This window comes from Exiguobacterium sp. E4787 (assembly GCF_018618375.1).
Taxonomy (GTDB): Bacteria; Bacillota; Bacilli; order Exiguobacteriales; family Exiguobacteriaceae; genus Exiguobacterium; species Exiguobacterium chiriqhucha.
In genome coordinates this window covers 1-115343 of record NZ_JACSLY010000008.1, presented here as the reverse complement: position 1 = coordinate 115343, position 115343 = coordinate 1, and the positions used below count along the sequence as shown (strand labels likewise).

Below are 115343 nucleotides of genomic sequence, written 5' to 3'. Positions count from 1 at the left end.
CATTTACAGTGAACTGATAATCGAAGTTGTTATTGGATGATTATTCCAAATTTAACGTTCGATGATACAATGAAAGGGAAATCAGTCATAGAGGAGGCGATGAGATGCGTTGGATGAGTCGACTTGGATTAACCGCAGTATTGACGGTAGGAGCAGTCTTCATCGGACTGCGTCTCATCAACCTGTTGATGGAATGGTGGTACCGTGCTCCGACATCAGGATTGAAGTTGCGACCGACACCTGAAGCATCGGGGTATTCGAACGCAATGTTTGAAGGGGCGATAAGAAATCCGAATGAAGAAGAACTGTCTCGTCTGAAATTGGACTATTTGGATTATACGATTGATTCCGTGACGACCGTCATTGATCGAGGCGATGGTCTCTTCTATTGGTTGCTGTTTTTAGCTTGTGTATTGCTTGGTGGACTGATTTTTACCGCAAAATATCGCCTTAAATATCGTAAACGTGCTAAAGAAACAGCTTCGTTCACGTCACGACCGTCTTTGCGTTATTCAGTCTCGAGCTCGATGGCAAGTGTCGAGGAACCAGCTTGGACCGGTGTGACGATTCGGGACGCCCTCATCGCATTCAATCAGGCGTTGCCGCCGGCGAAGAAATGGATGTCGACGGAGACGGTATTGGAATGGGCGCATCGCATCGGATTAACGGACATCGATTTCAAACCGTATTTGGACGAGCGCTATGGAATGGCAGATCCCGTGACACCAGAACAGGTTGCCCGATTCTGCATGACGCTCGAACAGTATGAGAAGACGGATTCAGTCGAATAGATGAATCAGGACAGGGGATTAAGAGATGGCGCGAATCAAGTCTTTCACATTTTGGATAACACTTTTTGCGCTACTGATTTGTCTCTATAACTGAAGCGGGTCAGATGACAAATCGATTCTCTTCTTTCTGACAAGTCCGCCGTTCTGGGTGATGGAGACGCATTGGTTCGTCGAGATGTTCACGCATCCGTCCAATATCCCGATGTGGTTCAAATATGGGGTGACCATCATCTTTTGGGCGGTGGTTGGTATAGGGATTGACCGCTTGCTCATGAGGCGGAAGACGCAACAACTACGTTAGGTCAGGAGAGATGAAACGAATGGAAATGCGTGTCGAGACGTTGTTTCAAACAAAAGGATCAAGAATAGTGGATGCCGATCTATCAGGTGATGAGCTGATTGTTCTCGTGGATGAGGAAATGCCCATCGTCTATTGGAACGATCGGACGCTGCGACTGCCGTTTCATTTGAGTTCGCTGTTTATCCGACTCTTGGATTCTAAAACGTTTCTCGTCGTCGATGTGACGCTAGAGGAGACGTCCGTCAACGCCTGGGTGATCAATGAGCAAGGTAACGTTATCCACGCGTTCCACGCGGGCAATGCCATTGGGTCGGTCGCTGTCAACGACACGGGAATTTGGATCGGTTATGTCGACGAGGGGGTGTTCGGGGAAGGCATCTCTACTGAGGCACTCGTTTGTTTCTCGCGGACAGGGAAAGTGTTACGCCGTTATCATTCTGATTTTCTCCGTCCACCGACTATCGTCGACTGTGAGCTATTGCAAGCGGATCGGACCGGGGTCTGGCTCTGTCCGTCGATTTGGTATGACTTGATTCATATCGATGTGACTGGTCAACTCAATAAATATAAGACACCGAAGCTTCTTCACGACAGTTCGGCGCTGACGATTCAAGGACAGGTGAGTTACTTCGTGAAAGACGGAATGATGTACCGCTGGCCGTTTGGTGAGCGGAAACGTCCTCATGTTGTGGCCGAGTGTTCAGGAATCGCTAGAGGGTTAGGAGAACGCGAGACGTTCCACTTTATTCGGATTGGTGATGATGAAGTGTGCGGCATTCAGATTGTCGACGAGTGATGATAAGTATGGATAGTCGTCGAATCAGTGAAAAAATTACTCCGTTCAACCCGTTGATTGCTCGTGTCGGGGACCTGATGTTTACATTCTCACCCGTTTGGACGATAGAAATGTGATTATCTTGGAATCAACTTGTCGGAATCAATTCCCTCTTTTTTGTAAATTCAGTATACTCATGTTAGTACATAGACTAATAATGATCCTTTATAGTATTTCAAATACCGCATTAATGTCAATTTAATAAAGAAATAGAGCGATGAACATGATAAAGCTAGTTTCTGAAGAACGCGATTATATCGATAAATTAATCTACATACAATCTTTAAAAACGAAGCGGCTTCATCGAAGGGGTATAGCAGTATGTCTGTTTTGAAGTAGAGCTTATCTTAATCTAAACCATGCAACAGTCGGCCACCTCGGTTAGTCTTGAACGAAGTCCAAAATATGTTTCTATGAAAAGAAAATGGGATACTATACCGATGAAGGAAAACTGAGTCGCAACAACTCGAATTGGCTACATAAACGTTAACGTTCGTTTCTCTTAGGGGACGAAGAATGGAACATCCACATGACTTAAAAGGGGAGATTCAACGATGTGGGATCAAACAACGAAGTTACTTATGAAAAAGGCGAAGAAACAAAGGAAATGGACCGAAGGCGTGTTTGTCAATCCAGTCTTTTGGATGGTAAATGGAACGCCATATTACATGGCGGGTTTTACGAGAAACAATCAATCGGTGGCAACCGCCTACTTCACAATCGGGGAAGAGAACGTGGACGAAGTACTGATTGCGCAGCCGAACCTGTCTTATTTTGCCGATTTAAGCGGCAACCTATCGCGTATGGCGACGGACCGCGCAAACATTCCGATCTCTTATTACACGAAACCGTTAGACATTCCGATTATGAACGCGAGCCCGCAGGTTCAACAAGGGAGAGACGCGTTTGCTCACTTTTGGGAGATTCAACAAACGTTTAATCAGATGCTTCAGGACTATACGGCGTATTATAATGATGACGTATTAATCCGAAAGCACATTACGGACACAGATTTGTCTAAGATGAAAAAATTCGCCGTGCTAGCAGACATCTATCAATATCAAACATTGAAGATTTTAACGAGTCAGGGTGAAGACATTCAAGCGTTCGCGGCGTTTCTCGAAAATACGAAAGAATGGTCCAGCCTGTCTCGACAAGAAAAGAAATTCATAAAAGGGATTGCTGTCGGAAAAGAAAATATGCAAAAAAACATGGAGGCCTTAGACGTGCTCGAGGCCAATGATTTTGACCAAATGGTTAAGTTGAATTATGACCATTTAATCAATAAAAATAAATCAATTATCGAGGGACAACGACAGTATATCCGTTATCCGAAAGGGATTTCTTAAGGGGGATTTGATTTTGAAACAACTCGAAGTGGCTACATATACGATGACAATCGACGCACCGATTGACCACACGTTCGCTTGTCTCGCAGAAGACGAACATATCATCAAATGGAACGACCATTTGATCGAAAATATTTATGAGGACGGTGACGCCTCACTCGTGACGGGAAAACGGTTCATCTCGGTCCAACAGTTCGAGAAAAAAGAGATTCGGGTCGAATCCGAGTTGACCCATGTCAATCGTCCTCACGAATGCGAGGTGCAGGCGGTGACGAATCAAGGGGTGTCGATTGCGACGTATACGTTGAGCGAGACGACAGACGGGACGGATGTGACGATTCGCATCTCACTCATCCCTTCGTCATGGCTATATGCCCTGTATGTAAAGGCGTTCAAATGGGCGATTCGCCTGATTTACGATGAACAGTTCAAACAGTTCCGCATCTACGCCGAGGCGAGTGCGCCAAAACCGTCACCTGCCCGAGAGGCGGAGTGATTTGCGATGATTGAACCGATTACCTCTTCGACGCGTGACGCGGTCCGTGCATTCTTTATCGATGCCTGGGGCTCACCTGAGATGGTCATCTCGACCGGGAAGTATGACTGCGCCACGCTTGACGGGTTCGTCTGGTCGAATACAAACGTCATCATCGGCCTCGTCACGTATGTCATTCGGGAAGACGAGATTGAGATCATCTCGCTCGACAGCCTCCAGGAGAAGCGTGGCATCGGCTCGGCGCTCCTCGATCAAGTCGAGCGAGTGGCCAAGCAACATCAGCTCGCACGGCTGTCGCTCATCACGACGAACGACAACCTGCGTGCGCTCTCCTTTTACCAACGCCGAGGCTGGCGCCTCGCACGGATCATCCCGGGTGCGGTCGATGCGGCCAGGCTACATAAACCGTCGATTCCCGTTATCGGTGAGCATCGTATCCCGCTCCATGACGAAATCGTCCTTAGCAAAATCATCACAACCTAAAGAAAAGAGGGATTTTCCTATGATTCGATTCGGTATCATCGGCACAAACTTTATCACCCGTTCTTTCATTGAAGCGACCCATGAAGTCGAAGGCGCATCCGTGTCCGCCGTCTATTCCCGGACAGACGAGCGCGCGAAAACGTTCGCTGAAGAATTTGATATTCCAAACACGTTCACCTCACTCGAGGAGATGGCGTCCAGTGAGTTGATTGATGCGGTCTACATCGCGAGCCCTAACTCGCTCCACGCTGAGCAGAGCCTGCTCTTTATGCGTCACGGCAAACACGTTCTCTGTGAGAAACCGTTCGCCTCGAACGTTGAGGAAGTCAGACAGATGCTTGAGACGGCGCACGAACATGACGTCGTTTTGCTCGAAGCGCTCCGCAATCTATTCATGCCGAACTTCGATGTGTTGCGTCAAGAACTCCATCGCGTCGGACCGGTCCGGCGTGTCATCTTGAACAAGTCGCAATACTCGTCACGCTACGACTTGTATAAGCGTGGGGACAACCCGAATACGTTTAATCCTGCATTCTCGAACGGTTCACTGATGGACCTCGGCGTCTATTGCCTCGGTCCGGCTTTGAAACTTTTTGGACGACCGAGAGGCTTACATGCCAACGCCGTCAAGCTCGAGTCAGGTGTCGACGGCAGTGGTTCGGCCATCTTGTCGTATGACGGCATGGACATCATCGTGCTCCACTCGAAAATCCATGGCACGGACGCCCCATCCGAAATCATTGGGGAAGCGGGGCGCATCGTGATTGACGATATCGGTTCGCTCGACCGCTTGACATTCGTTGGCCGAGACGGGGCGACCGTCGAACTCGGTTTAGAACAGGAAAGCCATATGACGTATGAGATTCAGACGTTCGTAAACATGATTGAAGCAGGGGAGCGGGAGACCGAGGTCCATTCGTTTGCCGATATGCTCACACTCGCGGACGTCATGACCGATATCCGGCAGCGCATCGACGTGCGGTACCCGGCTGACGCATAACAAAGAGCCTCGAGCACACATACTCGAGGCTCTTATTCTAAATAGAAGGTGAGGAACAATAATGAACGTACAAGAGATTTTAGAGGAGATTGAAAAGATATATTATTGGGATGCTCGTGTGCTCGGGTGTGATTGTCGGTACTACGGGGATGAAGTGTTAATCAAAATTGAAGAAGAAAATGAGAGTTATCATCACCAGATCGAATTTTTAGGATGTATCAAAGTGGACATCGTTGCTCCTTTGAACGACCGGGTGGCACCCATCAAAGAATTATCTAGATTACAGCTACCTTACTTTATGCACGATATCGCTGTCTCGAGTTACATGTTGGATGGGACCGAGGTGTTCGTCTGTAATCTGTTGTTCCCTCCCGCAAGCGCTGAAATTCATTTCACCAAAATCAGGATCGGGAAGGAATATCATTGATGCTGATTCTGTTTTAACACATCCATGACCATCGCGATTCGTTCCTCGGTCGAGTAGTCGCCTTCGATTCTTAGGATGGGACAAGCCAGTTCAGCCAGCCATTGTTCATGCGACGACTTACTTCTAACTTCTGTCCCGGCATGGTCGTAAAGGGCGGCCCATTTCAAAAACGCTTGTGATTGCTCGTATAGGCTACCGCCAGCGAGTGCTTCCGCACCATAGCGCTCGAGTTCCCGTTGTTGCAATCTGGCCAAGCGGACGTCAGGCGGAATCCATAAAAAGATGACCAAATCAAAATAGGGCATGAAACAGTCGCCCCAACCTGCGAGAGATCCTGATAGAATCCACCGTTCAGATTGTAGCAACTCTTCCTTGAGCATCTCGCGTCGTTCAGGGACGGGTCTCGGTTCGGTGAACTTGTTGATCCAGAAATAATCGTCCGTATCCAGATGAGTATGCGGCAGGACGTTCGCTAACGCGTCGCCAAGTGTTGACGTGCCGGAGCCCGAAGCGCCGAGTATGTGAATTCTGCTTTTCATGTTTGCCTCTCCCATCAACCTATATTTTTGCGGCTTACATCGTGAACTCCCACGGTATATTCTCACCGTTCCAACTTCGATGTTCGTATTCATCGGAAAAAATATGTAGGCGTTATCCTCTTTTTGAGGATTATAATGAAGTCACGCTGGATAATTTTACAATAAGTTTTAGTGGAATAATAGTGAATGATGATATACATAGAACGGGAGACGATGACATGACGACCTTATATTTCGTAAGACATGCACACTCTACATATACAGCCGATGAGTGGACGAGACCTTTATCTGAAAGAGGAGCGGGAGACGTCCGTAATATCACGTACAGCTTGAGTGAAGAAAAGATTGATCTCGTCGTTTCGAGTCCATATAAACGAGCTATTCAAACCGTCCAAGGGATTGCTGACCAGATTGGGACAGAAGTTCTGCTCATCGATGACTTGAGAGAACGGACATTGACGACAGAGCCGGCCGAGAATTTCACCCTGGCGATGACAAAAGTGTGGGAAAATCCGACATTTGCGTGGGAAGGCGGCGAATCGAACGTTGTCGCTCAACAGCGTGGAGTCCGTGCGATCTTGTCACTACTCGACCAATACGAAGGAAAGCGAATCGCAATCGGTACGCATGGGAATATCATGGTGCTGATCCTAAATTATTTTGATGAACAGTATGGCTATACGTTCTGGAAAGAACTCGATATGCCGGACGTATATAAAGTGACGTTTAACAAACATGAACTATTGAGCGTCGAAAAGCTTTGGGACCGTCAAGAATTGGTTTGAAAGCCGTTCATGCCGTCATAAAAAAGGATGGGGCCAGTCTCGGTCCCATCCTTCAAAGTCTACTCTCTATTCAAATACAGATGGCGGATAAACAAGCCGAGCGCGACCGTCATGATGACGGCCGGAATCAGGCCGACGAGCAACAAGGAACCCATGCGTTCAGTCCTTTCTGAGCGCAGCGAGGCGCTGTGTCATGTCTTGGAACGATTGACCGTCCGAGAGCATGCTCAATTCGCCGGCGACGAGGTCGTTCACTTCACGGTCCCAGTTCTGGCTGAGCGTCGTCTCGAGCGCGGCAAGCTGCGTCGCCGTCCGTTCGACTTGATGACTTCCGACGCGCGCGAGTTGCTCGCGCACCGCCGTCTTCAACAGGGCACTCAAGTCGTCGCGCAGTTTCGTCCGGCCGTCGCCTTCGAAGAACTGGTTCGCGTTCTTATAGTGCTTCAAGACGGGACGGAACGGAGCCGCCTCGAACGTGACCGGGTCGACGGCGTCACGGAACCAATCGATGTCGCTGTCGTCCTCAAGCGACAACGTCGGCAAGAGCGGACGCAGTTTGAGCGTCTCGCGCTCGATCAAGCGTTCCGTCTCTCGTTTCAAAAAGCGCTCGAGCAGATATTGGAACACTTGCAGCTCTTGATGGATGTCATACGCATACTTGTCGAGCGTCCGGGTGAGGGCGCGCTCGAGGCTCGCCTTCGATCCATCGACCTCGACCGGATGGAACGTCTCTTTGACGAAGTCCGACAGCCGGAGGAGCGAGCGGGTCTCGAGGTGGGCGAGCAACTCGTCCATCTCGCGCTTGAACGGGTCTTCGAGCGTCGTGACGTTGAGTCGATTGTCAGCCGTGCGCACTTGTTCGAGCTTGTCACGGCGGGCCGCCTTGACGCTCGCATCCGCTTCAGCCTCGCGCACGACGTCCTCGAACGCGGCGACGAGGGCTTCTGCCTCGTCTTTGATGCGGACCGCGTTCGCCTGACGCAAGTCGTGGTCGACGAACGAACCGAGTCGTTCCGCGAAACGCTCGAAGCCATCGTCCGTGCCTTGGATGGCGTTCCGGCTCGAGATCGGCAGCACCGTCGGATGACGGACGCCGAGCTTCGTCAACTGGTTCGACACATAATCGGTGACGGCGAACCGTTCCGCTTCATCCGCCGCCAAATCTGACGCGTTGACGAGGAAGAACATGTGATGGTCACCTGTCCCTTGGACCCGTCCGAGCTGGATGACGAGTTCACGGTCGGCCTCGGTGAAAGCGTGATTGTAGTACGTCACAAATAAAACAGCATCGGCGTCACGCATATAGCCGAACTGCACCTCGCTATGACGGTTGAACTGCGAGTCGGCACCCGGCGTGTCGACGAAGATGATGCCGCGCTCGGCCCAAGGGGAGTCGATGGCGAGCTCGATCTCTTTGACGATACAGCTTTTCTCTTCCTCCGTGACGAACGAGCAGAACGTGTCATAGTCGACCGTCTCCTGGCTACCAAGATAGGACAGGGGAGCGTTCTTGACGGCGTTGACGAACGGGTGGTCGAGATCGAGCGCGTCGAGTGACGCCCCGTAACCGTTCAGCTCCGCCTCGAGCTCGGCACGTGTCTTGAACGTAATCAACGCACTCTTGTTGGCACGGCCGTTCGGCGGCACGATTTTCGTGATCGACGCCGTCAGTGGGTTCGGTGACGTCGGAAGCACCGTCTCACCGAGCAACGCGTTCAACGTCGACGACTTACCGGATGAGAACGCCCCAAAGATGGCGAGCGTGTATGTCTCGGATTCGGCCCGGGCCAATTTATGACGGAGCGACTTGACGCGTGACTTAAATAACGGATGGCTCTCTAATATTTCACATACCGAATATTCATATGAAAAATCAAACGATAAAGCAGTGACATCATCCACCAAAAGCGAGGTCGAAGCAACTTCTTGTTGCTGATGTTCGACTTGTTTCTGCGGCAATTGGTCAGCCGTAACGTAGTGACGGGTCTCAAGGTCCGTTAAGCGTGAATCAGAGAGGTCACGTGTCATGTAATGGGTGAGCTCGTCTCGTTGTTCGGAGAGCTGACGTTGTAGCGCCAACGTGTCGAGCATGTCATACAATTCGTCTTGCTCGTTCTCGATGGCATGGATTCGGTCTTTGCCTTCGGCCTCAAGATACGTTTCGACGGACGTGACCCACGGTTCGGACACTTTCGTCACCCAAGAGGCGAGGGCCGACTCGATGTCACGGCTGAATTGAAGCACCGTGTCACCACTGAGCGATGCGCCGGACTTCACTTGGTCACTGATGAGCGTGCTCGGTGCAGTCGGTAACGTATCCGGACGGGACAAAATCGCCTCGGGCAGTTTCAAATCGCGGACGATGTCTTCAGCGTACTTGATCAAGTGGGGGCGAAGGTTCGTATCGATCAATCGGTTGAACTCCTTGACAGCGATCTCTTCACGACGTAGCCGTTCCTGGCGCGTCTTGTCTTTTGAGAAGAACAGGCCGACCTTGAACTCCGGCGCACAACTCTCGAGATAGTCCCGCAACAGTTCACGGAACTCATAGTTCATGATCGGCGCGCTCGCGACGATCGGTGTCTGGTGTTTGAAGAACTCGCGACGGAACGCGGTGAGCCAGATCGCTTTCTTATCGAGGCGTTGCAGGCGGGCTTGAATCTCCGTCGGCTGCTTCTCGATGACCGGCAACTCGTCCAAGAGGGCGTCGTTCGCACGAGTGGACCGGGCGAGCAACGTGTCAACGAGCAGGTCGGCGCGTGCTTCCGCATGTTCACGCGCGGCGTCGATGACGGTTTGGACGTACGTCCGGAGGCTTTCGACCTCATTTTCCGGGTGATCGAGCTCACGGAGCGAGATATAGAACATGTCGTCCGGATTGATCGCGTGACGGGTGAAGGCGGTCTCGAGCGAGCGTTTGAACGTGTGGAACGGAAGCTCTCCTTCATCGTGCTTATCGATTTGGTTGATGATGATCGAGTAGGGACGCCCCTCGGCGCTGAACTGTTTCATCAGTTTGATGTTTTGTTCGGACTGGACGTGATTGTAATCCATCATGAAGAACAGATGGTCGGCGAGGAAAAGCGAGCGTTCCGTCGCTTGACGGTGCTGTTCATCGGTCGAGTCAATCCCGGGCGTGTCCATGAGGACGACGTCGCTTCCGAATGGGAAGCGGGGCAGGGCGTACTCGACTTCTTTAATCTCTTCGATTTTGCAGTAGTCGCTCAAGCGGTCGAGCTCATCCGGCGCGAGTCGAATCCAATCTGTGTCGTTGACGGCGACCGATGCCCCGACGTCCCCCTGTCGAAGCGTCACGATGTTCGCACTCGTCGGAATCGGGCTCGTCGGCAACACGCCATCCCCGAGCCAATTGTTGAGGAGCGTCGACTTACCTGCTGAAAAGTGGCCACAGACGGCAATCCAAATCTCGTCACGTGTCACTTTTCGGAGTGCGGTCTTAGCGAGACGGGCCGACTCGGTTTCAGCTTGTGTGTCAAATACGTCGGTCAATTGCGCGAGGCGCATGCGTTGTTCGTTCATAAATCCCCATCCCCTACTTATGATTCCGTCGTGATGCCGACGCGGTGTCTACGATATGATTTGTCTTTCCAGGCTTGAATGACGAGATCCGCCACATCGTCACGCGAGATTGGTCCCGAGTTCTGCGTCCCGAGCACGTCAGCTGTGATGACGATGTTCCCGACGGACGCATCTTCAATCAATTGGGTCGGGCAGACGATTGTATAATCGAGCGGCGATGCATCGAGCAGTTCATATGCCCGGGCGTGATCCTCGGCCGCGGTCGTCATCGACCGTTTCGATTCGCGGGTCTCGAAACGATAGTTGTCAGAATCATGTGCCTGCAAGATGCCGGCCGTCCCGACTGTCAGGATGCGCGTAATCCCGGCTGCTTGCATCGCTGAGATGATGAGCGGTGTGAAGCGGGATAAGACGTCCTGCTTATCCGTACCGAGCGCCGACATGACGACGTCGGCCGATTTCACCGTTTCTGCGATGGCATCCGCATCGGTCGCGTCACCGATGATGACCGTGAGACGATCCCTCGGTTCAACCTCGCGACGTGACAAGAGTCGGACGTCGTGGCCGTCTTTTAACAAACGTTCAAGCAACCGCATCCCCGTGCGGCCGCTCCCTCCAAATAAAGCAATGGTTGACAAGTAAACCCCTCCCAATCAAGATTAAAGAAAATATCCAACGCCATCATACCACGGAAGCGCTATCGAAACAGGAGACAACGGCTTGAAGTTGTGAGGTTTCAGGGCAGGGTAAGTGGGATACAAAAAGTTAAGACGTGTATAAGGGAGGAAGACACTTCGTTGTCGACACCGCATGAGATTTGGAGCTAGAACCATCAAGACCGGGATATCCGTCGCCTTGGTATTGCTCATCGCCGAGGCATTTCAATTTCAACAGATTGTCGTACCGGCACTCGCGGCCTCGCTCGCGTTATTGCCGTCCGTTTATCAGACGGGTGTCCGGCTATTAGAAGAACTAAAAGGGAACTTGATCGGGGCTTTGCTCGCCGTCTTCTCATTAATGTTGACGCCGAACCCGACACCGATCGCCATCGGAGTCGTCATCATCATCGCCATCTCGATCCTTCTCTTTTTGAACCTCGAGTCGACGACCCGGACCGTCATCTTGACGACGATTCTGATTATGGAAGGGGCGAGCCAGTCGGACATGCCCGTCTGGATGTTCGCAGGTGAACGTTACTTGCTCATCATGATGGGGATCACCGTGGCGCTTGTCGTCAATGCGCTCTTGTTCCCGCCACGCTATGAGCGGAAGCTTGAGGACGAGATCGCGACCGTCTCCCAAATGGCCGTCCGCATCGCGCGACTGTTCTCGGAAACAGAGGGAGGACGCTCGTCATTTGAGTCACTCGATGAGACGAAAAAGAAACATCGAGCCTCAAAGACGACGTACGACTTCTTTGAAGAAGAGATTAAAGCCAACCGCTGGCTCGAGAAGAAGACGCCGATTTATCGCCGGGCCGTCTTGAAGTCGAAGATGATTGATACGAACAGTGCCGCTATCCACGTGCTCGACAAGCTGCATGACGATTTTCTGACGCTCGAACATCTACCGCCCCAGCTCGAGGACGAACTGATGCGTCATATGCGGCACTTGCTCAGACGGCATGAGCGTCTATTCTCGGCTTATGAATTAGAAAACGAGCACATCATCGACCGGGAAGAGGATTTAATCCATGAGAACTTCGACTTCGCGAAGTTGATGATCGAGAAGATGCGGGATGAAGAGGAAGACCTCATCCTGACCGTCGTCCCGCTCGTCGCGACGATGACAGATTGGGTCAAGGCGATGAATGAGCTCGAACGCTACCTCATAACCGAGATGAAGAAGCACGGGGACAACCTGAAAGTGGAACCGCGTAAGAAGTGGTTCTTTGAAGACTAACAAATCGCCAAGTCGCAGAAGCGGCTTGGCTTTTTTTATGGAGCGAAAAGGAATACCGGAAGTTGTCGCTGAATGTATGAGAGGCGTGCAGTAATGAGGGAGGGATCAGCATGATGAATAAGAAAGTAAGTATAGGCCTTGTTATTCTTTTATTTGTAATTTGGATGGTTGTCTCATTGACCCTTCCGCCCAAGCTTATTGCGAGTTCAAGTGACGGGAAGTTTGATGCGGTTTATACGGTTTCTCATTCCTTAAAAGAGACGTGGGCGGGTCAGGTGGAATGGGAGGAGTCAGACGGTGTCATCGTCAATCTATCTTTTTATGAGAACGACATCCAACTGACGGGGGATATTATGACCCATCCAATTGAGATGGATCAAAGCAACTCGTATGAATTTGCATTTTTAGGTACTGAACCGAATCCGACCAGTGTCTACACGCTACGAATTTCTGTAGAAGAAGAAGGGAAAACTCATGAGGAAATTCTGACGTTCAAACCAAGAAAACGTCTCTTTGTCCTACCCGCACTTGACTGAACTCATATATCATTCTGGAGGTTTTGATGAAAACGTACCTACAACACACCAAGAAGTTTTGGAACATCCGCGTCGGTTCCGACGAGTTCGCCGTCCATTACGGAAAACTCGGGACGATTGGTAAAGTTCAAATTAAGTATTTTGAATCCGACGGTATCTGCCGCAAAGAAGCGGACAAGCTGATTCGTCAGAAACTCCGGAAAGGGTACGTCGAGACCGATACCGATTGGGACGACTTGATTTATGTCGACGACCCGGAAGTCGGTCCCGACCAACTCACCGCACATCCTCGGTTCAATGCTCATTTTCAGGAAGACTTCTACTTGGATTGTACGGATGAGTACAGTCCGTTCGGCAGTGATGAAGGCGCCGACGTGCTCGTGATGTTCGAGGACGCAATCCGAAAAGAACGGGACATCGATTTCCTCGTCGGTGCGTACGACATCGTTTCGGGCTGGATGGAGCGGGATGTATCGAGCCCTGACGACTGGGTGACATATGAATACGGATTCGACTGTGACGTCGCCGTCATGTCGAGTGCGTTCGCATCGATTAAACTGACCGGTCATCTGGACGTTTCGCTACAGGAGGAAGGCGTTGCCGCACTCGACCGTCTTATCCAGCAAGTCGAACCAGAAGACAGACCGCGGTTTAAATTGATGAGCGTGCAGTTGAGCAGTTCCCCGACCTCAATTTGAAACTTTTTTAGGGAGTGCGCCGTATACTAGAGGTAGAACGGACATATGCTCCGAATCGTTAGGGGGAAACACCAATGTCAGACATAGAAACAACACCGACAACATTCAGCGGCACATTGCCAATCGAGGCACGCACCGTGTTCCGACTGTCGAGCGCCATCTTTTATCTCATCGGGCTCGTCATCACAGGCGGCCTCGTCGCTGCCGCGCTCTATTTTGACTGGCCGACATGGTTGCAATATACGATGTACGCTTTGCTTGCCATCGACCTCATTTATAGTGTGATTGATATCGTCGTCTTCCAAAAGTGGAAGCAAGAGCGGTTCAAGTATGACGTGAAACCACTCGAGATTCGCTTGCATCACGGCATCATCACGACGCACGACGTCTTGATTCCGATGACGAAAGTACAATACGTCCACGCCCAACAAGGACCGCTGCTTCGAAAGTACGGTCTGCAGACGATCACCATCGGGACGGCCGCCGGGTCACATGACATCTTCGCGATTGAAGAATCGTTCGCGAAGTCGCTCCGGGAACAGATTGCGGTGTATGCCCGCATCGAGGAGGAGGATGTCATATGACGGAAGCCGCCCTCACGTGGCATCGACTACCGAGTCGCGTCTTGCTGTTGCGTGTCTTAGAGGTCATCAAGTCGTTCATCATCCCGCTCGTGTTGTTGTTCGTCATCAACAATGACTGGAGCTCGACGTTCGGCATCATCCTGCGCGTCGGGATTCTGCTGTTCCTCTTGCTTGATATTTTGCAGAAGTTCTTCGGCTGGCTCAACTTCCGCTATGCGCTCGATGAGAAGACGGTATATGTCATCGACGGCAACTGGATCAAGAAAGAGAAGTCGCTCCCGCTCTATAAGATTCAGAGCGTCCACTCGAACAGCCCGTTCTTGTACCGGTTGCTCGGGGTCGTCGAATTGACGTTCGATACGAACGCGAACAGCGACGACGCCTCGTTCAAACTCGCCGGCGTCTTCCCGAACGAGGCGAAGCGGCTCGAGGACATCCTGGACCAGGTCCGTCACCGCAAGACCGAGACCGACATACCAGTAGAAGGAGAGACGGACACGACAGCTACACCGGTGGCGATTGAAAAACCGGCGAGCCGTTTGTTGTACGCCCTCTCGACCCGAGAGATCATCATCGCCTCGCTGACATCATTGTCGGTGTTCGCGATCTTCCCGGTCGCCTCGACAATCATCTCGTCCATCGATGACTTCATCAATCTCGACGGGACGTTCGATACAATCGGCGATTGGGTCGTCCACGCGTCCATTATCGCGATTGGCCTGCTCGTCCTGACGGTCCTGATATTGTCGGTCGTCATCGGCATGGTCATCAACTTCTTGAAATACGGGAACTTCCGGCTCGAACGACGCGGGGACCGCATCCGCGTTGAGAAAGGACTGCTCAACCGTTCCGCTAAAGAGATCCCATACGAGAAGATTCAAGCGGTCCGGGTCAAAGAGACGTTCATTCGGCGCTGGTTCAACATCGTCGGTGTCGAACTCGTTGCGGCCGGGACGATGGACGAGTTGAAAGACGAATCGTCAACCATCCTCCCGTTCGTGAAACGGGAGCGGGCGATGACCGTGTTGAACGAGCACTTCGACCAGTTCGTCTGGTCTGACACGCTTCATCGCTTGCCAAAACGTTCGCTCTGGGTCAAACTGCTACGCATCAGCTGGGTCGGAATCCTCGTCTCGGGTGTCGTGCTGTATTTCTTCCGCGATTACGCCTGGTGGCTCGTCCTGCTGTGGGCCATCATCATCGGCGGTCGACTGTTGAGCTATGTGACGACGCGTTACGCTCGTAATGGTCAGTTCATTGAGCTGCGGACCGGGGCCTTCAACGTCAGTTCATTCTTGACGGACAAGCCGCGAATCGAACAGGTCCAAGTGACTCAGACACCGCTCCAACGCCGTTTCGATGTATGTAACGTCCTGTTCTCGACACGGGGTGGCTTGTTATCGAATGAGATGATCGAGGACATCCCGAAGCAAGAGGCAGAAGCCATGTTGCACTGGTTCTCTCGCTATACGGTAGAGGAAGATATGAAAACACCGGGCTAACAGATAGCCCGGCCAGGTGATCGACGAGCCCACTCGCGTGTTGCAAGTGGGCTCGTCTTTTTAAATCGGCTTGAGGGGCTCGCTCCGACATAAGCTTGAAGTTGATCCTCTTTTGTGTGAATGTAAAAATCATGGCGCGTGTAGGTCACACGGGCCATGATTTTTCATGAACAGCATTGGAAGAGACTTTAGGGAGAATGATTGTGAACGTCGTTTCTCTTGGTTGACTCGTTACGTGAATCTCGCCCTCATGTAAATCGATGATGGACTTGGCGATGGCGAGACCGAGACCTGATCCGCCGGTGTAATGTGCGCGTGACTTTTCCACTCTAAAAAATCGTTCAAACACATATGGGATGTCACGTGAGGGGATGGCCTCTTCGCCGTAATTCGTCATGTTGATAAGAACCACTTCATCCGTATCTTCAATGAACGTATCGATATACGTTCCGTCACGCCCGTAACGAATCGCATTCTCGAGTATGTTTTTGAATACGCGCACGAGCTTCAACGCATCACCCTCAACGATGGGTCGTTTGGCTGAGGAACTGAATCGAGCTTCCATTTCAACTTCCGAGAGACGTAACGTCGACTGCATGATGAGCTGATTGAGCAATTCATCGAGACGGACCTCACTTGTTTGCAGCGCGATCCGGTCGTTTTGCAGAAATGTATAGTCAAAGATATCGTTAATCAAGCCTTTCAGATGGGTCGCATTCTCATGAATGACTTGGATGTAATGACGCAACTCCACCTCGTCCCGGTAACGGTCGCTGTGAATCAAGTCAAGATAACCCGTGATTGACGTGAGCGGGGAGCGCAAATCGTGGGCGACGTTGGCCACGAGCTCGTGCTTCAAACAATCCGCTTGAACCAATTCCTGCTCCGCCTTTGCTGCACTGTCTGAGATGGCGCGAACAGTCGCCATCAACTGCTCTAGCTCTGGCGGGACAGATGGTTCAACCAAATCACGATTGGCATGGAGTTCTTCGACAAGTGAAGTCATCCGCTCAATGTGAAACTGTAAATACCGTTTACGCTCATATTGATAAATCAACACGAGACAAACGATGACCATCAGACTGTAAAACATGACGATGACACCTTCCCGGAAATACGACAACACGATGATCAGACTCTCCATAAATCGTGATGACTCCTCGAAGTACCACACGGCAGGCAGTAACAGAGCACCGCTCAGTGTGGCGACCCCAAACGCAATCAATACATACAGCAGACGTTTCCACATCGGGATGAACGTTATGACGCGCCATATATTATGTCTCAATTTTATATCCCACTCCCCACACCGTATGAATGATGACCTCATGTGGCACGACGGCATGTAATTTCTCACGGATGTTACTGATATGAACCATCACCGTCTGATTCGACCCGACGCCATGCTCTTGCCAGACAGCCTCAAATATTTCTTCAGAGCTATACACCCGGCCTTTATGTTTCGCTAGTAAATACAAAATCTCAAATTCACGTGCTGTCAATCGAATCGTCTGCTCTTGCATCATGACGGTGTGGCTGGCTCGATCGATGAGGAAGGGGCCAGCTTGTACACTTGAGGACTTGCTTGGTCGGTTATAGTTTGAACGGCGTAGCAATGCTTTAATACGTGCCATCAACTCGAGCGGATTGAACGGTTTGATGATGTAGTCATCGACTCCCGTCGTCAATCCCAATATCTTATCCATATCACCTACTTTGGCACTGACCATTAAGATCGGAATTTGGCTCGTCTGGCGCACACGCTTACAAAATTCAAGCCCATCCATCCGAGGCATCATCCAATCTAAAATGATTAAGTCAAACGATTCTTGGTTGAACAAGTCAAGCGCCATTTCCCCATCGGTTGCCATCGTCGTGTGATACCCGTCATTTTTTACATACACATCAATCAGTTCTGCGATTTGGACATCATCATCCACTAACAAGATTTTTGTCATGCTTGAAACTCCCTCGCGAATTAAAGTTGGAAATTCTGATACAAACGTCGGAACGGAGCGTATTGGACGACGAAGCGAACGAGTAAGAACCCTAAGAGCGCGCCGAACGCATTTGCCAATAAATCATTCACATCCGTGCTTCGTCCACTGCCTAGTGTCGTACGCACCAATAATTGAATCAGTTCAAGAATCAGACTAAACTGAAATCCTAATTTAAGTACTTCTTTTTTCGTGATCGACGGTTTCAAAAATGGAAGATAACAGCCGAACGGGAGGAGCATCACGATATTCAACACAAACGAATACAAGTCGATGGTCAAAATCGGAATAAAATTAATCGTTTTCCACCATGGTACTTGGTTCGCATATTTTCCTAAGTTAACGTCAATCGGGAAAAAAACGAAGTGAAGGACACCTAATAAGTATATCCCGAATGATAGAAGTAAAATGGTTTGTGTGACTTTTACATGTTTCTTGCGAAACGACCAGACGAGTAACGTGATGAGTCCGAGGATGGCGAGTGGGATGAGAACGACTCCTGATTCGATTGTGAACATAACTGAATAATTCTGATTATACATGGGAATAAACCTCCTAAGAATTTGAACTGTCTTCAGTGTAGATGGCAGATTTAAAGAATTCTTAAAGGAGTCATAAATGAAATCTAAAAAAGGCAAAGCGCTTTGCGTTGCCTCGAACTGTAGAACAATCAATCAAGAAGCTTGCTCTCGGAATAATGTCGGGCGTCCCGATATCATTCGTCACGTCAACTTCACCGTTTTCGCGTTTCTGTTGCTGAAAAATGGGAACAAGTATGGTATGATGCAAGTAGAAAGAGACCGGTGCTGGACACACCGGCCTCTGGCTTACAGGCTACCACTTTAAGAGTGGTCCCAGCCGCCACAATGGTTAGAGAATCAGAAAGTGACCCATCTCATTGCGCCGAGGGGGTCATTTTTTTGTGCGTTCAGACGTTGCACGATCGGATGTTTGGTGTAAAACCAAGTGAACGATGATCGGAGCGAGGATCGGGACGATCACATAGTCGCCGACCCAGGTCCATAGTTGTTCCATCCGCACCACCGCCTTCCTCCATTGTGGACTTGGCGGCTGACCCCACTATTGCTACGTTAACCTGCCTCTTCATTATAGCAGATTCTCGTCAAAAAAGATGCTAAAACAGGAACGTTTGTTCTTGTTTTATAAAATGAACCTTTCGTCCGAATAGGTCTCATGACTGGGTCCAAAGATGGATTTGAACCAATAATAGCTTGTATGTCAGAGGTCAGACAGGATATAATCAATCTCGTGTGTATAACCACATGGGTGGGTGAGGGTGCCAATAAAGGATTGATTCCTATGGCAAAACAAACAGAATGGAAAACAGAAACATACGGGGGCGTGCTAAACTTTCTGGCGACAGCATACATCCCGGCCGTTCACGCGGCAATCTTGACACAAGCCGGACTCCCGTTCGAGGGAGCGCTCGTCGGAGCGATTTTGACAAGCATCATCGGAACGTTCATTGCAGGGCTGTTCAACTTGCCGCTGCTCCTGTTACCCGGGATGGGCATCAACGCGCTATTTACGTACACGCTCGTCCTGCAGATGGGGCTGAGCTGGCAAGGTGCGCTCGCCGTCTCGTTCGTCTCAGGGGCGCTCGTCGTCCTGTTGACGGTGACGAAAGTGGCAAGGAAACTCGCGAACGCGTTCCCGCCGATCATTCATGACGGATTGACGGTCGGGCTCGGCCTGTTCCTCATCTTGATTGGGCTCGAGGCGGCGGGGATCGTCTCGGGCGGTGGCGGGGCACTGCTTCACATCGGAGACCTTGGGGAACGACCGGTACAGGTCGCGTTCCTGTCGCTCTTCGTCGCCATCCTGCTCTTCTTGAAGATGGGACCGAGCAGCTTCCTCTGGACGATCGCGTTCGGGGTCGGTTTGAGTGCCGTCATGGGAACGCTCGACTGGACCGGTGTGTTCGCGCTCACGCCGTTCTTCGAGTCGTTCGGTACCGTGTTCGGCAACATCTCGTTCGCCGAGTCGGCGTCACCGATCTTCCTTGTCGCCGTCGGCGTGTTGACGCTCGTCTTGCTGATCGAGAACATCAGCCTGATTCAGAATCAGACGCGCGCCATCGGCAAGGATGCGGACGCACCGAAAGGGCTCGTCGCCCAAGGGTTGTCGACGATGGCCGGTGCCATGTTCGGCTCGAGCCCGACCGTCTCGACGGTCGAGGTCGCGGCCGGCATCTCGGTCGGTGCACGGGGCGGCATCGCCTCGTTCGTGACATCTGGCCTGTACGTCGTCTCACTCTTGTTGCTGCCGCTGTTCGCCATCATTCCGGTGACGGCGATCGCGCCGGTGTTGATTATCATCGGCATGATGATGTTCCAGAACGTGAAGCATCTCCCGCTCGACAATTGGGAGCATGCCTTCCCGGCGATTCTCGTCATCATCATGATTCCGTTCACGTATTCCATCGTCGATGGCATCGGGCTCGGATTCATCGCCTATACGATGATCGTCTTGTTCAAGAAAGGCTATCGGTCGCTCAGTCCGGTCGTTGGTGTCTTGACCGTATTGTTTCTGGTGTTCTTTTCTTTACCAGTCTGGCTATAAGATAGGGCGGTACCGTGTATACGGTGCCGCTTTTTTTGTATGATGAAACAAAGGAGGTGTTTGAATGGATCAAGCAGGCGGATTCATTTCCATCGGGATGGCTTATCCGAGCCATTATCCGTTACCTGAACTTGCTCAAAATGTATGTGCGGAACTGTTAAGTAGCGGTGGCGAAATCATAAACGTGACATACAGTCAGGATAAGGCGGGCACTAGTTGGACGACAACGACAGGTACCGACTTTGCTCAGGTTGGGCATTACGGATCTATCCATTTACGAAGCAACTATTTTGGAGACGTGGACATGACGATGACCGTGTCCCTTCAAGAGATGGACACCTATGTCGGGATTCTCATCGATATAAGGTGGAATGATATCGTCTCACACCCTGCATCGAGACCCGTGTTCACACAGAAAATCGAACGACTGCTCGTTGACGTGTATCGCCATATGCCATTCTCGTACGCGCTTGCCGGGCACGAACTTGAGCTCGACTGGGCACCTGATGCGTTTCCGACATCAGCGGACTGGTTGGATACGTTCCCTCTTTTTATGGTCCCGTCACCACAAGGCGTGATGGTAACTTACGGTTCAATTTCAATCGACGGGATGACTCCTCAAACCAATATGAAGAGGTCTATCCCGTTATATGCATAAGTGAGGCTCAATCACGTCAATCAATCATTCCTTGATTGACGAAGCTCAGTGCTAAGCGGCCGGAACATGATACAATTTTCTTAGCTTATAACCGAAGGAGGATACTTTTATGACGAAAACCTCAGATGTCATCGACGAGTTTGCATCCTATATAGACTGGTTAAACACATTGTCGGGATTGGATGGATCGACGTGGGAAAAATCGATTGCAACCGACAAATGGTCAATCAAAGCAATCGTCCTTCACATCGCCCATTGGGACAATCATCTGTTGAACGTCATCGTCCCGGCCGTCAAGACCGGGGAAGCCATGATTTTCCCTGAATTCGACTCATTTAACGCGCGAGCGACCCAAAAAGCGAAACGTCTTTCGGGAGAAAACGTGTTCCAGTTAGCCAAAACGAGTCGGAGCTTGCTTATAGAAACGCTTCGGTCATTACGTCAAGAGACGCTGACTTCTCACACGATGGCAAACGGAACGACCCATTCTCCGCATGACGGTGTTCCGTACACACTTGCCTATATCGTCACCGAGTTCATCGAACACGACCGGCACCATCAGCAACAAGTCGACAGCATCTTGGGGAAAACGTCTTGAAGAGACGAGCGAAAGTACGCGGTGTTAGACGAAGACTGAAACGGTTGCGCATGGATGTCGACGAACAGACCTATTCGTTCCCGACGACGTTTCACGACGGGTATTGGCATAACAAAATCCCGATTGATCAATCGTTCTTATCGTCTGTACAGGAGAACAGCCGGATTCAACGTGCGATTATCGAGGTGATGATGGAAGGGGCCTCACGTCTAGTGCATAACCGAGAAGAGGAGCGATACCAGGTCGTCGTCTTACTCGATTTGCCGACGCTTTGGCAGTCCGAACTGCTCGTGTTTGAAAGCGATGCACGACTGAAGGCGTTTATGGATCGGGATACGTCAGAGCAGATGTGGACGCGGTTGCCTAACGATCGCATATTCCTACAAAGACTCGACCTGTCAATGGACGTCGAGGTGCATCGGTTCCACGAACTGATTCAAGATGAAGATTATATGCATAGTGGAGAAGTCTGGTTGCTCGTTCAATAAGCGGGCAACTTTTTTTGTTAAAAAACTGAATATTCCATTAATCCGTATGCTATAATCCTTTCAAATCCATTTTCCAAAAAAAAGGATTAAATGGAATCGATGAATGAAAGGAGTCGTTGAATGGGATGCAGTCGAATCTACATATTCACATACGGGTCGTTACATGAAAAAAGCCAAAGTTCTGTTTGTATCAGCAGTCTTGATTTCTTTACTGGTTGTCGCACTTATTTCATTTTCAGGTCAACTTGCTTATACCTACTTCAAAGGGTTGGACATTTCAGGGAGCCCCATCACAAGTTGGGTCACGGATTGTCATGACAAGCGAAAGTTGTTTGGGATCATTAAGGTCGTCGATACGGATGTTTGGTGTGGAGATGGTAGTGACGCAGATCCCGGTCCCGGTATTTCTGAAGCAGGAGCGGTTGTTGGGCCATCAGATGATGAAGGCGGCACACCAAGGGAAGATGAGAATAACTCGTCTCCGTCATACGGCAAACCATCCACAAGCGAATCCGATCGCCTTTCCCTGTTGCCTTACATTTTCAGCGCCCTCCTCCTTCTTTTGATTGGTGTATGGATGTGGCGTAGACCCTTCCACAAAAAGGGGAGGGAAGCCGTTCCGATAGACGAGAGGATCCACTCAAGGCAAGAGACAGACGGAACGTTCGAAGAGGCAAAACGCTCCGCTCATCCGCTACCAGATTCCCCGTTGCGGCAACATTTGATTCAATTCGAACAAGCGCTACCGCAAGAAAAACGTCGACGGACGTTCGAGACGTTATCCGCCTGGGCGAGCCGCATTCAACTCGACGCCTCGCTTCGGAGCTATTTAGAGACCCGTTATGACAAAGTCGAGATCACGCCACAACGTGAAGAAGCGTTCAAACAACAGCTTGATGCCTATTTACTTCGTTTAGAAAAGGAGCCACCCTTATGACCATCAAACGCGTATTAGAACAATTGGACCAAATCTATCTCGGAAAACCTGAAATCACGCGCCTCTGCTGCACGGCGCTACTCGCGAACGGGCACATCTTGTTAGAGGACGTCCCGGGTACCGGGAAAACGTTACTTGCCAAAAGTATTGCCAAGAGTTTCGAAGCTGATTTCACGCGCATCCAATTCACGGCCGATTTGCTTCCGACCGATATCATCGGTTCTGACTTCTTCAACATGCAGACACAGACGTTCGAAAATCGGACAGGACCGATCTTTACCAACATCTTATTGATTGATGAAGTGAACCGAGCCGTCCCCCGGACACAATCCGCCTTGCTCGAGGCGATGGAAGAGCGGCAAGTCTCGATCGGCGGAGTCACGTATCAACTGCCAGAACCGTTCTTCGTCATCGCGACGCAAAACCCGATCGAATCGGCAGGGACGTTCGCCTTGCCCGACGCTCAACTCGACCGTTTCTTGATGTCCCTTCAAGTCGGATATCCTGAAGCAGGGGAGGAGCGACAGTTGATTCTTCAGACTGTTTCTAAGACACGCCACATCGTTTATGCCCTCATGTCGTCCGAAACGTTTTTAGCAGCGCAGCGAGCAGTTGAGGAGGTCCGTATCCATGACGACGTCGTCACCTATCTGCTCGCCCTCATCCAAGAGACACGACTTCATCCGCTCGTCGAAGTCGGAGCCAGTCCTCGCGCGACGCTCGCCCTCGTCAAGGCGTCTCAAGCTTACGCTTATATCGAAGACCGTCAATTCGTGACCCCGGAAGATGTCCAAGCCGTCGCGACGCATGTTCTGGCACACCGCTTGACGCTCACGCTCGAAGGGGACGTGAAATCGACGAAACGGGAAGTTCTCGCTGATATTTTGGAGCGAGTCGATGTACCGGTCGAGAAGGTGTGAAGATGCGACAAGTCGAAGTGAGCACACCGTCACTTTTAGACGACAAGCTATGGCCGGCCTATACCGGAATCCTACTTCTGTTCATATGGTTCCCATATGTGTGGCCGCTCGCTTATCTGTCTGGCGCAATTCTAGGATTGATGCTGATTCGGAAATGGCTGACGCAGAAAATTGTCGAAGGGACACGTTTATCGTTCCACCAGAAAGAGCAGTTGTTGTTCGTAAATGACCGTGTCTCGCTAAGAATGGAGGTGACAGGTGTCGAACGTCTCCAAGAACTCGGAATCCCGACATCGGTCCGCCTGGTCACGGGACACGGCTTGACGTTTGACGAAAATCAGCGCGTACATGTCATTCAACTTCATGAGGAATCGACCTATTCGCTTCCAATCCATGCGAAACAGCGCGGGCCCGTCCAAGTCAATGAATGTACACTTCAGTTCAGGCTCCCGTTTTGGCTTGGCACCATCTTCGTCACAGATCATACGCTTCCATCCTGGATCATACTCCCATCCATCACGAGACAGAACAGATTTAACTCACGCCTGGTACGGATGGGGGACCGACTCGTCAAACATTCACCGCTCAACGACCCGTTGATGATTCAAAGCACAAAACGGTATGAGCAAGAGCCGGTCAAACAGATTGACTGGGTCGCTACAGCCAAGACAGGAAAACTTCAGGCGAAAGTGTATCAACGCCAAAACCTCGATACGTTCACGCTCGTGCTCGACTTGAGCGGTCCGCTAGGGAATGGCCTCCATGCCCGTTACGAAGAGTTGATTCAACAGGCCGCATATCTGGTATCCTATTTAGTGAAGGAAGATTGTAAAGTCGAGCTGTTCATTAATCGGTTCGATGCTGATAATCATATCGACCACCTACGGATGAGTGACGGTGGCAAGCAGTTGCGGCTTGCGCTTGTGCGCCTCGCCTCGATTCATGAATCCGATCGATTCGTCGCTTCGAAACGGTTCAATCAAATCATCGAGCGACAGAAGCATCCGCATGCGGAACTGATTCGGATTGACGCGTCACTGCTCAAGCAGATGTCTGTCGGTTGAAAGGAGTAAAGATATGTTCCGCCTGATCAAAACATTCGCTTTAGCCGGGATCTTCACGCTCGGTGCTACGTCATCAATTGCCGCGCCGACAGAACGATCCGCGGACCGTTTCGCTGAAGAACATTTCGAGTCAATCGTCCTCGACCATATCGAAGGAGACGACCCGAGTAACTATCACTTGACGGAAAGCCGAGCCATCTCGTTCGGTCCGCTCCATGAAGTGATGATTGCCGAGAAATCCTGTTACTCGTCAGACGAGACGTGCACGTTCGTCCCTAGCGATGAGCACGTGTCGGCCGTCTTACAGGACGGAGAAGCGAGAAACGTCATCGGAACGTACGAGCAAGAGCCGGGTGTCTTCGCCTTCTCCACGTTCGGGTATGGCGACGAGTTGGCCATTGCCTTAGCTGATGTGTCCGGTACATTGGTCCATTCCGCGCGAGAGAATGCCTGGTTTGACTATGATGGAAAGACGTTGACCGCCTTGACGACCGATGCGAAACGGTTCATCGGCGGAGACACGATCACGCTCGAGATGTATCAGAAACTCTTGGTCGAGACACGTTCAAACACTCAAAGTTCCGCGGAGGATGCCCTTACTAGTGGTTCTAGTGATGTTCAGACGAAAGAGCCGAAATCCTATTGGATGCTTGGCTTTGCGTTGTTGGCGGGGCTCCCGCTCAGTTATCTTTTGTACCGGAGGCGATGGAAAAGATGAATGCGAAACGTCCGTGGTTGCATGAAGTCGATGCGGCCACGGCTTTATTTGTGCGTCGACATGCGGTGCACACGGATGAATTAGAACAAAAGACGGAGAGTTTATCACGTTCGAATGGTGGGACGTTATGGAAAGTGGACCGTTACGAATTCGACCGTGTCTATGATCAAGAGCTTGATGACGTCTATCGCTCGATCCGTCGACAAGCCGCTGACATCTTCTCGTTTCATCCAGATGATGTGCAGATTGGTGAGGGTTTTACGGATGTAGTGGTATTGCGTTACCTCGCCATGCATCCGTTCACGCGAGACGTCTATATAGATGTCTCGCCATATGAAGTTGTCGAGACGGTGTATGTCTGGATGCATCCGATTGAGGTGTGTAAACAGAGAGACCAAACCACTCGTGTGACGCTAGACGTCTCCAACATCGCGACGGAAACCGAGTTACATGAACTGTTAAAAGAACAGTTACAATTTCCTTCGCACTATGGAATGAACTGGGACGCGTTTTGGGATGTCATCACCGATGAGAACGGATTGCCGGACATCGTGGAGCTATACGGTTGGACGGAGTTTGAGCAGCGATTGCCTGAAACGGCAGACATGCTCGCGACCTATTTTAAGGATTATGACAACGAGCCGGACTTGAAACCGTGTCGAATCATCTATTATGGAACAGAGATCCTTATTTTACCGCAGTATGCGCTGAAGGAAGGGGAGGAAAATCGTCTGATCTATCGACATTTGGCCAGCGCGAAGTTCCCGTTACGCGTGGAACGGAAGACTTCGGTACGGCTACCGAAACGACATCGTTTCTCGTTTGAACGCTTAGAAGAGGAGTCTGTCACATTCGGCATCGTTCGCAAACTTGAGGAGATCGCCCCATGGCTGACGCTTTCCCGTGACAAAGAGCGCCAAGACGTCGTCACGTTCTCAAATGAAACGGATTGGCTCGTGAGTTCTTACCGTGAGGGACTGACACTCCAAGGGATGACAATTGAATCTGTTGAGTCGATTAGCACAGCGGATTACGAGACGTTCTTTCACCACGTGATACGAGGATCGTTTCCAATTGAATTGACGTTTTGTCTCGGAGGAACGTTTGGTCCAAGAGAGAAGGTCTATCGATTGACGCTATATGACACAGCATGGGAAAAGTTAATTGAAGACAAACTTCTGCCTCAACTAAAGATTCCAAGAGCAAAAGGGTTGTGGCAGCCTTTCTCTTCACCCACGTCTGTACAAACACTTGAGACGTTCCTAGGAGAATTTCATCCTCACATCTTCGGAAACTTCGTACTAGCGCATGATACACGCGACGTATATCACTTTTTCGATCATGTAAACGGTTCAATCAAGCGGTTTTAACTTCGTGAGTGGAGCTTGTGCATAGCGCGTCACAAATTATTTTGACGAATTGGAGCTGTACAAAAAAATAAGCCTATTGATATCAATCGGTTCAATGAGCAATTTGAAAAAATGTTGCAACAAAATGGATGGACGTTTGGCGGAGATTTTATTCAATCTGAAGAATAGGAGACTCTTTTGAAGACTACACAATCCATCATGTCATAAGATTATATTTGCATGGTATTTAGAGCAAAATCACATGCAGAAATCAGGTGGAGAGATGTATCGATATAGATTAAGCAAATACAATCCAGAATACCGAGATGAGTTCGGTGGCTACGAAAAAAACGAGTGGACATCAATATCCGATGTTGGAAAGTCGTTTGATGGCGTTATACTTAATTTCGAGGAATACATGAGAAGTGAAGATGCATATGTGAAGTCGGTGAACATAATTATGGATTATTGCAAGGTGACCGACCTCAAGGTTACATATATTGAGAAGAGAGGAGCTCTCTCAGCTCACGAATATCATCTACCTACTTTTCCAAAGAACCTATATGATTTAAAAACGACAGCTTTGTACAAAGGTGTGAAAAAAGGAACGGTTTTGACGGGGTGGAGAGTCGATCGTGTGATTCGATTATTGTTGAGAGAAGAGCTTTATTTACACTTAGAATCGTATCCACCAAACAAGAAAGAACAATCGCTCAAAGTTTTTGTTAGGTTTGATTATCTGATGGGGATTCATACAAATATAAATCTCAGACATTTAGAAGAGAAGCTTTTAGACATTGGCATGTATTTAGAATAAAACAAAAGTCGTTATTGTTAATTCTCTCAAAAACAATCCATACAAGGGGGTGAACCTTGAATACACTTAGAGAATTCAAATCGCTCGATAGTGAGGTTTGGCGAGTACGACTTGACGAGAGTGACGCATTCCTCGTGATTAAAGATGAGAAAAGACGAAGCGAGCTCACCGACTATCCATGGTTTTCTGAACATGAAGCTTCTCTTTTTGAGTCGAAAGAAAACGTCATTCAGGTCAGTTACCTTGTGACCCCGGACGTTCGATTGAGTCCAGAGCACTTGGCAGAGGTGTTTGAAGTCGTCGAACAGCTACTGCATCACGTCGCCCAGGCCTCGTGTGACATCATACTCACGCCTCACACTTTTCCTAGCGAATCTGATCGTTTAAACTATATTCAGAAAATGTGCACGGTCGATTCTGATGCGTATAACGATTTCACTCAATAAAGTCGTATGCGCTAAAAGAAAGTAGGAGTAACCATTGGATTATTTAGAACATCTAGAAGCCCATTGTAGAGAATTTGTCGCTGGATACGACGTCCCGATTTACTGGAGGACCATGTCCAAATACTCAAATTGAAGGAGCCAAAACTTTTTGGCATCGTGAGCGTGGCAACACTAGGATTACATCTGCATTCCCTTCAATTCGAGGATGGATCGCTCGCCCATCAAGAACTGTTGTTTCACTTCAAACAAAAGCGTGCCGAAGATGACATCGTCCAGTTGGTGTAGCACTTAGTAACCCATGCGCTCGAGACACATCAAGCGTTCGATTTAGATGAATACTTCAGCCTGCCAAAAGGTGTGCTCAAACAATACAAGTTTTCCTCCATCTACGTGACCGCACCGTTCTACTCAGATCCATCGTTTTTAAAATATAAAGGCGAATCCCACGACGTGCTCGTCGTCTGGTTCGTCCCGATTTTCCCGTCAGAGGAACGTTTCATCGAGGAGCACGGTGCCGAAGCGTTCGACGAATTGCTTTATGAAACGGATGACGAACTGCTCGATTTGAAACGCAAACCGCTCGTCTAAACCGAATCCCTGTTAACTGACAAGCCCCCATGCGCATGCATGAGGGCTTGTTTTACATATATGGACCGTTCGCTTGGACGACGAACTGCGAATGCTCGTAGTGGTACGTGATGCGTGAGTAGTCGAACGGCTTTCCGTTCGTCAGATGAAAGATCGTCTCGATGCGAAGCGTCGGGTCATTCTTCTTTAGGTCGAGGTACCGGGCTTCGGTCTCGTCCAACCGCCCGACCTGCATGTACATGTCCGAGAAGCCGATGGTGACGCCGAGTGCGCCTTGGACGTAATCGAAAATCGAGTCGGCGACAATCTCCCGGTTCAAATACGGCACAATCGCCTTCACGTAATACGATTTCTCGTAACAGAACACCTCGCCGTCAACATAGCGGACGCGTTCGACACGATAGACGTCATCTGTCACGTCAATACCGAGGTTCGCTGCAATCGTCTCGTCGGGCTTTGTCACCGAGACGTCGAGCACATCCGATGTCAGAATGCGGCCCCCGAGGTTGCTCTTGAATCCTTGCGTCGAGAACAGGCTCATATAACCTGGGCGGTTGTGGCGCCGGACGAAGATGCCGCTCCCACGCAATTGAAAGATGATGCCTTTTCGCTCGAGCAACTCGAGCGCTTTCGTGATCGTGCTCTTACTGACGGCATATTGGCTCATCAACTGTTCGAGGACGGGCAATTTATCTCCTTGCTTCAAATCGTGTTGATTGATGTATTGTTCAATCTCTGTTGCAATCTGTTGGTATTTTAGCATGTGGTATCCTCACCTCGTATGATCTGCTTTGATTGTACCACGTCACCATTTCGTCGAGAATACAAAATGTATCGTACTTGTATAATTGTACCGGTACAATTATACTTGACGAGTATGATTCAGTACTGGAGATTTAAAGTTGAAAAGGAGGAACAACAATGAAGACATTACCAAAAGACTTTCTATGGGGCGGCGCTCTAGCCGCCCACCAATTTGAAGGCGGCTGGGACGCCGACGGCAAAGGGCCGAGCGTCGTCGACGTGTTGACGGCCGGCGCTCATGGCGTCGCGCGTCGGATCACGGACAAGGTCGAGCCGGACGAATTTTATCCGAACCATGAAGCAATCGACTTCTATCACCGTTATAAAGAAGACGTCGCGCTCTTCGCTGAGATGGGCTTGAAGTGTCTCCGCACGTCGATCGGTTGGAGCCGGATCTTCCCGAACGGGGACGATGCGGAGCCGAACGAGGCAGGGCTCCAATTTTATGACGACTTGTTCGACGAGCTGTTGAAGCACGACATCGAGCCAATCATCACGTTGTCCCACTTCGAGATGCCGCTTAACCTCGAACGTGAGTACGGCGGGTTCCGCAACCGTGCCGTCGTCGACCATTTCGTCCGCTTCGCCGAGGTGTGTTTCGATCGCTATAAAGACAAGGTCAAATATTGGATGACGTTCAACGAGATCAACAACAAGATGGACGTCAACAACCCGCTCTTCTTATGGACGAACTCTGGCGTCATCATCGAAGACGGGGAGAACGCCCGTGAAGTGATGTATCAGACGGGGCACCATGAGTTGATTGCGAGCGCGCTCGCCGTCGCGAAAGGGAAAGCGATCAACCCGGACTTCGAGATCGGGGCGATGGTATCACACGTGCCGATCTATCCGTTCTCGTCAAACCCGGACGACGTCATGCTCGCCGAAGAGATGATGCGTCAGCGTTACTTCTTCCCGGACGTGCAAGTGCGCGGGGTGTACCCGAGCTATGCCTTGAACGAGTTCGAGCGGGAAGGGTACACAATCCCGTTCCTTGACGGGGATGAGGAAATCTTGAAGAACGGGACCGTCGACTATCTCGGTTTCAGCTACTACATGTCGACGACCGTGAAGAGTGACGTTGTCGCCGACAACAGTGGTGACATCGTCAATGGCGGTCTACCGAACGGCGTCGAGAACCCATACATTAAGTCGAGCGACTGGGGATGGGCAATCGACCCGGTCGGCCTCCGCTACGTACTCAACCGGTTGTATGACCGCTATCAAATCCCGCTCTTCATCGTCGAGAACGGATTCGGGGCCGTCGATGAGATCGTCGATGGGAAGATCCATGATGCGGCCCGCATCGACTATTTGAAGGCACACATCGAGCAGTTGAAACAAGCGGTCGTCTATGACGGCGTCGACTTGATCGGTTACACACCGTGGGGCATCATCGACATCGTCTCGTTCACGACGGGTGAGATGAAGAAACGATACGGCATGATTTACGTCGACCGGGACAACGAGGGCAACGGCTCGATGGAGCGGATGAAGAAAGACTCGTTCGATTGGTACAAGCATGTGATCGAGACGAATGGTGAAGCGCTCGCGCACGAGCCTTCGAAGTAAACGACAACACCTCCTAAAGACAATTGTCTTCAGGAGGTGTTTTTCTGTGCTTATGTCGTTTTCGGTTTGACCGCCACCCACACTTCGCTATAGACGTTGTCCGACGGTCCGTCATGCTTCGTAAACGAGATACTAGGCAAGTCGGCCAACTCGTATCCCGACGTCGGCAGCCATTCGGCATACGTCTTGGCCATCGTCTCCTGGAGCGTCTCCGGGAACGGGCCGGTATTCGGGAAGACGGCCCACAGGTTCGACTCGATCGTAATCTGTTCAAGATCCTCATACGGATTATCTTGCGTCGTCGCGAAGCCAATCATGTGCGTGAGTGAACCCGTTTCGTCCAAATAGCCTTCATCGAAGTCGTACGATACGTTGAGCACTTGATTTGGATAAAGGTCCGCCAATTGATGCATCTCGCTTCGCTGTTGCGCCGTGATTGACTGCGCCAACTCGACGATGTCATGATTCACGCCTTCGAACTGAATCGGGACGCGTTTGGACACGCCGACGACCTTGAATGAAGGTTTATGTTCTAATTTGAATTCCATTGAAATTCCTCCTTTGATGTCGATGAAGAAAGTGAATTTCGGGAACGACTTTTGAATCTTGTTCTTGATCACTTCAGACGGTAAAAAGCCACACCAGTCTCGAAACGCTCGCGAGAACCCGTCGACGGATTGGTATCCATACGTATACGCCACGTCCGTGACCGATTTCCCATGAATCAAGTCCTTATTTGCTTCTGACAGCCGACGATTTCGGATATATTCAATGAGCGTCATCCCGGCCATGTAGGAAAACATGCGTCGAAAATGATAGTCGGATACCCCGACGATGCGTTTGATATCCTCACTCGTGATGTCTTCTGTTAAATGTTGATCGATGTGGTCCATCAATCGGTTCAGTGATTCAAGCATCAGCATTCCCTCCTTTCTGCATTCATCATACTTCGAACATCGTAGGGGTACTCGATAATTTCGATACGGATATCATCGGATAGAAGACGTCACTGGTTGTAGCCGATGAACATCGTGAACATGATGAGGATGACCGATGATGTCATAAGTAAGAACGTAAGCGAGCTCGCGAACACGAGAAATCCTTTAGAGAAGTGACGTCGTCGTTTCCAAATCCCGATGACGAACACCACGTTCAGAATGAGAAATAGTGTGAGCAGTAGTAACGGGAGGGCCCGGTCCTGCATTAGAATAAGTAAGTCCATAGATGGTTACCTTCTTTTAACTTTTTTTAAAATCAGGGTATTTATCATAACTGCCCTTATAATAAACAAGAATTAATACGCATATCGTTTGTTACCAAGGAGGAAACAACTATGAAGAAGCTACTTCGTGCGACCATCGCCGGCATCGCGTTGTTCACGCTAAGCATCGCGCCGTCAGAAACAGCGGACGCCGCACCGAAAAAATTTAAGAATTGCACCGAACTGAATAAGACGTACAAAGGCGGTGTCGCCAAAACGAAGACAACGAAAAACAAAGGTGGTAAGACGAAATACAAGCCTTACGCCAACAGTTCGTTATACGAAGCGAACAAATCAAAAGACCGTGATAAGGACGGCATCGCCTGCGAACGCTAAGAGATGAGAGGACAATCGTCCTCCGTCTCTTTTTTAGTTATTGAAACGGTACGATACGTCTCCCGCAGCATTGTAGCCGGTGATGGATTCAATCGATTCGATTTGGTCGACGAGCACGAACCAGACATCATTCCCGGCCTTCGTCTTCAACAGTTCCGGTTCGAACCGTTCCCCGTTCAACTCGACGAAGACTCGGGTCGTCTCGCCGTGGTTCATCCCGTAAAGGATATCGTACGGGGAACATGCTGACGTATCTCCGCATGATTGGCCGAAAGTCGACCACGTGATGCCTGCTTCGGACAGCGATTCAGATGTAATCGACCGAACCTGATTGTCGACAGTAAGTTCAAGACCTATGCTTTGCGCAACCGGCTCGTCGCTCCATTCCTCGACGGTATAACTGTTCGTGAAAAAGCGAAGACTCATGTCACGGTCATCAACGGGTGAGGTGAGAATCGGTTCCGCTCCCTCGGGCAACTGTAGCTGCTTCGTCGAATCAAATGCCCAGGCCACTCCGGCGTATACCAACAATAAGCACACAAGAACGAGGACAATCTTTTGCTGACGGTTCATGACAGACAGCTCACTTTCTCAACTTGTAAAAACTGTCGCACTTGTTCAATCGGGAACGCTGGATTCCAATGGACGAAGTGGCCGCCTGTCATTCGTATGTAAGTGATCGGCAGCTCATGCCGTTGCAGGTCCATCATGGCTGACTTCGTCACTCGAGCTTCTTTATCGTCCAGTCCGACAAAATCACCGTAAATAAGCAAGGTCGGGACTTGAAGTGATCGCATGAGCTGCGGCACGTCAAGGTGATAGAAGCCGAACAATAGATTCAATCCGCCTCGTCCGAGCTTAGCCGGGTCGTTCAACGCACGTCGAATCTCGTATCGTTCAGTGAGACCTGTCTGTGCGCAGAAAGCCTTAACCTGTTCCTCTGTAACTGGAGATGTACCTTCATCTGAAATGACCTTCGTCTCGATTTTCCGGACGAGTCGAGGTCCGAACAGACGATAAAGTCCGCTCAGGAGCGGTACGACCAGGCCGAACACGCCATACTCTCTCAGCGGAACGCGCGGGAACGCCTTATGGCCTTGGTCGAGCAAGACGAGCCGCTCCACTTGCTTGGGATAATGCATGGCGAAAGCGAGACCGACCGCGCCGCCGAGTGAATGTGCCATTACGAGGACGGGTCCAAGTCGATGTGTGACGACGTAGTCGTTGACCCAATCCGCCAATTGTTCGGACGACACGATCTGCTCGATTCCTTCACTTCGCCCGAACCCTGGCAAATCCAGCAAATGCACCTCGAAGTCGTCGCGTAGCGCCTCGGCGAGCGATCGGCCTTCTTCTCCGGTGAATCCTCCAGCCGGTAAAAATATAACGAGACACCCGTTTCCCATCACTTCTGCATAATAATGACGCAATCGAATCCCACCTTTCAACTCCCAATATCTGTATCTTTTCATTGTACGTGACTGACAACTTTAACAGAAGCAGATTCTTCCAAACAGAGATACGTTTTCCTCCAAATCCGGGTATAGACTAATGACACGTGAGTAAATTGCACTTGTCGTTTTCTCTGTCGTTCTTGAGTTGTCTCAACAAGGAGGAATGCGGTGTGAAATTATCGGGTAAAACGGCAATTGTCACCGCGCCGAGCGAGCTCGGGATGCGGGCCATCCAAGGGGCAGGGGAGGCACCGATGGGTGAACCGGAGCAGATCGCCAAGGTCGCGTTGTTCCTCGCCTCCGACGATTCGAGTTTCGTCAATGGCGACGTCTTGAAAGCAGACGGCGGTTGGACCGCCCGTTAACGAGAAAAGCCGACACGCGCGTGTCGGCTTTTGTTATGTCTTCTGCTTGCGAAACGCGAGCGGCGTTCGGTTATGTACTTTCTTAAACGTCTGCACGAAATGGCTCACGCTCGTAAAGCCAAGCCGGTTCGCTACTTCAGCGACCGGACTGTCCGTCTCACATAACAGACGTGCGGCCCGCTGCATCCGGACGTCTTGGACGTAGGCGAGCGGCGATGTGTCCCCCCATTTTGAAAAGTAACGGCAACACTCGGCCCGGCTCAGTCCACCGGCAGCAGCGATGTCTTCGAGCGACAGCTTCATCGTGTCATGGTCGTGTATATAGGAAATCATGCGTTGCATGCGCTCCTGTCCATGCCGCCTCGTCACGGGCGGCCGTTGAATCCAATAGCGCCAGACGACGACAAGCTGCAGTGTCGCATCGAGCAACGCGAAAGCCGAGTCTTTCTTTAAACTCCTGATTACTTTATGAAGCGTCTCGAGGATGGCCTTGTCACCCGGTTCAGCCGGATGCAGCATGTGATGGCCGATCGTCTCGATGAACGGTGTGACGTATTGCTCCGCGAGCGGCGGTGCCACCAAGTCGAACGGGTCGACATGAAGCATCGTCATGTGAAACGAGTCATCGTTCCGTTCGACTTTTGTGACCTGTCCGCGGTCGAGCATTAAGGCCATCCCGGCCCGAAGCCTTGAACGGGTACCGTTAATCCGGACCTCGACTTGACCTTGGGTGACCAGCCAGATTTGAAACTGCTCATTGGTCGCGAACCCGATCTCCATCGTCCGTTCGGTCCACGACTGGACATGAATCATGCTTGCTTCGACTTCCATCCCCACACCTCAACAATCAAACATTTATTTCGGTTTCGCACCGACTGGAGACTTTAATTTCTCACCACCAAGCGTCAATCCAGACATTTCGATGACATCTCCGTTGGACAGTGCGAACGAGTTTCTTCTATATAATGGCGTCAGAAGATGAACCAGCCCGTGATACCGGCATGTACCAAGATGGCTATCGGGACACCGATCCGAAACATCGGCTTCAACGTCTTATGTCGGAAGAGGCGCATTGCGAGATAGGCCCCGAATGCGCCACCGATCCAGACAAGAATGAGCAGCGTTCTTTCTGAAATTCGCCATTCCCCTGATTTCGCACGGCGTTTATCGAGGAAAAATGACATAAACGCTAGTAAATTAGTCACAATGTAATATAGCAGTAATAGTTCCAAAGACTAAAACCTCCTTTCTCTTCTCTTTAGTATAGACGAAAATGGCTCAACAAAGCCATTTGTATCTAGATTGTAAAAATTCAGATTCCTCTCATCCCTCTGAAAGCTTCTGTAACTGAACTGATATCACTCTCATATCAGGCTGTAACGGCAGTGAAATATACAGGTGTTACAGTAAGGGGGCGTTAGAAAAGGGAGGAATATTCTTATGAAAAAACCACTATTGACACTAACGGCACTCGCTGGCCTTAGTTTAGGAGTCGCTGCTCCAGCTTCGGCAGCATCAACACACACAGTTCAGTCTGGAGATACACTTTACCGTATCGCCGTGAACAACAATGTATCAGTAAATGACATCAAACAAGCGAACGGCTTAAACTCTAATATGATTTATCCGAATCAAGTATTGAAGCTCGCGAAGTCAGAAGCTAAAGCTTCAAGTGCTTCAAAAACGTATACAGTTAAAGCAGGCGACACGTTGTATCGCATCGCGACAAACAACGGCGTATCTGTCAACCAATTGATGACATGGAACGGTCTTAAATCAGATCTCATTTTCCCTGGTCAACAATTCTCTGTAAAAGGTGCCAACGCAGCATCGGTTGCAAACAGTGCACCAGCCGCTAAACCAAAAGCATCAACATCTGCACCAGTGACGAAACAGTCTACGTCTACAACGCAAACCCAAGCTCCGGCTTCAGGTAAGACGATGACTGTGGAAGCAACGGCTTACACGCCATACTGTGCAGGATGCTCAGGAATCACGGCAACAGGAATCGACGTTCGTTCGAACCCGAACCAAAAAGTCATCGCGGTTGACCCTTCAGTCATCCCACTCGGCTCTAAAGTTTATGTCGAAGGCTACGGCGAAGCAATCGCTGGAGATACTGGTGGCGCCATCAAAGGTAACAAGATTGACCTATTGATGCCGACACAAGAGCAAGCGCTCAACTTCGGTCGTAAATCAGTCCAAATCACAATCTTAAACTAATCGATTTACCCCAAAAACACCGCAAGCGCGGTGTTTTTTGTGTTGTAGACGCGGTATCTGTAAACGAGCATTTTGTTTTGCCCATCATCGGGTAAACTAGAGGATAAAGGAGGCGTCGAGATGGTCCCAACTGAAATCATCATCAGTATTCTCGGTATCGTGCTGATTGTCTTGAACGTCACGTTCGCCGTCACCATCATCTTTTTCGAGCGGCGTGACATCGGTTCGACGTGGGCTTGGTTGCTCGTGCTGTTTTTTATCCCACTGCTCGGTTTCTTCATCTACATCTTCTTCGGACGGTTAATCAAATCGAACAACTTTTATCAGGTCGACGAGGAGCGTCGTCACGAGTACGCCAAACACGTCGACGACCAATTGACCGAGCTTGATGCGCATAAAGGGCTGTTCGCTCATGACCCGCTCTTGTCAAAATATCGAAGGCTCGCCCGCTTGAACTTATCCTCCACAAATGCGCTCGTGACGTATCATAATGCGATTCAGGTCATCCATGATGGCGAGCAGAAGTTCGAGACGTTATTCCATGACATCGAGATAGCGACGCAGGAAATCAACATCCAGTACTATATCATTCAAAATGACTCGCTCGGCCAAGCGCTCATCGAGGCACTCACGCGCCGTGCCAAGGAAGGCGTCAAAGTACGTCTGCTCTATGACGCCGTCGGCTCACGGGGATTGCGACGTTCCCATTTCAAACAGCTCCTCGCGCACGGCGGCGAGGTGAAGTCGTTCTTCCCGTCACGCCTCGGTATCAACTTCCGCGTCAACAACCGGAATCACCGAAAGCTATGTATCATCGATGGGGAAGTCGGCTATATCGGCGGTTTCAACGTCGGGAATGAATACCTCGGGACGAACCGTCAGTTCGGCTATTGGCGCGATGTGCATCTGCGGATGAGAGGGGAGGCGGTTCGTGAATTGCTCGAGCGTTTCCTCCTCGATTGGAACCGTGCCGTACCGACGAAACACCGGGCCGAGAAAGAGGACTTCCTTTGGCCGACTTCTCTACTCGAGACGTCCCGGTCACCGGTACAAATTGTCACATCTGGCCCGAACTCGTCGACCGAGCACTTGAAAAATATGCTCGTCAAGATGATCACCGAGGCGAAAGAGACGATTTACATCCAGACCCCGTATTTCATCCCTGACGCTAGCTTCCTTGACGCCTGCCGTAACGCGCTCATGTCTGGGACGAAAATCCGCCTGATGATTCCGAACAAGCCGGATCACATGTTTGTCTATTGGGCGACGTATACGAATGCGGCCGAGCTCGTCCGCTACGGTGCCGAAGTATATACGTATGAAGGTGGGTTCCTCCATGCGAAGACGCTCGTCATCGATGGCGAGGTCGCCTCGATCGGCACGACGAACATCGACGCGCGCAGTTTCCGTCTCAATTTCGAGATCTCAGCGCTCGTCTATGACGAAGTCGTTGCCCAGTCTGTCATCGATGCATTCAATCGAGACCTCGCATGTGCCGACAGGTTAACGATTGAGCGTTATGAGACACGAACGAAATGGATCCGTTTCAAAGAGAGCGTGTCACGCTTGCTCAGCCCAATTCTTTAAAAAAGACCAGTCAGACCGTCCGGGAGTGCCCGGCGAACTGACTGGTCTCTTATTTTTTGAGCGTCTGGGTGACATGTCGTTCGAACGCCTCTACGATGGGTACCGGGGCTTCTTTCTCCCCGTACTCGGCGGCCTCGAGCCAGACGGCGAAGCGACTTCCTTCGCTGAATCCGATGCGTTCGAACCATTCCATGACCGTCTCTTCACGATGGCGAGGATGGGCCTGTTCGAGCCGGCGCCCGGCATCGAGCAAGCGGACGTGCCGTGGGTCCCGTGTGACGCGACGCCCGGCATCCGTTGCCTGATGACGCTGCTTCGGTACCGTCACATCCTCTTGAATCTCTTTACGGCGTTGCAAATAGATGAACAAGGCGACCAACCCGACCAAAAGGACGAGAAAAGCCAAAATCAAGAACAGCGATTGATTCGTCGCCGATTCGAGCAACGTCTCATTCGAAATCGTCTCAGCATCGATGTTCGGATTGTCCGGCACGAGAATCCGGTTGACGCGGTCGGTCGGATCCAAGTTGAACCCATCGAACCAACCCCCGATCCACACGAAGATGGGACGAATCCAGGCGACGAGGTTACCGAACAATAACTCTTTGATTGTCCGGATGATCACAGCCAGTCCGAGACCGACGGCGAGGGCGACGACGAGCGTCGACAGCATCCGTTTATAGTCACGGCGGTAATATAGGCTCCGCTGCCAAAACAAGAACAAGAACGGGAAGACGATCATTGCGAGCGGCTGCGACGCCGGCGGGAACAACCAATCGACGATCAAGAAGAGCACGCTGGCGATCGCGTAACGGTCCGTCCAGTCGAGCGTCCGGATAAAGGCATGGACGTACGTGAACAAGAGCAACGTCACGCTCATCTCATAAGAAAACCAAAGGGCGGCGATGCTGAGTGCCGTCTGGACACCGAGTTGCCAGTTGCGCGGCAAGCGGAGCGTCAAGAGAAAGACGAGCGGAAACGCATGACCGACATAGAAAGCGGCGAATACCCACCAAAGTAGTCTCATCGGCCGTCACCTCCGAGCCGTAAAATCGATTGGCTGCCGCCGTATTTGGCGACTTTCCGTTCGAACAGCGACCGGGCGAGCGGGAAATCACGCTCCGATAGACAGGCGAGCGTCGTCATGACCTTGCGGAAGTGCGTCTCACCGCTCCCCGGGGCGAGATCATAAGTGATCCCTTCCTTCGTCAATGTCGGAACAATCAGCCCGTAGCTTGCGTTCTCTTTTTCGAAGTCGCGACATAGCGCTGCCGCCTGCGAGATCAACCGCTCCATCTGATGGGTAAGGGCGCGTCCGTCTTTCGTCAGCAAGTCGAGCACGACGACATATTCGTTCGCTTGGACGGGTTGCTCGGTACGGGCGAGCAGTTCGCCGGTCTTCGCATAGGCCGACCAATAAAGTTGCCGCATCGGCTGGCCGTGATATGGCGCCACCGACTGGAACGTCTCCGGGTCACGGTAAGCGCTATGTCGGACCATCTCTTCCCCTGGTAACGTAGGCGGGCGCTTCGGAATCGGATAAGGCAGGAATTCAGGGAAGACATAACCGATGCGGTCGAGCGGGTCTTCCTTATAGAGTGAGAACATACGGAGCGGGTCACGAATCTCCATACCGATCGCCTCCATGCGGATCGGTCCGCGTCGAATTGCTTTGAGCGGGAGCGTATAGGCGACGGCCGCCTCGCGTCCGACATAGTTCTCTTGGCGCCAGAAGGCGTGTTCCTCCGACTCGACGGTCGGATGGAGATATCCTGACAGACGGACGACACCGAGCGGGACAGGAGCAGTTGAAACCAATTTGATTGTATACGTCTCTTCATCGTTCGGGAACAGCTTCAGCTCGTCGGTCACTTCGACATGTACGTATTCAGCGAGCCGGAACAACAGCTCCGGCATGATGAGCGCATACAGGCTAAAGCCGATAATCACACTCGCGAAGAAGACGTTGCCGTATAGGGCGGTGAACACCCCGACGACGAACAAGAGCCACATATACCCGGACTCGAGGTAGCGAGGGCTGACGAGTTGCATATCACACCTCTGACGGGACCGGGATGGTCTCCAAAACAGACTTAATCAATTTAGACGGCTTCGTCTTGAGCGACGCCTCGACCGTCAAGACGATGCGGTGCCCGAGAATCGGCAAAGCGAGCGCGCGGATGTCTTCCGGTGATACGTAATCCCGTCCATCCATATAGGCATGCGCCCGAGCCGCCATCGTGTAGGCGAGCGTCGCTCGTGGACTTGGTCCGACCTCAATATCCCGGTGATGACGAAGCGCCTCTACGAAATCAAGGAGATAATCCTCCATCGCCTCGTGGAACAAGACGTCACGGACGGCTTGCTGCATCTCGGCAAGTTCGGTCTGTTGCAACGTGAAAGGAGCCGCACTCAAATGCTCGTTCCGAAGCAACCGGCGTTCCGACTCCCGAGACAACGGGGCGAGCGACAGTTTGAACAAGAAGCGGTCGAGTTGAGCCTGTGGCAACGGGAACGTCCCTTGCCCATCGAACGGGTTTTGCGTCGCGATGACGAAGAACGGGTCCGGTAGACGAAGCGACACCTCACCGAGCGTCACTTGTCGCTCCTGCATCGCCTCCAACAGGGCCGACTGCGTCCGTGGTGTCGTCCGGTTAATCTCATCGACGAGTAAGATTGACGTGAAAATCGGTCCAGTCCGGCGCTCGAACGTGCCCGTCGTCGGATTGAACAGCTCCATCCCTAAGATGTCACTCGGTAGCGTGTCCGGTGTACATTGCACGCGTTGGAACGCGGCCGAGACCGACGTCGCCAAGCTTCGCGCGAGAGTCGTCTTGCCGGTCCCAGGCCGGTCCTCGAGCAGAACGTGGCCCCCGGAGAGAAGGGCGATCGTCGACAGCTTAATCGCCTTCGACTGCCCAATCACTAAATCGTTTAAATGTGTCGTCCATTGTTGCACCATAATGTAAGTCCCCCGTCTATTTTCTGAATATTTATAAAAATCATAGCACACTCGCGGACTGAGATGGAACGCTAAAGAACGGTGCTGCCAAATATGTAGGTTACCATGTTCAATCCGAAGAAGACGTTTTCGTTTTCTTACGGCTCGGGAACTCGAAAATCAAGTAATACAAGACGATCATACTCGTGAATGGATTCAAGGCACTGACCCAGGCCGGCCCATCGAACAAAATATACGTAAGTGTGATGAGGACGGATGATCCGAATAATAACTTTGAGAACATAGGCGATGTCTCTCCTTTGAATCTCAATATGGAATAGGTTGACTATATCATGGCACTTCCGCAATAACTGCCCGACAAAAAAACTGACCTGCCTGTATGAGGCAAGTCAGTCATCGTTTCGGTGTATCCAAATAGCGTTCAAAATGCCGCTCCAACCAGTCCTGGAAGAACGACATGAATGTACAGATGCCCCAATAAATCAAGGCGACGACCAAGTAGACGGTCATATAATCGAATTCCCGGCCCCCGACGATTTTCGCCTTGTTGAAAATTTCCGGAACGGTGATCATGGCGGCGAGCGAACTCGCTTTAATCAAATCGAGGAACACGTTCGAAAGCGGGGGGAGGGCAATCCGAGTCGCCTGCGGCAAGATGACCCCTTTCAGCGTCAGCCACTTGTTCATCCCGAGCGAGCGGGCCGCCTCGACCTGTCCCGGATCAACGGCACGGATCGCAGCCCGGACGATTTCCGCGATATAGGCCGCCGAGTTCAGACTAAACCCGATGATTGCCGCCGTCAGCGCTGCGAACTCGATGCCGATGAATGGAAACCCTGAGTATAAGATGAACAGGATAATCAAAATCGGTACACCCCGCATGAACGAGATATAGAACGTCGACGGGAACCGAAGCAACCGGGACGGTGACAGTTTCCCAAGGGCGAGCACGAGACCGAGCAACAAGCCGAAGAACATGCTGACAAATGAGATCCAAAGCGTGTTCGGCAAACCGCCTAGCAGATAAGGGAACGAGCGCACAGCCAGGTCGACGTCAAAAATCGCTTCCCATTTCACACCTTCGAACATAAGTGCTTAGTCCAATTCGACGATGGTCGCGTCGACGTCTGGTTCGACCGAGACATCGGCACCGTTATAGAACGTTTCCGACAACTCTTTCACCGTGCCGTCTTCAAGCATCTCGGTAAGGACGCGGTCGATGTTCTCTTGAAGCTCTGCGTTTTCCTTATCCATCAAGAACGCAACTTCCTGTGGGTTATAGGCGATATCCGGGTGAATCGTGATGTCGAACTCCGGGAAGAAGGCGAGGGCGAGCGTCTGGAGATAGTAGTCGTTCAAGATGACGTCGGTCCGTCCTGTCGAGACGTCACGGAGGTACTGGTCGTTCGTGGCGTTGTCATAGATGACTTCCTCCGCCCCGTATTGACGTGCTACGTCCATGAAGACGGTCGTCGCTTCTCCAGCGGCCTTTTTGCCTTTCAAGTCCTCAAGTGACTCGATACCTGATAGATCGCTCTTGCGAACGATGGCCGTCCCGTACGTGTACTTGTATGGCGTCGAGAAGGCAAACTTCTCTTTCCGGTCGTCTGTGACCGAGATATCGTTTGCGGCGACGTCGACTTGTCCGTTTTGAACGCTCGTCAACATGTTGTCGAACGCCATCTCTTTGAATTGGACCTCGAGGTCGAGACGTTTCCCGACCTCTTTCATGAGCTCGACGTCAAACCCCGTCAACGTATCGCTATCTTCTTCACGGAACGAGGCCGGATAGAGCGTACCGGCCGTACCGACCGTGAGCGTACCGTCTTCTTTGATTTCGTCCCAGCGCGAAGTTTCGGCCTGATCGGTGCTAGAATCACCACACGCCGCGAGCGGGACAGCCAATAATAGGGATGCTGCCAAACCTTTTGTCATACGTTTCATTCAAGTTCCTCCTTAAGTTATCATCTGTCTAAAAATAGCATGACATACGCTTACAGGCAACTCCTAAGAGCGGATGAACAGCGTTAAAGTTATTTTTGAAACATAAATCCATAAAGCGCTAACATGTTAATGAATGAAGGATTCAATCGAATGACACAGTTTAGTAATTATGATGAAACAGATCAATAGATGTCGGTTTGAACAATACGGTTTAAGTAAAAATATCATCGTGTTGATCAGCCGACTCCGACGCATGTGAACTTTAATAATTCATGTATGATAGATAGTAAAGGCATATTCGTAACATATTAAAATGAGGAGAGGAGGGCACACATGGAAAAATGGGAGAGATGGACAGTCAATCCAGAGATACCGGCCAAACTATATCTGCAGGCTCTAATTGATGATAAAGACGGATTAAGACTTGTGTTTATGGATACGCATGAGAACACGTATACATTCTTGTTTGACGGACTAGTGCTGTCGTATCGACATACAGACGAAGGAACGCTTATTAGAACGCTAGAACATTTATACAAACATTATGACATTGATTTTTTTAGCAATTGGACACTCTTTCAAGTGACCGATTCCAGCTATTTAAAATGGCTAGCTGAAGAATCAACAAACATTTACGAAGCGGTTTATAATATTCAGCATTACGTGTTTCTGACATCAAATGATGTAATTGAAGTGTTGTCGACAGACCCACCGACTTTGATTTCATGACCGCCATTTTACGGCTAGTCTAGTGAGACCATTTGGTTTTGGGATGGAGCGGTCATTACATATGAAGGGAGAAAGATGCAATGGAAGAAGCACCGAACATCTCGATCAAAGCGTTAGATGAGTATTCCATCAGCGTCGTAAACGAAGCCAATAATGCGTTTCCAGTCATCGGGAAAATCATCCCGAGCTTTTGTGACGGGGTTTGGATGTATGAGGAACAGTTATATGAGAAAGCCCATGAGACGAGCTTCCCAGACGATTCACTAGACTGGCATGAATACATCAACAGTGAGGACAAACAAGTATTCTTGGCATTCGACGAGACGACATGTATTGGACAAATCCGTGTGGTGAAAGACTGGAACCGTTTTGCTTATATCGAGAACATCGCGGTCCGTGGCAGCTATCGCAACAGCGGGCTTGGGCATTTGCTGATAGAAGCTGCGCAGACGTGGGCAAAAAAGCAATCGTTGCTGGGATTGTCGCTCGAAGCGCAGAACGATAACGTGATCGCGTGTCGATTTTATGTGAAAGAAGGGTTCGCGCTCGGCGGTGTCGATACGCTCAAACAGACCGGCAATCCGAACATCGACATGACGTTGTATTGGTACAAGATTTTCTGATTTTTTTCGAGAGGAGAGATGTCATATCTGACATCAATTTTCTTTATTTTCCTTTTAGTTAACATAACATATATTATCAGTAAAAATAAAACTCCGTCTCAATCCTTTAGTATACTTAAAGTAGTGAGACGGAATTTGAAATTTGAGAAAAGGGATTCAAGATCGTGTAAAACGAATCAAAGTGACACCTGGTTCCGGTTCGAACTCGGCGCTCGGTTCAAATCCGAGCTTCGTGTACAGCTTCTTGGCCGGACCGTTATGTTTTCCCGTATGCACATAGACAAGCTTGTCTTCATGCAAGCTGAGCACATGTGCGAGCAACGTCGTCGCGAGCCTCGCCCTGAAATACGTCGGATCGATACATAATTTCGTGACCTCGACCGTGGTCTCGGCTGCTTCGACCGTAATGAATCCGATCAACCGCTCATCGTTATATAAGCCATAGCTCGTCCCAGGCAGATTTTGAATCACTTCGACCGTCTCATAACGCGCTGGAATCTCATCGAATCCGATTAGCTCGGCCTCGACCGCATAAGCGTTCCGTTGAATCTCGAGCATCTGCTCGGCCAGTTGATAATCTGTCGTCTGAATCTCGCGTAACTCCATCTATCAGCACCTCCGGTTTATCGTGAAAATAGACGTGCTTGCTTGCGTTTGGCACGCTTCAGCGCCAAATAGAGCCGGTGTGTCCCAGCGACAGGCTGTCCGTGTCCGACGAACGTGTGGCGCGGTGCCAGGTCGATCAACTTCTCCGCATGCTCGACTGCTGCCCGTTTGTCCCATGTCGCGACGCCCGGGAGCGGGAACAACGGGCGTACATCCCCTGCCACGGCGACTCCCCCACGTGTCTGGAACGCGTCACCAGCAAACAAGTTCCGCTCCTTTTCATCGAAATAGGCGATGGAGCCTGGCGTATGACCCGCTGCCGGATAGACCCTCAGACCGAACAAGCGCTCACCTGGGTCGAGCAATTTATCCGGCAAGGAGTGGATTGTTGGGAGCGATCCTTTTAGTTTGAGTGACCGCTCATCCGGGTCGGTCGTCTTGTCCCCTTCGAGGAGACGAGCATCGCGCCTCGAGACGTAAAGCTCGGCGTGCGGATGCGCTTTCAAGATGGCGTCAACACCACCGACGTGATCGCCATGGGCGTGCGTCAGCAATATGGCGAGCAGCGGACGCTCCTGTGCCTCGATATAAGCTAAAATCGCTTCCGCATTGCGCTCGAGGGCGGTGTCAATCAAGATGAGTCCGAGCTCCCGTTCAATCAACTGGACGTTAATCGGTAATACAGGCGCATAGAATGTCAGTTGATGGACGTGATCAATCCGTGTGACTTTCATAGTATCCCCTCCCTTAATCAAACAACGTGATCCAATCTTCTTGCCATCTAGCTTCAAAACACATATAAAGCTGTTCCTGCGTGTTCCGTGCGGTCGATAAAGGTGGTAAGTTGTCCCGCGTGAAGAACGCGACCTCGCTCGTCTCATGGCTCACCTGCGCCTCTCCACCAATCAGCTCGCATTCGATGAACAGTTTATAATAATGCTGCGACAGCGGTGGATGGTCGTGATGATGCATGTCGAACAACGCGAGTAGCCGTACTGGTACGACATCAAACCCGGCCTCTTCCTCAATCTCCTTAATGATATTTTGGGCTGGGGACAACCCGACCTCACAAAAACCACCTGGTAACGTCCAAAGCCCGTCCGACCGCTCTTTGACGAGCAAGAGCGCATCGTCCCGGAAGACGACACCGCGTACGTCGAGTTTCGGTGTCGGGTATCCATCGACGTGCGTCAGTTTCGTGACCTCCTCCAAGGCGAGGTCTGACTGTCGTTCGAACATCTCGGTCGCGATTCGTTGAAGTTCGACGTAACGTTCTCGATCGAACTCGTCTTTCGCAAACGTCAAGCCGGCCTGTGCCAGAGCCTGGAGCCGTTTGGCCCAGTCGAGCCATTGAGACATAGTGATCCCCCCATGATTTTTCCTCTTACCCCATTCGCCAAACGATGTACTTGTTCCTTTTAGGAATACCCGCTCCCATAAGAAAGTACCTACCCTCCCCGTGATATACTGAAATGAGAACGGTGGCAAAGGAGGAACGATATGTCGATTGCAGTGTTATCCCAGTTCAAAGAAGACTTGGACGGCTATACCGAACGGCAGTTGCGCTATCAGGCAGCAGCAGACGTCTGGTCAATCGGGCAGATGTACGACCATATCATCGTGGTGGCCGAGGAATATGCAGACGAGATTGAACGGTGTCTCGCCTCACACGAAGAGCAACCGCTCGGAAAGACCGAATTCGGTGAACGATTGTTTCAGGCCGGTGGGTTCCCTCCGATTAAAATTCGTTTACCTGATGAGATGAACCAACCACCGAACAACACGGACAAGCGGGAGACGCTCGAGCGACGACTCGACGAATTGTCTGCGCGTTTGAAGCGACTTGAACCGCTCGTCCGCTCAGCGAACCGTGACGTCAAAGCACGGCATGGCGGCTTTGGCTGGCTGAACGCACAGGAATGGTACGACCTCATCGAGATGCATAGCCGTCATCATTTGCGCCAACAGGCCGATTTGGAGCGCTATCTGATAAAGGCGGAGCTTTGAATCCATAAGAAAAACCCTGTAGCAAAGACAATCGTCTCTGGTACAGGGTTTTGTTCGATCTCAATCGAGGTACACGTCCTCAATCTCACCGAACGTCTCTTCATCAAATACGAATGAGCCGTTGGCGTAGCGGTCCAAGAGCGTCAATTGCTTCGTCTTGACCGTCTTCGCTTTCTCTTTCCCGATGATGTGGAGCGTTTCATCGTCATGCACCGGGAGCACACGACGAATCTGGTGCGGTTTCGATTTGACTTCGCGGATGAGCATCGTCCCGCGCAAGTTGCGGTTCGTGCAGTCGAACTGATCCTCGAGCTTCATCTTCTTGACCGCTCCACGTTGCGTCACGAGGACGAACAGCGGCGGTGTGAAGAAGGCAAAGGCATCGGCGACCACATCGCCATCTTTCAAGTTCATCGCTTTGACGCCGGCGGCACGTTGGCCGACGACCGGAACGTCGTCTTCTTTGAACCAGAGGCCATAGCCGCGCTCAGAGACGAGGAACAGTTGTCCTGGACCGTCACTGATGCCCGCGAAGACGACCTCGTCGTCACCTTTTAACTTGAGCGCCATGAGCGCTTTCGACTTGCGTTGGGCGTCATAGTCACGGAGCGGCGTCCGTTTGACCATGCCTTCACGCGTGACGAACAGGCAATGCGCGTCGGTCTCGAACGTCGAGACGACATCGGCCGAGACGACTTGTTCGCCTTCGATCGGCACAAGGTTGGCGACATGCTGACCGGCGTCTTTCCATTTCGACTCTGGAATCTGATGGACCGGGATGAGCAAGTAACTGCCTTTGTTCGTCCAGACGAGCAAGTGGTCCGTCGTCATCGCCTGGGTGACGAGGACGGGACGGTCTTTCTGCTTCATCTCCGGCATCTCGTCGCTCGAGGCGCCATATGAGCGCATCGATGAACGTTTGACGTAACCGTCGCGGCTGACGAACACCATCGTCTCTTCGACGGCGATCATGACCTCTGTCTTCAGTTTCAACTCTTCGACCTCGGACTCGATGACCGAGCGCCGTGCGTCGCCGAACTCGTCACGGAGTGCGGTCAACTCTTTCGAGATGAGCTTCCGTTTCGTCGCGTCGACGTTCAAGATGTTGGCGAGGCGAGCAATCTCTTTTTGGAGCGCCTTCGCCTCTTTTTGGAGCTCGACGATATCCGTGTTCGTCAACCGATACAGTTGGAGCATGACGACCGCTTCGGCTTGACGGTCCGTGAACGAGAACCGCTCCATGAGCTTCTGTTTCGCCTCGGACTTGTCTTTGGCCGAACGGATGAGTTCGAGCGTCTCGTCTAGGACCGAGATGGCCTGTTCGAGCGCGTCGACGATTTCGGCGCGTTTCTTCGCCTGGTCGAGCTCGAACGTCGTGCGACGGGTGACGACCTCTTCGACGTGCTTCAAGTACGCGTCGATGATCGACAAGAGTCCCATCTGTTTCGGTGTCCGGTTGACGATGGCGACCATGTTGTAGTTGTAGGCGAGCTGCAGATCGGTATGCTTCAAGAAGAAATGGAGCACACCTTCCGCATCGGCTTCCTTCTTCAACTCGATGACGACGCGGACGCCGGTCCGGTCGGTCTCGTCACGGACTTCGGCGACACCTTCAACTTTGCGGTCGAGACGGAGCTCTTCCATCTTCTTGACGAGGTTCGCCTTGTTCACCTCATACGGGAGTTCGGTGATGGTGATCTGTTCACGGCCGCCCTTAAGTGGCTCGATGACCGATTTGGCACGGATGATGACCTTGCCTTTGCCGGTCTCGAACGCCTTCAAGATGCCGTCTTTGCCCATGACGATCCCGCCAGACGGGAAGTCAGGTCCTTGCATATAACGGAATGCGTCATTCGTCGTCTCGACCTCACCTTTCAAGCGGGCGATGGCGAGGTTGAGCACCTCGGTCAAGTTATGCGGCGGAATCTCGGTCGCATAACCGGCAGAGATCCCCGTCGTCCCGTTCATGAGCAGGTTCGGGAGGAGTGACGGCAAAACGAGCGGCTCTTCGGTCGAATCGTCAAAGTTCGGCGTATAGTCGACCGTGTTCTTAGAGATCGACGTCAGCATGACGCCGGCAATCTTCGACAGACGGGCCTCGGTATACCGCATCGCGGCGGCCGAGTCGCCGTCCATCGAGCCGTTGTTCCCGTGCATGTCGATGAGCGGGTAACGCAACTTCCAGTCCTGCGATAGGCGTACCATCGCCTCATAGACGGAACTATCACCGTGCGGGTGATAGTTACCGATGACGTTCCCGACCGTCTTGGCCGATTTGCGGTACGGTTTCTCGTTCGTGTTGCCTTCATGGTGCATCGCATACAGGATGCGGCGTTGAACGGGTTTGAGCCCGTCGCGCGCGTCCGGGAGGGCCCGGTCCTGGATGATATATTTCGAGTAACGCCCGAAGCGGTCACCGACGACCTGTTCGAGCGACAAGTTTAAAATATGTTGAATCGTCGACATCGTTACATCACTTCCTCAATCGCTTTAGTCACGTGTTCATTGGCGATGATTGAATCATCTTCCTGGAGGCCGAAGGCGACGTTCTCCTCGATCCATTCACGGCGATGGGCGACATTGTCTCCCATGAGCACCGAGACACGCTTGTCGGCGACGGCAGCGTCGTCGACCGTGACACGGATGAGCGTCCGTGTGTCCGGGTTCATCGTCGTCTCCCACAGCTGGTCGGCGTTCATCTCACCGAGACCTTTGTAGCGCTGGAGGATATAGCCCTTCTTATACACTTTGACGAGCTTCTCGAGCGCCTCTTCGTCCCAGGCGTACTCGAACTGTTCCGACTTGCCTTTCCCTTTCGAGATGCGATAGAGCGGCGGCAAGGCGACGAACACTTTGCCGGCCTCGACGAGCGGGCGCATATAACGGAAGAAGAACGTCAACAGGAGCACTTGGATGTGGGCCCCGTCCGTATCGGCATCAGTCATGATGATGATTTTGTCGAAATTGCAGTCCTCAAGGTCGAAGTCATGGCCGACCCCGGCACCGATCGCGTGGATGATCGTATTGATTTCCTCATTCTTCATGATGTCCTGGAGTTTCGACTTCTCCGAGTTGATGACCTTCCCGCGCAGCGGCAGGATGGCCTGGAATGTCCGGTCACGACCCTGTTTAGCCGAACCGCCGGCCGAGTCACCCTCGACGAGGAACAGTTCGTTCTTGGCGGCGTTCTTCGACGTCGCCGGCGTCAGTTTTCCGTTCAAGATGCTCGAACGTTTCTTCTTCTTGCCGTTGCGCGCCTCTTCCCGGGCTTTCCGGGCGGCTTCACGGGCCTGGGCGGCGCGGATCGCCTTCTTGATGAGCATCGTCGCCATCTGCGGGTTCTCCTCGAGGAAAATCGTCAGTTGTTTGGCCATGACACCATCAGCGCTCGTACGTGCCTCGGGCGAACCGAGTTTCGATTTCGTCTGCCCCTCGAACTGGAGGAATTCTTCCGGGATCCGTACCGAGACGATGAGCGTCAAGCCTTCGCGGACGTCACCGCCGTCGAGGTTCTTGTCTTTTTCTTTCAACAATCCGTTCTTACGGGCGTATTCATTCACGATGCGGGTCATCGCCGTCTTGGCGCCGACCTCGTGTGTGCCGCCGTCACGAGTCCGGACGTTGTTGACGAACGAGAGGACGTTCTCAGAATAGGCGTCCGTGAACTGGAAGGCGAGCTCTAGCTCGATATCGTTCTCCGTCCCTTCGAAGTAGACGATCGGATGGAGCGTCGCCTTGTCGTCGTTCAAATATTGGACGAACTCGGCAATCCCTTCCTCGTAATGGAACGTCTCTTCTTTATCCGAACGCTCGTCCGTCAACGTGATCGTCAATCCTTTTAACAGGAATGCCGATTCACGGAGCCGTTCAGCGAGCGTGTCGTAGTTATATGTCGTCGTCGAGAAGATCGAGGCGTCCGGTTTGAAGTAGACGCTCGTCCCCGTCTGACGCGTCTTTCCGGTCTCGAGGAGCGTCGTCTGCGGAATCCCGCCGTCGGCAAACGTCTGCTCGAACACTTTGCCGTCGCGATAAATCGTGACGAGGACCTTGCTCGAGAGTGCGTTCACGACCGAGGCGCCGACCCCGTGGAGTCCACCTGACGTCTTGTAGCCACCTTGGCCGAACTTACCGCCGGCGTGGAGGACCGTGAAGATGACCTCTGGCGTCGGTTTGCCGGAGGCGTGCATCCCGGTCGGCATACCACGCCCGTGGTCGCGTACCGTGATCGCGTCATCTTTATGGATGGTCACGTCGATTTGGCCACCGAATCCGGCGAGCGCCTCATCGATCGCGTTATCGACGATCTCATAGACGAGATGGTGCAAGCCGCGATGGTCGGTCGAACCGATATACATCCCCGGACGTTTCCGAACAGCAGTCAGTCCTTCGAGCACCTGGATGGCGTCTTCATTGTAATTAAATAAGTCTGTTGACATCTTCGTCACCTCAATTTCGAACACACGTTCGTTTTTCTATCCTATTGTATAGCTGTTTTTAGATTCTGGCAAGCCTCCCTCCGCGAGCGGGGCTCGTGAAAAAAAGGAGACCTACCAAGGAGGTAGGTCTTAACCGAGAAGGCGGGCGTGCTCGACATAGATGCATCGATTTTCGATGTAGTCGAGTCCGGCATCGCGAGCGATCCGCTCGGCGTCCGGGCTGGTGAGCCCGAGCTGGTTGAAGACGAGACCGACATCCCCATGTCGGACGGCATCTTCGGCCACGCCGGCCAAATACTCATTGCGTCGGAAGACGTCGACGATATCGACGCGCCCCGGGATGCTCTCGACCGTCGGATAGACTTTGCGTCCGTTCCACGTCTCGAGCGTTGGATTGACAGGGATGACTGTGTAACCTTGCAAGATCAAATAGTCTGCGATTTGGTTCGCGGTCTTGTTCGGGTTCGCTGACACGCCGACGACAGCAATCGTCTTCGCCTCGGTGAGCCATTGTTTCAAACGTTGATCGTCCATCCTGAAATCCCCCTTTTGTTTACGTTCTCAGTGTACCTTTACCTGAATCACCGTTTCAAGCTTTATTTTCTTTTATCATACAACTGTAACTCTTTCAAATTTTTAAAACAAATCAATTGGTTCACCATAACTTATTATGTAAACCGGATTATATGACGTTATTTCTCCGGATCACAGGTCGATGTGTGTCTCGGATGAAAATGAAGTGTGAACAAACGTTGCGTGAAATAGATATTTCACGCAATCATAATGACGTATTCAAGACGTTTTCGAGGTTGGGATTGACTTGATTCTCGAACGCCCATGGGCAAATCGATGACAGTTCGGTATACTAAGATTCAGGAGGTGTTCGCGTGGGAACTGCCTATGAGGAACGTCGCGGTACACTATATAATTACCGCATCACTTTTTACGGGAACGCGCTCGCTTGGCTCATCCACGTCGTGTTCTTGATCACGTTTTGGCAACTCGGCGTCACGGTACTCGCCTGGTCGAATCTACTCAGCATTCTCTATTACACGTTATCCTTTTATTTTGTACATAAACGATTGTATCGGGCGTTCTTCGTCGGTCTGTTCGTCGAAGTCGTCTATAACGCGATTATCTCGACGGTCGTGCTCGGTTGGGGTGCGAACGTCCACTATTTCATCATCATGGTCGCCTATGGCGTATTCTTCATGCCGAACGTCAGTCGGTCCATCCGGATTGCCTCGACGATGCTCGCCATGACGATTTACGGTTTCCTCTACCTGAACGTGACGACAGGGACGCAACCGCTCACGTCGTCGTTCGAGCAAATATTTGGCCTCTTTTGCCTCTTGTCGACGATTGCTTTGATTGCTGGGTTATCTTTCGTCTTCGAAGGTTCCGTCGTCGAGGTGACGTCCGAGCTTGAACGGACGAACGAACGGTTGCATACGCTCGCCTCAAGGGACGGGCTGACCGGTTTGTATAACCGGACGACGGGTTACCGTTTGGTCGAAGATGAGATTCGCGAAGCCGCCATCAATGGACGGCCATATGCCGTCGCCCTCGGGGACATTGACCATTTCAAGGCGTTCAATGAGCAACACGGTCATGACTGCGGCGATCTCGTCCTCAAACAAGTCGCCTCCGCGCTTGCCCGAACCGATGGGATTGCCATCCGTTGGGGCGGCGAGGAGTTCCTCATCTTCTTGACGGATAAGTCAGCTACAGAAGCCACGGAGACGATTGACCGCTTGCGGCAACGCATTAAATCACTCGAGACGATTTATGACGGCCGCCGACTCAGCGTGACGATGACGTTCGGCGTCACGACGCGGAGCGGATTCGAGGCCGTCGACACACTCGTCAAAGAGGCGGACGACAGGCTCCGGGCCGGCAAACAGGAAGGCAAGGACCGAATCGTCACGTCAATCCATCAGTAAGCAAGGAGAGATCTTTTGAGTATATTTCGCAAGCTCGGACAAGCGCCGACCAAGACCATGACGAAACGCTTTAACTTGAGCGGCTACGAATGCATGCCCAGCTTCATTCAACGTTTCCTGAACCACCTGGCTGCCAAACACTACTCCGAACAGACCGCGCAGCGCTATCTCTATGACTTTTTAGACTTTTTCCGTTGGGTCGAGGCCGCCAGCGCATCCGAGGTCGACCCAGCGTCGGTCGAGATTGACTCGTTCGTCGAGTTCGACCACGCGGGGGCCGAGGCGTACGCGACATATCTCGCTCTCGAGCTCGACAACGCGCCGAGTGTCATCAACCGCAAACTGTCCACGATGCAGTCACTGTTCAACCATTTGATTGAGACGGGCGTGACGGCCCATAACCCGTTCCAGGCAGTCGAGCGGCCGAAGCGCGCCAAACGCAACCCGGTCTATTTGACGGAGCAGGAATGGCTCGACTTCTCGACGCTCGTCCGTAGCAACGTCGGCATGTCCGACCGCGAGGCGAGTTGGTACGAGCGTAACCGGGACCGGGATTTCTTGATGATTCAATTGCTCGGGTTGACCGGGATGCGCGTCTCGGAACTCGTCGGCCTCGATTGGAACGATATCGACCGCGAGAGCGGGACGATTCGCGTCATCGGGAAAGGCAATAAGGAACGGGTCATCCCGATCGCCTCGCCGCTCGAGCCGCTCCTCGACGCCTATCGACGTCACGGGTCAGGTCCGCTGTTCCACTCGGAGCGAGGCAAGCGCATCTCGGTGCGGACGGTGCAACATACGTTGAAGGGGCACATCGACCGCTTGAAACCGTATTTGCCGTTTTTGACGCATAAACAGGTCACGCCGCATAAACTCCGGCATACGTTCGCTTCCCGGCTCGCCATGAGCGGAATCGATGTGTTGACGATTCAGCAGTTGCTCGGCCACGAATCAGTGGCGACGACACAAGTCTATGCCCATATCGGCGACGAGAAGAAAAAACAAGCTGTGATAGGTTTACGATAACTTATTATGTAAACCATTATAAAACACCTGAATCAATCACATCGATTGGTTCAGGTGTTTTCGTTATAATTGCTTCGTCGATAGAATCACAATCGTCTCATCGAGGACCGTATAATAGGCATCTTCGAACGTTTGCCGCTCGTTTGTCTCGAGATTGAACACGGTCACACCCCCACCTGTCTCATCTGCCGCCGACTCATGGATGAAATAGTTCGAGGCGAGCACGCGCTCGAATGGAGCCGTGTCGAGGAAGCGGGCACCGGTCGTCGCGTCAATCAATTCGGTGTGGTCCGTTGATTCTTCCACTTTAATGAAAATCGTCGAACTAACATCGTCATATGTGAAGTCAATCGGCTCGTAGGCGCCCCAGTCGACCACCGCCACCTCGCGGAGCACGTCCGGAGCGGTCAATTCATAAATCGTCTCCTCGTTCGCCTCGTCGACGAAAGTCGAGAACCGAAGTCGCTTGTCCCGTTCACCCAAGTATTGGACCGTGTCCCCTTCCCCGTGCAGACGAATCAAGTCCTCGAACGGAATCTCGTTTTGACGGGACCTGATCGCCTCGACCGCCTCGTCGAGCGAACAAATCAGAATCGCCTCCGAATGGTCGATCGCATCGTCCGGGGAGACCCGACCGTCTTCGAGTGCCTCGTAATAGGCAAACTCGTCCAAGCGGGCGTTGCAGACGATATATGGAATGCCATCGAGCTCGGTCGAGAACAGATAGAGCTCACGGAAATTCCCGGCATGTCCGACGAGTCGCTCGTCACGGATTCGCTCTTGGAACGACGTCTCCGTATCATACAACCATGCCTCATCGGTATCTCCGAAACTCGTCAGGAAGAGGAAGTAACGGTCCGCGAGAACCCAATAGAGCGTGCTGTTACCACGTTTCTCGAACGTCGCGAGCACATCTTCTCGTCCAGAGCGATAGTCGAACGCAATCAACTCCGTGCGGACGACACCCGTCCGGTCTGGTATCTCATTCAAGAAATAGACGCGGGCGTCACTGACGAAAAGCTTCGAGATCCCATAGTCTTCATAGGCGCGATGACTGATCGGCGTGACGGTACCGTCCGCTTCATCATAGCGATAGATCGAGAAACTCGTCTCGCCGGTCTTCTCTCGATAGTAGATGGACGTTTCGGTGACGGCGATCAAATCCTCATGGCTGATTGGCATGGCACGTGCGTCAACGATTCTCATAGGGCACCTCTCTCATAGGAAGATTCAACCGGCTCGACGGTGACGATACCGGGTGGTCGTTTCGGGAATGAAATCCGCAAATGGGCGAACTCGATGATGGATTGGTGAGGATCGGTCTTCTCGACCCAACGGACGCGTTGGCGGTTCGCCAACGCGTGGCCAATCTTTTCTTCAATTTGGAACTGGGAAATGCCACGATAGGCGACTTCTTGGATATAGGTCGATTCATCAGGCTCGAACTGTTGCCAAATGCCCATCACGAGCTGTCCGAGCGATGAGACCCGTCGCTCAGGCAAACGGACCGTCCGGAGCGTCTGCTCCACTTCCTTCAAACATTCGAGCGGGTCGTCCGCGACGGCGAACAACCGCTTAGCCGAGTTGTTCATGACTCGGTAACGTCGTTTCCCGCTCTCGAGCCGGAGCACTTGTGCATACGGCTCAACCGGAACCCCGTGGAAAAACGTATCTGTCCCACCCCAGGAATAGCCGAAGGCAGGGTCGAATTTCTGAATCGTCTTCATGAAGGCGAGCATGAAATCCTCGACCTCGCGACGCTCAAGCCGTAACCATTCGGCGAGCGCGAGCGTGCCGCGGTCCTTTTTGATGCGATGCACCGGGAAGAATAGGTCCCCTTCGGCCAGTCGATGCGGTTTGAGCTCGGTCCCGTCGGCGCGATAGTCCGTCGCCGGACGACCGCTCCGGCCCGCATAGATAATCCATTCGTCCTCGGTGCTTTCGAACGCGTAGGCTTGGTGCGCCCAAGGTGGTGTCACATATAGGGCCGGATACTCTTCATACGTCTCGAGGTGCAGATAGGAGCGGTCGGTCCACAGTTGCGCGAGCAAGCGCACGATTTCTCCCGTCTCTGATTCTTTCGGTGCGATATAGTTGCCGGTATTGCCGATATACGTCAAGACATGGAAGTCATAGGCGTGATACAAGTGTCGGACGATGCGCTCGAACACGGCGGCAATCATCCGTTCGAACAGCGGATGGTCCTCGTTCCGGTCGACCGATGTCGCATCGACCGTGCACATGAGCCACCCCATGCGGACGTACAGGCGAATCCGGAGCGGATACGAGATCAATGGGGATGATGACGCATGAATCTCCGTCAGACCGAGGTTGGCCATGTTCTCGACTTGTAACGTGAATCCGCTACGCCTCAGTTGTTCCTCCATCTTCTTTTTCCAATTGATCGTCTCCATTCACATTCACTCGCTTTCCGTGGCCATCGTTCTCGTGTGGCTCATTGTGAAATTTTTCCCGTTTCTTGATTCATACAAACGCCTTTCCGTCAGCATGTTCACGGAGACGTTTGAACGCCTCGTCGAGAATGGCGCGGGACGTCCCGAAATTGAGGCGTTCGAACGTCTGGCCCGACTCGCCGAACGGGCGACCTGGCGACAAGAACAGGCGGACGTCCTCATGCAGCCACTTCTTTCGCGCTTCCGGTTCTAAGTTGAGCGCCGCGAAGTCGATCCAAAGGAGATAACTCGCCTCAGGCAGGAACGTCTTCAATTGGGGCAATTCTTCCTGGAACCGCTCGACGAGGTAACTCGCCTGCTCCTCGAGTTCGGCCGTCAACTGGTCGAGCCAACGTTCGGCCCGCGGGTCCGCATAGGCGGCGGTGATGGCCGTGTTCGCGAACGGTGTAGGCAGCACATGGTGTTTGTTCTGTACTTGGATGATCCGCTTGCGCATCGCATCGTCCGGACAGATGATATACGATGCGAACAACCCGGCGATATTGAACGCCTTCGATGGGGCACTCACCGTGATGACATCGTCATCGAGGCGGTTGAGAGCGGTGTGTCGTTGTGACGGATAAGTCAAGTCGGCATGAATCTCATCCGCGACGAGGATGACGTCATGGCGACGCGCCAGTTCGACAACTTGCTTCAGCTCGGCCTCGGTCCATACCCGTCCGACCGGGTTATGCGGCGAGCAGAGCAAGAACAGTTTCGCCTTGCGCATCTGCGTCTCAAGCGCATCAAAGTCCATCTCGTAGCGGCCATCAGTTTGACGGAGCGGGGCATCGAGCAACTCCCGTTTCAACCCGGTCACCAGTTCATGAAACGGTGGGTAGACGGGCGATTGGATGACGATTCCGTCTCCTTCCTCGGTCAACGCCTCGACGATGTGTGTCAATCCAGGCACAACGCCGTTCGAGAACAGTACGTGATCGGCATCGACCTTGAGCTTGTGACGGCGGTCGTACCATGAACTCACGGCGGCTTGCGCGTCTCTCGAGAACAGCGTATACCCGAACTCCCCTGTCGCTGCCCGTGCCGTGAGCGCCTCTGAGATGGACGGCGCTGTGCGGATATCGATGTCTGCGACCCAGAGCGGCAGGACGTCGTCCTTGACGTGGAACCACCGGTCGAGCCCGTCCCATTTCACCGAATCTGTTCCCGTCCGGTCAAGCGATTGATGTAAGATTGATTTCATGTTCATCCCTCCTACTCCTACTGTAACAAAAAACGAGCGCATGAGTCCGCAAAACGATGGCAGATTCGGGGCGTGTCGGCTATAATCGACCAAGATACTTCAAGGAGGTGAACCCGATGACCGTGACCGTCATCCGCCATAAACGCCGGAAACGAGCAGCTTTTTTCGTGACACCGGACGGCATCGAGCTGCGGATTCCGGCGCGACTCCCGAACCGGGTCGTCGAGACGATTTTATCGAATCATGCCGGCTGGATCGCGGAACGCCTCGCGGCACTACCTAAGCGTGACGTCTTGCCCGATGACAGACTGCTTCTTCATGGGGAGACGTTCCCGCTCATCAAATGTGATTCCGAGACGACGTTCCGCTTCGATGGCGAGCGATTCTATTGTCCACTCGCGTGGGACGAGTCCTCGCTTCGGGAAGCGTATGTGGCCTGGCTCCGCGAACGGGCTCTCACTTATGTCACGACGCGTGCGCCCCATTATGAACGTATGCTCGGCGTGAAGGCGAACCGGATTCGCATCGGCCATCAAAAGACGCGCTGGGGGTCGTGCAGTTCGACCGGTACGATTTCCATCAACGTCCGGCTCATGCTCGCTCCAAAAGAAGTAATGGATTACGTCATCGCCCACGAATGGGCCCATCTCGTCCATTTCGACCACTCGAAAGCGTTCTGGTCGACGCTCGCATCAGTCTATCCTGATGTCACCGGCGCGATGGCCTGGTTGAAACAGTATGGCCATACACTGCAAATCAAAAAAACCAATTGAACGTGCCCTTCTCACGGGGCATGTCCGATTGGTTTTTTAGATGGCGGACGTGAACCGCTCGGCCGTGCCGTTCAGTGATTCGGCCGACTGTTCGATATGTGCGAACCGCTCGAGCGTCTGTTCCATGATGCGCACACTCTCTTGGATGTCTGCACTGGAGCGAGTGACACCGTCGACGATCGAGACGAGTTCTTTGTTCATCCCGTCCGTGTTCGCACGCACTTCGATGACGGCACGTTCGACGAGACGTGACAAGCTCCGGACCTCGGTCGCGACGACATTGAAACCGAGTCCGTGCTCCCCTGCCCGCGCGGCCTCGATGGCGGCGTTGAGTGACAACAGGTTCGTTTGGGCGGCAATCTCTTTAATCGTACTGGCGATTTTCGTGATCTCGGCTGCCTGCTCCTGCAAGTTCGCAAGCATCTTCAAGTTCTGATTCGAGTCCGCGTCGAGCCGTTCGATTGTCTGCTTCAGCTGTTGACTCTCCTCCATGCCACGACGGGCCCGGTCGTCAAGGTTATCGGCCATGTCACGAAACGAGCGCGCATATTCCTCAATCGTTTGTTGGCGACTCGTGATGTCGGAGGCGATTTTTACGACACCGACGACCTCGTCTTGTTCATAAATTGGCATATACGTCGCCTCGAGCCAAATCGAGTCACCTCGGGCGTCAATCCGTTCGATTTTGTCGGCCGAACTGAATCCGTCGAACAGCTTGTTCCAAAACGCTTGATAGTCGGGGCTGCTGACGAAACTTGGTGTGCAGAACAAGTGATGGTGCATCCCAATCATTTCATCACGTTTATATTTCATCGCCTTGGCGAACAGATCGTTCACATCGACGACGCGTCGTTGACGGTCGAATCGGATCATCGCCACGTTGGCTTCGAGGGCGCGGAGCACGTCAGGGGATGAGAGGCTAGCGGTTGTTGTCAGTTGCATTCCGATTATTCCTACCTTCTTTTCTCGATTTCCTGTAGTGCTTTCCTCCTGTAATGTAGCGGAATTCTAGTGTACCTTGTGCGAAAAGTCCTGAATAGCATCAGTTTTTGAAATCGAGTCAATATCTTGAATTTGAAGTGTTTTCCAGTCATTCTCGATGAGACCACAATCAAAAGGACCCGTGCTTTGCACGAGCCCTCAATCATTTCGATTTATCGAAGATGGCTTGCAACCGAGTGACCAGTTCGGCCGTGAGTTCGCCCCGGCTGTCCTTCGGATTGATGCCGCCGATTATCTGTTCTTCGTACCAAATCCCGAAGTCGAGCGAACGCTCGGGCGCATCGTCCGGCGTATAGACGAACGTCGCTCTCACATCCGGGTCCCGCTCGATTGGAACGGGTTGGTCTTCCCATTCAACCTCATCCGTCGTTCGATCAAGCTGAGTAATCGTCTCAGCGTCGGTAATGGTGCGTATCGGTCCATAGGCACCATCCGAGTTTAACGGCTGATAGTCGATGCGAGACGGATCCAAGTCTTCCTCGCTACTGGCACAACCGCCAAGAAGCAGTCCCATACAGATGACACATCCTGACAACATGCGTTTCAACAGGGCATCCCTCCTCGATTTACGTCCAATCCATTCATTCGAACGCCTGCGGGAACAGCTGTTGGAACGTCACCGCCCCGGCGCTCGACAGTTTGAACACTTTCCCGGTCTTCACGTCCTTCACATAGACATCGACTTTTTTCGACCGTTGCTGATAACTGACTTCGAACTGTTGACCGAGATTCCCACGCAACAGCGTCAAATACTTATAGTCATTCATTTCACCACTCTTCGTCGACGGGCGCGCGGTCTCGACGGCTTCGACCAACCGATCATAAGCTTTGCCGCTCACGTTCACAGCATCAGGGTAAGGGAGCGGGACTTCCCGGTGATACGGATACTGATGGAGGTAAGCGACCGCTATCTCGTCTTGATCTGCAGAATCGGTCAAGAGAGGGCTCGTTCGATAGCGCATCGACACGGTTTTTGTTACGTTTTGTCCGTCCACGTCAATCGTGACGTCATATAGCGGATAGGCTGTCATCGGTTCCATCGTGCCACCGTTATGGATTCGACGGAAGGTTAAACTGTCAGCCCCGTTGAGCAAATCGGCATCTTGTAAAATGGAGGAGGAATAGCGAGCCTTGTCTCCACCATAAGACTGGAGCAGATGAGGCATGTTCGTGGCCTTATCTCGTCCTAATGCGATAAACACATCGGACGGTCTAAGGTTCGGCAAAAAGTGGAAAGATGGGGTAAAGTACCCCCCTTCTTCAATCCCAATCTCGACCGTGCCACTAAATCCAGGCGAAATCCTCATAAGTGTGACCGGATACGGTTCGATGTCTTGTTCATTGTCATAGAAGGCGTCCGGCTTATGTAACGCAGCCCGTTCATTTTCGGTCGCGATATAGACGGTCGGAAGAGCAGACATTTCAGTTCCGACCTCGTCTTTCAAGTAGGCAGGTCTTTCTGCAAGCTCGACGGCCCGATACCCTTCCATCCCGTCCATCCGGTCTGATTTACAGAGCGCATAGATTGTATCCCCCTCGACATAGGTCACTTCATTAAAACTATATCCATAATAGTCATCATTCATAAGCGGGGCCCGGGTCGCATACGCCATTCCAAGCACGGAAAACGTCTCTCCATTCAGTTCGGACAGGGGTTCACCGTCTTCACATTGGTTCAATATGGCTTCGGCATCCACTACAGGCTCCTGACTGTTCATCGTAACCCGCTCGGCCTGCCAATGCTCCTCGATATGGCCATAGCGGACGACGTCAACGTCTTCCGAGCAGCCTGCCGTCAACCATAACAGTGACAATGCCATCAACGCTCGTTTTTTCATATTCAACCCACTCATTTCTTCTTCAAGTCAGGGAAGTAGGACAAGAACGTCTCGGCCCCTTCGCTCGTCAGTTTGTACGTTTCGTCGGTCGAGCGGTCGGTCACGTAAATATCCAGCTTCTTCGAGCGCTGTTTATACGTCACCTCGAACTCTTGTCCCTTGTGTCCATCGACGATTGTTAAAAGCGGATAGTCGCCTTCATCACCTTGACGCTTCGTCGGTTCAGCGGAATTGATCGCTTGGACGAGGTCATCCATCTCGTTCCCCGCTGCTTTTAAAAGAACCGGGTATGACAACGGAGATTCCGGGTTGAACGGCTGTTGATGAAGATAAACGAGCGGACCGACCACAAGTGGCATGTAGTCTTCGTCAGGTTGCGTCTCGAGCTGCTTTCGTTCCGCTGTCGATAATAAGTCAGAAGTGCGGTATGTGAACGTCATCGTCTCATTGACGACTTTTCCATCACGAGTATAGGTGAACTCATACAATGGATAAGTCTGGTCCGGGACGAGCTCCGCCTCGAGGGGGATGCGCTCGACGCTCAACGCTTCATATGTAAGCCCTTCTGCGGTTTGGTCAATCATCGACTCGAGTGGAGTCACCGAGAAATAAAGATCCGCAAACATGAGCAGCAAATACGGTTTCTCAGTAATCGTGTCGTAACCGATCGCTACTTTGATATCTTTCATGCTGGCCATCGACGGATCGAACGAGAACAACGGATATGGACTCGGCATTCCCCCGATTTCTACTTCAATCTCACCGTACAGAGCCGGGGAAAAGGCGACGAGCGTTTCGAGGAACGGTTCAATCGGGTTGCCTGACTCGTTCAATTCATCGGCATCCCGTAAGGCGGTTTTGGCGGACTTATCGGCCGGACCGACGACTGGATAACGACCGATCGGTGTCCCTGTTGATACGTCCACATCGTCAGGGAACGACTCGATCACTTCCGCCGAGTAGCGGTTCGAGGCCATGTCACGACAAAGCACATAATTCTCATCCCCTTTCATATATGATACGGCCTTGAACGCATACTCCTCACCCGTGTCCGTCATCGGATAGCGGTTCGCCACGATCGTATCGAACACGATCAAGTCGCCTTCCAGCTCGGTCGTCAACTTACCGCTACAGGCTTCAAGCGTCTCATCGGCTGAATGAAGGGAAATCAACTCCTCCTTGGCATACTTGCTGACGGTCCAATGCGCGTCGACGTAAGACAAGTTTACGACGTCCGGCTTTTCCACACCGCAACCAACCAATAAGCCTGTGGATAGTACAAATAAACCGACTAACTTTTTCAAATCATCCGCCCCTCACCATTTATTTGTACCAATTTTACCATTATATTACTTTAGGAGGGAACACGAAAAAACCCGTCCGACGACCTGGACGGGTTCAATGACCGTTACACAGTTTTATCGATGGCTCGGGTCAATCTCGTCTCGACATCGCGTGCTACAGCTTGGAGCGACTCATCCTCGATCAGTTCGATCAGTTTCGTCGGCTTTGGCATCCCGACATGGGTCGACCCGTCTTTCGTGAAGACGGCGAGCTTGCATGGGAGGAAATAACCGCCTTCCCGGTGCGCCGTGATGACTTTTTTCGCTTCTTTTGGATTGCACACTTCGAGGATGCGGTAGTCCCCATCAATCGCTTGACCTTTCTCTTCGAGCGTCTCACTCAAATTGAAGTCCCAAAGCACCCCGAACTCTTCCTCTTTGAGCGTCGTTTTCAGTTTCTCGACGACCGCTTCGACCGTCTGATCGGTCTTGACCGTGTAATCAAACATGTGAACCTCTCCTAAGATGTAGTCTCTCTCGTTTTGTACCCGAAGTGAGGACCGACAAATTGTCTGTTTGGTCGAAAAAAGTATATGTGATTTGAAACATATTCGATGTCCGTCACGTATGTATGAGAGAAAATAAAGAAGTCCAACCTTACGTAAAGGAGAAGTGGTTGCCGTGACGGTCACCGTATTCACACATACAAGCTGCAGTTCTTCCCGTAAGACGATCGATTGGTTACGCGAACAGAACATCCCGTTCATCGAGAAAAAATTGACCGACCAAGGGATGTCATTCACCGAGTTCAAAGATATGCTCCGCCTCACCGAGAACGGGACGACCGACCTGCTGTCCGTCCAAAAGAGCGTGTATAAACAAGCGGCGGATCAACTCGACGAGATGTCGCTCCGTGAGCTGTACAGTTTCGTGGCGTCGCATCCCCAGATTTTAAAAAGTCCCATCGTCGTCGACGACAACCGGATTCAAATCGGGTTCAGCGAGAAAGAGATCCGGACGTTCATCCCGCGCCATGACCGCATCGCCGAATTGAAACGATTACTCGACAACAAGTAAGAGCCCTGCCGAAGCAGAGCTCTTTTCTTATGCCTTCTTGAGTCGGGCCGCCAAGCGGTTGCCGAACGATTGAATCGATTGGACGAGCAGAATCAAGACGAAGATGGTCACGTACATGACCTCCGGCTCGAATCGAAGATGCCCGTACTGATAGGCGATATCGCCGAGTCCACCGGCCCCGACGAGTCCGGCCATCGCGGTCGCCCCGATCAAACCGATCGTCGCGATCGTCAAACCGAGCACAATCGAGGAGCGGGCCTCCCGAATCAATACGTACCAGATGATTTTCCGGGTCGAGATGCCCATCGCCTCATACGCCTCGACGACGCCGCGGTCGACCTCGAGCAGCGCCGACTCCATGAGTCGCGCGATATACGGGGCCGTGAACACGATTAGCGGTAACAGCACGCCTTGGACGCCGATCGTCGTTCCCATGATGAAGCGGGTGAACGGGAGGATGAAGAATAAGAGAATGATGAATGGGATTGAACGGACGACGTTGATGACGCTCGACAAGATGCCGTAGAAATAACGGTTGGCGAGCCGCCCGTGCGGTCGCGTCAAGACGAGCAGCGTCCCGAGCGGCAGTCCGATCAACGTCGAGATGACGAGCGCGATGCCGGTCATCGTGAGCGTCTGAATCGTCCCCGTCCAAATCAAGTCACCCCAATTTTCCCAAAACTGAAGCATGGTTCGTCACCTCCTTCACTTTCACACCGCTCGCCTCTAAGAAACGGACGGCTTGGTCGGTCTGGGCCTTATCGCCGTCCAAATGGACGAGCAGATTACCGACGAGACCACCTTTCAACTTTTTGATGCCGCCCCCGATGATGTTCGGCAGTAAGCCGAACCGTTTCGTCAATTGGGCGAGCACGGCCTGTTCACTTTGATGGCCGATGAACGACAAGTTGACGAGCGTCCCGTGCGTGCTCAATTCGTCGACGACCTCTTTCGGGACATCGAGGTTCGTTTTCAAGAATTTGCGCGTCGTCGCATGCTGCGGGTCAGAGAACACGTCGAGCACGTTCCCTTCTTCGATGATCCGGCCGGCCTCGATAACCGCGACCCGGTCGCAGATGCGCTCGATGACTTCCATCTCGTGGGTGATGAGGAAAATCGTCAGCCCGAGCTCGCGGTTGATGTCGAGCAACAGGTCGAGGATCGACTCGGTCGTCTCTGGGTCGAGCGCGCTCGTCGCCTCGTCGCTGAGCAAGATGTCCGGCTCATGCGCGAGGGCGCGGGCGATGGCGACACGTTGCTTCTGTCCGCCCGACAATTGCTCCGGGTAATGTTTCCGATGGTCCGTCAATCCGACGATGTCGAGATACTTGTCGACACGCTCACGGATCGTGCGCTTATCAAGCCCCTCGAGACGGAGCGGGATGGCGACGTTCTCTTCGACGGTCGCCGTCTTCAGCAGGTTGTAATGTTGGAAAATCATCCCGATGCGATGACGCAGCTTCGAGAGCCCTCGTTTGTCGAGTCTCGTGATGTCCTGTCCTTCGATTTCGACCTGGCCCGACGTCGGGCGTTCGAGCAGGTTGATCATACGGATGAGCGTGCTCTTGCCGGCCCCGCTTCGCCCGATGATACCGAAGATTTCGCCTTTATCGATGGTGAGCGAGACGTCGTCGAGTGCGGTGACGGCACTTTTATTTACCGTGAACGTCTTCGTGATGCCTTTAAGTGCGATCATAGGCCCTCCTTAAAACGCCGGGACGATCGAGCCGTCGAACGTCTCTTCGATGAACGTCCGGACCTCGTCCGAGTGATAGTACGATTTGAGCGTGGCGACGACTTCGTCATCCTTGTTGTCGGTGCGGACGACGACGTAGTTCGGATACGGGTTGTCGACCGTGTCCTCGTGGAACAAAGCGTCCTCGTTGATGGACAGGCCGGCACCCATCGCGAAGTTCGTGTTGATGGCCGCGAGCGCGACTTCCGGGAGCTGGGTCGGGAGCTGCGACGCCTCGAGCTCGATGAATTCAAGGTTGAGCGGGTTCTCGGCAATATCGCGTTTCGTCGCCTTGTCCGTCAAGCCTTCCTTCAGCGTGATGAGTCCCGCTGTCTCATACAGACGTAGCGCCCGCAACTCGTTCGCCGGGTCGTTCGGGACAGCGACCTTGTCGCCTTCTTTTAAATCTTTAATGTCCGTCAACTTCTCTGAGTAGAGACCCATCGGGAAGGCGACGGTCTTGAACACGTCGTCGATTTTATAGTCTTTATCGGCTTTTTGCAGTTCGAGGAATGAGAGCGTCTGATAGCTGTTGACGTCGAGGCTGCCCTCGGCGAGCGCTGTGTTCGGCGTATTGTAGTCGTTGAACACCTTGATATCAAGCTCGAGTCCGTCTTCGGCCGCGAGTTCTTTCACTTTCTCGGCGATCTGTTGGTGCGGCCCGCCCGTGACGCCGATCGTGAGCGACTCCGTGCTGAGCGCCTCACTTGCGTCCGATTGTCCGCATGCTGAGAGCGCGATGGCGGCGAGTAGTGATGTTCCTGCAAGTACTGTTTTCTGTTTGATGTTCATTTGTTTTCCTCCTCCAAAATGAAAGCCCGCTACTCATTCAGAGTGGCGGGCACGACAAGTCAAAGTCGGACACGCTCATCTCCCAGACGATTTCGTCTGTTGGAATTAGCACCATGATCATTACGATCTGGTTGCCGGGTTTCACAGGGCCAGTCCCTCCACCACTCTTGATAAGCAATCGGTCTATTTAGTTGTTATCATCTTACTTTTAATTGGTTTAATTGTAAATAGATAATTGTAAATTTTCAAAAATTATTTTCAGAAAATCTTTATCGAGCGGTGCCGGCAATTGTTGCAGCTCGGTCTCCGTCATGACGGAGTCGACCAGTACCGGGATGTCGCTCGACCCGACCCCGAGCGCCGCGAGCGTCGTCGGGGCACCGAACCGTTTCAACCAGGCTTCCAAATACGGGGCATCGGCCGAGCGCCGCAAGCGCTCTTGGACGATTAGGCCGAAGCCGACCTTGTCTCCGTGCAAGAATGAGTGGGTCGACTCGAACCGGCTGAGCGAGTTATGGACCGCATGGCCTACGGCGACGCGTGTCCCGGCGTCACCAAAGCCACCGACGGCGCCGCCGATGGCGAGCACGTGATCGACCGCGAAGCGGACGTCGTCACTATACGACTCAAAAGCGTGCTCGCTCAATTCAAGTTCGACGAGACGCCCGCACTGTTCGGCCAAGACGAGTCCGGTGTTGACGCCGGCGTCAGCTGAGCTGTCACCACTCAAATAACGGGCCTCGTAAAACTTCGCGACCGTGTCGATGACACCTGCCCGGAAGTATTCATATGGTGAGCGAGAGATGACCCGTGAGTCGACGATGACCCGTTCGATGACGACGCGGAACATGTCGTAGCGGTCGTAGCTCCCGTCCTCCTGATAGACGACGCTGAGCGGTGTGAACGCCGCACAGTTGGAGGCGAGCGTTGGGACGACGATGAGCGGGACGTTCCGTTGATAGGCGACAAGTTTGGCCGTATCGACGAGCTTGCCGCCGCCGATGGCGATTAACACGTCGGCGTCAAACGGTTTGAGCCGTTCGACTTCCGAGTCCGTGCACTCCCCGCTGAACCTTGTTGCCGGATAGTCCGCGATTCCCGGATCGATTTCCCGAACGATGCCATATCCGTTCTGACCGTGCAGGACGTGGGCACGTCGGCCGTCGACTAAGTCATCGAGACGGTCGAGCGCGTCATCGGCGTGGTCATATTCAAGGACGGCCTGACGAATCATGCCCGCACCTCCTCATAGGCGGCAAACAACCGCTCGATTCGTTCGACGGCCTCGTCAATCTTCGGTTCCGGTGAGACGAGGCCGAAGCGGACGTATCCGTTCCCTTCCGAGCCGAAGAAATAGCCCGGGGTGACGGCGACACCGGCTTCATGCAGCAGTTTCCGCGAGAACGACTTGGCATCACCCTCAGGCACTTTCGCCCAGACGAAGAACGAGCCTTCCGGCGGTTCGACGGCCCAGCCGGCCCGGTTCAACCCGTCGATCAGGCGATCACGCCGTGCCTCGTACAGTCGTGCCAAGTCATCGCGAATAGTACGGGGCGCCTCGAGTGCGGCGACGGCCGCCGCCTGGATGGCCGAGAACACGCTGACGTGGACGTGGTCCTGATACGTGTTGATCGCCTCGATGATGTCCGCGTTCCCGACGGCGAAGGCGACGCGCCAACCGGACATGTTGAACGCTTTCGACATCGTATATACCTCGATGCCCACTTCTTTCGCCCCTTCCGCCTGCAGGAAACTCGGCGGGACATGTCCATCGAATCCGATGCTGCCGTATGCGAAATCGTGGACGACCATCAAGTCCCGCTCCCGGGCGAAACGGACGGTATCGTCAAAGAAAGCGGGTGAGGCGACGGCTCCGGTCGGATTGCTCGGGTAGTTTAAATACATGAGTCTTGCCTCTTGCGTATCGAGCGTCTCATAGTCCGGCAAGAAGCCGTTCTCTTCCCGGAGGACGAGGTCACGGACGACGGCACCGGCGAGGCGTGCCCCCGAGATGTAATCAGGATAGCCGGGATTCGGTAGCAAAATCCCGTCGCCAGGTTCGAGTACGCATTGCGGCAACGTGATGAGACCTGATTTTGAGCCGATGAGAATCGCTACTTCTGTCTCGGGATCAAGTTCGACTCCATACTCATTCAAATAGAACGTCGCCACTGCTTGCTTCAGGCGGGCCTGACCGCGGAACGGACCGTATTGATGGGTCGAGGCGTCGAGGAGCGCCGTCTGAAGCGCGTCACAGATCGGCTCAGGCGTCGGCAGGTCAGGCGTCCCTTGTCCGAGTCGGATGATGTCGCGGCCGGCTTGTTCGAGTTCGGCCACCTCGTTCGCGAGTCCGACGAAATGTTGAGGTGGTAACGTTTTAAGTAGATGTGAGCGTCTGTCAGTCATGAATAGTCCTCCTATGCAAAAAACACCCCTTTCCGAGGAAAGGGGTGTCGAGATACGGACGTATTCAAACAACCACCTTTCCATCTCTCAAGGTCACCTTGCTGGAATTAGCACAGTATTGAAACAATCTGTTGCTGAAGCTTCATCGGGCCAGTCCCTCCGCTTCTCTTGATAGAAAGTGTTTTATATGCGATTTGTCTTTTTGTAATATGTCACTTAGTTAACCAAACGTTACCAATCTTGTCAATCCTTTTTTGAAAAAGAGCATGTCCTCTTGAATCCCGATAAAAAAACGTTCATAGTGAAAGTGAACGTTATTCTACAAAATTTAAAACATGAGGGGATGGACCATTGGAACTAAACCGTCAATTGATTTGGAAGTTGAGCGTGATCGGCCTGATCTTGCTCGTGCTCTGGAAAGTCATCAGCGAACCGGATACGATTTCGCAGATGATGCATTATACGTTCCAGTTGCTGACGCCGATTATTATGGGAATCGCCATCGCGCTGCTCCTGAATACCGTCCTGTCCTATATAGAAGAACGGTTTCAACTAAAACGATATCAAGGCTTGCTGATCGTCTATATCATTTTTATCGGGATTCTCGTCATCTCTGCGGTGACACTGTTCCCACGCATTTATTCGAGCCTCGCCTCGCTCATCGAGGAACTCCCGTCCTACATCCGTCAGATTGACGGGTATCTCTCACAGTTGAACACGTATTTGAAAGAGTATAACGCGACAGTCGCCCAGGCCATCGATTTCAGCCGGTTCGAGGAGCGCTACTCGGGCTGGGTCGAGACGGCCGTCTTGTCGTCGGTCAGCTACGTGTCGAGCTTCACGATGACGCTCATTAACTTCTTGATTGGGATCGTCATCTCGATTTATCTTTTAAAAGACAAAGAGATTTTTGCCCGCATGTTCAAGCGGCTGTTGTATGCGATGTTCCCGGTCGCGTCAGCCAAGACGACGATCGACATCTTCCAAGAGATGGATTATATCTTCAAACGCTATATCATCGGGAAGTCGCTCGACTGCCTCATCATCGGGGTGCTGGCCGTCGCCGGTCTGTTGATTATCGGTGCGCCATACGCGCTTCTGCTCGGCGTCATCGTCGGTGTCTTGAACTTCATCCCGTACGTCGGGCCGCTGCTCGGGATTATCCCGGCGTTCATCATCACTTACTTCTATGACCCGTTCACGGCGCTCATCGTCCTCTTGTTCATCTTCTTGTTGCAACAATTCGACGGACTCTGGCTCGGGCCAAAGATTCTCGGCGACAGCGTCGGCATCACGCCGTTCTGGGTCATCACGTCGATCATCATCGGCGGCAGCCTGTTCGGCCTCGTCGGAATGTTCATCAGCGTGCCGGTCACGGCGATGATTCAAGTCGTGTTCTCGCGCTTGATCGACTACCGGCTCAGTCGCAAGAACTTGAATGAATTGTTATGACACATTGACGATTTAGGTTGACACATTTCACAGAAATATCATAATCTTGAAGAGAAGACAGTCCAATGCAGAAAGGAGAGGTACCGATGTCAGTCATTCAACGCTCGCACGTCCAAGTCCATATTGACCGGCAGGCGCCTCTCCGTGATTTGAATCCGTGACGTTCCCCTGCCTTCCGAGGCATGTCTAAGATCGTAGGGACGCGTATGCCTTTGTGCATGTTGCGTCCCTTTTTTCATTCCAATAATTAAAGCAGGTGAACCTAATGATTCAATCACTCAAACGACTCGACCGCAATATTTGGATCCGTTTCCTCGGGGAGACGATCACCGGCGTCATGATGTTCATGATCGCGCCGTTCCTCGTCCTCTATTACAGTGACAAGCTCGACAGTTATATCCAGGTCGGTGTCATCATGGCGACCGGTCCAATCATGGCCCTCATCGGTTCGGTCGTCGGCGGACGGCTCGCGGATTTGTATGGCCGCAAACCGATCATGATGATCGCCATCCTCGGCGATGCGCTCGCGCTCGTAGGTTTCGCGTTCGCCGAGACGTTTTGGCCGCTCCTCCTTTTGAACGCCATGCTCGGCTTGACGAACTCGTTGTTCCATCCGGCCGCGAGCGCGATGGTGGCGGACGTGACCGAACCTGAACAGATGAACGAGGCGTTCGGCCTGTTGCGGATGGGCCATAACATCGGGGCTGCGCTCGGTCCGCTCCTCGGCAGTGCCGTCCTGTTCATCGACCGGCAGTATATCTTCTTCTCGGCGTCATTCGTCTTTATCCTTTATGCGCTCGTCCTCGGCCGCTTCATCCGGGAGTCGCTCCCGGAGACAACTGAGGCCGACACGCCGTCGAACCGAGACGTGCTACGGGTGTTCTATAACGACAAGGTCTTCCTCGTCTTCATCTTCGCCGGTGTGTTCATCTCGATGGGCTTCTCGCTCATCGAGAGCATGCTGCCGCTGTTCTTGCGTGAGTCGATGCCGTCGTTCACTGACCGTGAGAACCCGTTCGCCTATATGCTCGCCTTGAACGGTATCATGGTCGTGTTGTTCCAGTTCCCGATTGCCTCGAAACTCGGGCGCAAGCCGTTCGGCAACGTCATGCTCGCCGGGGCGACCATCTTCGGGGTCGGCATGATCCTGATTGCGGTCATGCCGCGTCTCCTCTACTCCCTCGGGACACCGTACCTCGTCCTCGTCAGCGTCTTGCTCGCGGTATACGCGTTCTATACGCTCGGTGAGATGATCATGTCCCCGGTCCAACAGACGTTCATCGCCTTGATCGCTCCGGAGAATATGCGTGGGGCCTATAACGGGGCCGCCAGTATCCAATGGTTGATCGGCGGGGTGACGGCTCCAATCATGGCGAGCCTATTCTTCGATCAGCGGGCCGGTCATATCGCCTTAATCCTCGTCGGGGCGGCCAGCTGTGTGTCAGGCCTCATCTACTGGCAGCTCGGACGTCGCGTCAGTGCGGCCGAAGCGAAACAAAAGACGGCTTGACCTATATAAATCACACTGAACCTAGTCGTTTAGTGTGATTTTTTAATTCGTTGCAAATTCGTTAAATTTTGAATATTTGCTTCTATTATTCTTTACAAACATAATGATTCTTTTTATGATAATACGGTTAAGGAGGGATCTTTCATGGAAAGGATCGATAAACAGAAAATTGTGGACAGCGTGCCACAAAAAGGTTTTTTCGGACAGCCTAAAGGGTTGTTCACGCTATTCTTCACTGAGTTTTGGGAACGGTTCTCGTATTACGGGATGCGTGCCATCCTCGTCTTCTACATGTATTACGAGGTATCAGATGGCGGTCTCGGTCTCGACCAGAACGTCGCCTTGTCCATCATGTCGGTGTATGGCGCACTCGTCTACATGTCGGGGGTCATCGGGGGATGGCTCGCTGACCGTGTGTTCGGGACGTCCCGGTCCGTCTTCTTCGGCGGTGTGTTCATCATGCTCGGTCATATCGTACTGTCGATTCCTGGTAGCCTGACGTTCTTGTTCATCTCGATGGCGTTGATCGTCATCGGGACCGGTCTCTTAAAACCGAACGTCTCGAGTATCGTCGGTGACCTGTACAATGAGACGGACCGTCGTCGTGACGCCGGGTTCAGTATCTTCTATATGGGGATCAACCTCGGTGCCTTCATCTCGCCTTTGATCGTCGGTGGGGTTCAAAAGAGTTATGGCTTCCATTGGGGCTTCGCCCTCGCCGCGGTCGGGATGTTCATCGGTCTCGTCGTCTTCATGGTCACGAAGAAAAAGAATCTCGGTCTCGCCGGTTCATACGTACCGAACCCGTTGACGCCGTCTGAAAAGAAAAACGCGATCAAGTATACGACGATCGCAGTCGTCCTCATCGGTGGTCTGTTGGCTGTCTTGATTCCACAAGGATTGTTCACGATTAACACGTTCATCGGTCTCGTCGGTGTGTTCGGGATCGCGATTCCGACGATTTATTTCATCGTCATGTATCGTAGCCCGAAAACGACGGAAGTCGAGCGGTCACGGATTATCGCCTATATCCCGCTCTTCATCGCCTCGGTCATGTTCTGGGCGATTCAAGAGCAAGGCGCGACGATTTTGGCCAGCTATGCCGATAAGCGGACCGACCTTGAATTTTTAGGGTTCACGCTGTCACCTGCCTGGTTCCAGTCGCTCAACCCGTTATTCATCATCATGCTCGCTCCGGTGTTCGCATGGCTTTGGGTCCGACTCGGTGACCGTGAGCCGAGCATCCCGACGAAGTTTGCCTTCGGGATTTTGTTCGCAGGGTTAAGTTTCTTGGTGATCTTGCTCCCGGCCTACTTCGGTGGCCCCGACACGCTCGTCAACCCGCTCTGGCTCGTCCTCAGTTACTTCATCGTCGTGCTCGGTGAGCTCAGCCTGTCGCCGGTCGGTCTGTCGGCGACGACGAAACTCGCCCCGGCCGCCTTCTCGGCCCAGACGATGTCACTCTGGTTCTTGTCGAACGCGGCGGCACAAGGGATTAACGCCCAGCTCGTTCGTTTCTATTCACCAGAGAACGAGATGCTCTACTTCGGGATTATCGGTGGAGCAGCGATTGTACTCAGTATGATTTTGTTCGCTCTCGCCCCGGTCATCAAAAAGTATATGCGCGGGATTCATTAAGCGTAAAAGCCCATTCCTCGGCCGAGGAATGGGCTTTTGTATACGTTGCTTATTTACGGACTTGGATGAGCGACAAGTAGCGGTCAATCAAGTCATGGTTGAAGTAATCATGGAACCGGTCCGACTTGAGCGATTGAATTGACTCATGGAACGTCGCCGGGAGTGACGAGATGCCTTGGCTCTCGATTTGCTTCGCCGAGTACTCGAACAAGTCGTCCTCGTTCGGTGCCGACGGCTCGAGCTGTTGCTCGATGCCCTCGAGTCCGGCATAAATCAATGCCGCAAGCGCGAAGTACGGGTTCGCACTCGGGTCTGGGTTACGGACTTCGACGCGCGTCGCGCTTCCACGTGACGCCGGGATCCGAATCATCGAACTGCGGTTCGACGGGCTCCAACAGATGTTAACCGGTGCCTCGAAACCTGGCACGAGACGCTCATACGACTCTGGGAGCGGGTTCGTGAAGATGGCCGTCGCGCGGGCATGCTTCAGAATCCCTTCGATGAAGTGACGGGCCGTGAGCGATAGACCGTAGTCTGACTCCGGCTCTTCGAATGCGTTCACCGTCGGGTTGCCGTCCTTGTCGTTCTTCCATACCGAGATGTTGAGGTGCATCCCCGAACCGTTCACGTCACGGAGCGGTTTCGGCAAGAACGATACTTTTGCACCTTTCTCTTGGGCTGCCAATTGAACGATTTCTTTGAAGAACTGGATGTTGTCGGCCGTGTGGAGCGCGTCATCATATTTGATCCCGATTTCGTGCTGGGCCGGTGCGACTTCGTGGTGGACCGCCTCGATGTTGAACCCGACTTCGCTCAAGCGGTTGGCGATATGTTGGCGGACCTCATACCCTTTGTCTTCCGAACGTGTCGAGAAGTAACCCGCCTCATCGTAAAATTCACCATTCTCGTCGAAGATGAAGAATTCTGGCTCGGCGCCGACGAAAATCGAGTAGCCGTCACGTGCAGCCCGCTCGAGGGCATCTTTCAAGACGTTGCGCGGGTCGAACTCGTAACGTTCGCCGTCCGGTGTGCAGACGTCACAGAAGAAGGCGAGAATGCTCTCGTCCCCATCCTGCTCGTAGCGTGGACAATCTAAATCCGGTCTCAAGAATAGGTCTGAGTTTTTGATGGAAGAAAAACCGGCGATGGATGAACCGTCAAACATCGTCTTCCCTTCAAAGACTTCCGGCAACAATTTTGCAGAGAGAGTCAGTAGCTTCAAGTCTCCAAGCACGTCGGAGAAGTACATGTGGATTTGTGTGATCCCATTCTCCTGAACCGTTTTTTCAATCTCTTCTTGCTTCTTCCTGTTGCCATCCTTGTCTGTTCCGAATAGATTAGCCATGATTCTAAAAAACCTCACTTAAGTTATTTGACAGATCAACACTGTCATGACGTATCCTTGCGTACGCTTCTCCTTAAGTCATAACCGACTTTAAAAATTGTTAAACCCCTAATTTTATTCTTTAGGTTGAAAGTGGCTCATTCCGTTGCCACTTGTTATGATGGGGAGAGACTGAAAAGAGAGGAAGAACGCTGTGAATATTTTTATGACCGGTGCGACCGGATTTTTGGGAGGACGGCTCGCCCGCGAGCTGATTCATTGTGGGCATACGCTGTGCGTCCTCGCCCGTACACCTGAGAAAATGGAGGCGATGTTCTCACGGGACGAACTTCGCTCCATCACCGTCCTAGCCGGGGATTTGACGGCCCCGTTCCTTGGAGCAGACGAGCGGTTCATCACCGACCATGACCGTTCCATCGACTTGGTGCTCCACATGGCGGCCCTCGTCAAATTCGATGAGGAGCTCCGTGAGGAACTGTTCGAGACGAATTTGACCGGGACGAGACAAGCGCTCGCGCTCGCAAAGGCGCTGCATTGCCCTCGCTTCTTCCACGTCAGCACGGCGTACACGCTCGGAGCACGCGAGGTCGGCGATGAGACGTTGTATGCGACCGACCAGACGTTCCATAATCCGTACGAGGAGAGCAAGGCGCACGCCGAACAGGCCGTCTGGGCGGAACGGGACCAGCTCGACGTCTCGATTTTCCGTCCCGCCATCATCGTTGGGGACTCGAAGACCGGCGAGGCCGACTCGAAGTTCACGATGTACGGCTATATGCGCGCCCTCGAGGTGTTCAAGCGCCGTCTCGAGCGCCGCGGGGCACCGGATGGACCGATTCGTCTGCTCGGCTCGGAGACCGGCACGTCGAACCTCGTCCCGGTCGATTACGTGGCCGATGTGCTCCTCGCCGCCATCGAACACGCCAAGCCGGACACGATTTATAACGTGACGAACGATGACCCGCCGCGCAATGTGACCATGCTCGACTATATGAAGCAAGCGCTCGCGTTCCCGCACTTGAAGATCACCGAGACGCCGACGTCTTCGCTCAGCCAAGCCGAACAGACGTTCAACGAGATGGTGAAAGTGTTCAACCCTTACTTGAATCGCAATATCGCGTTCGACGACGCCAACACGAAACGTCTGTTAGAGGACGCCGGGTACAAACCGCTCGACTTGAACGAGCGTTCGCTGCGCCGGATCGTGAACGCCTATTACGAGACAAAATGACGAAAAGAGCCGGGACTGACGAGGTCAGTTCCGGCTCTTTTTATGGTTTGTCGCAGACGAGGACGATTTTCCCGGCCTGAATCTCTCCTTCGAGCGATTCGACCATCTCTTTCGTCAGACCGAGGCTCTCGAGCTGCTCGATCCGGTCATCCGAATTTTTTGTAAACTTCGACATGAGTGACTCCCACAGCCCTTTTTCAGTGATGCGGTATGGTTGCACACCCGCTTCTGCAGCGAGCCGCACCGTCAATTCTTCATCTCTCGCAAATAAGTAAATGTGCTCGTTGACACATCCCCCTGACACCATCCCGTTCACTTCATGGTCGACCGAGGTCATATCCCGCACGATTCTTGTTTCTAACATATTCATCCTCCTAAACGTCCGCTGATCTAAAATCGAATAATATACTATTCCCGAAAAATGAGTCACAAAACCCATTTCGTTCAGCGATTTGAAAAAGAGGGGTTCAAGAAAACGTGGCAGTCCAGTCCTCGATTCCGAAATGGTCGACGATGCCTTGGATGCGGGTCCGTTCGTCCGATTCAGACGACACCTCTTCGCGACTGACCCGAACGATATTAATGCCGGTCTGCCAGTCGATCTTTCCAGACCGATAGCCTGCTTGTTGTAACAACCCGGCAACAATCTCGAGCTTCTCGCGCTCGGTCGATTTCAACGTATGGCTCACTCTCACGCGTGACACTCCTTCCCGTTCCAAACCGTATTGTATCATAGGGGCGGACAACAGATGCGACACCGATTTCTTTGATGCTATACTACATATAATGAGACAAGGAGTGATGTTGATGCCGAGACAGGATATGAACACGATCATGCTCGACTATATGAATGAGAAAGAAGATTACGAGGCGTTCGCAGCCAAGCTGAAGTTACTCCTCAGCGAGCTGTTGAACGACGCCGGCATCCAGTTCCACTCGATCGTCGCCCGGGCGAAGGAAGCCGAGAGCCTGTATGCCAAGTTATCCCGCAAACCGTATCAATACCGGTCGTTGCGCGACGTCCAGGATTTGGCGGGGATTCGGATCGTGACCTATTTCCACGACGATGTCCGTGCCGTGGCCCAAATCCTCGAGGATGAGTTCCGGATAGACCGCGAACAGTCGATTGATAAATCCACGTTGCTCGACCCGAATGAGTTCGGTTATTTGTCGGTCCATTACGTCGTCGGCTTGAGCGACACGCGGCTCGCCCTCGGGGAGTACCGTCGCTATGAGGACAAAGAAGCCGAGATTCAAGTCCGGTCCATCTTGCAGCACGCGTGGGCCGAAATCGAGCATGACCTCGGTTATAAGAACCCGAACGCCGTGCCACCGGAAATCAAGCGCAGCTTCAGCCGTGTCGCCGGGCTCCTCGAGATTGCCGACTCCGAGTTCGTCAATATCCGCAAACAGTTGCGGACGTTCGAACAAGAGACCGTCGAACGGATCGTCGAATCGCCCGATAAGGTGAGTATCACGCGAGATAATTTGAATTACTATATCGCCAATGACGTCACCGTCGAGAAGCTTGACAACGCCATCTTCCAGAGCGATTGGCTGCTCGACACCGACTTGTCGACGATCATCGAGCTGACGCGTATGTTCCATTACGCGGAGATTCGCACGTTCCAGGACTTGAGCGACACGCTCGACCTTTACTTCAATCGGGCTATCCAATGTGCGACGCTGTTGCCATCGTCTCTCCTGCCCCGTCAAGGGATGGGTGTCGTCTATGCCGTCCTCGCGAAATTGCTCGCAGAAGGCGATGACCAGCAGATCGAGTTCTTCTTCCGACGCTTCTATCCGGATTTGAAACATTACGACGAGGTCATCCAAGAACTTCGTACCCGCGAAGAGCCATCATAACTTTACAGACATCATGTTTTTGTTGTAGAATGTTTTTATGTTCTGAAATATATGCAAATAATGATATTTTATGTAGGAGGTATTCTTGAGGATGACAACACCTGTACAAACAGCATCCCGCCGTCAGCTCGTCGCCGATGCTGAGCGAGGGATTCGCATGAACTATCGCGGAGTGAAAAAGAACCTCCGGTCGATGTTCTCACAATACTTGACGCGAAACGAATTTTTCATTCTCCGCTCGCTTTGTCAAAACAGTCCTCAAATCGCCTCGGCTCTATCAAACGAGTTCCAATTCTCGGCTTCGATGATTACCGCTCTCGCGGATGAACTCACGAAAAAAGGGTTGATCTCCCGCGAACGCAGCGAACGTGATCGTCGTGTCGTCGAATTGCAAGCGACTGAAGAAGGCCGTGCCCTGTTCGAGACACTGGAAGACATGAAAATCGAGTATTTGATGGACGTGTTCACCGATTTCTCAGATGACGAATTGATTCTTCTGTCAAGACTGCTTGACCGAATGGACGCATAAGAACGACTGGGCCGATTATTGCGGCCTGGTCGTTTTTTGTTTCGCCACGCTACAACAAAAAACCCGAGTATGGTTGGACCACACTCGGGTTCATTCTTGATTTAAGACTTGACGATCGCCGTGACGACGATTCGGTCCCGGTATCCATACTCTGGGTCATAAGGGCCCGTACAAGTGATTAGCTGGAGCCGTTCCGCCTGGGTCGCCGCAAAAATCGAGGCGAGCGGGACGTCTTCGAGCCGATACCGTTCGACGGAAACGACTTCATACGCGATTGCCTTTTTGCCACGCTGGAGCGTCACCGATTCTCCGAGGCGTAAGTCGCCAAGGTTCGCGAAGATGGCCGGACCACTGAGGTCATCGAGATGACCAGATAATACCACGTTTCCGGTCGCCCCTGCTTTCGCCCCGTACCGATACCAGCCGACCTCATCTGTCTCCGTCGGAGTATCCATCCGGTCGAGTCGGTCTTTCCCGACCGGTTGGATGACCGCGTTGACATCAATTGACGGAATCTTCAGTCGTTTTGGGATAAATGTGTCGGTACGGAATGACTGCCGATCAATTTCGGTCGTTTCTAGGACGAGCGGTTCGGCGAAGCCGACCGTCGTCAATTTCGCGTCCGCATCCGGTGCGTCTGCGCCCGGTGCAATCATAAGGAACGATAACGTTCCGATGAAGAGTAGTTTAAGCGTCTTGCTTCTGACGACGAAAGACGTAGAAGCCAGCTGCTGCTGCACCAAGAACCGCTGCTGCGAGCAACCAGTTCATCGATGCTGTCTGAGCGAGACCACCTTGACCTGTGTCAGGTGCTCCAGCCATTTCCCCACCGTCTGCTGCGAGAAGGACTTCAAACGCTGGTTCGCCTTCAAGGAGTCCGATGGCGAATGCCGTGTAGTTTTTACCGCCTTCGAGAGCGACACCGTCAAGTGCCTTCACGACGTCAGTCGCGCCGGCCGGACGAACTTCAAGGTCATACGTGCCAGCGTCGAGTGTACCGTAGTCACTTACTGCTTTGAACTCGAGGTTCGAGAAGAGTGGGTCGCCGCCTTTAGGAGCGACATCGACTGCCGGTGCGTCAGGTGCGAAGTGAGCGACGCGGACTTTCGATTTTCCATCTTCGAAGTTCGCATCGTCTTCCATTGCTGCGATCTCGATGTTTTCAAGTTGACCGATTGCTGCCGCTGTGTAGAATTTGCCTGCTTCGATTGAGAGGTCTGCCGCAACGACGACCGTCTCTGTATCACCAGCTGGCTTGATTTCCACGTTGTAATCTCCAGCCGGGAGAGTCAAGTAGTCTGTGAGCGCTTTAAACTCTGCGCCTTCGACCGCGACTTCACCATTGACGTACACATCTACTGCAGGTGCGTCAGGTGAAGCGTGGAGTACACGTACCATCGCGTTCTCGTGTCCATCTGCACTGACCGGCACGATGAGTGCGAACGCCAAGGCGAGTGTACCAAGTAAAGACATCAATTTCTTCATGTGAAATTTCCTCCTTTTTCTGCTTGGGTTGACCGATTGACTGTATACAACAAGTTTGATGCGGTGCTGCAATGTGTGCTACATCTGATTGCTATGTAGCTGGTGACATCTTAAATTTAAGACAACGGAGCAACGGCGTAAAGGTGACGGTATGCTCTCAATATGCCGCTCAGCACATTTGAAAGAAACCGCTTTCTTTACATTAACCAGACTTCCCCTTCCCTATTGTTTAAAAACCCCGTAACGCGTAACGTTACGGGGTTGAATGTGCTTTTGCCCAGTCGATGTCATTTACGAACACCGCATCGACGCCGAGTTGACTGAACCGCTCTAGGTCGTGGACTGTTTTCACGGTATAGGGACGTACGGAGAGACCTTCGTCCTGAAGATGAAGAATCTCTTCATCGGTCATCGTCAGGACATTCGGATGAACGGCGGTCGCGCCGACTTTCTTGCAATATGCGACGAGGTCATATAGCGGTTGTGCCAACAATACGGCACACTCAATTTCTGGCGCCAATTGGTTCAAACGCTGGAGCGTCGAATGGTTAAAAGAAGAGAACATGACTTGTCCAACTGGAAGACGCTGGTTTCGAATGGTGTCAATCAAGAGTTGTTCAATACCAGGATACCGCTCGATATCCGTCTTGACCTCGAGATTGAGGACCATCGATGTCCCTCGGCACAGATCGATCAGTTCGTCTAACGTCGGAATCTGTTCTTGGATAGCGAACGTGACACCGGCATTATAGCCTCGCAGCTCTGATAAAGTCATATCGGCGACACGTCCACGCCCATCTGTCGTCCGATTGATCGTCTCATCGTGGATAAGGACGAGCTTTCCGTCCTTTGTCATGTGCACGTCCGCCTCAATCCCATCGCTTTGTGCTTCGAGTGCTGCCCGGAACGCCGTCATCGTATTCTCCGGATGATGGGCCATCACCCCTCGGTGCGCGAAAAGTTTCATTCGTTTTCGCCTCAGTTCGTTTTGTATTTGTTCGTCAAATAGCGGATGAGCGGGCGGACCGAGATGTCCTCTCCGGTCACTTGCTTGATGAGTTCGTTCGGGGTCAGCGCTTTACCATGGCGGTGGACATTGTCCTCGAGCCATTGTTTGATTGGACCGAACGTGCCCGTGCTGATGAGCGACTCGAAGTCAGGATGCTCGTTCTTGAGTGATTCCGTCAATTGAGCGGCGTAAATCAGACCGAGGGCGTAACTCGGGAAGTAACCGAACGACCCGCCGGCCCAGTGAACGTCTTGTAGGACGCCTTTCGAATCACTCGGCACATCGACACCTAGATATTCCTTATAGAGCGCGTTCCATGCCGCTGGCAAATCCTCGACCGACAAATCACCTTGGATGAGTTGCTTTTCAAGCTCATAGCGGATGATGATATGCAGGCTGTATGTCAGTTCGTCCGCCTCGATCCGGATGAGAGACGGTTTCGCCTCGTTCACGCCGGCATAGAACGTATCAAAATCTATGTTCTGCAACTGTGGATGCTCGGATTGAAGGCGCGGATAGACGCTCTTCAAAAACACCTCGCTTCGTCCGACAAAGTTTTCAAAGAAGAGGGACTGTGACTCATGGATGCCCATCGAGGCACCGCCCCCGAGACCGAGTTCGTCGAGTTCAGAGTCGATTTGCTGTTCGTACGTCGCGTGCCCGGCCTCGTGCATCGTACCGAACAAGGCGTTACGGAAATCGGTCTCATCATATTTCGTCGTGATGCGCACATCGCGACGGTTGATCGTGATCTCGAACGGATGCACCGTGGCATCGAGACGGCCGCGCGTCAAATCATAGTCGACGACACGCATCCAGTCCTCACACAGTCGTTGCTGAACGGCCTTGTCCATCGACCAGTCGAGCACTTGGACCGGTTCAGGCAGCTGACGGATCAGCGGGACGAGCTCGTCGCGAAGCGTCCGGAACAATTCATCGAGCTGGTCGACGGTCATCCCTGGCTCATAATCGTAAAGGAGGGCGTCATACGGATGCGATTCGTAGCCGAAATAGTCGGCGAACTTCCGCTGAAATCCGATGATTTTCTCGAGATATGGGGCGAACATGTGCCAGTCATTCTGATCCTTCGCTTTCTCCCACGCCGTCTCAGCCTCAGAGACGAGCGTCACATACGCCTGATATTCTGAGGACGGGATTTTGGCATTCCGTTCATATTGGGTTTTGGCGACCGCGACCGAACGCAACTCGATCGGTGTCAAGTCCTCCGTCTCGGTCATCTCGGCCAACAGTGCCTTGAAGGATTCGCTCGTCTGGCGTTTGAACGCCTCGGTCGACAGATAACCGATTGTCTCGGCCCGTAGCGGTGCCGACTGTTCCGGCATCTGGGTACGCATGTCCCAATACAGTAAAGAAATCGCCTCGTCGAAGGCACGCAATTGTTTGAAATGGTCACGCCACTGCTTTGTTAGTTCCATTCTGATTCCACCCCTATGACAGTTATATCGTTACTTCTTTACTTTAATATAGACGACCCGCGTTGCCTATTGTTTCGGCACATCGATTTTCCGATCATAGGCGAGCGGTTGTGTCGCCGGTCCTTCCAACACGTTTCCTTTCGTGTCGAACCGTGAACCGTGGCACGGACAATCCCATGAGCGTTCCGCATCGTTCCAATTGACGGTACATCCCATATGGGTGCATCGTGTCGAGACGAGATGGCATTCGTTGTCGAGGTCACGGTACGCGCCGACCTTCTTGCCGTTTACCTGGACGATCCCGCCTTCATCAAGTTGCAGGTCGTCGAGTGTACCCGGTCTTTCCAGTGACCCTTTGACGAATTGAACGGCCGTGTCGAGGTTCGTCTTTAAGAATTGCCCGACGTCGGCCGGTTTCAATTTCGAGCGTTGTGGGTCCAATAAGTCGTTGAACCGATTCGGGCGCCCGGTCAGTCGATCGGCCAGCAACAGTCCGCCGGCAATCCCGTTCGTCATCCCCCATTTGGCGAACCCGGTGGCGACGAACACGTCCGGCTCACGGCTGAACATTTGCCCGATGTACGGGAGGTGGTCCAACGTGATCAGATCCTGGGATGACCAGCGGAAACTCGCTTTCTTGGCCCCGAACGAATCATGGGCGAAGCGGTCCAAGCGGTCATAGCGCGAGCGGGTCTCGGTGACGTGTCCGCTCAAGTGTCCTTCGCCTCCGACGAGCATATACGTCTTGTCGCCATCCTTGAACGTACGGAACGACCGGCTCGGCTGATCGACACTCAAATACATACCGTCCGGGACGCTCTGTTCCGTCTCACAAGCGACGATATAGGAACGCTCGACCTCAAACTTCGAGAAGTACAGCCCCCGGATGTCGTTGAACGGGTAATGGGTGGCGACCACGACCTGATTCGCCTGGACCCGTCGCCCTGTCGACGTCGTGACGATCGGGCGCGGTCCCGAACTGATTTCGGTCGCCCGTGTCTTCTCGTGGAGTCTCCCGCCAGCCGCGACGAAGCGGTTGGCGAGCTCGTGTAAGTATTTGACCGGATGCATCTGGGCCTGGTCGCGAATGACGATCGCTTGTTTGACCTCGAACGGGAGGACCGCCTTCACTTCCTCGGTCGCGTCTCCCCCGGGCAGCTCAAGTTGTGCATACGCCTCGCGCTCAGCGACGAGTTGACTCGACCCATCGATTGAATATAAATATGAATCTTTTGTCTCGAAATCGATGTCGAACCCGGCCTCGACCTGTTGCCGCAAATAGGCGAGTCCCTGCTCGTTGAACTCGTAATAGAGGCGCGCCGTCTCTTGATTGAACGTCCGAATCAATTTGGAATAGACGGTCCCATGCTGAACGGAACATTTCGCGGTCGTGTGGCCGGTCGTCCCCCGGCCGATTTCAGTCGCTTCGAGCAAGACGACTTGCTTGCCGCGCTGTTGCAACTCATATGCCGTGACGAGCCCGGCGATTCCTGCCCCGATGACGACAATGTCACACGAAATAGAGCTCTCAAGTCGCGGATAAGGTGTTGCCGCATTGTGCTGACGCCAGAGTGAATTGGTGAACGGATGACGATGCATAAACGTACCCCCTCTAAATAAGATAAGTGTCTGTTACTGTGTATACCCCTTCCGATTCATTTCATACGCCTCAATTATTGACCTGATTCTTGATTTTGAAGACGATTTCAGGAGGCCTCATCCATTATGGTAGAAAAGTAAACAATGAAGGAGCGATTATCTAGTGAAACGAAACCGCAGACATCGAAGAAACACGTACATCATGAGGCGACTCTTTGTCGGCCTCGCCATGATTGGATTACTTGCCATCATCCCTGCATTGATCGGCTTTAAACAAGAAGCAGAACCGAAAACCGTTGCGCCGGCCGCGGCCGCCGTACCGGTCAAACAAGGACCGTCGTTCCCCGAGATTCCAATCAAACCATGGACGACTCAACCGCTCGTGTCGCCCGACACGGCCGAACTTCTCGTCGGGTCGATGGCGTTCGTCAATTTGACAGATGGCCAGGTGCTGATTGACAAGAATGGTGCCGACCGCGTCTTCCCGGCCAGTACGACCAAACTGATGACCGCACTTCTCGCTTATGAGAAGGCCGTCGCCGAGAAAGAACTCGATCAAAACGTCGTCATCGTCAAAAAATCTACTTTGGATATCCCATGGGACAGCCATATTGTCCATCTCGCGGTCGGTGACCGCTTGACCGTTCGCCAGGCCTTATACGCGACATTGCTCGAATCAGGAAATGACGCGGCCAATAGTCTAGCCGAGTACGTGAGCGGCTCGACGAATGAGTTCGTCGAACTGATGAACGCACGCGCCCAAGTGCTTGGACTGACCGGGACCCAGTTCCGGAATGCCCATGGCTACTCCGACCCGAATCATTATACGACCGCGCTCGACATGGCTCGCATCACGTATGCGTTCGGCACTTATCCTGAACTCGTCGAGATTGCCGGAACGTATGAATATGAGGCAAAGTTTAAAGATGCTGCCGGAAATCAAAAGCGACGCTGGTGGTATCATCTCGGATCGGCCGTCAATGAACGGAGCATTCATTACTCGAAACTCGTCACAGCGACCAAGACCGGCTATACCGACGAATCGGGCTATACGATGGTGTTCTTGATGGAGCGGGATGGGAAACAATATGCCTTGGTAACGATGCAAGCCAAATCCGGGCAGACGTTCCCGACGATGCGTTCTGTCGAAAAAATCGCGTTCAATCTCACCACCGAATGATTTAAGCAATCAAACGACGGTTTCTCTCTGCAAAGGGAGAAGCCGTCGTTTGCGTTTAAAGACATAAAATATGACGAGTTATATGACAAATAGATGACACAGAAGTGTCACGAACATAACTAATTGTCAGAATGTTTAAACTTTAATCACGAAAAATAATGCACTCATCCGTTGATACTATGCGCTTTAGAGCCGTTTTTATGAAAACATGACAGTTTGCAATGATTTCCGTGGTCCGTTATGGTTAGTCACAAGTTCGCCTAGTCATTCAAGTTTGACTCATTTGTGTGAGACACACACATGATTGAACCGTGATTGATTGAATCGACACAATTGAAAGCAAACAGGAGGTAATCAAATGTTATGGCAAGAATGGGTATCCATCGCGCTTTACCTCGTGATGATGCTCCTCATCGGATACGTCGCTTATAAACGGACGACCGATTCATCAGATTATATGTTAGGTGGCCGCAAGATGGGGCCAGGTGTTACCGCCATGTCAGCCGGAGCTTCGGATATGAGTGGTTGGATGTTAATGGGACTTCCGGGCGCAATGTATGCCACGGGATTATCAGCGATTTGGTTAGCCGTTGGATTGGTCATCGGAGCTTACTTGAACTACTTGTTAGTCGCTCCCCGTCTACGTGTCTTCACAGAGATGGCAAATGACTCGATCACGATTCCTGACTTTTTAGAGAATCGGTTCCGAGATCACTCGAACTGGCTACGGATCCTGTCTGCATCCGTCATCATCATCTTTTTCACGTTCTATACGTCAGCTGGACTTGTCTCTGGCGGGAAGTTGTTTGAAAGCTCATTCGGGCTCGACTATCAGACAGGTGTCATCGTGACGATTAGCGTCGTCGCACTATATACACTGTTCGGCGGTTTCACAGCCGTCAGTTGGACGGACTTTGCGCAAGGTGTCATCATGTTCCTCGCTCTCGTCCTCGTCCCAGTCGTCGCCTTGACTGACGTCGGTGGTGTCTCGAACGCCGTCGATACGGCTTCGACAATCAACACGGAATTGTTCGACCTGTTCAAAGGAACAACGACGCTCGGAATTATCGGTCTCCTCGCTTGGGGACTTGGGTACTTCGGTCAACCGCACATCATCGTCCGCTTTATGGCGATTCGTGATGTGAAATCATTGAAGACGGCACGCCGTATCGGTATGGGCTGGATGACAGTCTCAATCATCGGTGCCGTCATGACTGGACTTGTCGGGATCGCCTACTTCCGTGGTCAAGGCAATCCTCTCGCTGACCCGGAGACGGTGTTCATCCGTTTCTCAGAAGTATTGTTCCACCCGTTCATCACTGGATTCTTGCTCGCTGCAATTCTGGCAGCGGTCATGTCGACGGTATCGTCGCAGCTTCTCGTGACATCTTCGGCTTTGACAGAAGACTTCTATCGCAAGTTCTTCAATAAAGATGCCAGTGAAAAAACGATGGTCCTCGCCGGTCGAATCGGCGTCTTGACGGTCGGACTTGTCGCGACACTCATGTCGCTCAGCCCGTCGAACACGATTTTGACGCTCGTCGGTTATGCTTGGGCCGGTTTTGGCTCAGCGTTCGGTCCAGCGATTCTCTTGTCACTCTACTGGAACAAGATGACGCGCCAAGGTGCACTTGCCGGTATCCTCGTCGGGGCCATCACGGTCATCGTTTGGATCGTCACCGGACTCTCGACGGTCATCTATGAAATGGTGCCAGGCTTCTTCCTCAGTATGCTCGCCATCGTGCTCGTCAGTACGTTCACGAGCCAAAGTGAGCAGAAACGGATCAACCGTGAATTCAGTGAGATGGAAGCTGAACTCGCCGTTGCGAAAAAAGAATAACATCAATCAAAAAACGCGGGCCGTTCGGCTCGCGTTTTTTGTTGCGCACGGTCACGTATCCTTATTCTAACGCGGCTCGTTTTATAAATGACTGTGACAATGGATTAAAGAAAAAACCACAGACATCTTGTCTGTGGTCTGAATAAATTACATCGCTCTCGCCATGAACCATAGTTGAATGAAGAATGGCACGAGGACGAGCACGAGCATCGCGTTGCGCATCCGACGATTCCGGTTCCAATAATACGCCATCAAGACGAACGGATGAAGCGCCGTCAGCTGGTAAGGGTTGAACCAGAACCAAGTGAGCAACAAGACGATAAAGAAATATAGGACCGAGCGCTGTTTCGTGGCACGCCATTCTCGCCACATATCGAACGCCCCTTTGAAGAACACAATAAACGTTACTACCCAAAATACCATCACAATCACACTATTCAATGATTAGACCACCTTCATGAGACATTTTCGATATAGAATCCGCCCCAGTAGATATGCCGATACGTGTACTCTTTCCCACTCTCTGCCGTGATGATAATTTCATCCTCTGTCAACACGAGCACGTGTACTGGAATCTCACCTTTTCGAAGCATCGGACTGAACAATTGGAACTGCTTGTTCAACCACTTCCGTTCTGTGAAGTCACGGTAATGGTGTAAGGCGAGCGAAGGATGGACCAAGAACACGCCTAGCACAAAGGCGATGGCCCCTGGCGATGCTGAGACTTCAAGCAGTAAAGAGAAGACGAGGACGAGCGATAGCACCGCATAGCCGAATTCGAGTAACTCCATCAACGAAGCCCGGCTCGCAATCACGTACTGCATGACACGGAACGCCACATACAGCAACAGACTGACCGCCACATACTGGGAAAACGGGGCACTGCTCATCGAAACGTCTAGATAGAACAAGACCGGTAGTAACATAACCCACTTCCATAATTGTAAGGCGAGGTAAAACAATGTTTGATCGATGAAACGACGATTGTGTACGAGCCGTTGCATATCCATGTTTCCCACCTCCGATTAAAAGATGTGACCTTAACCGTATCATTCCCTGAATCAAAGAATGATAACAAGCATTTACACGTCAACCGGATATTTCTTTTCGTTCGATAAGCGTGGCGTTTAACAGCCCCCCGAGAAGGATGACCGAGGCCGCCAAATAAAACCAGATCAGCAAGATGATGAAGGCACCAAGTTGACCGTAAAACTGTTCATAGTTTGCATACTGTGAATAGTAGCTGAAGACGTTCGAAACTGTCAAGATGCCGATGGTAGCAAACGCCGCCCCGGCCCAACTGTCACGGAATGTTCCGCGATGGCTCGGCAACCACTTATAGACGAGCAAGAAGACGCTGAACAGGACGAGCGTGCCGACAATCCAACGGAAATAGAACCAGATTTGCGCATAGCGTTCGACGATGTCGTCAATAAAGATGATATGTGTCGCCAACTCCCTGAGCGCGGTCTCGATGACCGGGATCAGTAGCGAGAATGGCAAGACGAACATGAGCGCGAGCGTCACGGCGATGTCTTGCAAGACGCCCCGCCAGAACGCTTTGTTTCGGATCAGTCGATAGGCGTCGTTCAAGGAGCGAACGAGCGATTGGACGGCCATCGAAGAGATCCAAAGTGCCGGTAAGATGCTGAGCGAGGCCAAGCGTAGTCTCGAATCATCAAAAATGGCCTCGATGTTCCCTTGTAACAATCGATAACTCGCCTCGGGCATCACCAAGGACAACGCCGAGATGACGTCTCCGCTCGAGAACGGCAGCCACCCGACGATACCGAGGACGAACAATAGAAATGGGAATGTGGACAGGATGAAATAGTAAGCCAACATCGCGGCTTGATCGAAGAATCGTTCGGCAAAAAATCGTTTGAATGTGTGAAGAAAGGGTTGTATCATGTCGTGCGCTCTTTTCTATTTTTATTATATAAATACGGTACGTGAAATAAAAAGATTCAACAAGCAAAGGCAAGGCTGGCGCTGTGCGTCAATCCTTGCCTTACGCTCAACTAATATTCTCTCGTTTCGCTTCCCATGCTTCGACGTGCTCTTTCCCTGGCAGCTCGACGTCGTCCCGATTGAACACCGGATCGCGCCCTGCTCGTTTCTGGGCCACGTAATCATCAAGCAACAGTTTTGCGACTTTACTGAGCCGGAAGATGGCGTACATGTTGACGAGTGCCATCAGACCCATGAAGATGTCGGCGATCGACCAGACAAGCCCGGCCGAACGGACCGAACCGAACAACACCATCCCGATGACGGCAATCCGGTAAATGACGAGATACACTTTCCGTTCCGAGATGAACTCGATGTTCGTCTCCCCGTAATAATAGTTTGCCAAGATCGAGCTGAAGGCGAACAATAAAATCGCGATCGTCATGAGCGATGTCGCGACCGGCCCGATCTCGGTGAGGAGCGCCTCTTGGGCAAGTTCGATGCCTTGGAAATCTTCTGAACCCGGCACGCCGGAGATGAGGACGATCATCGCCGTCGCCGTACAAATAAAGAGCGTATCGACGAACACGCTGAGTGACTGAATGAGACCTTGCTTGACCGGGTGACTGACCTCGGCGGTCGCAGCCGCGTTCGGGGCCGACCCCATCCCCGCCTCGTTCGAGAACAAGCCTCGGCGAATCCCTTGCAAGACGGCCGCACCGACCGCTCCGCCAAGCAGTTGTCGGAACCCGAGCACACCTTCTGAGAAAATGGCCGAGAATACGGCCGGGACGACCTCCAAATTCGTCAAGACGACCCACAGGGCGAGCAAGATATAACCGCCAGCCATGATTGGGACGATAATCCCTGACAGCGTCGAGATGGACCGGATCCCACCGAAGATGACGATCCCCGTCACGACGGCCAAAATAATTCCGATCCAAAGCGTATCGATCTCGAAGACGTTGTTGACCGACAAGGCGATCGTGTTGGCCTGGACCGAGTTGAATGCAAATCCAAACGCGAACGTGATCAGAATGGCGAACACGACGCCGAGCCATCGCTGGCCGAGCGCCCGTTCGATATAGTAGGCCGGTCCGCCGCGCCACGCCTTGCCGTCATGCACTTTGTACACTTGGGCGAGCGTGCTCTCAACGAACGCTGACGCCGAACCGATCAACGCGATGAGCCACATCCAAAACACGGCACCCGGTCCCCCGAGTGCGATCGCGGTCGAGACGCCGGCGATATTCCCGGTCCCGACCCGTGCTGCCGTCCCGATGGCGAACGCCTGGAACGACGATACTTGTCCTTTTTCGTGCTTGATCCCTTTGACGAATAACAGCTTGAACATCTCGGGCAGCATCCGGAACTGGACGAACCCCATCCGAATCGTGAAATAAAGCCCACCGGCAATCAATACAAAAATAAGTACGTACGTCCATAACAAATCATTCGCCTGCATGACGAGCTCGCGAATGTCCATGCGCATCCCCTCCTTTTACGGAGTTATTACCCGCTCGACGGACCGCAGAAACGAGACGGTCAGCGCGAAGCCTCTTCTAGTATGCGTTCACAGAGCGCATGCGTCGTCAGACTATCAGCAGCGAGCACCGACTCGTTCGGTTCGCCGTTCAGTAGCTTGATGAACGCATCGATCATCGTCGTGAAGCCGCGACGCATAAGGTTCGACTCCCACGGACTCAGAGCCCGCTCGAGCATGCCGTCGCGCGTGAAGTCATACACGCGCTCGACGTCGCGGGTCACCCGCTTCAGACTCGGAGACATCACTTCCATCACTTCTTCCGTACAGCCGTTGTCGCGGTTCATGATCCCGAGCGCTTCGATCCCATCCGCCGTGAATTGAATCTGCAACTGTTTCAGCGTCTCTCCTTCATAGCGCGTCCGCACCGACAAATTCTCAACCGGTGCGAGCCCCGTCAAGTAACGGAGCGTGTCGACGACGTGGACGAAATCCTCGATAATGAACTCTCGGAGCGTCGCCGGTTGATACGTGCGATTCTTTTGAATGAGGACGAGGTTTTGGTCCGTGACTTCCTTCAAGGCCGCCGTCGCCGTCGCGAAACGACGATTGAAGCCGGTGACGAGTTCGACCCCGTTGTCTGCCGCGAGCCGCACGAGCCGCTCCGTCTCGTCGAGCGAGAACGTGACCGGCTTATCGATGAACACATGGACGCCCCGTTCGAGCACGTAGCCGACCTGGTCCGCGTGGGCCGACGTCGTCGAATGGATCAACACGCCATCCACCTCATCGAGCGGCACGTCTTGTAACGACCGGTAATGGCCGCTGAATCGGTATTTGTCGACGAGCTGCCCCGCTTTCGCCTCATCTCTCGAAACGAGATAGACGTCCACCCCTTCTAATCCGGCATAAACCGGTAAATACGCTTTTTTCGCGACATCCCCTAACCCAACAACCACGATCTTCATTTCAACATCTCTCCTCTTCGATGGACTGAACAAAACCCCATGGCGTACGCCCGGGGTCGATGGTTCACTTAATGGACGGCAAGAATCTCAAAACTCGTGATCGGCTTGCGAATCGCATCCGACACGATTTGATATAGGTCGGCGAGTTGCTCATTATCCTTTAAATCTGGCGTCCGGTCGAGCTCGACTTCACACGTTCGTGTCGTCTGTTCCTTATCTTGAAACGCATATTCAATCGTATATGTCTGCATGATATGTCTCCTCTCAAGCGATGTATACGTATGTATAGCCTGAAACGAAATGATTGAAACGCCTCGGGTGTGCGACTCAAATCGCTCGAGAGCCCCCTGTTCGACCCGTTCTCCCCCCATTGTACCATTCGTACCTAGGGCGACGCCTCCCCCATCTGTGACAAAATCTGTCTCGTTTGTCGGAAGCACGATTAAAACCGCCTCCAATCCGTTTGCTTGAAAATGTGGGCGAAGATTCCTAGAATGGACAAGTATGCATCAGAGACATAGGAGTTTTAACATGAAAAACAATCTTACTTATCTTGCCTTCCCGCTGGCCATGCTGTTGTTGGCCGGTTGCACGAACGAGACAGAACCGAATCCCGAGTCGAAGACGGAACCTCAGGAACAGGTTACCGTTGAGACGGAGCCCCCTGACCAGACCGAAACGAACGATCACTTCACGGGCTACGACTTGATTGAAGTCGAGGGTGGAGATTTGTCAGGCGACCGCGAGCATAATGTCGTCGTCGATATCGGATACGGGGAACGCGAGTACTGGGCGTTCACGAACGAGCACGGACAACTCGTGAAAGTGCTCGCCGACGAGATCGTCTTGCAAGATGATGAGCTCGAGGACGTCACGTCTTCGGGTCGCTATTATTCAGACGAGGCGAAAGTGCCTGGTGTCGAGCATCGCGACCTCGACGAAGGGCACGTCATCGCCGATTCGCTCGGCGGCGTCTCGAACGCCTTCAACATCACTCCGCAAGACAGCACGCTCAACCGCCACGGGGACCAGGCGTACATGGAGAGCGTGATCCGGAGCGCAGGCGGCGCGACCGACTTCGAGGCCATCATCACCTATCCGGATACGGAGACGCAAATCCCTTCACACTATGAGTACACATACACTGTCAAAGGAAATGTTATTACCGATTCGTTCGACAACGTGAACCCGGACGAGGTGAACGAGTCGCTCGGGCTGACCGAGAGTGCGACTGAAGCCGAGTCCGTGTCTGAAGACGGTGACGTCGCGAGCATCGATATGAATGGGAACGGCCAAGTGACGATCCAAGAAGCAAAAGATGCCGGGTTCAGCATGCCGATCACAAGCGATCATTGGCTCTATCCTTACATGCATGACAATGATGGCGACGGGATGGTCGGAGAATAAGCTATCGGGATCACCCACAACGATATGAAAGAATCATCGACGTCACGCTCTTCCTGATCAAAGGGAGAGCGTTTTTTTATGGCGCGTCGATATGAGATTGAATTGTCGGCCCTTCGATATTGTAAAACATAAAATCAAGCAAAAAAAGGACCATAGACGAGTGTCTACGATCCTTCGACCAATTGTTATTTTGAGTCAGCCGACTCAACAGGACGTCTCGGCGGACGCTTGCCGAAAAACTGGTAGTACTGTTTATAACATTCCATCCGTTATCAATCACCATCTCTTGATATCCATACGAAGTAAAATGATTGGGTTGACACCATTAATTATCCACCTAGTCTGCAATGCAGTGTGCAATGCAATATAAATACGATTCTGTGCAATATGGTTTATATAATTTAATAAAACAAATCATTATCCTGTATTATAATAGTAACTCTATACTTAAACGATGCCTTTATACATAAACGCTAAATATCTTGGGTATTCGGATTTCATGGTGGAAAAGGGCTTATAAATCACCCTTCTCCAAATTCTTAATAAGTGTGGAAAAATCGACACCAAAGTTGTCTGTAATGTCGTGATCATTCACTTCATACCAATTGAAAGTATCGTATAACATAGCTTTATTGAAAGCACTTGAATTAAATCGTGGCTTACGCTTTTTATGGAGCTTCTCATTGAAAAGGATTTTGGCTCGTAAGGCATCAAACGAGTAACCTCTACCCATTCGCTCTACCTGCCTAATAATGCTGTTAATTGACTCCGTATAAGCATTAGTGAGCCTTTTATCAAAGTAGTTGAATATTTCGACATGCCAGTTGTCTACGGCTCTCACGAGGTCTTTATATGCGTCTTTAGAGTTGCTGGACATGCAACGGTGTCTCCATTGACTATAACGAAGATGACCTTCATCTGGATCAGGAGTATCCCATATCCAGTAAAACTCTTCTTTGAGTTCATAGGCTTCTTTTAAAGCAGGAAGATTACCTAACCAAGTATCTAAGAGGAATGATTCACGTTCATTTAGATCGTGTTTACTCTTTAGAAGGATAAACCTTTCACGCATAAGGGTACGTCTTTCTTTTTGGCTCATATGGGCTTTCAAAGACTTTCTGACGTTATCTAAGGCTTGATTAGCCATTCTAACTACATGAAACTTATCTACGACAACTTTAGCGTGTGGAAGGATAGTGTTCACTGCATCTTTGTAGGGCTTCCACATATCCATTGTGACGTACTCAATGTAAGTCCTGTCACTGATTTCTGAAAGACGTTGGATGACTGTTTCCTTGTTACGGTTAGGCTTGATGTCATAAATAGTCCTGCGTTCAATATTAGTCAATACAAGCCGAGGTCTACGGATAATATGTATCTCGTCTATCCCAAGCCACTTAGGAGTTTCAAACTGGTATTCACGTTCTTTGAGTGCCACATAGTCCTTAAAAACGTTCCTAATGGTTTTCTCGTCAACACCAACGCTTTCTGCGACTTCTACAAAGGTCTTAGACATGGATTGCTCTTGAATGGACTTTAAAAGCCTTTTGGTCATACTACGCTTTTCATCTACAGATATTAGGCGTTCCCAGAAGGTAGATCCGCATTCACGACACTTGTATCGTCTACGGTTCAATTGTAAGCCCACTCGCTTTAAACGAATGGGCAAATCCATAATTAGTTGATTTCTTGAACTGTGTTTGTACAACTTGTCAAAACCACATTCAGGACAACGTTCAGGTGGTCCGACTGCTTCAACTTTAAACATCATATCGGTTTCATTTTCTTGTGGCGGTTCTATTGTTTTAATGTCTGGTAGGGATAATAAGTCTGACATATTATTCATCCTTTATTACTCTGCGGTGTTAAGGTATCAATTATAGATTTGATGTCGAAATCATCAGTGTTAAATTATTTTTGTGACCACAAATGCACTTAGAAAATCCCTTAAAGCATTAGCTGGTTCACTTGAATAGGGAGTTGTAAAAAAGTTCCCTTAGCCTGCACAACAAGATAATTTCGAAATATCTTTATCGAACGTAAGTGCAGCTAATTTTAGCCCTTCAGCCATTGTTAAATATGGTGCTAGGGTTTCTGTTAAATCTTCTATCGTTAAGCCAAATTTAACAGCTAATGATGCTGCATAGATGACATCTCCTGCATTCTCAGATACAATATGAACCCCTAATACTTTTAGTGTTTCTGCATCTGCTACTAGTTTAAATACACCGGTTGTTTCACGGTTTACAATTGCTCTTGGAACAGCATCTAAAGGTAATACAGATGTCTTCACATCATACCCTTTCTCTTTTGCTTGTTCTTCTGTTAAACCAACCGTTGCAACCGTCGGATTCGTAAACGTAACAGCAGGAACTACCGATAAATCTATTTTTTTGTTTAATCTACCAATAGCATTATCAGTAATAATTCCACCTTCATAGGCTGCTACATATACAAATTGTGGTCCTAAAGTCACATCTCCTGCTGCATAAATCTTTTCATTACTTGTTTGACCAAAATCATTGATCAGGATTTCATTATTTTTTCCAGTTTCAACACCTGCTGCACTTAAATTTAAAGAATCCGTATTTGGTTTTCTTCCAGTGGCAACAAGTAACTGATCTGATTCAATGACTTCTCTACTGCCATTTACTGTTACGTAAACCCTTTTTATCTCTCCACTTTGTTCAACACGCTCAAAAGTTGCCCCTTTGACAAGGTTTATACCCTGTTCAATTAACGCTTTTTCAACTGACTCTGAAATCTCATGATCATACTCCTTTAAAAGTCGCTCACTTCTTTGCATAAGCGTTATTTCTGAACCTAAATGATGAAATAGTTGTCCAAGCTCCATTCCAATGTATCCTGAACCAATTACAGTTAATCGTTTTGGTATTTTCTTTAACTCAAGAAGTGTTGTACTAGTTAAATAGTCCATTTTTTCAAGTCCTGAAATTTGGGGCAACGAAGGCGATGCACCTGTTGCAATTAAAAAGCGTTTTGCAGATAACTTTGCCCCATTGACCTCAACCGTACTAGCATCAACGAATTTTGCTTCACCTTTAATTAAATCAAAATTATATTCATCAATTAAATCCATATATTTTTGATTCCGAAGTTCGCTCACCAATTTATCCTTTTGCGTGATTAAACTAGCTAAATCCACTTCTCCAGCGGATGTTTGTAAACCTATAAACGGATTGTCTTTTGATAAATGATTGATTTCCCCTGCCCTAAGAAGAGTTTTTGACGGAACACAGCCAATATTCACACAGGTTCCCCCAACCGTTCCACGCTCAATCATTCCAACTTTTGCACCGTATTCTATAGCTTTAATTGCCGAAGAAAAGGCAGCAGCACCAGAACCAATAATAAGAAGGTCATAATTGTCTTCATTAATTAACGCCACGTTTTCTAGTGATGATACTTCTTCAATTTCTCCGGCTTGGTAATTTGCTTCATCAATCGCCTTTATTGCACTTTCAACCTCAATATCATCGGGCAGTTCAAATACTGCTTCACCACGACGATAACTAGACTCAATATTTTTAGCACCTATCTTTTCAAGTGCTGATTCTACGTGTTTTTCACAACCCGTACAAGTCATTCCTGAAATGTTTACCTTAAATTTATTCATAAAAAAGCTCCTTTCGTTAATTAATCTCTCATGTTAATGTTTCTATTATTGGACACGAATGTAATTGCTTTTCATCTGGACATCGTTGTTTTAAGTCGTCTAACATAGTTTCAATTCGTTTTAAATCCTCTATTTGTTTTTGCACTTCCTTTTGTTTTTTAGAAACAAATTCGAACATATCTTGACAACGAACTTCATCTTTATCTACAACACCAAGTAATTTATAAATCTCGCTTAAAGAAAAACCAAGTTCCTGTATTCGTTTAATAAACCCAACACGCTTAACGTCATCATATGAATATATCCGATAACCAGCTTCCGTTCGGTGAGGTTCTTGTAATAAATTTTTTCGCTCGTAATATCTGATCGTTTCTTTATTAACTCCACATTTATCTGCAAACTCACTAATGCGATAAATCATCTTATTTCACCCCATGAATATTATAAACCGTGTACCATAGTACACGGTCAAGTAAATTGGACTATTTTATTTTTTTCCCAAAGTATCACTCGTATGTGATTGATACTTTTATATAATATTATTGATTATCCTAACATCCCACCAGAAAATCCGATTTAAACACCAGTTGTTTTTAAACTATTAAGAAAGTAATTCCACTATATATTCCGAAGACCCATAATAATCAACTGGTATTTAAAACGCTTGACCAGGCAATCGTACGATTGCATCAAGAACACCCACTGATTCATAGTGATCGTGGATTCCAATACACCTCTAAGGCGTTCAAGCGTAAATTAGAGGCGGCAGGAATGACTCAAAGTATGTCACGGGTTGGTCGCTGTATTGATAATGGACCAATGGAATCTTTTTTCGGCACGTTAAAATGTGAAAAGTATTATTTACATAAGTATCAGACCTTTGAAGAACTTAACATTGCCATAAATGAGTACATCTATTTTTATAATCACGAAAGATACCAGAAACGATTAAACGGCCTCAGCCCTAAAGAATATAGAGCGAAAGCCGCTTAAATCACTTTTATTATTTCCACTGTCTACTTGACGGGGGGCAGTTCAGATTATTTTTTAATAATTTATTAAACTCAAAAGGGCACTAAACGTTTCGTTCTCTGCCATGATGTATACCCCTAATCCAACAAAGACTATAGGGATAATCCATCTTCCGTATTTCTCCAAAACTTCAGAAACATGTCTGAAGGAAGCTAAACGATATCCTACAAAACACCAGACAGCAACCATTATAAAGAAGATAATAACCGTAATTACCAGTTCATTCACACTTAAAGTTGTAAAATAAGGCACATAGATGCCGATATTGTCCCCGCCATTAGCGAATGTGATGAAGGCTACACTCATAAATAGTTTGTTAAATCTCCCTGAGTTTAAACTGGAGAGGATCGCACCTTCATCTTCATCTTCACCCTTAATAAACAGTTTAATCCCTAAATAGATCGGAATTAAACCAAGCAATCCAACCCATTTTTCTGGAATCAACATGACGCCAAAAGTTCCCAAAAGACTGATCAAAACCAGCAAGGCAAAACCTAAGTATTGCCCAATGACTATATCTTTAGGGTAGATCCGGTTACTCTTTGTCTGCGCGTTCATCTTTAAACCGCCAGTCGCTCTAGCCTGTGCATTTGCCTGAGAGAACAGCAGCATCAAAACAAAAATATCATCAATATTGGTTACTAAGAAAGCCCCAATTGCGGAAATAATAGTCAAAGCCACTTTTATCAACTCCATGGTAAGTTATTAAAACATTCACACGTATGTTTGAATGTTATGAATAGGTTCTCCCCTGCTTAGTGTAAATATACGGGAAGTAGCTCCCCTATCCAGTGAAGAGCAAAATATAGCAATATCCCTACAAAAAAGAAAAGAATAACGACTCTGTCTTCAGTGGCACTAACAACAGGCAGCAAGTCAACGGTAGATATGTATAGAAATATTCCTGCTGTAATGGAAAGAGCTATCGCGAGGATGCTGCTATCTACCATAAAAAATTGTGTTAGAGACACGGCTGCGATCGCGCCTGTTATCGTTGATAGACCCAATAAGAAAGATGCTCCTATCGCCTTCTTCTTGCTTTCAAAGCTTGCAAATACGATGGAAGAAATCGTTAAACCATCCGGAATTTTATGTATTAATACAGCAATCAATACAACAAATCCTATTCTCTCGTCTATTTTGAAACTGGCTACAATAGAGACACCATCAAAAAACGTGTGAACCAGCATGCCCAATAAAGCACTAAAGGTTGTGCTTTGAGAATGAGAATGTTTATGAGTCTCTTCTCCGAAATGAAAATGGGGTGCAAGAAACTGCTGGAACAAAAAGATCAAACCAAATCCAATAACAATATATAGGGCACTGGATTCCTGAATTTCTAATGCTTCTGGTATTAAATCCATAATCGCAATAGCGAAAAGTATCCCGGCGCTCAGCGCCATTAAGCCATTTAAGCCCCTTCTAGACCAATTTTTTTTAAGAAAGATCACAAAGCCACCCAGGACATTTGCGAAAGCCGCAGTTAGGACGTAAAACAAAATGTCCATTAATTCCCCCACTCCATTAAATGAAAAGTTTAACCTGCACTTATGAAAAGTGCCGGTCTGCTGCATTCACATTATTTCTTTTTATTCAGCATGTGAATGGCGTGCCCCATCACACCTTCCGCCGCTTCCATCAATGGCTCAGGCAACGTTGGATGGGCATGGATTGTAAGGCTTAGATCTTCGGCAGTTGCTCCAGATTCAATGGCAAAAACTGCTTCAGCAATAAGCGACGATACTTCTGGTCCTACCATCTGTGCGCCTAACACCCTTTTGCTGTTCTTCTCGGCTACAATCTGCACAAAGCCATCTGCATCTGAAACAGATAATGCCCTTCCGTTCGCTTGGAATGGAAAACGGCTGGAAACCGTTTCGTATCCCTGTTCTTTTGCTTCTTTCTCTGTTAATCCTGTGTAGGCAACTTCAGGATCACTGAAGATAACAAAAGGCATGGCTTGAAAATCAATGATGCTGTTTTGTCCGCTAATCACTTCTGCAGCTACTTTTCCTTCGTAGCTAGCTTTATGGGCAAGGAGGTATCCGCCAGCACAGTCACCTATTGCATAAACATGCTCCACGTTTGTCTGGCATTTCTCATTTATCTTAATAAAACCACGCTCGTCTAATTCTACTCCGATATTTTCCAACCCAATTTTCCCTGTGTTCGGCTTTCTTCCTATAGAAACTAAGCAATAATCTCCGTTAACCACTTCTTCCTTGCCATCAACCTGTACACGAACTTTTACTTCATCCCCTGTGTTTTCTCCGCCTTGGACCAGAGCATTGGTTACAACTGTGATACCTAGTTCTTTTAGATGCCGTTTTACCACATTTGTAAGCATAGGATCGGTACCTGGAAGAATCGTGTTGGACCCTTCGAGAATGGTCACTTTTGATCCGAATTTGGCATAAGCAGTGCCCAGCTCCAAACCAATATAACCACCGCCTACCACAACTAAATGTTTTGGTACTTCCTGCAGCACCAATGCCTCAGTGGAAGAAATGATTCTTTCTTTATCAAATGGCATACTTTTTAGTTCGAAAGGCAAAGATCCTATCGCAAGGATTAAATCTTTGTAGGAATATACTTGTTCTTCGTTATTCATTTTGATTTTAGCCGTATAGGGTTTAGTAAGATAGGCTTCTCCACTGATTACCTCTACTCCATTGCCTTTCAGTAAGGTCTTAACCCCGCTGGTTAACTTATTCACGATGCCGTCTTTCCACTTTACTACTTCCGGCATATCTACTTGAACTTCACCAGAAACCTTGATGCCCATTGCACTGGCGTGTTGAATATGTTTTACCCGCTCAGATGCACTAATAAGAGCTTTTGATGGGATACACCCCCGGTTAAGGCAAACGCCCCCTAGTTCTGCTTTATCTACCAGAACCACTTTTTTCCCCAACTGGGCCGCCCGTATGGCCGCCACATAACCTCCAGATCCTGCTCCTATTACTAACAAATCGACATCTTTTGTCATTTTAGCTTCCTCCTCCGGTGATTTCAGAATGAAATAAACGAACGGTCTTTCACGAAAAAACAGAACCGTTTTCGTGCAATATGTAATCCTAAAACTGCTGTGAACCAACCTGTAACGTATACCCATTTTTAATCATTTTTAATGTAACTAACCCCCAAATTTCTATACATGGTAAGAAAAAGGGCTTTCCAGACAACCAGAAAGCCCTTTTCCCTTTTATTCCTTGACCCGCATAAGCCGCATACTATTTAACGCTACCAGAAGAGTTGCCCCCATGTCTGAAAGGATGGCAATCCAAAGTGTTAACCAGCCCGGTATGACCAATAGCAAGGCAATAAATTTAATGGCAATTGCAAAGGTGATGTTAGCTTTGATGATATTTAGGGATTTACGGCTTAGTTTCACAGTGAATGGAAGTTTTCTTAAATCATCTCCCATTAAAGCAACGTCTGCCGTTTCCAGTGCTGTATCTGTACCAGCTCCACCCATTGCAATCCCAACGGTAGAAGCTGCTAACGCAGGGGCATCATTGACACCATCTCCAATCATGGCTACTTTTCCGTACTCGGATCTCAATTGTTTAATATAGTTTAATTTGTCCTCTGGCATCAGTTCTGCCTGAATATCCGATACGCCAACATGGCCGCCGATCGCATTCGCGGTACCTTGGTTATCGCCTGTAAGCATAATGGTCTTTTTGATGCCAAGTTGATGCAATTTCTGAATAACGTCTTTACTTGATTCACGTACTTCATCCGCTACCGCAATCACAGCAAGTATTTCTTTTTCAGTTCCGACCACCATAGCTGTCTTGCCTTGGTTTTGAAGAGTAGTAACATTTTGCTCTAAGTCTTTATCGAAATCATTAGTCAATAATTCCTTAAAGAGTTTCGGGCTACCGATGTAATAAGTCGTCCCGTTTACGATACCCTTTATACCCTTTCCTGTGATAGAAGAGAAATCCTCTACCTGTACGTCAGAATAATTAATGTTCTCCGCTTCTGCTTTTTTCATAATGGCTGAAGCAAGAGGATGCTGGGAACGATATTCTAATGCAGTAATGATGGACAGCAATTCTTTTTCATTTGCCTGCTTGTTCAACACATTAAAATCAGTTACCACTGGGACACCTTTTGTTAGTGTGCCCGTTTTATCAAATGCAATGGCCTTTAAGGCACCCATTTCTTCTAGATAAATACCGCCTTTTATAAGAACGCCCTTTTTCGCTGCATTCCCGATTGCTGAAACAATGGAAATCGGAGTGGAAATAACCAATGCACAAGGACAGCCGACAACAAGAACAGCTAATCCTTGATAAATCCATGTTTCCCAACTGCCATCAAAGAATAATGGAGGGACTATAGCGACTAAAGCTGCAATGACCATAATGACTGGCGTATAATATTTCGCGAATTTTTCGACAAATGCTTGAGATGGGGCACGTTCTCCCTGTGCTTCCTCTACAAGATGAATAATTTTTGCAATCGTTGTGTCTTCTACCAGCTTAGTTATTTTTACCTCAAGCAAGCCTTCTTCATTTAAAGTACCTGCAAACACTTCATCATCAACCGTTTTCGCAACAGGAACAGACTCGCCCGTAATGGCCGCCTGGTTAACAGCCGAATAGCCGCTTACTACAGTCCCGTCCATGGCAATCTTCTGGCCGGGTTTCACGATCATAATATCACCAATGGCAATGTCATCCACATGGATCATCATTTCTTGCCCATTTCGTCTAACGAGTGCCTCTTTTGGTGCAATATCCATTAATGAACGAATGGATTGTCTTGCTTTATCCATAGAGAATCGTTCAAGAGCTTCACTAATCGCAAAGAGAATGACAACAATGGCCACTTCTCCCCATTCCCCAATGATAGCGCCACCTATAACAGCCACTGTCATAAGGGTTTTCATGTCAAACTCAAAGCGAAACAAGTTTTGCAAACCGACTTTGAAAAGCGATAATCCTCCGATCAACATGGATGCTAAAAATAATAATGTAGTAACGAGGTTCTCTTCCCCATTCACACTCTGGGACAGGTAACCGAACGCAATCAATAAGGACGCAAAGAGCAGCGTACTGTGCTTTTTATAAAATGGCACTTTATCTTCTTTCGTATCTTCTTTTACCTCTTGTGATGCTTGGCGAGCAGATTTTTCAGGTGTCACTTTGAGATTCTCAAATGCACCTGCTTTTTCTAGTTCTTCTATCGTTGCATTACCATAAACAACAATTTTAGATGCACCAAAATTTACTTTTGCATCCTCAACTCCAGATAGCTGTTTTACATTTTTTTCGAATTTACCCGCGCAGTTTGCGCAAGTAAAACCTTGTACACGATAGGCCTTCATTTCTTGTTCAGATGTTATTGCCTTTTGATCAGACATTGACATTCACTTCTTTCTTATGTTCTAGTACAATCATCATTATTTGTCTAATATGTTCATCGTCTAACGAATAAAACGCTAGTTTTCCTTCTTTTCTATATCTTACAATCCCCTGCTTATGAAGGGTCCTTAAATGATGAGAAGCATTTGCCACCGTAATACCAATAATATTTGCTATATCACACACACATAACTCTTCATCTTGACACAAAGCATAGGTAATCTTTGCCCTATTTTCATCCGCAATTGCTTTTAACATTTGGGCAACACTAACAATATCGATTGTTTTTAAATCACCTTGTATTCGATTGACCTTTTCCTCGTCATAACAAAAAATTTCACAAGTATCTTTCTTATTCACATTATCACCCCATTGATATTCAAGTGTTCACTTGAATATAGTATATACCTTTCCTTGGTCAATATTCAAGTGAATATTTGAATGAAAAACATAAAATGATTTTTCTAATAGTAATTCCCGTTAACGAACGTTAGAAAGACATATTTGTTTATCTTTTCACAAAAAATGAAAAGGGCTTTAAATAGTCCTTTTCATTTTGTCTTAATTGTCCATTAACTCATCTTTTTATCAATGTTCGTTTTTTATATTTGATGAGTAAGCAAACGAACAGAGGTCCTTAATGATGAAATTGGATATACACGAGTCTCAAACAACTTGGATTCACAGTCAGATAAATAAAAGAATTGGTAATACTGAAACTATTCATTCAAAGAGAAAGGAAATGAATTTCACTTACTCAGCCGCACCTCAAGCTATACCTTTATTTTCCTGATGTTCCCAATAGAGCAGTTCCTCTACAGTAGAGAACACAGAAAAAATACTTACGACAGAGGAAAAACATCAAGACGTCCGAGCCGGGCACCACGGAATCAAGTGCGGCGACTATTACAGAAGGACCTGTCGATATCAAATATGGGGATTGCGAGTATTGTGCGTCCACGAATGAGCATTGTAAATTGATCCGTGTCACGTCAGACGGTCGTTAAGGTTTCAGGCGTCGAATACAGTAAGCTCGACAGGTGACATGTTATCCGTAAGGACGGCGGCGCGATTGACTTTAAAATGATCATCACATATCTAGATACGAAAACTTATATTACATCACATTACCAATACACATATACGGTCAAAAGAAATGTGGTTACCGACTCGTTCGACAAGGTCAATCCGGACGAGTTGAACGAGGCACTCACAGAAAGTGAGTTGGAATCCCCAGCCACGAACGAGCCTGCTGGTGATGAGATACGAATGGAGACGGTCAGGTGACGATTCAATAGGCGAAAGACGCCGGTTTCACGATGCCGATAATGAGCGACCATTGGCTTTATCCTTATATGCGTGATAACGACAATGACGGGATGGTCGGGGAATGATTTCAACCCAAAAATTAAAACAATGATGATTGTAAAAAAGACATTCTCCATTTCTAAGAGAATGTCTTTTTATATTCATTTACGTTTTCGATTCACTTTATCGAGCCGAATTTTCTCAATTAACGCGTGGATGATTTGCTCATCTCTTCCACCGAAATCTTTATTGAAGGGAATCCGCTCTCCTTCGAACATGAAGTAATCGAGCAGGTACGGGACTCGAGGTGTTGCGTGGCCCCACGTGTGCTCCGAGCAACGTTCCCACACCTCGGCTTCGAACTCTTTTGAATAGCGCATATGCTCGACGGCAGCCTTGACCTCCGATTTCTTCAGGACAAAATAGTCTTCAAAGACGAATTTACCGAGAAGCTCATACCACATCTCCTCGCGGACCCGTTCTTTAATCGCTTCTACATCGACTTCAACATGATACGGGGCCTCTTCTTCATTCTTGATGACATCCCTTGCTTCCCCTGTCACCGACTCCGGATGCAGCTCCCACCCTTCAGGCATCCGTTCTTTGATGAACTGTTCGAGCGCCTCCTCACTGATCCGATATCCTTTTTTACGTGACTCGAGCGGTTCTGCCTGGATCACGCCTTTTCGTACCCAGTTGCGGACCGTCTCCTTATGGCTTGTGAGCTTGTTCTTCGATAAGATTTCAAATGCCTCATCAATCGTATACATGATAAGCCTCCTTTTAACACAACGATGATTTTATTAAATAATACCATGACCATTGTATTAAAGTAAGCTGTTACTTTAATCGGTTTCAAATTGATAAGAAATTACTAAATGGATACCAAACAAAAACACCATTCCGGAGAATGGTGTACCTCTAGAAAATTGTTTTCATTTCTTAAAAAATATTTTTAATACTTATTATACTGCTTAACGAGACTTATCTCCTACTTGCGAATACGTTTGAGTAACTTTAAGTCCAGTTGACGTAGAAGCATCCCATCTCACTTTACTTGTTATTGACATATCAAATGACATTAATCCAATTCCGTTATAGCCACCGACAGTAACGTTGTATAATCCCATAGCGTTAATATCGTATCCGATTTTTTCAGCACGTGAATCAATTGCTTGCGAAGAAGCTTTGATTGCTGTCGGAAAAATACTCGACGTCCCACTAGTACTGTGCCCAGTTAATCTTAAGCCATCAGATCTTGTGGTATAGGTAGTCACAAGACCACAAGTAGAATCAGGGTACAATAACGCACGGATACTATATGCAATTTTATAAGAATATGTACCAAAACTTCGTGTTAATTGAAGACTTTGAACAGTAGCTTTATTTTGAGGAGTTTTTGCCAATTCAACTAATTCGTTTGATGTCACCACTGTAATTTCTGCTCCAGTTTTAGGAAGTGTATACGTCACTTTAGAATTCCCTCCTAAATTTTCATCATCAGCGATAGAAAAAACAGAGATTTCCTCTTCTAACAATTCGTTATATTGATTAAGAACTTCTGGGCTAGTATTTTTAATTAATGTTAATTCTTCTGGAAGTAAACCTTCATTTGATGAGAGTACAGAATAACTGAAAGATTTAGAGTTGTTTATTTTAGTCAACTTTTGATTAGTTTTGCTAGCTTTTTTCTTATCCATTATTTCTTTACTTTCTTGTGAAAATTCACTCAAGCTATCAATAAAGTAGTTTACATTTTCTTCAGCGCCAACTGATGGGATAAATAGATTAGCAGAAAGTAAAGTTGCTAAAGTTAAAGTGGAAATTTTTTTCATTTTATTCCTCTGCTTTTGAGTTATAATAAGTATTAAAGAAGCAAATAGCCTCTATTTCTTTCTTACAGAATAATATTAGAACATTATTTTCTTTTAATAAACAAATTTTAGGATTTTTTTGGATTTGATTAATAATAAATACCTTTTTTATTCATCTTTATTGCTTATATGCGTAGGATTAACAAGTAATATCCTTCTTGAAAAATTAGGTATGTTTTCAAACAGTACATTTAGCATCTTAAGTATTCCTATTGGTTCAGTTGATAATTATTTTTATCCCGGATTATTTTTATTGTTTTTGACCACGATAGGTCTGTATTTATTGCCCTTCTCATTCCTTCTTATTAAATGAGAAAAAAGCCACTATTAGTTTCACATTCTTAGTAGCAGTTATAATCTTCCCTCACATTCCATTTTAATTTTTCAGTAAGTAAATGCTGGTTAGCATTAATCTTGGCGAGTGCGTCTGCTAGTTCGTCATCACTGACCTATGAGAAGTTTAAACCCTTCGGGAAGAACTAGCGGAGAAGACTGTTGAGGTTCACATCGCTCCCCTGCTACCGTGATGAATAAGGGTCGGCGAAATAAAGTGGCATGCCAAGTGAGGACCGGATGCGCTCGTAACAGCTGAACGCCTTGCCTCAGTCCGTCGTCGCCGTCATGAATGTACCCCTCTGGGAAGACGCCATGGAACGTGTTGATCACCTCCAAAATCGAGGCCGCACTGCGGTTCGCGATTGGTAGGACGAGGTAGAACCGGTCCTTGCGCTCGATGAACGTCGCGACGCAAGCCTCCGACCTCCCGCGGCCGGTCCGAGACGGTCAGCCCGACGTTGATGCGCCCGACGATCTGTTCCGGGGACCAGGTCGCCCGCAGTTTCTCGATGATCGTCAGACGCATCATGTCGTCGAGCTTCGTCTTAGCGCCACAGTTCTCTTTCGCCCTCGCATAGCGTTCCTGTGCACGTTCCGATTTTTACCCGGGGTTCCGTCTGATCTCCCGCGAGACGGTCGAGGACTGCCGCCCAAGCCCCAGATAGGTCTCTATTTCCACGCGCTCGGTTGTGGTAAGATGGGTATAGCTCATGGCGACTCCTCCGTCTGAATGTTTGCGTCGTAACTTCATTCTACACTAGGCCGCCGCTATGGGCTTTTTTTGCGTTCACGTTGGGGTATTGCACTTAATTTTATAATTCATCTAATATAAATAATGGTACGATTTACAACTTCCACTTTGAAACTATTGAATTATATTTAATCACAGAATGTCATAATTTTAAAAAAAGTATATCCATCCAAATAAATATACGTACAATAGTCAGTTGTTGAAGATACACTAAAATTTACGGATGCCGCTTGATTTAGTCCGATGCTCGCGTCCCCGTTTGTGGTAATTGTATTGTTATTATAAAAATCTCCGTTCACAATCAAAAAATTCGACCATCGTTTTGTAAATGCGTGTCTCGATTTTCCGTAACAGTTGGTTCGCTGGCACGAGTTCGTCGAACGTTACTATCTCCAATTGAGTTCGGTTGGTTTTCCGATTTTGTTGATTTCCTGATCATTCGATTCTCCTACATAACTGTTTCTATGTCCCTCATTATAAAAAAGCGATGACGTTACGAAAAAAAGGATTGATGCGTGGACCGACCAAGGGCACGGCGAGACTTCCAGGGGATCAGCAAGCAAAGGGAGGTCCAGCAGCGACAATGTCTCGATGCGGCTCCCTGTTTGTCCTCAGAAAAGCGAACTGTGCCCGGTCGGGCAAATAAAAAAGACTGCAGACAATGTGATGTCTACAATCTGAGACAGCACGGGCCGTCTTAAGAGTTCTGTAAAATCTTGATGTCGTTGACGATGTCCTCGATCGGCACGTCTTGGAATCCTTGATACGCCTTGATGATTTTCCCGTCCTGATCGACGAGATAGAACCACGTCGCGTGATCCACTTGGGTGCCTTCTGACGGTTTGCGGACGAGCGCTTTGAAGTTTTGTTGCGCAAACGCCTCAATCTCTTCTTGCGAATAGCCCGTCAAGAATTGCCAATCGGCTTTCGCCAAGTCGTAATCAGCCATGAACGCTTGAATCTTGTCCGGCGTATCGACGGTCGGGTCGACGCTGAACGACACGAATTGGACGTCTTCGACGCCTTCCTCGACGAGCGCTTCATTGAGTTTCGTCATGTTGTACGTCATCGGTGGACAGACCGTCTCACAGTTTGTGAACACGAAGTCGGCCATCCATACCTTCCCTTTCAAATCATCGAGACTGACCATCTCTTCATTTTGATTCATATAATTGAACGACTCGATCTCCCAATTGAGCGGGTCTTCAATTTCATTGCTGCACGCGGCGAGCACCGCCATCAGGCTAATCAAGCCAATGAGCATCCATTTCTTCACACGTTCCATCTCCTTCATTGTCAGTTGCGTCTCACGCGCCAGACGAGGAGCGTGATCAAAGTAAATGCCGTCAAGGCAAGGAACGGGATCGTGACGAACCCGAACCAGTTGATGTATTGCACGTTGCACGGTACGCCTTGCACGCACGGCTTGATATCGGCGAAACCGGGTACTTTTTGAACCAAATAATGGTACAGTGAAACCAGACCTCCGAGGATGGAGAGCGGCAATACATACTTCTTCACCGCTCGGTCGTCCGTGAACACGGCGACCCCGAGCAAGATGACGAGCGGATACATAAAGATGCGTTGAATCCAGCAGAGCTCACATGGCACGAACTCGCGAATCTCGCTGAAATAAAGGCTGCCGAGCGTCGCCGTGAGGGCGACGAGCCAAGCGAGATACAGACCATAACGGGTCAAGAATGAATGCTTCATGGCGTGCCTTGCTCAATCAATCGCTCAATCGTCTCGTAGTCGAACGGGTCTTCGAGCATGACGCCGTTAATCATGATCGATGGCGTGAACTGGACACCGTGCTCTTTGACAAGCCCGTCATCGAGACTCACCTGTTCGAGCACCGTCGAGTTTTCACTCAAATCGTCCTCGAGCTTCGCCACGTCGACCGATGTCGTCTCGCTCGCAATCTCTGTCAACCGCTCGACCGTGACCCATGCCTCGTCGTGCTGCTGACTCGCCGGTTGCGCGTCGTAGAGCGCCTTATGGAAATCCCAGAACGCGTCCGGGTCTTGTTCATACACCGACTCTGAAGCGAGCGATGCCAAAATCGACTCTTGTCCGTGGAACAGGACGTTGATGTAGCTGAAACTGATTTTTCCGGTGTCGATATAGTCTTCCTTCAACTTCGGATAGACCGTTTCGCCCCACTGTTTACAAGACGGGCATTTATAATCCCCGAACTCCACGACCGAGACGGGTGCGTCCGCATCGCCGAGCGTCGGCTGGCCTTCCGTCGACACGTGTTCTGTCGTCGCCGGTGCCGCCGTCTCGGCTTGTTCGGTCGGTTGATTCATCAGGACGACCACGACGGCCACCAAGGCGACCGCGAAGAGCGTCGCGATGACCAATAGTTTATTCTGTTTCATTATGTCTCACCTCTATTTATATCGATTCGTCTTTCATTATAACGAAAGCGCTATCTGTTTCCACGAAATCGACCTTGTTTTTTCTCAACTTTACTTCATGTCATGGAAAAGATGACGATGACGTCGCATCAACTCGTGAACAAGCTCAGACAATCTTCATTCAAAAAAGAGTGTCTTTCCTAGTGAAATTATGTCTCGAGTTCACTATACCTAGACGATTCTTCATCCCTCTGTGAACGCTAGAATAAAATTGACAGTTTTTGCTCGATACGATTTTACACTATTGCCGAAAAATCAGAACAGAACTCCGATAGAGTAGTTGAGGCTATTTTATCTGGAGGGAATGGATTTGGAGGAAAAGTTAGTGTTACATATCAAGATTCATCAAATGTATCAGCAAAACATGAAAGTGGCTCAAATCGCACAGCACTAAAAATATCGAGACCGACGGTATATAAGTACCTGAAGATGACATATGAAGATGCCCTACATGAATTTGACGAGAAAGCCTGTTCACGAAAGAAGAAGCTCGATGCCTACCGAGACTGGATCATTGCATGGTTGGAGGAGTATCTGCATTTGAGCAGCGCACAAGTACATGACTGGTTACTTGAAAGATATCCCGACCTGTCGGTCGGATCGAGCACGGTCAGGACATACGTGAATGAAATCCGAGAAATCTATCAGATCGAAAAGAAAAGGGTCGTCCGCCATTACGAGGCCATCCCAGAACAACCGATGGGCAAGCAAATACAGGTGGACTGGGGTGAGACCAGACAACGGACTAAAGATGGAAAAATGATAAAGCTTTATTTCATCGCGTTCTTACTTACGCACTCTCGGATGAAATATGCCGAATGGAGAGAACGACCGTTCACCACCAAGGACACCATTCACTGCCACGAAAATGCGTTCCAATTTTATGGTGGGCGCCCTTCTGAAATCGTCTACGACCAGGATCACCTCATCGCAATCAACGAGAACGCAGGTGACGTCCTATTGACCAATGAGTTTCAAGCCTACGTGAACGAACGGAAGTTCAAGATTCATTTATGTCGCAGGGCCGACCCGGAGTCGAAGGGTATGATCGAGAACGTCGTGAAGTACATCAAACGGAACTTTGCGGACAGCCGAGTGTACCGGCATATCGAGGATTGGAACCACCGTTCCATGAGATGGTTGGAGAGGACTGGAAATCATAACGTCCATCAGACAACGAAAAAAAGACCAGCTGAAGTGTTCTCCGTCGAAAAACAACACTTACAACCGGTCTTATCGCTACTCTCTTTCGAAAGTATCCGTACCGAAAGTATAGCAAGGAACGTCAGCAAGGACAACACAATCCGTTATCGCTCAAACCGTTACACCGTCCCAATCGGGACCTACTCATCGGTCAAGAAGAAGGTGGTGTTCCTCGAGGTGACCGAACAGGAACGGTTATTGATTCGCGAATCTCCCGAGGGAGAAGTGATCGCAGACCACCGGGTCAGCAAAGAGAGCGGAAAACTGATTCAAAGCCGTGACCACCTTCGGGATCGTTCCAAAGGAATCGAAGAACTGAAGCAACAGGTCCTCACCTATTTCGAGGACAGAGGGGCGGCGTCCGATTATCTGGGTAGCTCTCAAAGCGTTACCCGAGATACCGACGTGACCAGTTCAACATCATTAGGGACGTCGCGACCATGTATCCTAATCACTTAACGATAGCACTGGAAAAGTGTTCGCAAGAGAGTCTGTTCAGCGCCAACGATTTCCGGGACGTGGTCCACTATCTCGCGATCCTCGCGGACGATGGGTGTGATACAAAACCCGATACCGAACGTCCGAAGAAATCCGGGATACAGGTCGCAACGAGGCCGATCCAAGCCTACACCGACATCCTGAAAGGGGTGACGGCAAAATGAGTCAAAGCGTTTCCGAGTTACAACAGGACTTTCGGCAGCTTCGTCTCGCCGAGACGGCTGACGCCCTCCCACAGATTTTGAGAGAGGCCGAAATGGCCTCCTGGACGTATATCGAATTTCTAAGTGCCATCACGAACCATGAACGCGCAAAACGAGACGCTAAAAGTTTGGAAAGACGAATGAAGTGGGCCCGATTCCCGTTCATCAAATCCCTCTCGGAGTTCAATTTAGTGGAACAGACCGCACTAACCGCCCGACAGCTGAAGCAGTTGAAACAACTCAACTGGCTCGAACAACAGTACAACCTGATCCTCTTGGGCCCTCCGGGCGTCGGAAAGACGTTTTTGGCTGTGGGGCTGGGAATCGAGGCGGTCAACCACGGGTTCAAGGTATACTTCGTCACGATGGGCGAACTCGTCCAACTATTAAAAAGTGAAGAGTTCTCAAGCAAGTCGAAGATCCAGTTAAAAAGGTTGCGAGATTCGGACCTGGTCATCATCGATGACCTGATGTACATGGCGATGGGCCAACGAGAAGCCAATCTCTTCTTCCATCTCGTCAACCACCTTTATGAGCGCAGCTCGATCATCCTGACCTCGAACAAAAGCCCCGATCAATGGGGCGAATTGATCGGAGACCAGGGCATCACGACTGCGATACTGGACCGCTTACTCCATCGCGTCGAAATCATACATAGTGATGACGACAGTCATCGGATGAGGAACCGAAAATCATTGTTTTCGGCAGAAGTGTAAAAGGCAAACGAGCAAAAAGTGTCAAAATCAACTTGACGTCTACACCCTCGCATATGACCACCCAGAAACATATCTCCACTAAAATCCTTTCTGAACAAACCCTATCCGCTTATAATGACAAAGGTCTACCTATTGTCGTTCTAAGGTTTGGTGCCATCTGTGCAGAAACGAATTCTTATGGGGTGGCGATCACATTAAACGCATGCTGAACTTCGACAATGTGACATGGGTTCACCTTGATGACTCCGTTCCTTAGGTCCATACCGATAATTTATTAGAAATGATTTACATAGTTTTATTACAAGGCATAGACGGAGAAGTCTACCACGCCATAAAACAGAATGTAGACAATCGCAATTCCCGTGTAAGATTAGCCATTGCCGCAAAAAAAGAAAATCATTGCTCCCAATTATCAAGTAAAAAGTGACCTATACATTCGATAAGATTCAAGCAATTGGATATAGACCGCGTAAAACATGCAAGCAGACGGTGGGAAAACTTCAAAAAAATCGGGAGAAGAATAAGGGTATGGTCTCATTTTTGAACACAAAAACACCATTCGCCCGATTAGTCAGGCTATTGACAAACCAAATCGCCCTTTGCGATTTGAACCGCTCCCCGTCAAGTAGACAGGGCAAATAATGAAAACCAATCTAAACGGCTTGAGACCTGTATTCGACAGGGCTCAAGCCGTTTAGTCGTTTCTAGAGTAGACCATGGTTGTAGAACGATATGTAGGTCTCGATGGCCGACGTGAGTTCGCTATAGACCTGGAACTCACGCAAGTAGTACATCTCGACTTTCAAAGTGCCCCAAAAACTCTCGATCGGGGCGTTGTCGAGACAACGACCAACTCAGGACATGTTGCCGATTAGTCCTGCGTCTTTCACCATACGTTTGAACCCTCTCGAGGTATATTGGAGCCCTCGGTCACTATGGATCATCGGACGCGCTCCTGGACGGAGCCCCGCGATGGCTGGCATCATCGTCTGGAAGACGATCCCGTTGTTGTTGGACCTTCCGATACGATAGGCGACGATCGATCCGTCGTACAGGTCGATGATCGCGCTCAGATACGCCTTCTTCCCGGTACCATATTTGAACTCGGTGACGTCGGTGCACCATTTCTCGTCCGGCCGAGACGCACCGAATTCTCGGTTCATCAGGTTCTCGGCCACATGCTGTGGCATCGACTTCTTATGTCTCTTCCGCTTCCCGCGGATGATCGATTGGATCCCATGGATATGCATCAGGCGATAGACTTGCTTTTCATTGAACGTGGACAGACCTTGTTGCCTGCGTAGCCGATTGATTGTCATCGTGACCCGACGGTAGCCGTATGTACGGTTCGCCTGGTCATAGAGTAGACGAATGTCCTCCAGGAGCTTCTCGTTCTCTTCTTGACGCACCGATACGGTGCGGTTCAACCATTTGTAATAGGCCGCACGTGAGATGCCAGCTGGGAAACCTGGGTCTATCAAGGATTGGCGGTTCTAATAGTGGGTTGCCCGTGTGCCTTAGTCATTTCGACGCCGATTTCGATTGTTTCCGCCATCGGTAATGCTGCCAAAAAAGGGGTCTTGATTAAAGGCGGCGTATACCTGGAAGAAATGGGCGCGCTGAAAGCTATTGCATTTGACAAAAACGGTACCCTGACCAAAGGTGTACCTGTCGTCACAGACTTTAAAATCACGAACAAGCAGGTAAACGAGAGAGAACTGCTTTCTATCGTGACGGCATTGGAATATCGTTCTCAGCATCCGTTGGCCTCTGCCATCATGAAAAAAGCGGACGAGGAAAACATACCTTACACCTCTATCAGAGTTGAGGACTTCTCTTCCATCACAGGAAAAGGCATTAAAGGAACGATAGACGGCACCACCTACTTTATCGGAAGCCCGCTTCTCTTTAACGAGCTAGGTGTTGAAAGTATTGATAATAATCTGGACCAAACCGTAACGGCTCTGCAACAGCAAGGTAAGACTTCGATGATTATCGGAACGAAACAAAGCATATTGGCGGTTATCGCCGTAGCCGACGAAGTCCGGGAATCCAGCAAAGAAATCATCCGGAAACTACATGATATGGGTATTAAAAAGACAATTATGCTGACGGGTGACAACAAAGGGACAGGCAAAGCTATCGGCCAGCAAGTTGGCGTCAACGAAATCCAGGCAGAATTGATGCCAGAGGATAAATTAAATGTCATTAAACGCTTGCGAGCTGAGTACGACAATGTCGCGATGGTCGGGGACGGCGTAAATGACGCTCCGGCACTCGCTGCCTCTACTGTTGGAATTGCCATGGGTGGTGCTGGAACGGATACCGCTTTGGAAACAGCAGATGTCGCCCTGATGGGCGACGATTTGAGCAAACTACCGTTTACGATAAAATTGAGCCGAAAATCCCTAAATATTATCAAAGTGAACATCGCGTTCGCTATCAGTATCAAAGCGATTGCATTACTCTTGGTCATCCCGGGCTGGCTCACCCTATGGATAGCTATTATGTCCGATATGGGGGCAACTCTTCTGGTAGCACTGAACAGTTTAAGACTGATTGTAATCAACGCTGTTAAAATCCCTTATATCAACGTATTAAAAATCCCTCAAATTAATGGATAATGAGTCTGACAACCTGAAAATGGAGTGTGAGACACATGATCCGAAGTGAGGGATTTTTTATGA

At 50.5% G+C, this 115343-nt stretch carries 114 protein-coding genes, 6 pseudogenes and 2 riboswitches (1 of these 122 running past the window's edge); of the genes and pseudogenes, 53 read left to right on the top strand and 67 right to left on the bottom strand.

All coding sequences use genetic code 11. The annotated features are described in order from the left end of the window. The 9 genes from KNP80_RS10495 to KNP80_RS10455 form a co-directional block, all read left to right on the top strand. Positions 1–12 carry the end of a hypothetical protein gene (locus KNP80_RS10495; RefSeq protein ID WP_214719624.1) on the top strand. 423 nt of this gene lie to the left of the window's left edge, so 12 of the gene's 435 nt are visible here — the last part of the coding sequence; the start codon falls outside the window, past its left edge; its stop codon occupies positions 10–12. 92 nt (positions 13–104) lie between these two features. After that, entirely contained in the window at positions 105–791 is a 687-nt protein-coding gene (locus KNP80_RS10490; protein WP_214834712.1) for a hypothetical protein, read from the top strand. A gap of 151 nt (positions 792–942) precedes the next feature. Then, positions 943–1092: a hypothetical protein gene (locus KNP80_RS10485; protein ID WP_214719622.1), complete on the top strand. Its 150-nt coding sequence runs from the start codon at positions 943–945 to the stop codon at positions 1090–1092. 10 nt (positions 1093–1102) lie between these two features. Beyond that, on the top strand, positions 1103–1888 hold the full coding sequence (locus tag KNP80_RS10480) for a hypothetical protein (protein WP_214719621.1): 786 nt from the start codon (positions 1103–1105) through the stop codon (positions 1886–1888). Between the two features lie 593 nt (positions 1889–2481). Next, complete coding sequence (locus KNP80_RS10475; protein ID WP_214834711.1) at positions 2482–3276, top strand: hypothetical protein; 795 nt, start codon at positions 2482–2484, stop codon at positions 3274–3276. 13 nt (positions 3277–3289) lie between these two features. Next, a complete protein-coding gene (locus KNP80_RS10470) occupies positions 3290–3772 on the top strand; it encodes an SRPBCC family protein (protein WP_214707851.1) in 483 nt (160 codons plus the stop codon). A gap of 6 nt (positions 3773–3778) precedes the next feature. Beyond that, positions 3779–4255: a GNAT family N-acetyltransferase gene (locus tag KNP80_RS10465; protein ID WP_214834710.1), complete on the top strand. Its 477-nt coding sequence runs from the start codon at positions 3779–3781 to the stop codon at positions 4253–4255. Positions 4256–4274: 19 nt separating this feature from the next. Beyond that, complete coding sequence (locus KNP80_RS10460) at positions 4275–5255, top strand: Gfo/Idh/MocA family protein (protein ID WP_214834709.1); 981 nt, start codon at positions 4275–4277, stop codon at positions 5253–5255. Positions 5256–5316: 61 nt separating this feature from the next. After that, positions 5317–5682 carry a hypothetical protein gene (locus KNP80_RS10455; RefSeq protein WP_214719616.1) on the top strand — a complete coding sequence of 122 codons (366 nt, stop codon included), beginning with the start codon at positions 5317–5319 and terminating at the stop codon, positions 5680–5682. Here KNP80_RS10455 and KNP80_RS10450 read toward each other — a convergent pair. Continuing rightward, the gene (locus tag KNP80_RS10450; protein WP_214834708.1) at positions 5676–6221 is read right to left on the bottom strand and encodes an ATP-binding protein; all 546 of its coding nucleotides are present in this window, start codon (positions 6219–6221) and stop codon (positions 5676–5678) included. The two genes, KNP80_RS10455 and KNP80_RS10450, sit on opposite strands and share 7 nt — an antisense overlap. Positions 6222–6439: 218 nt before the next feature. Between KNP80_RS10450 and KNP80_RS10445 the strand changes: the two genes are divergently transcribed. Continuing rightward, positions 6440–7006, top strand: coding sequence for a histidine phosphatase family protein (locus tag KNP80_RS10445; protein ID WP_214834707.1), 567 nt, complete (start codon positions 6440–6442; stop codon positions 7004–7006). A 159-nt stretch (positions 7007–7165) separates the two neighbouring features. On the opposite strand, the gene KNP80_RS10440 is transcribed toward KNP80_RS10445, so the two are convergent. Next, positions 7166–10546: a dynamin family protein gene (locus tag KNP80_RS10440; RefSeq protein ID WP_214834706.1), complete on the bottom strand. Its 3381-nt coding sequence runs from the start codon at positions 10544–10546 to the stop codon at positions 7166–7168. Positions 10547–10563: 17 nt separating this feature from the next. Further along, positions 10564–11184: an NAD(P)-dependent oxidoreductase gene (locus KNP80_RS10435; protein WP_214834704.1), complete on the bottom strand. Its 621-nt coding sequence runs from the start codon at positions 11182–11184 to the stop codon at positions 10564–10566. Positions 11185–11356: 172 nt separating this feature from the next. Here KNP80_RS10435 and KNP80_RS10430 point away from each other — a divergent pair, with 172 nt between their 5' ends. From KNP80_RS10430 to KNP80_RS10410, 5 genes are all read left to right on the top strand, one after another. Beyond that, the gene (locus KNP80_RS10430) at positions 11357–12448 is read left to right on the top strand and encodes an FUSC family protein (protein WP_114166163.1); all 1092 of its coding nucleotides are present in this window, start codon (positions 11357–11359) and stop codon (positions 12446–12448) included. A 110-nt stretch (positions 12449–12558) separates the two neighbouring features. After that, on the top strand, positions 12559–12984 hold the full coding sequence (locus tag KNP80_RS10425) for a hypothetical protein (protein WP_214719611.1): 426 nt from the start codon (positions 12559–12561) through the stop codon (positions 12982–12984). 26 nt (positions 12985–13010) lie between these two features. Continuing rightward, positions 13011–13682: a WGR domain-containing protein gene (locus KNP80_RS10420; protein ID WP_214834702.1), complete on the top strand. Its 672-nt coding sequence runs from the start codon at positions 13011–13013 to the stop codon at positions 13680–13682. 74 nt (positions 13683–13756) lie between these two features. Next, positions 13757–14266, top strand: coding sequence for a PH domain-containing protein (locus KNP80_RS10415; protein ID WP_214834700.1), 510 nt, complete (start codon positions 13757–13759; stop codon positions 14264–14266). Further along, positions 14263–15768 carry a PH domain-containing protein gene (locus KNP80_RS10410; RefSeq protein WP_214834698.1) on the top strand — a complete coding sequence of 502 codons (1506 nt, stop codon included), beginning with the start codon at positions 14263–14265 and terminating at the stop codon, positions 15766–15768. Before KNP80_RS10415 ends, KNP80_RS10410 begins: the two co-directional genes overlap by 4 nt. Before the next feature lie 145 nt (positions 15769–15913). On the opposite strand, the gene KNP80_RS10405 is transcribed toward KNP80_RS10410, so the two are convergent. From KNP80_RS10405 to KNP80_RS15925, 4 genes are all read right to left on the bottom strand, one after another. Beyond that, positions 15914–17017 (bottom strand): sensor histidine kinase, encoded by a 1104-nt coding sequence (locus KNP80_RS10405; protein ID WP_214834696.1) that lies wholly within the window; start codon positions 17015–17017, stop codon positions 15914–15916. 28 nt (positions 17018–17045) lie between these two features. Beyond that, positions 17046–17726 (bottom strand): response regulator transcription factor, encoded by a 681-nt coding sequence (locus KNP80_RS10400; protein ID WP_214690918.1) that lies wholly within the window; start codon positions 17724–17726, stop codon positions 17046–17048. Between the two features lie 20 nt (positions 17727–17746). Further along, positions 17747–18307, bottom strand: coding sequence for a VanZ family protein (locus tag KNP80_RS10395; RefSeq protein ID WP_214719606.1), 561 nt, complete (start codon positions 18305–18307; stop codon positions 17747–17749). A gap of 370 nt (positions 18308–18677) precedes the next feature. Further along, on the bottom strand, positions 18678–18800 hold the full coding sequence (locus KNP80_RS15925) for a hypothetical protein (protein ID WP_255417482.1): 123 nt from the start codon (positions 18798–18800) through the stop codon (positions 18678–18680). A 285-nt stretch (positions 18801–19085) separates the two neighbouring features. Here KNP80_RS15925 and KNP80_RS10390 point away from each other — a divergent pair, with 285 nt between their 5' ends. From KNP80_RS10390 to KNP80_RS10335, 12 genes are all read left to right on the top strand, one after another. Then, positions 19086–20348, top strand: coding sequence for an NCS2 family permease (locus tag KNP80_RS10390; RefSeq protein WP_214834694.1), 1263 nt, complete (start codon positions 19086–19088; stop codon positions 20346–20348). Positions 20349–20412: 64 nt separating this feature from the next. Then, positions 20413–21006 (top strand): Imm64 family immunity protein, encoded by a 594-nt coding sequence (locus KNP80_RS10385; protein ID WP_214797483.1) that lies wholly within the window; start codon positions 20413–20415, stop codon positions 21004–21006. A gap of 109 nt (positions 21007–21115) precedes the next feature. Continuing rightward, on the top strand, positions 21116–21604 hold the full coding sequence (locus KNP80_RS10380; RefSeq protein ID WP_214834692.1) for a DinB family protein: 489 nt from the start codon (positions 21116–21118) through the stop codon (positions 21602–21604). Beyond that, positions 21601–22092: a DUF3916 domain-containing protein gene (locus tag KNP80_RS10375; RefSeq protein ID WP_214797484.1), complete on the top strand. Its 492-nt coding sequence runs from the start codon at positions 21601–21603 to the stop codon at positions 22090–22092. Before KNP80_RS10380 ends, KNP80_RS10375 begins: the two co-directional genes overlap by 4 nt. 163 nt (positions 22093–22255) lie before the next feature. Further along, positions 22256–23029, top strand: coding sequence for a hypothetical protein (locus KNP80_RS10370; RefSeq protein ID WP_251132371.1), 774 nt, complete (start codon positions 22256–22258; stop codon positions 23027–23029). Beyond that, positions 23026–23949: an AAA family ATPase gene (locus KNP80_RS10365; RefSeq protein ID WP_214834690.1), complete on the top strand. Its 924-nt coding sequence runs from the start codon at positions 23026–23028 to the stop codon at positions 23947–23949. The genes KNP80_RS10370 and KNP80_RS10365 overlap by 4 nt, the downstream gene beginning before the upstream one ends. A 2-nt stretch (positions 23950–23951) precedes the next feature. Next, positions 23952–25013 carry a DUF58 domain-containing protein gene (locus KNP80_RS10360; protein WP_251132370.1) on the top strand — a complete coding sequence of 354 codons (1062 nt, stop codon included), beginning with the start codon at positions 23952–23954 and terminating at the stop codon, positions 25011–25013. A gap of 13 nt (positions 25014–25026) precedes the next feature. Beyond that, entirely contained in the window at positions 25027–25731 is a 705-nt protein-coding gene (locus KNP80_RS10355) for a hypothetical protein (RefSeq protein WP_214834688.1), read from the top strand. Next, positions 25728–27101 carry a barstar family protein gene (locus tag KNP80_RS10350; protein WP_214834686.1) on the top strand — a complete coding sequence of 458 codons (1374 nt, stop codon included), beginning with the start codon at positions 25728–25730 and terminating at the stop codon, positions 27099–27101. The genes KNP80_RS10355 and KNP80_RS10350 overlap by 4 nt, the downstream gene beginning before the upstream one ends. A gap of 241 nt (positions 27102–27342) precedes the next feature. Next, the gene (locus KNP80_RS10345; protein WP_214719599.1) at positions 27343–27897 is read left to right on the top strand and encodes a hypothetical protein; all 555 of its coding nucleotides are present in this window, start codon (positions 27343–27345) and stop codon (positions 27895–27897) included. Positions 27898–27953: 56 nt separating this feature from the next. Beyond that, positions 27954–28343 (top strand): hypothetical protein, encoded by a 390-nt coding sequence (locus tag KNP80_RS10340; RefSeq protein WP_214719598.1) that lies wholly within the window; start codon positions 27954–27956, stop codon positions 28341–28343. Between the two features lie 357 nt (positions 28344–28700). Further along, positions 28701–28931 carry a suppressor of fused domain protein gene (locus KNP80_RS10335; RefSeq protein ID WP_214719597.1) on the top strand — a complete coding sequence of 77 codons (231 nt, stop codon included), beginning with the start codon at positions 28701–28703 and terminating at the stop codon, positions 28929–28931. Positions 28932–28983: 52 nt separating this feature from the next. Here the strand turns inward: KNP80_RS10335 and KNP80_RS10330 are convergent, their stop codons facing one another. Beyond that, on the bottom strand, positions 28984–29694 hold the full coding sequence (locus KNP80_RS10330) for a GntR family transcriptional regulator (protein WP_214719596.1): 711 nt from the start codon (positions 29692–29694) through the stop codon (positions 28984–28986). 158 nt (positions 29695–29852) lie between these two features. On the opposite strand from KNP80_RS10330, the gene bglA reads away from it, so the two are divergent. Further along, complete coding sequence (gene bglA, locus KNP80_RS10325) at positions 29853–31307, top strand: 6-phospho-beta-glucosidase BglA (RefSeq protein WP_214834684.1); 1455 nt, start codon at positions 29853–29855, stop codon at positions 31305–31307. Between the two features lie 50 nt (positions 31308–31357). On the opposite strand, the gene KNP80_RS10320 is transcribed toward bglA, so the two are convergent. Next, the gene (locus tag KNP80_RS10320) at positions 31358–32224 is read right to left on the bottom strand and encodes an AraC family transcriptional regulator (RefSeq protein ID WP_214834682.1); all 867 of its coding nucleotides are present in this window, start codon (positions 32222–32224) and stop codon (positions 31358–31360) included. Between the two features lie 89 nt (positions 32225–32313). Further along, the gene (locus KNP80_RS10315; RefSeq protein ID WP_214834680.1) at positions 32314–32529 is read right to left on the bottom strand and encodes a hypothetical protein; all 216 of its coding nucleotides are present in this window, start codon (positions 32527–32529) and stop codon (positions 32314–32316) included. Between the two features lie 111 nt (positions 32530–32640). Between KNP80_RS10315 and KNP80_RS10310 the strand changes: the two genes are divergently transcribed. Next, positions 32641–32904, top strand: coding sequence for an excalibur calcium-binding domain-containing protein (locus KNP80_RS10310; protein WP_029595456.1), 264 nt, complete (start codon positions 32641–32643; stop codon positions 32902–32904). A 33-nt stretch (positions 32905–32937) separates the two neighbouring features. Here KNP80_RS10310 and KNP80_RS10305 read toward each other — a convergent pair whose 3' ends face one another. Together KNP80_RS10305 and KNP80_RS10300 are read right to left on the bottom strand one after the other, a co-directional pair. After that, a complete protein-coding gene (locus tag KNP80_RS10305; RefSeq protein ID WP_214834678.1) occupies positions 32938–33432 on the bottom strand; it encodes a hypothetical protein in 495 nt (164 codons plus the stop codon). Between the two features lie 41 nt (positions 33433–33473). After that, on the bottom strand, positions 33474–34376 hold the full coding sequence (locus KNP80_RS10300) for an alpha/beta fold hydrolase (protein WP_214834676.1): 903 nt from the start codon (positions 34374–34376) through the stop codon (positions 33474–33476). Positions 34377–34555: 179 nt separating this feature from the next. On the opposite strand from KNP80_RS10300, the pseudogene KNP80_RS10295 reads away from it, so the two are divergent. Beyond that, positions 34556–34723: pseudogene (locus tag KNP80_RS10295) on the top strand (SDR family oxidoreductase); the annotation flags it as partial. A 33-nt stretch (positions 34724–34756) separates the two neighbouring features. Here KNP80_RS10295 and KNP80_RS10290 read toward each other — a convergent pair. Both KNP80_RS10290 and KNP80_RS10285 read right to left on the bottom strand, forming a co-directional pair. Next, positions 34757–35554: an AraC family transcriptional regulator gene (locus KNP80_RS10290; protein WP_214834674.1), complete on the bottom strand. Its 798-nt coding sequence runs from the start codon at positions 35552–35554 to the stop codon at positions 34757–34759. A gap of 140 nt (positions 35555–35694) precedes the next feature. Next, positions 35695–35955: a DUF1294 domain-containing protein gene (locus tag KNP80_RS10285; RefSeq protein ID WP_021067450.1), complete on the bottom strand. Its 261-nt coding sequence runs from the start codon at positions 35953–35955 to the stop codon at positions 35695–35697. Positions 35956–36163: 208 nt separating this feature from the next. Here KNP80_RS10285 and KNP80_RS10280 point away from each other — a divergent pair, with 208 nt between their 5' ends. Further along, positions 36164–36946, top strand: coding sequence for a LysM peptidoglycan-binding and 3D domain-containing protein (locus KNP80_RS10280; protein WP_214719589.1), 783 nt, complete (start codon positions 36164–36166; stop codon positions 36944–36946). A gap of 120 nt (positions 36947–37066) precedes the next feature. Further along, a complete protein-coding gene (cls, locus tag KNP80_RS10275; protein ID WP_214834672.1) occupies positions 37067–38533 on the top strand; it encodes a cardiolipin synthase in 1467 nt (488 codons plus the stop codon). A 49-nt stretch (positions 38534–38582) separates the two neighbouring features. Here the strand turns inward: cls and KNP80_RS10270 are convergent, their stop codons facing one another. The 6 genes from KNP80_RS10270 to KNP80_RS10245 form a co-directional block, all read right to left on the bottom strand. Further along, complete coding sequence (locus KNP80_RS10270; RefSeq protein WP_214834670.1) at positions 38583–39560, bottom strand: hypothetical protein; 978 nt, start codon at positions 39558–39560, stop codon at positions 38583–38585. Further along, positions 39557–40585, bottom strand: coding sequence for a DUF58 domain-containing protein (locus tag KNP80_RS10265; protein ID WP_214719586.1), 1029 nt, complete (start codon positions 40583–40585; stop codon positions 39557–39559). The genes KNP80_RS10270 and KNP80_RS10265 overlap by 4 nt, the downstream gene beginning before the upstream one ends. Before the next feature lies 1 nt (position 40586). Next, on the bottom strand, positions 40587–41495 hold the full coding sequence (locus KNP80_RS10260; protein WP_214834668.1) for an AAA family ATPase: 909 nt from the start codon (positions 41493–41495) through the stop codon (positions 40587–40589). Between the two features lie 109 nt (positions 41496–41604). Beyond that, positions 41605–41778 carry a hypothetical protein gene (locus tag KNP80_RS10255; RefSeq protein WP_214719584.1) on the bottom strand — a complete coding sequence of 58 codons (174 nt, stop codon included), beginning with the start codon at positions 41776–41778 and terminating at the stop codon, positions 41605–41607. Positions 41779–41888: 110 nt separating this feature from the next. Beyond that, positions 41889–42584 (bottom strand): amino acid ABC transporter permease, encoded by a 696-nt coding sequence (locus KNP80_RS10250; RefSeq protein ID WP_021067457.1) that lies wholly within the window; start codon positions 42582–42584, stop codon positions 41889–41891. Positions 42585–42590: 6 nt separating this feature from the next. Then, positions 42591–43439 carry a transporter substrate-binding domain-containing protein gene (locus KNP80_RS10245; RefSeq protein ID WP_131472673.1) on the bottom strand — a complete coding sequence of 283 codons (849 nt, stop codon included), beginning with the start codon at positions 43437–43439 and terminating at the stop codon, positions 42591–42593. Between the two features lie 333 nt (positions 43440–43772). Here KNP80_RS10245 and KNP80_RS10240 point away from each other — a divergent pair, with 333 nt between their 5' ends. Together KNP80_RS10240 and KNP80_RS10235 are read left to right on the top strand one after the other, a co-directional pair. Next, positions 43773–44168 carry a hypothetical protein gene (locus KNP80_RS10240; protein WP_214832642.1) on the top strand — a complete coding sequence of 132 codons (396 nt, stop codon included), beginning with the start codon at positions 43773–43775 and terminating at the stop codon, positions 44166–44168. 80 nt (positions 44169–44248) lie between these two features. Further along, complete coding sequence (locus tag KNP80_RS10235; RefSeq protein WP_214832640.1) at positions 44249–44791, top strand: GNAT family N-acetyltransferase; 543 nt, start codon at positions 44249–44251, stop codon at positions 44789–44791. Positions 44792–44947: 156 nt separating this feature from the next. On the opposite strand, the gene KNP80_RS10230 is transcribed toward KNP80_RS10235, so the two are convergent. The 3 genes from KNP80_RS10230 to KNP80_RS10220 are packed head-to-tail and all read right to left on the bottom strand — an operon-like array spanning position 44948 to position 46756. After that, a complete protein-coding gene (locus tag KNP80_RS10230; protein WP_214834665.1) occupies positions 44948–45397 on the bottom strand; it encodes a GNAT family N-acetyltransferase in 450 nt (149 codons plus the stop codon). Between the two features lie 17 nt (positions 45398–45414). Continuing rightward, positions 45415–46131 carry an MBL fold metallo-hydrolase gene (locus KNP80_RS10225; protein WP_214834663.1) on the bottom strand — a complete coding sequence of 239 codons (717 nt, stop codon included), beginning with the start codon at positions 46129–46131 and terminating at the stop codon, positions 45415–45417. Positions 46132–46144: 13 nt separating this feature from the next. Beyond that, complete coding sequence (locus KNP80_RS10220) at positions 46145–46756, bottom strand: NUDIX hydrolase (RefSeq protein ID WP_214834661.1); 612 nt, start codon at positions 46754–46756, stop codon at positions 46145–46147. Positions 46757–46897: 141 nt separating this feature from the next. Here KNP80_RS10220 and KNP80_RS10215 point away from each other — a divergent pair, with 141 nt between their 5' ends. Continuing rightward, on the top strand, positions 46898–47404 hold the full coding sequence (locus tag KNP80_RS10215) for a DinB family protein (RefSeq protein ID WP_214834659.1): 507 nt from the start codon (positions 46898–46900) through the stop codon (positions 47402–47404). A 60-nt stretch (positions 47405–47464) separates the two neighbouring features. Here KNP80_RS10215 and parC read toward each other — a convergent pair whose 3' ends face one another. The 3 genes from parC to KNP80_RS10200 form a co-directional block, all read right to left on the bottom strand. Then, positions 47465–49870 carry a DNA topoisomerase IV subunit A gene (gene parC / locus KNP80_RS10210; RefSeq protein WP_214711372.1) on the bottom strand — a complete coding sequence of 802 codons (2406 nt, stop codon included), beginning with the start codon at positions 49868–49870 and terminating at the stop codon, positions 47465–47467. 2 nt (positions 49871–49872) lie between these two features. Next, a complete protein-coding gene (gene parE / locus KNP80_RS10205) occupies positions 49873–51840 on the bottom strand; it encodes a DNA topoisomerase IV subunit B (protein WP_031200243.1) in 1968 nt (655 codons plus the stop codon). A gap of 129 nt (positions 51841–51969) precedes the next feature. Then, positions 51970–52374, bottom strand: a complete 405-nt coding sequence (locus KNP80_RS10200) for a CoA-binding protein (RefSeq protein ID WP_021067467.1) — start codon at positions 52372–52374, stop codon at positions 51970–51972. A 353-nt stretch (positions 52375–52727) separates the two neighbouring features. On the opposite strand from KNP80_RS10200, the gene KNP80_RS15990 reads away from it, so the two are divergent. Beyond that, a complete protein-coding gene (locus KNP80_RS15990) occupies positions 52728–53783 on the top strand; it encodes a GGDEF domain-containing protein (RefSeq protein WP_214720036.1) in 1056 nt (351 codons plus the stop codon). Between the two features lie 15 nt (positions 53784–53798). Further along, positions 53799–54809: a tyrosine-type recombinase/integrase gene (locus KNP80_RS10190; RefSeq protein WP_214720035.1), complete on the top strand. Its 1011-nt coding sequence runs from the start codon at positions 53799–53801 to the stop codon at positions 54807–54809. Between the two features lie 63 nt (positions 54810–54872). On the opposite strand, the gene KNP80_RS10185 is transcribed toward KNP80_RS10190, so the two are convergent. The 3 genes from KNP80_RS10185 to KNP80_RS10175 all read right to left on the bottom strand — a co-directional run bounded on the left by KNP80_RS10185 (position 54873) and on the right by KNP80_RS10175 (position 58466). Then, positions 54873–56015, bottom strand: coding sequence for a hypothetical protein (locus KNP80_RS10185; RefSeq protein ID WP_214720034.1), 1143 nt, complete (start codon positions 56013–56015; stop codon positions 54873–54875). After that, positions 56012–57223, bottom strand: a complete 1212-nt coding sequence (locus KNP80_RS10180) for a hypothetical protein (protein ID WP_214720033.1) — start codon at positions 57221–57223, stop codon at positions 56012–56014. The genes KNP80_RS10185 and KNP80_RS10180 overlap by 4 nt, the downstream gene beginning before the upstream one ends. Before the next feature lie 70 nt (positions 57224–57293). Next, positions 57294–58466, bottom strand: coding sequence for a MalY/PatB family protein (locus KNP80_RS10175; protein WP_214720032.1), 1173 nt, complete (start codon positions 58464–58466; stop codon positions 57294–57296). Between the two features lie 116 nt (positions 58467–58582). On the opposite strand from KNP80_RS10175, the gene KNP80_RS10170 reads away from it, so the two are divergent. After that, entirely contained in the window at positions 58583–59239 is a 657-nt protein-coding gene (locus KNP80_RS10170) for a M48 family metallopeptidase (RefSeq protein WP_214720031.1), read from the top strand. A gap of 36 nt (positions 59240–59275) precedes the next feature. Here KNP80_RS10170 and KNP80_RS10165 read toward each other — a convergent pair whose 3' ends face one another. The 5 genes from KNP80_RS10165 to KNP80_RS10145 form a co-directional block, all read right to left on the bottom strand. Further along, positions 59276–60181 carry a methyl-accepting chemotaxis protein gene (locus KNP80_RS10165; protein ID WP_214720030.1) on the bottom strand — a complete coding sequence of 302 codons (906 nt, stop codon included), beginning with the start codon at positions 60179–60181 and terminating at the stop codon, positions 59276–59278. A 202-nt stretch (positions 60182–60383) separates the two neighbouring features. Continuing rightward, positions 60384–60788, bottom strand: a complete 405-nt coding sequence (locus KNP80_RS10160) for a hypothetical protein (RefSeq protein ID WP_214720029.1) — start codon at positions 60786–60788, stop codon at positions 60384–60386. Between the two features lie 34 nt (positions 60789–60822). Continuing rightward, positions 60823–62079 carry a hypothetical protein gene (locus tag KNP80_RS10155; RefSeq protein ID WP_214720028.1) on the bottom strand — a complete coding sequence of 419 codons (1257 nt, stop codon included), beginning with the start codon at positions 62077–62079 and terminating at the stop codon, positions 60823–60825. A gap of 11 nt (positions 62080–62090) precedes the next feature. Further along, entirely contained in the window at positions 62091–63383 is a 1293-nt protein-coding gene (locus tag KNP80_RS10150) for a hypothetical protein (protein ID WP_214720027.1), read from the bottom strand. A gap of 104 nt (positions 63384–63487) precedes the next feature. Further along, positions 63488–63871, bottom strand: a complete 384-nt coding sequence (locus KNP80_RS10145; RefSeq protein WP_131472636.1) for a DUF302 domain-containing protein — start codon at positions 63869–63871, stop codon at positions 63488–63490. A 172-nt stretch (positions 63872–64043) separates the two neighbouring features. Here KNP80_RS10145 and KNP80_RS10140 point away from each other — a divergent pair, with 172 nt between their 5' ends. Beyond that, complete coding sequence (locus tag KNP80_RS10140) at positions 64044–64439, top strand: Spx/MgsR family RNA polymerase-binding regulatory protein (protein WP_021067479.1); 396 nt, start codon at positions 64044–64046, stop codon at positions 64437–64439. Positions 64440–64466: 27 nt separating this feature from the next. On the opposite strand, the gene KNP80_RS10135 is transcribed toward KNP80_RS10140, so the two are convergent. From KNP80_RS10135 to KNP80_RS10115, 5 genes are all read right to left on the bottom strand, one after another. Next, positions 64467–65129 carry a methionine ABC transporter permease gene (locus KNP80_RS10135; RefSeq protein WP_021067480.1) on the bottom strand — a complete coding sequence of 221 codons (663 nt, stop codon included), beginning with the start codon at positions 65127–65129 and terminating at the stop codon, positions 64467–64469. After that, positions 65101–66135 (bottom strand): methionine ABC transporter ATP-binding protein, encoded by a 1035-nt coding sequence (locus KNP80_RS10130; RefSeq protein ID WP_214720026.1) that lies wholly within the window; start codon positions 66133–66135, stop codon positions 65101–65103. Before KNP80_RS10130 ends, KNP80_RS10135 begins: the two co-directional genes overlap by 29 nt. Before the next feature lie 9 nt (positions 66136–66144). Further along, positions 66145–66966 (bottom strand): MetQ/NlpA family ABC transporter substrate-binding protein, encoded by an 822-nt coding sequence (locus KNP80_RS10125; protein ID WP_214720025.1) that lies wholly within the window; start codon positions 66964–66966, stop codon positions 66145–66147. 72 nt (positions 66967–67038) lie between these two features. After that, a riboswitch (SAM riboswitch) is annotated at positions 67039–67143 on the bottom strand. A 40-nt stretch (positions 67144–67183) separates the two neighbouring features. Next, positions 67184–68200, bottom strand: coding sequence for an iron-containing alcohol dehydrogenase (locus KNP80_RS10120; protein ID WP_214720024.1), 1017 nt, complete (start codon positions 68198–68200; stop codon positions 67184–67186). Then, the gene (locus tag KNP80_RS10115) at positions 68197–69372 is read right to left on the bottom strand and encodes an aminotransferase class I/II-fold pyridoxal phosphate-dependent enzyme (protein ID WP_214720023.1); all 1176 of its coding nucleotides are present in this window, start codon (positions 69370–69372) and stop codon (positions 68197–68199) included. The genes KNP80_RS10120 and KNP80_RS10115 overlap by 4 nt, the downstream gene beginning before the upstream one ends. Before the next feature lie 77 nt (positions 69373–69449). Next, a riboswitch (SAM riboswitch) is annotated at positions 69450–69550 on the bottom strand. Between the two features lie 173 nt (positions 69551–69723). Here KNP80_RS10115 and KNP80_RS10110 point away from each other — a divergent pair. The 3 genes from KNP80_RS10110 (at position 69724) to KNP80_RS10100 (ending at position 73972) form a co-directional block, all read left to right on the top strand. Continuing rightward, the gene (locus KNP80_RS10110) at positions 69724–70824 is read left to right on the top strand and encodes an AI-2E family transporter (RefSeq protein ID WP_214720022.1); all 1101 of its coding nucleotides are present in this window, start codon (positions 69724–69726) and stop codon (positions 70822–70824) included. 265 nt (positions 70825–71089) lie between these two features. Further along, positions 71090–72334 carry an MDR family MFS transporter gene (locus KNP80_RS10105; protein WP_021067487.1) on the top strand — a complete coding sequence of 415 codons (1245 nt, stop codon included), beginning with the start codon at positions 71090–71092 and terminating at the stop codon, positions 72332–72334. A gap of 144 nt (positions 72335–72478) precedes the next feature. After that, positions 72479–73972, top strand: coding sequence for a peptide MFS transporter (locus KNP80_RS10100; RefSeq protein WP_214720021.1), 1494 nt, complete (start codon positions 72479–72481; stop codon positions 73970–73972). 49 nt (positions 73973–74021) lie between these two features. Here the strand turns inward: KNP80_RS10100 and KNP80_RS10095 are convergent, their stop codons facing one another. Further along, positions 74022–75317, bottom strand: coding sequence for a glutamine synthetase family protein (locus KNP80_RS10095; RefSeq protein ID WP_214720020.1), 1296 nt, complete (start codon positions 75315–75317; stop codon positions 74022–74024). Between the two features lie 193 nt (positions 75318–75510). Between KNP80_RS10095 and KNP80_RS10090 the strand changes: the two genes are divergently transcribed. Next, a complete protein-coding gene (locus KNP80_RS10090) occupies positions 75511–76548 on the top strand; it encodes an SDR family oxidoreductase (protein WP_214720019.1) in 1038 nt (345 codons plus the stop codon). A gap of 40 nt (positions 76549–76588) precedes the next feature. On the opposite strand, the gene KNP80_RS10085 is transcribed toward KNP80_RS10090, so the two are convergent. Beyond that, on the bottom strand, positions 76589–76912 hold the full coding sequence (locus tag KNP80_RS10085) for a YflT domain-containing protein (RefSeq protein ID WP_251128919.1): 324 nt from the start codon (positions 76910–76912) through the stop codon (positions 76589–76591). Positions 76913–77015: 103 nt separating this feature from the next. Next, positions 77016–77243 (bottom strand): hypothetical protein, encoded by a 228-nt coding sequence (locus KNP80_RS10080; protein ID WP_214720018.1) that lies wholly within the window; start codon positions 77241–77243, stop codon positions 77016–77018. Between the two features lie 127 nt (positions 77244–77370). Between KNP80_RS10080 and KNP80_RS10075 the strand changes: the two genes are divergently transcribed. Beyond that, entirely contained in the window at positions 77371–78414 is a 1044-nt protein-coding gene (locus KNP80_RS10075) for a GTP pyrophosphokinase (protein ID WP_251132369.1), read from the top strand. 91 nt (positions 78415–78505) lie between these two features. Beyond that, the gene (locus KNP80_RS10070) at positions 78506–78943 is read left to right on the top strand and encodes a MarR family winged helix-turn-helix transcriptional regulator (RefSeq protein WP_021067494.1); all 438 of its coding nucleotides are present in this window, start codon (positions 78506–78508) and stop codon (positions 78941–78943) included. Between the two features lie 101 nt (positions 78944–79044). On the opposite strand, the gene KNP80_RS10065 is transcribed toward KNP80_RS10070, so the two are convergent. From KNP80_RS10065 to KNP80_RS10045, 5 genes are all read right to left on the bottom strand, one after another. Continuing rightward, a complete protein-coding gene (locus tag KNP80_RS10065) occupies positions 79045–79683 on the bottom strand; it encodes a class F sortase (RefSeq protein ID WP_286038195.1) in 639 nt (212 codons plus the stop codon). Beyond that, positions 79631–80428: a DUF4397 domain-containing protein gene (locus tag KNP80_RS10060; protein ID WP_214720017.1), complete on the bottom strand. Its 798-nt coding sequence runs from the start codon at positions 80426–80428 to the stop codon at positions 79631–79633. The genes KNP80_RS10065 and KNP80_RS10060 overlap by 53 nt, the downstream gene beginning before the upstream one ends. 253 nt (positions 80429–80681) lie before the next feature. Beyond that, positions 80682–81368 carry a glycerophosphodiester phosphodiesterase gene (locus KNP80_RS10055; RefSeq protein WP_251132368.1) on the bottom strand — a complete coding sequence of 229 codons (687 nt, stop codon included), beginning with the start codon at positions 81366–81368 and terminating at the stop codon, positions 80682–80684. Positions 81369–81406: 38 nt separating this feature from the next. Beyond that, a complete protein-coding gene (locus KNP80_RS10050; RefSeq protein ID WP_214720015.1) occupies positions 81407–82873 on the bottom strand; it encodes a carboxypeptidase M32 in 1467 nt (488 codons plus the stop codon). A 66-nt stretch (positions 82874–82939) separates the two neighbouring features. Further along, on the bottom strand, positions 82940–84472 hold the full coding sequence (locus KNP80_RS10045; protein WP_214720014.1) for an FAD-dependent oxidoreductase: 1533 nt from the start codon (positions 84470–84472) through the stop codon (positions 82940–82942). Between the two features lie 202 nt (positions 84473–84674). Between KNP80_RS10045 and KNP80_RS10040 the strand changes: the two genes are divergently transcribed. Both KNP80_RS10040 and putP read left to right on the top strand, forming a co-directional pair. Beyond that, a complete protein-coding gene (locus KNP80_RS10040; RefSeq protein ID WP_214720013.1) occupies positions 84675–85652 on the top strand; it encodes a D-alanyl-D-alanine carboxypeptidase family protein in 978 nt (325 codons plus the stop codon). A gap of 358 nt (positions 85653–86010) precedes the next feature. Continuing rightward, positions 86011–87492 (top strand): sodium/proline symporter PutP, encoded by a 1482-nt coding sequence (gene putP / locus KNP80_RS10035; RefSeq protein WP_214720012.1) that lies wholly within the window; start codon positions 86011–86013, stop codon positions 87490–87492. A gap of 147 nt (positions 87493–87639) precedes the next feature. Here putP and KNP80_RS10030 read toward each other — a convergent pair whose 3' ends face one another. The 6 genes from KNP80_RS10030 to KNP80_RS15815 all read right to left on the bottom strand — a co-directional run bounded on the left by KNP80_RS10030 (position 87640) and on the right by KNP80_RS15815 (position 92333). After that, on the bottom strand, positions 87640–87864 hold the full coding sequence (locus tag KNP80_RS10030; protein WP_251026068.1) for a hypothetical protein: 225 nt from the start codon (positions 87862–87864) through the stop codon (positions 87640–87642). 83 nt (positions 87865–87947) lie between these two features. Continuing rightward, positions 87948–88502 carry a hypothetical protein gene (locus tag KNP80_RS10025; protein ID WP_021067503.1) on the bottom strand — a complete coding sequence of 185 codons (555 nt, stop codon included), beginning with the start codon at positions 88500–88502 and terminating at the stop codon, positions 87948–87950. A gap of 79 nt (positions 88503–88581) precedes the next feature. Beyond that, positions 88582–89403, bottom strand: a complete 822-nt coding sequence (locus tag KNP80_RS10020) for a YihY/virulence factor BrkB family protein (RefSeq protein ID WP_214720010.1) — start codon at positions 89401–89403, stop codon at positions 88582–88584. A gap of 106 nt (positions 89404–89509) precedes the next feature. Beyond that, positions 89510–90928 carry an alanine/glycine:cation symporter family protein gene (locus KNP80_RS10015; protein WP_205729363.1) on the bottom strand — a complete coding sequence of 473 codons (1419 nt, stop codon included), beginning with the start codon at positions 90926–90928 and terminating at the stop codon, positions 89510–89512. A 59-nt stretch (positions 90929–90987) separates the two neighbouring features. After that, complete coding sequence (locus tag KNP80_RS10010; RefSeq protein ID WP_214720009.1) at positions 90988–91893, bottom strand: Gfo/Idh/MocA family protein; 906 nt, start codon at positions 91891–91893, stop codon at positions 90988–90990. Positions 91894–91961: 68 nt separating this feature from the next. Then, entirely contained in the window at positions 91962–92333 is a 372-nt protein-coding gene (locus tag KNP80_RS15815) for a hypothetical protein (protein ID WP_251128918.1), read from the bottom strand. 91 nt (positions 92334–92424) lie between these two features. Here KNP80_RS15815 and KNP80_RS10000 point away from each other — a divergent pair, with 91 nt between their 5' ends. Then, entirely contained in the window at positions 92425–93300 is an 876-nt protein-coding gene (locus KNP80_RS10000; RefSeq protein WP_214707710.1) for a DNA/RNA non-specific endonuclease, read from the top strand. A 514-nt stretch (positions 93301–93814) separates the two neighbouring features. On the opposite strand, the gene KNP80_RS09995 is transcribed toward KNP80_RS10000, so the two are convergent. From KNP80_RS09995 to merR, 3 genes are all read right to left on the bottom strand, one after another. Beyond that, positions 93815–95137 carry an ISL3 family transposase gene (locus KNP80_RS09995; protein ID WP_214720008.1) on the bottom strand — a complete coding sequence of 441 codons (1323 nt, stop codon included), beginning with the start codon at positions 95135–95137 and terminating at the stop codon, positions 93815–93817. 159 nt (positions 95138–95296) lie between these two features. Beyond that, positions 95297–96937 (bottom strand): mercury(II) reductase, encoded by a 1641-nt coding sequence (merA, locus tag KNP80_RS09990; protein WP_214720007.1) that lies wholly within the window; start codon positions 96935–96937, stop codon positions 95297–95299. Between the two features lie 28 nt (positions 96938–96965). After that, a complete protein-coding gene (gene merR / locus KNP80_RS09985; RefSeq protein WP_001863748.1) occupies positions 96966–97358 on the bottom strand; it encodes a mercury resistance transcriptional regulator MerR in 393 nt (130 codons plus the stop codon). 188 nt (positions 97359–97546) lie between these two features. Here merR and KNP80_RS09980 point away from each other — a divergent pair. After that, positions 97547–97930, top strand: a pseudogene (locus tag KNP80_RS09980) (transposase); the annotation flags it as partial. A gap of 54 nt (positions 97931–97984) precedes the next feature. Here KNP80_RS09980 and KNP80_RS09975 read toward each other — a convergent pair. The 5 genes from KNP80_RS09975 to cadC form a co-directional block, all read right to left on the bottom strand. Further along, the gene (locus KNP80_RS09975) at positions 97985–98665 is read right to left on the bottom strand and encodes a CadD family cadmium resistance transporter (protein WP_029336146.1); all 681 of its coding nucleotides are present in this window, start codon (positions 98663–98665) and stop codon (positions 97985–97987) included. A 59-nt stretch (positions 98666–98724) separates the two neighbouring features. After that, the gene (locus KNP80_RS09970; RefSeq protein ID WP_251024846.1) at positions 98725–99543 is read right to left on the bottom strand and encodes a ZIP family metal transporter; all 819 of its coding nucleotides are present in this window, start codon (positions 99541–99543) and stop codon (positions 98725–98727) included. A 5-nt stretch (positions 99544–99548) separates the two neighbouring features. Then, the gene (gene lpdA / locus KNP80_RS09965) at positions 99549–100958 is read right to left on the bottom strand and encodes a dihydrolipoyl dehydrogenase (protein ID WP_214834656.1); all 1410 of its coding nucleotides are present in this window, start codon (positions 100956–100958) and stop codon (positions 99549–99551) included. A gap of 216 nt (positions 100959–101174) precedes the next feature. Continuing rightward, entirely contained in the window at positions 101175–103346 is a 2172-nt protein-coding gene (locus KNP80_RS09960; RefSeq protein ID WP_214704254.1) for a heavy metal translocating P-type ATPase, read from the bottom strand. After that, positions 103339–103707 (bottom strand): Cd(II)-sensing metalloregulatory transcriptional repressor CadC, encoded by a 369-nt coding sequence (gene cadC / locus KNP80_RS09955; protein WP_003322301.1) that lies wholly within the window; start codon positions 103705–103707, stop codon positions 103339–103341. Before cadC ends, KNP80_RS09960 begins: the two co-directional genes overlap by 8 nt. A 560-nt stretch (positions 103708–104267) precedes the next feature. Here cadC and KNP80_RS15810 point away from each other — a divergent pair. Then, positions 104268–104741 (top strand): annotated as a pseudogene (locus KNP80_RS15810) (DNA/RNA non-specific endonuclease); the annotation flags it as partial. Positions 104742–104816: 75 nt separating this feature from the next. On the opposite strand, the gene KNP80_RS09945 reads toward KNP80_RS15810, so the two are convergent. From KNP80_RS09945 to KNP80_RS09925, 5 genes are all read right to left on the bottom strand, one after another. Next, positions 104817–105425, bottom strand: a complete 609-nt coding sequence (locus KNP80_RS09945) for a helix-turn-helix domain-containing protein (protein ID WP_214689682.1) — start codon at positions 105423–105425, stop codon at positions 104817–104819. A gap of 204 nt (positions 105426–105629) precedes the next feature. Then, entirely contained in the window at positions 105630–106490 is an 861-nt protein-coding gene (locus KNP80_RS09940) for a hypothetical protein (protein ID WP_214782782.1), read from the bottom strand. A 1823-nt stretch (positions 106491–108313) separates the two neighbouring features. Beyond that, positions 108314–108901, bottom strand: a complete 588-nt coding sequence (locus tag KNP80_RS09935; RefSeq protein WP_214689690.1) for an SCO family protein — start codon at positions 108899–108901, stop codon at positions 108314–108316. 11 nt (positions 108902–108912) lie between these two features. Beyond that, positions 108913–109329, bottom strand: a complete 417-nt coding sequence (locus KNP80_RS09930; protein WP_214704245.1) for a disulfide oxidoreductase — start codon at positions 109327–109329, stop codon at positions 108913–108915. Continuing rightward, complete coding sequence (locus KNP80_RS09925; RefSeq protein WP_214689672.1) at positions 109326–109997, bottom strand: DsbA family protein; 672 nt, start codon at positions 109995–109997, stop codon at positions 109326–109328. Before KNP80_RS09925 ends, KNP80_RS09930 begins: the two co-directional genes overlap by 4 nt. A gap of 364 nt (positions 109998–110361) precedes the next feature. Here KNP80_RS09925 and istA point away from each other — a divergent pair. After that, positions 110362–111901, top strand: a pseudogene (gene istA, locus KNP80_RS09920) (IS21 family transposase). After that, positions 111898–112656 (top strand): IS21-like element helper ATPase IstB, encoded by a 759-nt coding sequence (istB, locus tag KNP80_RS09915; protein ID WP_214689670.1) that lies wholly within the window; start codon positions 111898–111900, stop codon positions 112654–112656. Before istA ends, istB begins: the two are co-directional and overlap by 4 nt. A gap of 704 nt (positions 112657–113360) precedes the next feature. Here istB and KNP80_RS09910 read toward each other — a convergent pair. Continuing rightward, positions 113361–114116: pseudogene (locus KNP80_RS09910) on the bottom strand (IS3 family transposase); the annotation flags it as partial. Here KNP80_RS09910 and KNP80_RS09905 point away from each other — a divergent pair. Then, positions 114108–115280: pseudogene (locus KNP80_RS09905) on the top strand (heavy metal translocating P-type ATPase); the annotation flags it as partial. The pseudogenes KNP80_RS09910 and KNP80_RS09905 sit on opposite strands and share 9 nt — an antisense overlap. Positions 115281–115343 lie beyond the last annotated feature (63 nt).

Coding starts and splice junctions, on each gene's coding strand:
- KNP80_RS10490 (WP_214834712.1), top strand. CDS start 105: ATGCGTTGGATGAGTCGACTTGGATTAACCGCAGTATTGACGGTAGGA.
- KNP80_RS10485 (WP_214719622.1), top strand. CDS start 943: ATGGAGACGCATTGGTTCGTCGAGATGTTCACGCATCCGTCCAATATC.
- KNP80_RS10480 (WP_214719621.1), top strand. CDS start 1,103: ATGAAACGAATGGAAATGCGTGTCGAGACGTTGTTTCAAACAAAAGGA.
- KNP80_RS10475 (WP_214834711.1), top strand. CDS start 2,482: ATGTGGGATCAAACAACGAAGTTACTTATGAAAAAGGCGAAGAAACAA.
- KNP80_RS10465 (WP_214834710.1), top strand. CDS start 3,779: ATGATTGAACCGATTACCTCTTCGACGCGTGACGCGGTCCGTGCATTC.
- KNP80_RS10460 (WP_214834709.1), top strand. CDS start 4,275: ATGATTCGATTCGGTATCATCGGCACAAACTTTATCACCCGTTCTTTC.
- KNP80_RS10455 (WP_214719616.1), top strand. CDS start 5,317: ATGAACGTACAAGAGATTTTAGAGGAGATTGAAAAGATATATTATTGG.
- KNP80_RS10450 (WP_214834708.1), bottom strand. CDS start 6,221: ATGAAAAGCAGAATTCACATACTCGGCGCTTCGGGCTCCGGCACGTCA.
- KNP80_RS10445 (WP_214834707.1), top strand. CDS start 6,440: ATGACGACCTTATATTTCGTAAGACATGCACACTCTACATATACAGCC.
- KNP80_RS10440 (WP_214834706.1), bottom strand. CDS start 10,546: ATGAACGAACAACGCATGCGCCTCGCGCAATTGACCGACGTATTTGAC.
- KNP80_RS10430 (WP_114166163.1), top strand. CDS start 11,357: ATGAGATTTGGAGCTAGAACCATCAAGACCGGGATATCCGTCGCCTTG.
- KNP80_RS10425 (WP_214719611.1), top strand. CDS start 12,559: ATGATGAATAAGAAAGTAAGTATAGGCCTTGTTATTCTTTTATTTGTA.
- KNP80_RS10420 (WP_214834702.1), top strand. CDS start 13,011: ATGAAAACGTACCTACAACACACCAAGAAGTTTTGGAACATCCGCGTC.
- KNP80_RS10415 (WP_214834700.1), top strand. CDS start 13,757: ATGTCAGACATAGAAACAACACCGACAACATTCAGCGGCACATTGCCA.
- KNP80_RS10410 (WP_214834698.1), top strand. CDS start 14,263: ATGACGGAAGCCGCCCTCACGTGGCATCGACTACCGAGTCGCGTCTTG.
- KNP80_RS10405 (WP_214834696.1), bottom strand. CDS start 17,017: ATGTGGAAACGTCTGCTGTATGTATTGATTGCGTTTGGGGTCGCCACA.
- KNP80_RS10400 (WP_214690918.1), bottom strand. CDS start 17,726: ATGACAAAAATCTTGTTAGTGGATGATGATGTCCAAATCGCAGAACTG.
- KNP80_RS10395 (WP_214719606.1), bottom strand. CDS start 18,307: ATGTATAATCAGAATTATTCAGTTATGTTCACAATCGAATCAGGAGTC.
- KNP80_RS15925 (WP_255417482.1), bottom strand. CDS start 18,800: ATGGAACAACTATGGACCTGGGTCGGCGACTATGTGATCGTCCCGATC.
- KNP80_RS10390 (WP_214834694.1), top strand. CDS start 19,086: ATGGCAAAACAAACAGAATGGAAAACAGAAACATACGGGGGCGTGCTA.
- KNP80_RS10385 (WP_214797483.1), top strand. CDS start 20,413: ATGGATCAAGCAGGCGGATTCATTTCCATCGGGATGGCTTATCCGAGC.
- KNP80_RS10380 (WP_214834692.1), top strand. CDS start 21,116: ATGACGAAAACCTCAGATGTCATCGACGAGTTTGCATCCTATATAGAC.
- KNP80_RS10370 (WP_251132371.1), top strand. CDS start 22,256: ATGAAAAAAGCCAAAGTTCTGTTTGTATCAGCAGTCTTGATTTCTTTA.
- KNP80_RS10365 (WP_214834690.1), top strand. CDS start 23,026: ATGACCATCAAACGCGTATTAGAACAATTGGACCAAATCTATCTCGGA.
- KNP80_RS10360 (WP_251132370.1), top strand. CDS start 23,952: ATGCGACAAGTCGAAGTGAGCACACCGTCACTTTTAGACGACAAGCTA.
- KNP80_RS10355 (WP_214834688.1), top strand. CDS start 25,027: ATGTTCCGCCTGATCAAAACATTCGCTTTAGCCGGGATCTTCACGCTC.
- KNP80_RS10350 (WP_214834686.1), top strand. CDS start 25,728: ATGAATGCGAAACGTCCGTGGTTGCATGAAGTCGATGCGGCCACGGCT.
- KNP80_RS10345 (WP_214719599.1), top strand. CDS start 27,343: ATGCAGAAATCAGGTGGAGAGATGTATCGATATAGATTAAGCAAATAC.
- KNP80_RS10330 (WP_214719596.1), bottom strand. CDS start 29,694: ATGCTAAAATACCAACAGATTGCAACAGAGATTGAACAATACATCAAT.
- bglA (WP_214834684.1), top strand. CDS start 29,853: ATGAAGACATTACCAAAAGACTTTCTATGGGGCGGCGCTCTAGCCGCC.
- KNP80_RS10320 (WP_214834682.1), bottom strand. CDS start 32,224: ATGCTTGAATCACTGAACCGATTGATGGACCACATCGATCAACATTTA.
- KNP80_RS10315 (WP_214834680.1), bottom strand. CDS start 32,529: ATGGACTTACTTATTCTAATGCAGGACCGGGCCCTCCCGTTACTACTG.
- KNP80_RS10310 (WP_029595456.1), top strand. CDS start 32,641: ATGAAGAAGCTACTTCGTGCGACCATCGCCGGCATCGCGTTGTTCACG.
- KNP80_RS10300 (WP_214834676.1), bottom strand. CDS start 34,376: ATGAAAAGATACAGATATTGGGAGTTGAAAGGTGGGATTCGATTGCGT.
- KNP80_RS10290 (WP_214834674.1), bottom strand. CDS start 35,554: ATGGAAGTCGAAGCAAGCATGATTCATGTCCAGTCGTGGACCGAACGG.
- KNP80_RS10280 (WP_214719589.1), top strand. CDS start 36,164: ATGAAAAAACCACTATTGACACTAACGGCACTCGCTGGCCTTAGTTTA.
- cls (WP_214834672.1), top strand. CDS start 37,067: ATGGTCCCAACTGAAATCATCATCAGTATTCTCGGTATCGTGCTGATT.
- KNP80_RS10270 (WP_214834670.1), bottom strand. CDS start 39,560: ATGAGACTACTTTGGTGGGTATTCGCCGCTTTCTATGTCGGTCATGCG.
- KNP80_RS10265 (WP_214719586.1), bottom strand. CDS start 40,585: ATGCAACTCGTCAGCCCTCGCTACCTCGAGTCCGGGTATATGTGGCTC.
- KNP80_RS10260 (WP_214834668.1), bottom strand. CDS start 41,495: ATGGTGCAACAATGGACGACACATTTAAACGATTTAGTGATTGGGCAG.
- KNP80_RS10255 (WP_214719584.1), bottom strand. CDS start 41,778: ATGTTCTCAAAGTTATTATTCGGATCATCCGTCCTCATCACACTTACG.
- KNP80_RS10250 (WP_021067457.1), bottom strand. CDS start 42,584: ATGTTCGAAGGTGTGAAATGGGAAGCGATTTTTGACGTCGACCTGGCT.
- KNP80_RS10245 (WP_131472673.1), bottom strand. CDS start 43,439: ATGAAACGTATGACAAAAGGTTTGGCAGCATCCCTATTATTGGCTGTC.
- KNP80_RS10240 (WP_214832642.1), top strand. CDS start 43,773: ATGGAAAAATGGGAGAGATGGACAGTCAATCCAGAGATACCGGCCAAA.
- KNP80_RS10235 (WP_214832640.1), top strand. CDS start 44,249: ATGGAAGAAGCACCGAACATCTCGATCAAAGCGTTAGATGAGTATTCC.
- KNP80_RS10230 (WP_214834665.1), bottom strand. CDS start 45,397: ATGGAGTTACGCGAGATTCAGACGACAGATTATCAACTGGCCGAGCAG.
- KNP80_RS10225 (WP_214834663.1), bottom strand. CDS start 46,131: ATGAAAGTCACACGGATTGATCACGTCCATCAACTGACATTCTATGCG.
- KNP80_RS10220 (WP_214834661.1), bottom strand. CDS start 46,756: ATGTCTCAATGGCTCGACTGGGCCAAACGGCTCCAGGCTCTGGCACAG.
- KNP80_RS10215 (WP_214834659.1), top strand. CDS start 46,898: ATGTCGATTGCAGTGTTATCCCAGTTCAAAGAAGACTTGGACGGCTAT.
- parC (WP_214711372.1), bottom strand. CDS start 49,870: ATGTCGACGATTCAACATATTTTAAACTTGTCGCTCGAACAGGTCGTC.
- parE (WP_031200243.1), bottom strand. CDS start 51,840: ATGTCAACAGACTTATTTAATTACAATGAAGACGCCATCCAGGTGCTC.
- KNP80_RS10200 (WP_021067467.1), bottom strand. CDS start 52,374: ATGGACGATCAACGTTTGAAACAATGGCTCACCGAGGCGAAGACGATT.
- KNP80_RS10185 (WP_214720034.1), bottom strand. CDS start 56,015: ATGAGAATCGTTGACGCACGTGCCATGCCAATCAGCCATGAGGATTTG.
- KNP80_RS10180 (WP_214720033.1), bottom strand. CDS start 57,223: ATGGAGACGATCAATTGGAAAAAGAAGATGGAGGAACAACTGAGGCGT.
- KNP80_RS10175 (WP_214720032.1), bottom strand. CDS start 58,466: ATGAAATCAATCTTACATCAATCGCTTGACCGGACGGGAACAGATTCG.
- KNP80_RS10170 (WP_214720031.1), top strand. CDS start 58,583: ATGACCGTGACCGTCATCCGCCATAAACGCCGGAAACGAGCAGCTTTT.
- KNP80_RS10165 (WP_214720030.1), bottom strand. CDS start 60,181: ATGCAACTGACAACAACCGCTAGCCTCTCATCCCCTGACGTGCTCCGC.
- KNP80_RS10155 (WP_214720028.1), bottom strand. CDS start 62,079: ATGAAAAAACGAGCGTTGATGGCATTGTCACTGTTATGGTTGACGGCA.
- KNP80_RS10145 (WP_131472636.1), bottom strand. CDS start 63,871: ATGTTTGATTACACGGTCAAGACCGATCAGACGGTCGAAGCGGTCGTC.
- KNP80_RS10135 (WP_021067480.1), bottom strand. CDS start 65,129: ATGCTTCAGTTTTGGGAAAATTGGGGTGACTTGATTTGGACGGGGACG.
- KNP80_RS10130 (WP_214720026.1), bottom strand. CDS start 66,135: ATGATCGCACTTAAAGGCATCACGAAGACGTTCACGGTAAATAAAAGT.
- KNP80_RS10125 (WP_214720025.1), bottom strand. CDS start 66,966: ATGAACATCAAACAGAAAACAGTACTTGCAGGAACATCACTACTCGCC.
- KNP80_RS10120 (WP_214720024.1), bottom strand. CDS start 68,200: ATGATTCGTCAGGCCGTCCTTGAATATGACCACGCCGATGACGCGCTC.
- KNP80_RS10115 (WP_214720023.1), bottom strand. CDS start 69,372: ATGACTGACAGACGCTCACATCTACTTAAAACGTTACCACCTCAACAT.
- KNP80_RS10105 (WP_021067487.1), top strand. CDS start 71,090: ATGATTCAATCACTCAAACGACTCGACCGCAATATTTGGATCCGTTTC.
- KNP80_RS10100 (WP_214720021.1), top strand. CDS start 72,479: ATGGAAAGGATCGATAAACAGAAAATTGTGGACAGCGTGCCACAAAAA.
- KNP80_RS10095 (WP_214720020.1), bottom strand. CDS start 75,317: ATGGCTAATCTATTCGGAACAGACAAGGATGGCAACAGGAAGAAGCAA.
- KNP80_RS10085 (WP_251128919.1), bottom strand. CDS start 76,912: ATGTTAGAAACAAGAATCGTGCGGGATATGACCTCGGTCGACCATGAA.
- KNP80_RS10075 (WP_251132369.1), top strand. CDS start 77,371: ATGAACACGATCATGCTCGACTATATGAATGAGAAAGAAGATTACGAG.
- KNP80_RS10070 (WP_021067494.1), top strand. CDS start 78,506: ATGACAACACCTGTACAAACAGCATCCCGCCGTCAGCTCGTCGCCGAT.
- KNP80_RS10060 (WP_214720017.1), bottom strand. CDS start 80,428: ATGAAGAAATTGATGTCTTTACTTGGTACACTCGCCTTGGCGTTCGCA.
- KNP80_RS10055 (WP_251132368.1), bottom strand. CDS start 81,368: ATGGCCCATCATCCGGAGAATACGATGACGGCGTTCCGGGCAGCACTC.
- KNP80_RS10050 (WP_214720015.1), bottom strand. CDS start 82,873: ATGGAACTAACAAAGCAGTGGCGTGACCATTTCAAACAATTGCGTGCC.
- KNP80_RS10045 (WP_214720014.1), bottom strand. CDS start 84,472: ATGCATCGTCATCCGTTCACCAATTCACTCTGGCGTCAGCACAATGCG.
- KNP80_RS10040 (WP_214720013.1), top strand. CDS start 84,675: ATGAGGCGACTCTTTGTCGGCCTCGCCATGATTGGATTACTTGCCATC.
- putP (WP_214720012.1), top strand. CDS start 86,011: ATGTTATGGCAAGAATGGGTATCCATCGCGCTTTACCTCGTGATGATG.
- KNP80_RS10030 (WP_251026068.1), bottom strand. CDS start 87,864: ATGTGGCGAGAATGGCGTGCCACGAAACAGCGCTCGGTCCTATATTTC.
- KNP80_RS10025 (WP_021067503.1), bottom strand. CDS start 88,502: ATGGATATGCAACGGCTCGTACACAATCGTCGTTTCATCGATCAAACA.
- KNP80_RS10020 (WP_214720010.1), bottom strand. CDS start 89,403: ATGATACAACCCTTTCTTCACACATTCAAACGATTTTTTGCCGAACGA.
- KNP80_RS10015 (WP_205729363.1), bottom strand. CDS start 90,928: ATGGACATTCGCGAGCTCGTCATGCAGGCGAATGATTTGTTATGGACG.
- KNP80_RS10010 (WP_214720009.1), bottom strand. CDS start 91,893: ATGAAGATCGTGGTTGTTGGGTTAGGGGATGTCGCGAAAAAAGCGTAT.
- KNP80_RS10000 (WP_214707710.1), top strand. CDS start 92,425: ATGAAAAACAATCTTACTTATCTTGCCTTCCCGCTGGCCATGCTGTTG.
- KNP80_RS09995 (WP_214720008.1), bottom strand. CDS start 95,137: ATGTCAGACTTATTATCCCTACCAGACATTAAAACAATAGAACCGCCA.
- merA (WP_214720007.1), bottom strand. CDS start 96,937: ATGAATAAATTTAAGGTAAACATTTCAGGAATGACTTGTACGGGTTGT.
- merR (WP_001863748.1), bottom strand. CDS start 97,358: ATGATTTATCGCATTAGTGAGTTTGCAGATAAATGTGGAGTTAATAAA.
- KNP80_RS09975 (WP_029336146.1), bottom strand. CDS start 98,665: ATGGAGTTGATAAAAGTGGCTTTGACTATTATTTCCGCAATTGGGGCT.
- KNP80_RS09970 (WP_251024846.1), bottom strand. CDS start 99,543: ATGCAGCAGACCGGCACTTTTCATAAGTGCAGGTTAAACTTTTCATTT.
- lpdA (WP_214834656.1), bottom strand. CDS start 100,958: ATGACAAAAGATGTCGATTTGTTAGTAATAGGAGCAGGATCTGGAGGT.
- KNP80_RS09960 (WP_214704254.1), bottom strand. CDS start 103,346: ATGTCTGATCAAAAGGCAATAACATCTGAACAAGAAATGAAGGCCTAT.
- KNP80_RS09945 (WP_214689682.1), bottom strand. CDS start 105,425: ATGTATACGATTGATGAGGCATTTGAAATCTTATCGAAGAACAAGCTC.
- KNP80_RS09940 (WP_214782782.1), bottom strand. CDS start 106,490: ATGAAAAAAATTTCCACTTTAACTTTAGCAACTTTACTTTCTGCTAAT.
- KNP80_RS09935 (WP_214689690.1), bottom strand. CDS start 108,901: ATGGAACGTGTGAAGAAATGGATGCTCATTGGCTTGATTAGCCTGATG.
- KNP80_RS09930 (WP_214704245.1), bottom strand. CDS start 109,329: ATGAAGCATTCATTCTTGACCCGTTATGGTCTGTATCTCGCTTGGCTC.
- KNP80_RS09925 (WP_214689672.1), bottom strand. CDS start 109,997: ATGAAACAGAATAAACTATTGGTCATCGCGACGCTCTTCGCGGTCGCC.
- istB (WP_214689670.1), top strand. CDS start 111,898: ATGAGTCAAAGCGTTTCCGAGTTACAACAGGACTTTCGGCAGCTTCGT.